Origin of the sequence: Amycolatopsis roodepoortensis, assembly GCF_014873915.1 — a bacterium.
Classification (GTDB): Bacteria; Actinomycetota; Actinomycetes; order Mycobacteriales; family Pseudonocardiaceae; genus Amycolatopsis; species Amycolatopsis roodepoortensis.
Genome location: NZ_JADBEJ010000004.1, coordinates 1 through 111,990, shown reverse-complemented (window position 1 = coordinate 111,990; position 111,990 = coordinate 1). Strand labels below are relative to the sequence as shown.

The 111,990-nt window shown below is 69.6% G+C and carries 110 protein-coding genes, 1 pseudogene and 1 riboswitch (1 of these 112 only partly in view); of the genes and pseudogenes, 76 read left to right on the top strand and 35 right to left on the bottom strand.

Annotation, left to right across the window (positions count from 1 at the left end; genetic code table 11):
• The 5 genes from rnc to H4W30_RS10985 all read left to right on the top strand — a co-directional run.
• A protein-coding gene (rnc, locus tag H4W30_RS11005) for a ribonuclease III (protein ID WP_192742757.1) crosses the window boundary here: on the top strand, positions 1-105 show its final stretch. Its footprint begins 642 nt before the window's first position; 105 of the gene's 747 nt are visible here — the last part of the coding sequence; its start codon lies off the left edge, out of view; the stop codon is at positions 103-105.
• Positions 106-185: 80 nt separating this feature from the next.
• Positions 186-1,046 (top strand): bifunctional DNA-formamidopyrimidine glycosylase/DNA-(apurinic or apyrimidinic site) lyase, encoded by an 861-nt coding sequence (gene mutM, locus H4W30_RS11000; protein WP_192742756.1) that lies wholly within the window; start codon positions 186-188, stop codon positions 1,044-1,046.
• 67 nt (positions 1,047-1,113) lie between these two features.
• Entirely contained in the window at positions 1,114-1,554 is a 441-nt protein-coding gene (locus H4W30_RS10995) for a helix-turn-helix domain-containing protein (RefSeq protein WP_016336386.1), read from the top strand.
• On the top strand, positions 1,555-2,112 hold the full coding sequence (locus H4W30_RS10990; protein WP_192742755.1) for a hypothetical protein: 558 nt from the start codon (positions 1,555-1,557) through the stop codon (positions 2,110-2,112).
• On the top strand, positions 2,109-3,293 hold the full coding sequence (locus H4W30_RS10985) for an MAB_1171c family putative transporter (RefSeq protein ID WP_192742754.1): 1,185 nt from the start codon (positions 2,109-2,111) through the stop codon (positions 3,291-3,293). Before H4W30_RS10990 ends, H4W30_RS10985 begins: the two co-directional genes overlap by 4 nt.
• On the opposite strand, the gene H4W30_RS10980 is transcribed toward H4W30_RS10985, so the two are convergent.
• Genes H4W30_RS10980 through H4W30_RS10965 form a run of 4 tightly spaced genes read right to left on the bottom strand, consistent with a single transcriptional unit; the run spans position 3,290 to position 5,618 of the window.
• Positions 3,290-3,643 carry a DoxX family protein gene (locus tag H4W30_RS10980; RefSeq protein ID WP_192742753.1) on the bottom strand — a complete coding sequence of 118 codons (354 nt, stop codon included), beginning with the start codon at positions 3,641-3,643 and terminating at the stop codon, positions 3,290-3,292. The two genes, H4W30_RS10985 and H4W30_RS10980, sit on opposite strands and share 4 nt — an antisense overlap.
• A gap of 27 nt (positions 3,644-3,670) precedes the next feature.
• Positions 3,671-4,360, bottom strand: a complete 690-nt coding sequence (locus tag H4W30_RS10975) for an ABC transporter permease (protein ID WP_192742752.1) — start codon at positions 4,358-4,360, stop codon at positions 3,671-3,673.
• Positions 4,357-5,244 carry an ABC transporter ATP-binding protein gene (locus H4W30_RS10970; protein ID WP_192742751.1) on the bottom strand — a complete coding sequence of 296 codons (888 nt, stop codon included), beginning with the start codon at positions 5,242-5,244 and terminating at the stop codon, positions 4,357-4,359. Before H4W30_RS10970 ends, H4W30_RS10975 begins: the two co-directional genes overlap by 4 nt.
• Complete coding sequence (locus tag H4W30_RS10965) at positions 5,241-5,618, bottom strand: GntR family transcriptional regulator (protein WP_126733537.1); 378 nt, start codon at positions 5,616-5,618, stop codon at positions 5,241-5,243. The genes H4W30_RS10970 and H4W30_RS10965 overlap by 4 nt, the downstream gene beginning before the upstream one ends.
• Before the next feature lie 162 nt (positions 5,619-5,780).
• Here H4W30_RS10965 and H4W30_RS10960 point away from each other — a divergent pair, with 162 nt between their 5' ends.
• The 3 genes from H4W30_RS10960 (at position 5,781) to aspS (ending at position 9,010) form a co-directional block, all read left to right on the top strand.
• Positions 5,781-6,104, top strand: coding sequence for a PadR family transcriptional regulator (locus tag H4W30_RS10960; RefSeq protein ID WP_005160429.1), 324 nt, complete (start codon positions 5,781-5,783; stop codon positions 6,102-6,104).
• Entirely contained in the window at positions 6,101-7,348 is a 1,248-nt protein-coding gene (locus H4W30_RS10955) for a DUF1700 domain-containing protein (protein ID WP_192742750.1), read from the top strand. Before H4W30_RS10960 ends, H4W30_RS10955 begins: the two co-directional genes overlap by 4 nt.
• A 408-nt stretch (positions 7,349-7,756) precedes the next feature.
• Entirely contained in the window at positions 7,757-9,010 is a 1,254-nt protein-coding gene (gene aspS, locus H4W30_RS10950; RefSeq protein WP_192742749.1) for an aspartate--tRNA(Asn) ligase, read from the top strand.
• Positions 9,011-9,062: 52 nt separating this feature from the next.
• Here the strand turns inward: aspS and H4W30_RS10945 are convergent, their stop codons facing one another.
• Complete coding sequence (locus tag H4W30_RS10945) at positions 9,063-9,587, bottom strand: general stress protein (protein ID WP_192742748.1); 525 nt, start codon at positions 9,585-9,587, stop codon at positions 9,063-9,065.
• Positions 9,588-9,815: 228 nt separating this feature from the next.
• Here H4W30_RS10945 and H4W30_RS10940 point away from each other — a divergent pair, with 228 nt between their 5' ends.
• The 13 genes from H4W30_RS10940 (at position 9,816) to H4W30_RS10880 (ending at position 25,676) form a co-directional block, all read left to right on the top strand.
• Positions 9,816-11,180, top strand: coding sequence for a glutamine synthetase family protein (locus H4W30_RS10940; protein WP_192742747.1), 1,365 nt, complete (start codon positions 9,816-9,818; stop codon positions 11,178-11,180).
• Entirely contained in the window at positions 11,161-11,874 is a 714-nt protein-coding gene (locus tag H4W30_RS10935) for a gamma-glutamyl-gamma-aminobutyrate hydrolase family protein (protein WP_192742746.1), read from the top strand. The genes H4W30_RS10940 and H4W30_RS10935 overlap by 20 nt, the downstream gene beginning before the upstream one ends.
• Complete coding sequence (locus H4W30_RS10930) at positions 11,871-13,235, top strand: aldehyde dehydrogenase family protein (protein WP_192742745.1); 1,365 nt, start codon at positions 11,871-11,873, stop codon at positions 13,233-13,235. Before H4W30_RS10935 ends, H4W30_RS10930 begins: the two co-directional genes overlap by 4 nt.
• Positions 13,235-14,002, top strand: a complete 768-nt coding sequence (locus tag H4W30_RS10925) for a 3-oxoacyl-ACP reductase (RefSeq protein WP_125786634.1) — start codon at positions 13,235-13,237, stop codon at positions 14,000-14,002. Before H4W30_RS10930 ends, H4W30_RS10925 begins: the two co-directional genes overlap by 1 nt.
• A gap of 130 nt (positions 14,003-14,132) precedes the next feature.
• Positions 14,133-14,507 carry a hypothetical protein gene (locus H4W30_RS10920; protein WP_192742744.1) on the top strand — a complete coding sequence of 125 codons (375 nt, stop codon included), beginning with the start codon at positions 14,133-14,135 and terminating at the stop codon, positions 14,505-14,507.
• 146 nt (positions 14,508-14,653) lie between these two features.
• Positions 14,654-14,747: riboswitch (glycine riboswitch) on the top strand.
• 145 nt (positions 14,748-14,892) lie between these two features.
• Positions 14,893-17,724: an aminomethyl-transferring glycine dehydrogenase gene (gene gcvP, locus H4W30_RS10915; protein WP_192742743.1), complete on the top strand. Its 2,832-nt coding sequence runs from the start codon at positions 14,893-14,895 to the stop codon at positions 17,722-17,724.
• A gap of 8 nt (positions 17,725-17,732) precedes the next feature.
• The gene (gcvT, locus tag H4W30_RS10910) at positions 17,733-18,824 is read left to right on the top strand and encodes a glycine cleavage system aminomethyltransferase GcvT (RefSeq protein ID WP_192742742.1); all 1,092 of its coding nucleotides are present in this window, start codon (positions 17,733-17,735) and stop codon (positions 18,822-18,824) included.
• A 17-nt stretch (positions 18,825-18,841) separates the two neighbouring features.
• Positions 18,842-19,219 (top strand): glycine cleavage system protein GcvH, encoded by a 378-nt coding sequence (gene gcvH, locus H4W30_RS10905; protein ID WP_016336369.1) that lies wholly within the window; start codon positions 18,842-18,844, stop codon positions 19,217-19,219.
• Between the two features lies 1 nt (position 19,220).
• A complete protein-coding gene (gene glyA / locus H4W30_RS10900; protein WP_192742741.1) occupies positions 19,221-20,489 on the top strand; it encodes a serine hydroxymethyltransferase in 1,269 nt (422 codons plus the stop codon).
• On the top strand, positions 20,486-21,487 hold the full coding sequence (lipA, locus tag H4W30_RS10895; RefSeq protein ID WP_192742740.1) for a lipoyl synthase: 1,002 nt from the start codon (positions 20,486-20,488) through the stop codon (positions 21,485-21,487). The genes glyA and lipA overlap by 4 nt, the downstream gene beginning before the upstream one ends.
• 16 nt (positions 21,488-21,503) lie before the next feature.
• On the top strand, positions 21,504-22,877 hold the full coding sequence (locus H4W30_RS10890) for an L-serine ammonia-lyase (protein WP_192742739.1): 1,374 nt from the start codon (positions 21,504-21,506) through the stop codon (positions 22,875-22,877).
• Positions 22,878-22,965: 88 nt separating this feature from the next.
• Complete coding sequence (locus H4W30_RS10885; protein ID WP_192742738.1) at positions 22,966-23,688, top strand: FadR/GntR family transcriptional regulator; 723 nt, start codon at positions 22,966-22,968, stop codon at positions 23,686-23,688.
• A 56-nt stretch (positions 23,689-23,744) separates the two neighbouring features.
• Positions 23,745-25,676, top strand: coding sequence for a transglycosylase domain-containing protein (locus tag H4W30_RS10880; RefSeq protein ID WP_192742737.1), 1,932 nt, complete (start codon positions 23,745-23,747; stop codon positions 25,674-25,676).
• A gap of 339 nt (positions 25,677-26,015) precedes the next feature.
• Here the strand turns inward: H4W30_RS10880 and H4W30_RS10875 are convergent, their stop codons facing one another.
• Together H4W30_RS10875 and H4W30_RS10870 are read right to left on the bottom strand one after the other, a co-directional pair.
• Positions 26,016-26,672, bottom strand: a complete 657-nt coding sequence (locus H4W30_RS10875) for an O-methyltransferase (protein ID WP_192742736.1) — start codon at positions 26,670-26,672, stop codon at positions 26,016-26,018.
• A 32-nt stretch (positions 26,673-26,704) separates the two neighbouring features.
• Positions 26,705-27,532: an ABC transporter ATP-binding protein gene (locus H4W30_RS10870; RefSeq protein ID WP_126733523.1), complete on the bottom strand. Its 828-nt coding sequence runs from the start codon at positions 27,530-27,532 to the stop codon at positions 26,705-26,707.
• Between the two features lie 128 nt (positions 27,533-27,660).
• Here H4W30_RS10870 and H4W30_RS10865 point away from each other — a divergent pair, with 128 nt between their 5' ends.
• Positions 27,661-28,977: an aminotransferase-like domain-containing protein gene (locus tag H4W30_RS10865; protein ID WP_192744051.1), complete on the top strand. Its 1,317-nt coding sequence runs from the start codon at positions 27,661-27,663 to the stop codon at positions 28,975-28,977.
• Between the two features lie 9 nt (positions 28,978-28,986).
• On the opposite strand, the gene H4W30_RS10860 is transcribed toward H4W30_RS10865, so the two are convergent.
• The 3 genes from H4W30_RS10860 to H4W30_RS10850 all read right to left on the bottom strand — a co-directional run bounded on the left by H4W30_RS10860 (position 28,987) and on the right by H4W30_RS10850 (position 33,168).
• Positions 28,987-30,804 (bottom strand): hypothetical protein, encoded by a 1,818-nt coding sequence (locus H4W30_RS10860; RefSeq protein ID WP_192742735.1) that lies wholly within the window; start codon positions 30,802-30,804, stop codon positions 28,987-28,989.
• Positions 30,805-30,917: 113 nt separating this feature from the next.
• Complete coding sequence (locus H4W30_RS10855) at positions 30,918-32,891, bottom strand: SDR family oxidoreductase (RefSeq protein WP_192742734.1); 1,974 nt, start codon at positions 32,889-32,891, stop codon at positions 30,918-30,920.
• A 58-nt stretch (positions 32,892-32,949) separates the two neighbouring features.
• A complete protein-coding gene (locus H4W30_RS10850; RefSeq protein ID WP_378234741.1) occupies positions 32,950-33,168 on the bottom strand; it encodes a hypothetical protein in 219 nt (72 codons plus the stop codon).
• Positions 33,169-33,364: 196 nt separating this feature from the next.
• Here H4W30_RS10850 and H4W30_RS10845 point away from each other — a divergent pair, with 196 nt between their 5' ends.
• On the top strand, positions 33,365-34,594 hold the full coding sequence (locus tag H4W30_RS10845) for an NAD(P)/FAD-dependent oxidoreductase (RefSeq protein WP_192742732.1): 1,230 nt from the start codon (positions 33,365-33,367) through the stop codon (positions 34,592-34,594).
• A gap of 34 nt (positions 34,595-34,628) precedes the next feature.
• Here the strand turns inward: H4W30_RS10845 and H4W30_RS10840 are convergent, their stop codons facing one another.
• Positions 34,629-35,876 (bottom strand): Bcr/CflA family multidrug efflux MFS transporter, encoded by a 1,248-nt coding sequence (locus H4W30_RS10840; RefSeq protein WP_192742731.1) that lies wholly within the window; start codon positions 35,874-35,876, stop codon positions 34,629-34,631.
• Positions 35,877-36,106: 230 nt separating this feature from the next.
• Between H4W30_RS10840 and H4W30_RS10835 the strand changes: the two genes are divergently transcribed.
• From H4W30_RS10835 to H4W30_RS10810, 6 genes are read left to right on the top strand one after another with little or no spacing between them, the layout of a single operon-like run.
• Positions 36,107-36,967, top strand: a complete 861-nt coding sequence (locus H4W30_RS10835) for a fumarylacetoacetate hydrolase family protein (RefSeq protein ID WP_192742730.1) — start codon at positions 36,107-36,109, stop codon at positions 36,965-36,967.
• Positions 36,967-38,268: an enolase C-terminal domain-like protein gene (locus H4W30_RS10830; RefSeq protein ID WP_192742729.1), complete on the top strand. Its 1,302-nt coding sequence runs from the start codon at positions 36,967-36,969 to the stop codon at positions 38,266-38,268. The genes H4W30_RS10835 and H4W30_RS10830 overlap by 1 nt, the downstream gene beginning before the upstream one ends.
• A complete protein-coding gene (locus H4W30_RS10825) occupies positions 38,265-39,026 on the top strand; it encodes an SDR family NAD(P)-dependent oxidoreductase (RefSeq protein WP_192742728.1) in 762 nt (253 codons plus the stop codon). The genes H4W30_RS10830 and H4W30_RS10825 overlap by 4 nt, the downstream gene beginning before the upstream one ends.
• Positions 39,027-39,063: 37 nt before the next feature.
• Positions 39,064-40,089 (top strand): sugar ABC transporter substrate-binding protein, encoded by a 1,026-nt coding sequence (locus H4W30_RS10820; protein ID WP_192744050.1) that lies wholly within the window; start codon positions 39,064-39,066, stop codon positions 40,087-40,089.
• Positions 40,086-41,606, top strand: a complete 1,521-nt coding sequence (locus tag H4W30_RS10815; RefSeq protein WP_192742727.1) for a sugar ABC transporter ATP-binding protein — start codon at positions 40,086-40,088, stop codon at positions 41,604-41,606. The genes H4W30_RS10820 and H4W30_RS10815 overlap by 4 nt, the downstream gene beginning before the upstream one ends.
• On the top strand, positions 41,603-42,619 hold the full coding sequence (locus tag H4W30_RS10810; protein ID WP_192742726.1) for an ABC transporter permease: 1,017 nt from the start codon (positions 41,603-41,605) through the stop codon (positions 42,617-42,619). The genes H4W30_RS10815 and H4W30_RS10810 overlap by 4 nt, the downstream gene beginning before the upstream one ends.
• Before the next feature lie 83 nt (positions 42,620-42,702).
• Here H4W30_RS10810 and H4W30_RS10805 read toward each other — a convergent pair whose 3' ends face one another.
• A complete protein-coding gene (locus tag H4W30_RS10805; RefSeq protein ID WP_126733511.1) occupies positions 42,703-43,413 on the bottom strand; it encodes a FadR/GntR family transcriptional regulator in 711 nt (236 codons plus the stop codon).
• A gap of 79 nt (positions 43,414-43,492) precedes the next feature.
• Between H4W30_RS10805 and H4W30_RS10800 the strand changes: the two genes are divergently transcribed.
• The 5 genes from H4W30_RS10800 (at position 43,493) to H4W30_RS10780 (ending at position 46,377) form a co-directional block, all read left to right on the top strand.
• Positions 43,493-43,822, top strand: a complete 330-nt coding sequence (locus H4W30_RS10800; RefSeq protein ID WP_318780581.1) for an L-rhamnose mutarotase — start codon at positions 43,493-43,495, stop codon at positions 43,820-43,822.
• Positions 43,819-44,790: an aldo/keto reductase gene (locus H4W30_RS10795; RefSeq protein ID WP_192742725.1), complete on the top strand. Its 972-nt coding sequence runs from the start codon at positions 43,819-43,821 to the stop codon at positions 44,788-44,790. The genes H4W30_RS10800 and H4W30_RS10795 overlap by 4 nt, the downstream gene beginning before the upstream one ends.
• Positions 44,787-45,632 carry an amidohydrolase family protein gene (locus tag H4W30_RS10790; RefSeq protein ID WP_192742724.1) on the top strand — a complete coding sequence of 282 codons (846 nt, stop codon included), beginning with the start codon at positions 44,787-44,789 and terminating at the stop codon, positions 45,630-45,632. Before H4W30_RS10795 ends, H4W30_RS10790 begins: the two co-directional genes overlap by 4 nt.
• 160 nt (positions 45,633-45,792) lie before the next feature.
• On the top strand, positions 45,793-46,041 hold the full coding sequence (locus tag H4W30_RS10785) for a hypothetical protein (RefSeq protein ID WP_192742723.1): 249 nt from the start codon (positions 45,793-45,795) through the stop codon (positions 46,039-46,041).
• 96 nt (positions 46,042-46,137) lie between these two features.
• Complete coding sequence (locus H4W30_RS10780; protein WP_192742722.1) at positions 46,138-46,377, top strand: hypothetical protein; 240 nt, start codon at positions 46,138-46,140, stop codon at positions 46,375-46,377.
• A gap of 87 nt (positions 46,378-46,464) precedes the next feature.
• On the opposite strand, the gene shbA is transcribed toward H4W30_RS10780, so the two are convergent.
• The 4 genes from shbA to H4W30_RS10760 form a co-directional block, all read right to left on the bottom strand.
• Positions 46,465-47,121: an RNA polymerase sigma factor ShbA gene (shbA, locus tag H4W30_RS10775; protein ID WP_192742721.1), complete on the bottom strand. Its 657-nt coding sequence runs from the start codon at positions 47,119-47,121 to the stop codon at positions 46,465-46,467.
• Positions 47,122-47,371: 250 nt separating this feature from the next.
• Positions 47,372-47,674 carry a DUF202 domain-containing protein gene (locus H4W30_RS10770; protein ID WP_192742720.1) on the bottom strand — a complete coding sequence of 101 codons (303 nt, stop codon included), beginning with the start codon at positions 47,672-47,674 and terminating at the stop codon, positions 47,372-47,374.
• Complete coding sequence (locus H4W30_RS10765; RefSeq protein ID WP_192742719.1) at positions 47,671-48,021, bottom strand: YidH family protein; 351 nt, start codon at positions 48,019-48,021, stop codon at positions 47,671-47,673. The genes H4W30_RS10770 and H4W30_RS10765 overlap by 4 nt, the downstream gene beginning before the upstream one ends.
• 373 nt (positions 48,022-48,394) lie before the next feature.
• Entirely contained in the window at positions 48,395-48,850 is a 456-nt protein-coding gene (locus H4W30_RS10760) for a GtrA family protein (RefSeq protein WP_192742718.1), read from the bottom strand.
• A 172-nt stretch (positions 48,851-49,022) separates the two neighbouring features.
• Here H4W30_RS10760 and H4W30_RS10755 point away from each other — a divergent pair.
• Both H4W30_RS10755 and H4W30_RS10750 read left to right on the top strand, forming a co-directional pair.
• Positions 49,023-49,223 (top strand): annotated as a pseudogene (locus H4W30_RS10755) (hypothetical protein); the annotation flags it as partial.
• A gap of 97 nt (positions 49,224-49,320) precedes the next feature.
• Complete coding sequence (locus H4W30_RS10750; protein ID WP_016336340.1) at positions 49,321-49,632, top strand: hypothetical protein; 312 nt, start codon at positions 49,321-49,323, stop codon at positions 49,630-49,632.
• Here H4W30_RS10750 and H4W30_RS10745 read toward each other — a convergent pair.
• Together H4W30_RS10745 and H4W30_RS10740 are read right to left on the bottom strand one after the other, a co-directional pair.
• Positions 49,629-50,753, bottom strand: a complete 1,125-nt coding sequence (locus H4W30_RS10745) for a glycerate kinase (protein WP_192742717.1) — start codon at positions 50,751-50,753, stop codon at positions 49,629-49,631. The two genes, H4W30_RS10750 and H4W30_RS10745, sit on opposite strands and share 4 nt — an antisense overlap.
• Positions 50,750-51,715: a 2-hydroxyacid dehydrogenase gene (locus H4W30_RS10740; protein ID WP_192742716.1), complete on the bottom strand. Its 966-nt coding sequence runs from the start codon at positions 51,713-51,715 to the stop codon at positions 50,750-50,752. Before H4W30_RS10740 ends, H4W30_RS10745 begins: the two co-directional genes overlap by 4 nt.
• A gap of 158 nt (positions 51,716-51,873) precedes the next feature.
• Here H4W30_RS10740 and H4W30_RS10735 point away from each other — a divergent pair, with 158 nt between their 5' ends.
• Positions 51,874-52,395, top strand: a complete 522-nt coding sequence (locus H4W30_RS10735) for a hypothetical protein (RefSeq protein ID WP_192742715.1) — start codon at positions 51,874-51,876, stop codon at positions 52,393-52,395.
• Here the strand turns inward: H4W30_RS10735 and H4W30_RS10730 are convergent, their stop codons facing one another.
• From H4W30_RS10730 to H4W30_RS10720, 3 genes are all read right to left on the bottom strand, one after another.
• On the bottom strand, positions 52,396-53,079 hold the full coding sequence (locus H4W30_RS10730; RefSeq protein ID WP_192742714.1) for a type 1 glutamine amidotransferase domain-containing protein: 684 nt from the start codon (positions 53,077-53,079) through the stop codon (positions 52,396-52,398).
• Positions 53,076-53,993, bottom strand: a complete 918-nt coding sequence (locus H4W30_RS10725) for an acetoacetate decarboxylase family protein (RefSeq protein WP_192742713.1) — start codon at positions 53,991-53,993, stop codon at positions 53,076-53,078. Before H4W30_RS10725 ends, H4W30_RS10730 begins: the two co-directional genes overlap by 4 nt.
• 69 nt (positions 53,994-54,062) lie before the next feature.
• A complete protein-coding gene (locus H4W30_RS10720; protein WP_192742712.1) occupies positions 54,063-54,638 on the bottom strand; it encodes a TetR/AcrR family transcriptional regulator in 576 nt (191 codons plus the stop codon).
• Positions 54,639-54,699: 61 nt separating this feature from the next.
• Here H4W30_RS10720 and H4W30_RS10715 point away from each other — a divergent pair, with 61 nt between their 5' ends.
• The 11 genes from H4W30_RS10715 to H4W30_RS10665 all read left to right on the top strand — a co-directional run bounded on the left by H4W30_RS10715 (position 54,700) and on the right by H4W30_RS10665 (position 63,677).
• The gene (locus H4W30_RS10715; RefSeq protein ID WP_192742711.1) at positions 54,700-55,959 is read left to right on the top strand and encodes an NADH:flavin oxidoreductase/NADH oxidase family protein; all 1,260 of its coding nucleotides are present in this window, start codon (positions 54,700-54,702) and stop codon (positions 55,957-55,959) included.
• 99 nt (positions 55,960-56,058) lie between these two features.
• A complete protein-coding gene (locus H4W30_RS10710; protein WP_192742710.1) occupies positions 56,059-56,868 on the top strand; it encodes a CoA transferase subunit A in 810 nt (269 codons plus the stop codon).
• The gene (locus H4W30_RS10705; RefSeq protein WP_192742709.1) at positions 56,865-57,620 is read left to right on the top strand and encodes a CoA-transferase subunit beta; all 756 of its coding nucleotides are present in this window, start codon (positions 56,865-56,867) and stop codon (positions 57,618-57,620) included. The genes H4W30_RS10710 and H4W30_RS10705 overlap by 4 nt, the downstream gene beginning before the upstream one ends.
• Complete coding sequence (locus H4W30_RS10700; protein ID WP_192742708.1) at positions 57,617-58,795, top strand: thiolase family protein; 1,179 nt, start codon at positions 57,617-57,619, stop codon at positions 58,793-58,795. Before H4W30_RS10705 ends, H4W30_RS10700 begins: the two co-directional genes overlap by 4 nt.
• A 20-nt stretch (positions 58,796-58,815) precedes the next feature.
• Positions 58,816-59,550, top strand: coding sequence for a protocatechuate 3,4-dioxygenase subunit beta (pcaH, locus tag H4W30_RS10695; protein WP_126733494.1), 735 nt, complete (start codon positions 58,816-58,818; stop codon positions 59,548-59,550).
• Positions 59,550-60,098, top strand: coding sequence for a protocatechuate 3,4-dioxygenase subunit alpha (gene pcaG, locus H4W30_RS10690; protein ID WP_192742707.1), 549 nt, complete (start codon positions 59,550-59,552; stop codon positions 60,096-60,098). Before pcaH ends, pcaG begins: the two co-directional genes overlap by 1 nt.
• Positions 60,091-60,864 (top strand): 3-oxoadipate enol-lactonase, encoded by a 774-nt coding sequence (gene pcaD / locus H4W30_RS10685; protein WP_192742706.1) that lies wholly within the window; start codon positions 60,091-60,093, stop codon positions 60,862-60,864. Before pcaG ends, pcaD begins: the two co-directional genes overlap by 8 nt.
• Positions 60,861-61,265, top strand: a complete 405-nt coding sequence (gene pcaC, locus H4W30_RS10680) for a 4-carboxymuconolactone decarboxylase (protein ID WP_192742705.1) — start codon at positions 60,861-60,863, stop codon at positions 61,263-61,265. The genes pcaD and pcaC overlap by 4 nt, the downstream gene beginning before the upstream one ends.
• A gap of 9 nt (positions 61,266-61,274) precedes the next feature.
• On the top strand, positions 61,275-62,081 hold the full coding sequence (locus tag H4W30_RS10675) for an IclR family transcriptional regulator domain-containing protein (RefSeq protein ID WP_192742704.1): 807 nt from the start codon (positions 61,275-61,277) through the stop codon (positions 62,079-62,081).
• Positions 62,074-62,643, top strand: coding sequence for a nucleotidyltransferase family protein (locus H4W30_RS10670; protein ID WP_192742703.1), 570 nt, complete (start codon positions 62,074-62,076; stop codon positions 62,641-62,643). The genes H4W30_RS10675 and H4W30_RS10670 overlap by 8 nt, the downstream gene beginning before the upstream one ends.
• 161 nt (positions 62,644-62,804) lie before the next feature.
• A complete protein-coding gene (locus H4W30_RS10665) occupies positions 62,805-63,677 on the top strand; it encodes an AAA family ATPase (protein ID WP_192742702.1) in 873 nt (290 codons plus the stop codon).
• A gap of 3 nt (positions 63,678-63,680) precedes the next feature.
• Here H4W30_RS10665 and H4W30_RS10660 read toward each other — a convergent pair whose 3' ends face one another.
• Positions 63,681-64,700, bottom strand: a complete 1,020-nt coding sequence (locus H4W30_RS10660) for an aldo/keto reductase (protein WP_192744048.1) — start codon at positions 64,698-64,700, stop codon at positions 63,681-63,683.
• A 101-nt stretch (positions 64,701-64,801) separates the two neighbouring features.
• Here H4W30_RS10660 and H4W30_RS10655 point away from each other — a divergent pair, with 101 nt between their 5' ends.
• Genes H4W30_RS10655 through H4W30_RS10640 form a run of 4 tightly spaced genes read left to right on the top strand, consistent with a single transcriptional unit; the run spans position 64,802 to position 68,854 of the window.
• A complete protein-coding gene (locus tag H4W30_RS10655) occupies positions 64,802-65,368 on the top strand; it encodes a TetR/AcrR family transcriptional regulator (protein WP_192742701.1) in 567 nt (188 codons plus the stop codon).
• A 41-nt stretch (positions 65,369-65,409) separates the two neighbouring features.
• Positions 65,410-66,621: an FAD-dependent oxidoreductase gene (locus H4W30_RS10650; protein WP_192742700.1), complete on the top strand. Its 1,212-nt coding sequence runs from the start codon at positions 65,410-65,412 to the stop codon at positions 66,619-66,621.
• Positions 66,622-66,648: 27 nt separating this feature from the next.
• Positions 66,649-67,749 carry a vWA domain-containing protein gene (locus H4W30_RS10645; protein ID WP_192742699.1) on the top strand — a complete coding sequence of 367 codons (1,101 nt, stop codon included), beginning with the start codon at positions 66,649-66,651 and terminating at the stop codon, positions 67,747-67,749.
• Positions 67,742-68,854: an XdhC family protein gene (locus H4W30_RS10640; protein WP_192742698.1), complete on the top strand. Its 1,113-nt coding sequence runs from the start codon at positions 67,742-67,744 to the stop codon at positions 68,852-68,854. The genes H4W30_RS10645 and H4W30_RS10640 overlap by 8 nt, the downstream gene beginning before the upstream one ends.
• Here the strand turns inward: H4W30_RS10640 and H4W30_RS10635 are convergent.
• Positions 68,832-69,311 carry an Lrp/AsnC family transcriptional regulator gene (locus H4W30_RS10635; protein ID WP_192742697.1) on the bottom strand — a complete coding sequence of 160 codons (480 nt, stop codon included), beginning with the start codon at positions 69,309-69,311 and terminating at the stop codon, positions 68,832-68,834. The genes H4W30_RS10640 and H4W30_RS10635 overlap by 23 nt on opposite strands.
• Before the next feature lie 70 nt (positions 69,312-69,381).
• Here H4W30_RS10635 and H4W30_RS10630 point away from each other — a divergent pair, with 70 nt between their 5' ends.
• The 8 genes from H4W30_RS10630 to H4W30_RS10595 all read left to right on the top strand — a co-directional run bounded on the left by H4W30_RS10630 (position 69,382) and on the right by H4W30_RS10595 (position 77,814).
• A complete protein-coding gene (locus H4W30_RS10630; RefSeq protein ID WP_192742696.1) occupies positions 69,382-70,299 on the top strand; it encodes a threonine ammonia-lyase in 918 nt (305 codons plus the stop codon).
• 354 nt (positions 70,300-70,653) lie between these two features.
• Entirely contained in the window at positions 70,654-71,184 is a 531-nt protein-coding gene (locus H4W30_RS10625; RefSeq protein ID WP_016336316.1) for a (2Fe-2S)-binding protein, read from the top strand.
• Positions 71,184-73,622: a xanthine dehydrogenase family protein molybdopterin-binding subunit gene (locus H4W30_RS10620; RefSeq protein ID WP_192742695.1), complete on the top strand. Its 2,439-nt coding sequence runs from the start codon at positions 71,184-71,186 to the stop codon at positions 73,620-73,622. Before H4W30_RS10625 ends, H4W30_RS10620 begins: the two co-directional genes overlap by 1 nt.
• Entirely contained in the window at positions 73,619-74,473 is an 855-nt protein-coding gene (locus tag H4W30_RS10615) for an FAD binding domain-containing protein (protein ID WP_192742694.1), read from the top strand. Before H4W30_RS10620 ends, H4W30_RS10615 begins: the two co-directional genes overlap by 4 nt.
• A gap of 22 nt (positions 74,474-74,495) precedes the next feature.
• Positions 74,496-75,128 (top strand): SRPBCC family protein, encoded by a 633-nt coding sequence (locus H4W30_RS10610; RefSeq protein WP_192742693.1) that lies wholly within the window; start codon positions 74,496-74,498, stop codon positions 75,126-75,128.
• 42 nt (positions 75,129-75,170) lie between these two features.
• On the top strand, positions 75,171-76,268 hold the full coding sequence (locus H4W30_RS10605) for an NAD(P)-binding domain-containing protein (RefSeq protein ID WP_192742692.1): 1,098 nt from the start codon (positions 75,171-75,173) through the stop codon (positions 76,266-76,268).
• A 48-nt stretch (positions 76,269-76,316) separates the two neighbouring features.
• Entirely contained in the window at positions 76,317-76,895 is a 579-nt protein-coding gene (locus H4W30_RS10600) for a TetR/AcrR family transcriptional regulator (RefSeq protein WP_192742691.1), read from the top strand.
• Between the two features lie 58 nt (positions 76,896-76,953).
• A complete protein-coding gene (locus tag H4W30_RS10595) occupies positions 76,954-77,814 on the top strand; it encodes an NAD(P)-dependent oxidoreductase (RefSeq protein WP_192742690.1) in 861 nt (286 codons plus the stop codon).
• A 1-nt stretch (position 77,815) separates the two neighbouring features.
• On the opposite strand, the gene H4W30_RS10590 is transcribed toward H4W30_RS10595, so the two are convergent.
• Both H4W30_RS10590 and H4W30_RS10585 read right to left on the bottom strand, forming a co-directional pair.
• Positions 77,816-78,676 carry an SDR family NAD(P)-dependent oxidoreductase gene (locus H4W30_RS10590; protein ID WP_192742689.1) on the bottom strand — a complete coding sequence of 287 codons (861 nt, stop codon included), beginning with the start codon at positions 78,674-78,676 and terminating at the stop codon, positions 77,816-77,818.
• 3 nt (positions 78,677-78,679) lie between these two features.
• Positions 78,680-79,225 carry a nuclear transport factor 2 family protein gene (locus H4W30_RS10585; RefSeq protein ID WP_318780580.1) on the bottom strand — a complete coding sequence of 182 codons (546 nt, stop codon included), beginning with the start codon at positions 79,223-79,225 and terminating at the stop codon, positions 78,680-78,682.
• Between the two features lie 103 nt (positions 79,226-79,328).
• Here H4W30_RS10585 and H4W30_RS10580 point away from each other — a divergent pair, with 103 nt between their 5' ends.
• Positions 79,329-80,222, top strand: coding sequence for a LysR family transcriptional regulator (locus H4W30_RS10580; protein WP_192742688.1), 894 nt, complete (start codon positions 79,329-79,331; stop codon positions 80,220-80,222).
• Here H4W30_RS10580 and iolD read toward each other — a convergent pair.
• The 7 genes from iolD to H4W30_RS10545 are packed head-to-tail and all read right to left on the bottom strand — an operon-like array spanning position 80,203 to position 87,577.
• A complete protein-coding gene (gene iolD, locus H4W30_RS10575; protein WP_192742687.1) occupies positions 80,203-82,041 on the bottom strand; it encodes a 3D-(3,5/4)-trihydroxycyclohexane-1,2-dione acylhydrolase (decyclizing) in 1,839 nt (612 codons plus the stop codon). The two genes, H4W30_RS10580 and iolD, sit on opposite strands and share 20 nt — an antisense overlap.
• Positions 82,038-82,928, bottom strand: coding sequence for a 5-deoxy-glucuronate isomerase (gene iolB / locus H4W30_RS10570; RefSeq protein WP_192742686.1), 891 nt, complete (start codon positions 82,926-82,928; stop codon positions 82,038-82,040). Before iolB ends, iolD begins: the two co-directional genes overlap by 4 nt.
• Entirely contained in the window at positions 82,925-83,857 is a 933-nt protein-coding gene (gene iolC / locus H4W30_RS10565; protein WP_192742685.1) for a 5-dehydro-2-deoxygluconokinase, read from the bottom strand. Before iolC ends, iolB begins: the two co-directional genes overlap by 4 nt.
• Positions 83,854-84,639: an ATP-binding cassette domain-containing protein gene (locus H4W30_RS10560; RefSeq protein WP_192742684.1), complete on the bottom strand. Its 786-nt coding sequence runs from the start codon at positions 84,637-84,639 to the stop codon at positions 83,854-83,856. Before H4W30_RS10560 ends, iolC begins: the two co-directional genes overlap by 4 nt.
• Positions 84,636-85,670, bottom strand: coding sequence for an ABC transporter permease (locus tag H4W30_RS10555; protein ID WP_192742683.1), 1,035 nt, complete (start codon positions 85,668-85,670; stop codon positions 84,636-84,638). Before H4W30_RS10555 ends, H4W30_RS10560 begins: the two co-directional genes overlap by 4 nt.
• A complete protein-coding gene (locus H4W30_RS10550; protein ID WP_192742682.1) occupies positions 85,667-86,653 on the bottom strand; it encodes a sugar ABC transporter substrate-binding protein in 987 nt (328 codons plus the stop codon). The genes H4W30_RS10555 and H4W30_RS10550 overlap by 4 nt, the downstream gene beginning before the upstream one ends.
• A gap of 24 nt (positions 86,654-86,677) precedes the next feature.
• A complete protein-coding gene (locus H4W30_RS10545; RefSeq protein WP_192742681.1) occupies positions 86,678-87,577 on the bottom strand; it encodes a sugar phosphate isomerase/epimerase family protein in 900 nt (299 codons plus the stop codon).
• A 126-nt stretch (positions 87,578-87,703) separates the two neighbouring features.
• On the opposite strand from H4W30_RS10545, the gene H4W30_RS10540 reads away from it, so the two are divergent.
• The 3 genes from H4W30_RS10540 to H4W30_RS10530 all read left to right on the top strand — a co-directional run bounded on the left by H4W30_RS10540 (position 87,704) and on the right by H4W30_RS10530 (position 90,660).
• Positions 87,704-88,708: a LacI family DNA-binding transcriptional regulator gene (locus tag H4W30_RS10540; protein WP_192742680.1), complete on the top strand. Its 1,005-nt coding sequence runs from the start codon at positions 87,704-87,706 to the stop codon at positions 88,706-88,708.
• A 4-nt stretch (positions 88,709-88,712) separates the two neighbouring features.
• Positions 88,713-89,714 (top strand): Gfo/Idh/MocA family protein, encoded by a 1,002-nt coding sequence (locus H4W30_RS10535; RefSeq protein ID WP_192742679.1) that lies wholly within the window; start codon positions 88,713-88,715, stop codon positions 89,712-89,714.
• Between the two features lie 421 nt (positions 89,715-90,135).
• Positions 90,136-90,660, top strand: a complete 525-nt coding sequence (locus H4W30_RS10530; protein WP_192742678.1) for a hypothetical protein — start codon at positions 90,136-90,138, stop codon at positions 90,658-90,660.
• On the opposite strand, the gene H4W30_RS10525 is transcribed toward H4W30_RS10530, so the two are convergent.
• Entirely contained in the window at positions 90,657-93,632 is a 2,976-nt protein-coding gene (locus tag H4W30_RS10525) for an AfsR/SARP family transcriptional regulator (protein ID WP_192742677.1), read from the bottom strand. The two genes, H4W30_RS10530 and H4W30_RS10525, sit on opposite strands and share 4 nt — an antisense overlap.
• Before the next feature lie 418 nt (positions 93,633-94,050).
• Here H4W30_RS10525 and H4W30_RS10520 point away from each other — a divergent pair, with 418 nt between their 5' ends.
• The 4 genes from H4W30_RS10520 to H4W30_RS10505 are packed head-to-tail and all read left to right on the top strand — an operon-like array spanning position 94,051 to position 97,039.
• Positions 94,051-94,446, top strand: a complete 396-nt coding sequence (locus H4W30_RS10520; RefSeq protein WP_126733463.1) for a GntR family transcriptional regulator — start codon at positions 94,051-94,053, stop codon at positions 94,444-94,446.
• Entirely contained in the window at positions 94,443-95,306 is an 864-nt protein-coding gene (locus H4W30_RS10515) for an ABC transporter ATP-binding protein (protein WP_192742676.1), read from the top strand. Before H4W30_RS10520 ends, H4W30_RS10515 begins: the two co-directional genes overlap by 4 nt.
• Before the next feature lie 9 nt (positions 95,307-95,315).
• Positions 95,316-96,104, top strand: coding sequence for an ABC transporter permease (locus H4W30_RS10510; protein ID WP_192742675.1), 789 nt, complete (start codon positions 95,316-95,318; stop codon positions 96,102-96,104).
• Positions 96,105-96,118: 14 nt separating this feature from the next.
• Positions 96,119-97,039, top strand: coding sequence for an ABC-2 transporter permease (locus H4W30_RS10505; protein ID WP_192742674.1), 921 nt, complete (start codon positions 96,119-96,121; stop codon positions 97,037-97,039).
• A gap of 20 nt (positions 97,040-97,059) precedes the next feature.
• Here H4W30_RS10505 and asnB read toward each other — a convergent pair whose 3' ends face one another.
• Positions 97,060-98,892: an asparagine synthase (glutamine-hydrolyzing) gene (gene asnB, locus H4W30_RS10500; protein ID WP_192742673.1), complete on the bottom strand. Its 1,833-nt coding sequence runs from the start codon at positions 98,890-98,892 to the stop codon at positions 97,060-97,062.
• A 344-nt stretch (positions 98,893-99,236) separates the two neighbouring features.
• Between asnB and kdpF the strand changes: the two genes are divergently transcribed.
• Genes kdpF through H4W30_RS10470 form a run of 6 tightly spaced genes read left to right on the top strand, consistent with a single transcriptional unit; the run spans position 99,237 to position 106,994 of the window.
• Positions 99,237-99,338 (top strand): K(+)-transporting ATPase subunit F, encoded by a 102-nt coding sequence (gene kdpF / locus H4W30_RS10495; protein WP_020630647.1) that lies wholly within the window; start codon positions 99,237-99,239, stop codon positions 99,336-99,338.
• A complete protein-coding gene (gene kdpA, locus H4W30_RS10490) occupies positions 99,338-100,999 on the top strand; it encodes a potassium-transporting ATPase subunit KdpA (RefSeq protein ID WP_192742672.1) in 1,662 nt (553 codons plus the stop codon). The genes kdpF and kdpA overlap by 1 nt, the downstream gene beginning before the upstream one ends.
• Positions 100,996-103,089: a potassium-transporting ATPase subunit KdpB gene (gene kdpB / locus H4W30_RS10485; protein WP_192742671.1), complete on the top strand. Its 2,094-nt coding sequence runs from the start codon at positions 100,996-100,998 to the stop codon at positions 103,087-103,089. Before kdpA ends, kdpB begins: the two co-directional genes overlap by 4 nt.
• A gap of 4 nt (positions 103,090-103,093) precedes the next feature.
• On the top strand, positions 103,094-103,705 hold the full coding sequence (locus tag H4W30_RS10480) for a potassium-transporting ATPase subunit C (RefSeq protein WP_192742670.1): 612 nt from the start codon (positions 103,094-103,096) through the stop codon (positions 103,703-103,705).
• Between the two features lie 5 nt (positions 103,706-103,710).
• On the top strand, positions 103,711-106,296 hold the full coding sequence (locus tag H4W30_RS10475; RefSeq protein ID WP_192742669.1) for a DUF4118 domain-containing protein: 2,586 nt from the start codon (positions 103,711-103,713) through the stop codon (positions 106,294-106,296).
• The gene (locus H4W30_RS10470; protein WP_126733454.1) at positions 106,293-106,994 is read left to right on the top strand and encodes a response regulator; all 702 of its coding nucleotides are present in this window, start codon (positions 106,293-106,295) and stop codon (positions 106,992-106,994) included. Before H4W30_RS10475 ends, H4W30_RS10470 begins: the two co-directional genes overlap by 4 nt.
• 226 nt (positions 106,995-107,220) lie before the next feature.
• Here the strand turns inward: H4W30_RS10470 and H4W30_RS10465 are convergent, their stop codons facing one another.
• Positions 107,221-107,853 (bottom strand): hypothetical protein, encoded by a 633-nt coding sequence (locus H4W30_RS10465; RefSeq protein WP_192742668.1) that lies wholly within the window; start codon positions 107,851-107,853, stop codon positions 107,221-107,223.
• A gap of 166 nt (positions 107,854-108,019) precedes the next feature.
• Between H4W30_RS10465 and H4W30_RS10460 the strand changes: the two genes are divergently transcribed.
• The gene (locus H4W30_RS10460) at positions 108,020-108,307 is read left to right on the top strand and encodes an acylphosphatase (protein ID WP_192742667.1); all 288 of its coding nucleotides are present in this window, start codon (positions 108,020-108,022) and stop codon (positions 108,305-108,307) included.
• Positions 108,308-108,395: 88 nt separating this feature from the next.
• A partial coding sequence (gene smc / locus H4W30_RS10455; protein ID WP_192742666.1) for a chromosome segregation protein SMC occupies positions 108,396-111,990 on the top strand: 3,595 nt, incomplete at its 3' end.

Sequence of the window (111,990 nt, the reverse complement as noted above, 5' to 3'; positions counted from 1 at the left end):
GGCTCGGGAACGACCAAGAAGGAAGCCGAGCAGAAGGCCGCCGAGACGGCCTGGCGCCAGCTTTCGGCCGAACTCGACATCGATCAGCCACCGAAAACGACCTGAGTCCCGCACTTCCTCGTGAGTGGTAATGACGGTTAGAACCGGCATCACCACTCACGAGGGCCGGTGGGAGAATCGACGGCATGCCCGAACTCCCCGAGGTCGAGGTGGTCCGTGCCGGGCTCGAGGCGCATGTCTCCGGCCGGACGATCACCGAGGTCGAAGTCCTTCACGCCCGCGCGATCCGCCGCCACGAACTCGGCGCCGAGGACTTCGGCGGCCGGCTTTCCGGGGTGAAGATCACCGCCGCCCGGCGCCGCGGCAAGTATCTGTGGCTGGAACTCTCCGACGGCCAGGCCATGCTCGCGCACCTCGGCATGAGCGGTCAGATGCTCGTCCAGCCCGGCGACGCGCCGGACGAGAAGCACCTTCGCGTGCGATTCCGCTTCGCCGACAACGGTTCGGAGTTGCGCTTCGTCGACCAGCGGACCTTCGGAGGGCTGGCGCTCGCGGAACTCACCGAGGTCGACGGTACGGCGTTGCCGGGCACCATCGCGCATATCGCCCGCGACCCGATGGATCCGCGGTTCGACCTCGACCAGGCCGTCCGCGCGCTGCGGTCGAGGCGAACCGAGCTCAAACGCGCCCTGCTCGACCAGACCCTCGTCTCCGGGATCGGCAACATCTACGCCGACGAGGCGCTCTGGCGCGCCAAGCTCCACTGGGCCCGTCCGACCGACAGGCTCACCGCCGCCCACGGCCGCACCGTGCTCACCGCCGCCAGTGACGTGATGGCCGAGGCGCTGGTCGCCGGCGGGACGTCGTTCGACGCGCTGTACGTCAACATCAACGGCGAGTCCGGCTACTTCGACCGGTCACTCGACGCCTACGGCCAGGAAGGACTGCCCTGCGGCCGGTGCGGGACGGCCATCCGGCGCGACCCCTTCATGAACCGTTCGTCGTTCTCCTGCCCGCGGTGCCAGCCGAAGCCGCGCGCGAGGTGAAAACTGTCGTGTACGACACGGGCGCCGCGTCAACTAGCATGAACGGGCACGACATGTAGGGAGTGGGATGGTGGCCGCGACCGAGCCCGGCAAGACGACGCTCGCCGAGAAGATCGACAAGCTGTTCCAGATCGTGCTGAGACCCGATCGCGAGCCGTACAGCCACGAGGAGGTCGCCAAGGCCTGCCGCGAGGCGACCGGCGAAAGTTTCTCGACGACGTACCTGTGGCAGTTGCGCACGGGCCGTCGGGACAATCCGACGAAACGCCACCTCGAGGCGCTCGCGCAGTTCTTCGGCGTCTCGCCCGCGTACTTCTTCGACGACGAGCAGAGCGCCAAGATCGCCGAGGAACTCGCGCTCCTCGGCGCCCTTCGCGACGCCGGTGTCCGCGACGTCGCGCTGCGGGCCGTAACGCTTTCCCCCGACGGACTCGACACCATCAGCGACATGATCGACGCGATCGCCCGCAGGGAATCCGGACGGGGCGGCCAGAAGAAGGAGTCGTGAGTGGACCGTCGCCGTAAGGAGTTGTGGCGCCGCTGCCGGAGTCTCGCCGACGGCGTCACCCTTCCCGAACCGTTCGACGCCGGGTCCTTCGTCGCGGAACTCGCGGCCGAACGCGGCCGTCCCATCGAATTGATGCAGGTCAGCGTCCCTTCCAGCGGCCCGTGCGGGCTGCTGATGAGCACGGAACGCGCGGACTACATCCTCTATCCGACCAACACCACCGCCCTGCACCGGCGGCACATCCTGCTGCACGAGGTCGGCCACCTGGTGTGCGGGCACGTCGGTTCGGACGCCGGGGCGGACGGGATCGTGCTCGACGCCGCCGCCGGCAAGACCCTCATGCCGAACCTGTCGCCCGAACTCGTCCGCCGTGTCCTCGGCCGCACGAGCTACAGCGCCGTCGAGGAACAGGAGGCGGAGTTGCTCGCCAGTCTCCTGGCGCGTCGGGTCGCGCGGACGGCGGTGCGCGGCGCCGCGCGTCCCGACGAGAGCGGGAGCGATCTCGCCGGCGGTATGGCGAGGGTCGACGATCTCTTCGGCAGCCGGAAGCGGCCGTGACCGAGACCATCGCGTATTTCTGCTGCGTGGTGGCTTTCGCGGGCTTCGGCTACAAGCTGATCCAGGCCCGCCACACCCAGCCCCTGCGGCGGATGTGGTTCCTGAGCGCGTTCGGGATGTGCATCGCGGGCGGCATCATGCTGCTCACCCCGGCCATGGAGAACGCCGTCGGCGTCGAGGAACCCATGGGCAGCCTCCTGAATCTCGCGGCCGACCTGCTCAAGATCGGCGCGATGGCGTTCGCGGTCGCGTTCGCGCGGTCGCTGAAACTGGGGGAGGGCAAGCGGATCGGGTGGCACGCGATGCTTTCCTGGACCGTGGTGGCCGCCGAAACCGCGCTCTTCTTCCTGTCCGACAGTTACCGGGTCGGCGACCACACCGCCGCCGGGCCGGGCAGGCTCGGCTGGTTCGTCGCGTACAACGTCCTTTTCCTCGTCTACGGTCTGATCAGTCTGCTGACTTTCTCGATCGTCTTCGCCCGCTTCGCGCGTCATGCCGCACCTGGCCCGCTTCGCATCGGGCTGTGGCTGCTCGTCGGTGGCGGGGTTTCCGCGCTGGGCTGGACATTCTGGGACGTCGACGACATCTACATCCTCGCCACCACCGGCGCGGTCGACGCCGGTGAGGAGACGTTCTCGGCGATCCTGGCGGCGCTGAGCGTCGGGCTCGCCGGGGCGGGCGCGACACTCAGCGTGTGGGGGCCCGCGCTGGCCACGCCGTTCCGGCTCATCGGCGCGTACCGGACGTACCGCCGGATCGAGCCGTTGTGGGCCGCGCTGCGCGACGCGGTCCCCGAAATCGCGCTCGACCCTGGCCCCGGCATGCCGGGTGGCGTCGAATTCGCCTTGTACCGCAGGGTGATCGAGATCCGGGACGGCCATCTCGCGTTGCGGCCCTACTTCGATCCGGACGTTCCAGCGCTCGCGGAGGCCCGAGCACGCGAGGCGAAGATCCCCGAAGCCCGGATCGCCGCGACGATCGAGGCGGCGGCACTGGCCGCCGCGCTCGTCGCCTCCGAGGCGGGCCGCCGGTACGCCCCCGACGACGTCCCGGCGACCTACCTCGATGAGCCGGACATCGCCACCGAAGCGGCGTGGCTCGTGGAGGTCACGCGGGCCTGGCGGCGGTCCACCGTGGTCGGACGCATCCGGGACAGAGCCCGCGAAACGCTTGCGGTCTAAGCCGAAACGATCGCGGTGACGGCGGCCGCCGCCGAGACCAGCGCGAGCCAGACCGGCGGGGCGACGTCCTTGATCCCGTCGCCCGCCCGCACGTGGGAGACCGCCGCCCCGATCAGCAAGGCGACCAGGCCTGCCGCCGCGGCGATCCCGAGCGGCCGCCAGAACAACCCGGCCACCAGGCCCGCCGCTCCCGCGAGTTCGAGCGCGCCGATCCCCTGGATCGCCCGGACCGAGAAGCCGATCCTCTCGGTCCGGGAGACCAACGCCGGCTGACGCAGGATCTTCGCCACCCCCAGCACGGCGAAGATCGCGGCCAGCAGCACCGACAGCACCACATGACTCACGGCCATGACGAACTCCTTGGGGTGGAAGGACTTTCAGACGGTGACGCGGCGCATGGTGGCGAATCCGCCCGCTCCCGCGACGCAGACCAGCAGGGCGAGCACCCCGGTCACGCCGCCGACGGTCAGCGTGCTGAAGAACGTGCCGAGCTTCGGCCAGGAATCGGTCCAGCTGAGCAACAGCACGCCGCCCAGCAGCACCAGGACCTGCGCGGCGCCGAACAGGACGACACCCGGCACCGCGGCGCGCCGGTAGATCAGGCCGTACCACATGCCGTAGACGAACACCAGCGTCAGCAACACGAACGACGTGAGCAGGGTCAGGTACCAGGGACCATCGAGCAGCCAGGGGACGCGGAAGTAGTTGAGCCCGAGCCCCCAGCCGCCGGTCGCGTCCTCGATCGCCTGGAACACGACGATCCCCACCGCATACAGCGCGGAGAGTCCCGCCACGAGCAGGATCGTGCCCAGGTAGTACGACCGCCTCGACACGCCCAGCGCGAGCCCGAACGGGAGCGACTTCGTCATGCTCAAGGCACCGCAGACGAACATGAACACGAACAGCGTGAACAGGCCGCCGGAGTAGTTCTCGTCGGGTGTTTCGGGGAGCAGCGAGAAGATCGCGACGTTCACCCCGAAGGCGAAGAACGTGATGCCGACCGGGAGGACGACGTACTGCAGCCGGTCCACCAGGTGGTAACGCGCGACGTTGATCAGGGTGTTCATGCGGACGCCTCCTCTGCGGTCTGTCCGTTGGAGGTGTGCACCATCAGTTGCTGCAAGGAAAGCGGCTCGAGTTTCAGGTGCAGGGCCTTCGCCTTCGCCGTCGCGGCGGGATCGAGCGCGTCGGCGACGGTCACCGAAGCCCGCGAGCCGATCTTGCGGCGGTGCAGCACCCGGCGGCCGCTGACGAAATCGTCCACCGCGAGGGCGGGGCCGGTGACCGTGACGGCCGAGCCGCGCAGTTCGTCGGCCGCCGCGTCGAGGACGACGCGGCCCTTGTCGATCATCACCACGTGCTCCAGCAGATCGGCCACCTCGTCGATCAGGTGCGTGGAGAGCAGGATCGTGCGCGGATGGGCCGAGTAGTCGTCGAGCAACCGGTCGTAGAACAGCTGGCGCGCGACGGCGTCGAGGCCCGCGTATGGCTCGTCGAGCAGCGTGAGTTCCGCACGTGCCGCGAGCCCGATCGTGATCGACAGCGCCGAGCGCATGCCTCGCGAGAGCTTCTTGACCGGGCGCTTCGTCGGCAGGTCGAAATCGCGGAGCAGCGTGTCGGCGAGTTCGGAGTCCCAGTTCGGGTAGAACCAAGACGCCGCCGAAAGCGCGTGCCGCACCTTGAAATCCGGGAACTGCTGGTCTTCGCGGACGAGCACCAGGCGCTTCAGCACCCGCTCGTTCTCGACCGGGCTCTCGCCGAACACACGGACCGAGCCCGCGCTGGCGAACTCCTGCGCGGTGACGATGCGCAGGAAGGTGCTCTTGCCGGCGCCGTTGCGGCCCAGCAGGCCGGTGATCTTGCCTTCTTCGATGTCGACCGAGACATCGCCGAGCGCGAGATGGTCGCCGTAGCGCCGGGTCAGGCCGGTGGTCGAAATGGTCGGCGTCATGCGGCGGGTCCTCCGTTCCGGTGTCCGTTCCCGCGGATGAGCGAGATCAGGGTTTCGTCGTCGATGCCGAGGCGCCTCGCTTCGCTGAGCATCGGGTCGAGGTACTGCTCGGCGAACCGTTGCCGCCGGTCGGTGAGCAGTTTCTGCCGGGCGCCGGCGGCGACGAACATGCCGATACCGCGCCGTTTTTCGAGCAGGCCGTCATCGGCGAGCACGTTGATCCCCTTGGCCGCCGTCGCCGGATTGATCCGGTAGAAGGCGGCGAGTTCGTTGGTTGACGGCACGCGTTCCCCCTCGGCCAGGCTTCCCTCGGCGATGTCGTCGGCGATCTGTTCGGCGATCTGCGCGAACAGGGGTGTTCCTTCGTCGAGCACGACACCTCCGTCCCCAGTCTTCGAGCACCTCATGGGTGCGGTGGTTCATTACTGGACTAAGTAACCCATGAACCACCCGGTCGACGCAAGTCGCCTCCGCCGTGCACACTACTGTGCAATGCGTGGTACCTTCTGTTGCGTAAGACTGGAAGGGACGCGACTGTGGAGATCAGTCAGCTACTCAAAGGCGTGCTGGACCTCGCCGTTCTCGCGGTGCTTCGCGGAGAGGACGGCTACGGCTACGACGTACTCCGAAGACTTCGTGTCGCGGGGTTGCAGGAGGTGGGCGACGCGTCGGTGTACGGGACGCTCCGGCGCCTGTACAAGGCGGGCCTGCTGACGTCCTACGTGGTGCCGAGCGAGGAAGGCCCGCACCGCAAGTACTACAGCCTCAACGAGCCGGGTCGCCAGCGGCTCGAAGAGTCGGGGCAGACCTGGCGGACTTTCGCCACGACGATGAACAGCCTGTTGGGAGAGGCAGCATGAGCACGCAGAATCCGACCGCCGTGCGGGTGTATCTGGCGAGGGTCAGGAGCGCGCTCGCCGACCTGCCCGAGAGCGAAGTCGAGGAGATCCTCGAGGACGTCCGGCCGCATCTCGCCGAGATGGAGGCGGAACTCGGGGACAGCCCCAAGGTCGACGCCCTGATCGAGCGGCTGGGCAGCCCCGAAAGCTACGCCGCCGAACTGCGGGCGTCCGGTGGCTACCCGCCGCGTCCGGCCGAGGCCGGCGGCAAGACCACCGTGCTGAAGGTGAAGACCGGCATCGGCGGAGCGCGGTTCGCGTTCTGGGGACTGGTGTTCTCGGTCGGGGGCTTCGCGCTGTTCGGCTTCGCCGCCGCGGTGTGGGTCCGGGTGGAACCGTTGGTGGGCCTGCTTTTCGTCGCACCCGTGCTCGCGATCAGCGTCGCCTACGTGGTGCGGAAGGGGGTCGCCCCGATCGCGGAATTGCCCGAGGTGGTGAAGCTCCGTGAGATCGCGGCCTCGTTCCAGAAGGACCGCAACGGCAAGGGGCTCAACTACTTCCGCGCGCTCAAGCCGGCGTGGTGGGTGCTGTGCGCGGCGGTGCTGGTCATCTTCGGCCTGCTGCTCGTGCTTCGCGACACCGAAGCCGTGCTGCTCCTGCCGCTGATGCTGCTGGCGGCCGTCGCGGTGGTCTGGGCGGGCCCGAAGCTGAAGGCCGACCGGCGGCTGCTGTGGCTGGCCGTGCCGATCTCGGCGTTCGTCGTCGGCAGCATGCTCGGCGGTGCGGGCGCGGCGGTCGACCTGATCGCGAAGCGGTCCTACGGCGGTGGTTCCTACAACGGCCCCTATGGGCCGAGCTACAACGACAGCTACGGGAACCCGCAGCTGACGTACGGCAGCCAGGACGTGGAGAACATCTACGCGTTCGACGCCGACGGCAAACCGCTGACCGAGATCTACCTCTACGACGAGAACGGCCGCCCGCTCAGCACGACCCGGTACGCCTGCGAGCAGAGCACGGGCGAGAAGCGGAAAATCGGCGACGACAACCGCTACCCGCGGCCACGGCTCGAGCGGGGAGTCAAGGACCACGACGGAAACCTCAACGGCTACAACGGTTACCGCAGCTACTGTCTGGAAAGGACGGACGTGCCGTTCAGCGCGGCGATCCCGAAGATCACCCCGGCGCCGCCCACCTCCCAGGCCGCCCCGCCGTCGTCCACCTCGGTGGCGCCGCCGTCGAACTCCACCCAGCCGACGCGCTAGGTGGCTCCGGGTGGAGGCGGACGTCGGGGGCCGCCTCCACCCGCGTTTCGTCCTCTGGATGCGGTGGTTCGCGTTGCCAACCACCGCATCCAGAGGACGAAATGCGGATGCGAGATACGCCGAGGGGGACGTAACCTCCGGGGTAACGCGTTGACGGAGACGAGTAGCCGAAGGACCACGTGAGTCCAGAGAGCCGCCGGTAGCTGGGAAGGCGGCCTCGCGCCCTCCGGTGAAGACCCTCCCGAGTGCGGGGAGGAACGGCGTCCGCGCCCCATGCCCCGCCGTCCGGCCCTCGTCACGGGCCTTCGAGGCCGCCGTTCCCTGGCGGCGGCGAAAGTGCGGTGGTACCGCGAGTTCCCTTCTCGCCCGCACTCCCAAGGGGTCGCGCACATCCGTACTGGAGTTGTGATGATCTCGCGTGTCCTCGCCGCCGACCTGCCCCGGCACGTCGGCGGCCGTGTCCGTATCGCCGGCTGGGTGCATCGCCGGCGCCGCCTGAAAACCGTCACCTTCCTGGTGATCCGGGACCGTTCCGGACTCGCCCAGGTGGTCCTCGCCGAATCCGGTGGCCCACCCGAGGAGACCGTCGTCGAGGTCGAGGGGCTGGTCACCGCCAATCCTCAGGCGCCGGGCGGCCTCGAACTCACCGAGCCGTCCGTCAGGCTGCTGTCCGAACCGGCCGAACCACCGCCGTTCGACCTCTACCGGCCGTCGGTGGCCGCCGCGTTGCCCACGGTGCTGGACAACGCCGCCGTCGCGCTGCGGCATCCGCGGCTGAAAGAGGTCTTCGCGATCGCGGCGGCGAGCGTCGCCGGATTCCGGTCGGCGTTGGACGGGCTCGGGTTCACCGAAACCCATACGCCCAAGATCGTTTCGTCGGCCACGGAATCCGGGGCGAACGTCTTCGGCATCGACTACTTCGGCAAACGGGCCTTCCTCGCGCAGTCGCCGCAGTTCTACAAACAGGCACTGGTCGGGGTTTTCGAGCGCGTGTACGAGGTCGGCCCGGTCTTCCGCGCCGAACCGCACGACACCGCGCGGCATCTCGCGCAGTACACCAGCCTCGACGCCGAACTCGGGTTCATCGAAGGCCACCACGACGTCATGGCGGTGCTGCGGGAAGCGGTCGCCGGTATGGCCGCCGCGGTTCCGCGGACGGAAGTCGTGGTGCCCGAGGAGATTCCGGAGATCCACTTCACGGAAGCCCAGGAATGGCTCGCGCGGACTTCCGGCGAGGACCCGCGTGGCGAGCCGGACCTCGCGCCCGCGCACGAGCGGCTGCTTTCGGAGTGGGCGCTGCGCGAACACGGATCGGAATTCCTGTTCGTCACCGGCTATCCGATGGTGAAGCGGCCGTTCTACACGCATCCGGACCCGGAGCGGCCCGCGTACTCCAACAGTTTCGACCTGCTTTTCCGCGGGCTGGAACTGGTGACCGGCGGGCAGCGGCTGCACCGGCACGCGGACTACGTCGCCGCGCTGGCGGAGCGTGGTGAACCCGCCGAGCCGTATCGGGACTACCTGTCCGTCTTCGCGCACGGGATGCCGCCGCACGGTGGTTTCGCGCTCGGTCTCGAACGCTGGACGGCCCGCTTGCTCGGGTTGCCCAACGTCCGCCAGGCGACGCTCTTCCCGCGCGACCTGCATCGGCTGACCCCGTGAAAGCCGCGAGCCGGCACCTCTCGAAGAGGTGCCGGCTCGCGTGGGGTGAGGCTCAGTGGTGGAACGCGGTCCTGGCGGCCAGGTCGGCCAGCAGGGCGCGGCCCTTCTCGGCGTTGCGCGGCTGGGCCAGGACGTCGTAACGCCGGGCGACCAGCTGGCTCTGCGAAATGAACCCGCGCTTGTTCTTCGACGCCGCGTACCCCAGCGCGCCGAACAGCAGGTTGAACCCGATACCGCCGACGAGGCCGACGATTATCGGCACCAGCCCGGCGCCCGGGTTCAGCAGGCTCAGCACGAGCCCGAGGAACACACCGAACATCGCGCCCGACAGCGCCGAGCTGGTCAGCACCTTGCTCCAGCCCATCCGTCCGGCGATCCGCTCGACCAGGACCGGCTCGACACCGACGATGGTGACGTCCGTGATCGGGAAGTCCGTTCCCGCGAGGTGGTCGACGGCACGCTGCGCTTCGGAGTACGACTCGTACGAGCCGATCGGCCACCCACTGGGCATCGTCGGGAGCTGAGCCCGCCCCTGGGGCTCGGTGAACGTGGTCTGCTGCGTGAATGCCTGTGTCATTCCTTCTCACCTCTCTTGATCCGTACAACGTCCCGGATGCGCGGATCTCCTCCCGGTGCGGCGGGATTCACAGCATCTTCTCAGCCGGGCATCGCAGACAATCCGCCCAGGGATCAACTACGGTGAGCAATGGATAACGAACCAGACCATTGACCGAGTTGACCGACTCCGGCCGACCCGGTAGGAAGAAGCCGCAAAGGTACCGCATCGAACCTTTAGGTGAGGCTGATGGCGAACAGGCGCGGCATGCTCACGCTCGATCGGCTCCGGGAACTGGTCGAGGAAGGCGCCGTCGACACGGTGCTGGTGGCGATCACCGACATGCAGGGCAGGCTGCAGGGCAAACGCTGCGCCGCCGAATACTTCCTCAACGAGGTCGTCGAGCACGCCACCGAAGCGTGCAACTACCTGCTCGCGGTCGACGTGGACATGAACACCGTCGACGGCTACGCGATGTCTTCCTGGGAGACCGGCTACGGCGACTTCGTCATGCGCCCGGACTTCGGCACGCTGCGCCTGCTGCCGTGGCAGGAGGGCACCGCGCTCGTCCTCGCCGATCTCGAACGGGTGCAGGGCGGCGCCGTGGCCCCTTCGCCGCGCCAGATCCTGCGCGGTCAGCTCGACCGGCTCGCCCAACGCGGACTCGCCGCCTACGTCGGGACCGAGCTGGAGTTCATCGTCTTCGACGACACCTACGAGTCGGCCTGGGACAAGCGGTACCAGGACCTCCGCCCGGCCAATCAGTACAACGTCGACTACTCGATGCTCGGCACCGCGCGGATCGAGCCGCTGCTGCGCCGCATCCGCAACGACATGGGCGGAGCGGGCTTGTACGTCGAATCCGCCAAGGGCGAGTGCAACCCCGGCCAGCACGAGATCGCGTTCCGCTACGCCGACGCGCTGACCACCTGCGACAACCACAGCGTCTACAAGACCGGCTCCAAGGAGATCGCCGCGCAGGAAGGCAAGAGCCTCACGTTCATGGCGAAGTACAACGAACGCGAGGGCAACTCGTGTCACATCCACATCAGCCTGCGCTCCGCCGAGGGCGAGCCCGTCCTGGCGGGCGACGGCCCCGGCGGGTTCTCGCCGCTGATGGAGCACTTCCTCGCCGGTCAGCTCGCCGGGCTGCGCGAGCTGACCTATTTCTTCGCGCCGAACATCAACTCCTACAAGCGTTTCGTCCCCGGAAGCTTCGCGCCGACGGCCGTCGCGTGGGGCACCGACAACCGCACGTGCGCGCTCCGCGTCGTCGGGCACGGCGACTCGCTGCGCACCGAGAACCGCGTCCCCGGCGGCGATGTGAACCCGTACCTCGCGGTGGCCGCGCTGATCGCGGCCGGGCTGCACGGCATCGAGAACGAACTGGAGCTCGAACCGGAGTTCCAGGGCAACGCCTACGGTTCCGGCAAGCCGACCGTGCCGACGACCCTGCGGGAGTCCGCGGCGCTGCTGGACGGGAGCGAGCTCGCGAGGTCCGCGTTCGGGGACGAGGTCGTCGACCACTACCTGAACGCGGCGAAGATCGAACTGGCCGCGTACGACGCCGCCGTCACCGACTGGGAGAGGATTCGTGGCTTCGAGCGGCTCTGAACCCCTGATCGGGCTCACGTCCTATCTGGAGCCCGCGAAGTTCCTGGTGTGGGAGACCGAAGCGGCGCTGCTCCATCGGGTCTACGTCGACGGGATCGTCGCGGCGGGCGGGATCCCGGTCCTGCTGCCGCCGGTCAGCGGGGCACACGATCGGCTGATCTCCGCCGTGGACGGGCTCGTGCTGGTCGGCGGCGCCGACGTCGACCCGGCGCGCTACGGCCAGGAGCAGCACGCGACGACGTACACGAGGCCGAACCGGGACGTCTTCGAGTTCGGCCTGCTGCGGTCCGCTTTGTCCGCCCGTAAGCCGGTGCTCGGCGTGTGCCGAGGGCTGCAGGTGCTCAGTGTCGCTTTGGGCGGCACGCTCGCGCAGCACCTGCCGGACACTTTGGACAGTGCGGATCACCAACCCGCGCCCGGAACTTTCGGCACCACTACGGTGGCCCTTGCCGAGGGCAGCCGCGTCGCGTCGATTCTCGGTGCCGAGACCAAGGTGCCGTGTTACCACCATCAGGCGATCGACAAGCTCGGCAAGGGGCTGGTCCCGGTCGGCTGGGCCGCCGACGGGACCATCGAGGCGGCCGAACTGCCCGGCGACGGGTTCGTGCTCGGCGTCCAATGGCATCCCGAACAGAATCCCGACGACATCAGGCTTTTCGAGGCACTCGTAGAAGCGGCGAAGGAGCGCGAATGACCACGTTCGAGGTGATCAACCCCGCCACGGAAGAGGTGGTGAGGTCGGTCGAGCTGACCTCGGCCGAGGAGACCGACGCGGCGATCGCCCGCGCGCACGCGGCGTTCCCCGCCTGGCGTGCGGTGGCCCCCGGCGACCGGGCGCGGCTGCTGCGCCGGTTCGCCGACGCCGTCGACGCCGACATCGAGAACCTCGCCGCGCTGGAGGTCGCCAACGCCGGCCACACGATCGGCAACGCGCGCTGGGAAGCGGGCAACGTCCGCGACGTGCTGACGTACTACTCCGCGTCGCCCGAACGGTTGAGCGGCAAGCAGATCCCGGTGCCCGGCGGGGTGAACATGACGTTCCACGAGCCACTGGGCGTGGTCGGGGTGATCGTGCCGTGGAACTTCCCGATGCCCATCGCCGGCTGGGGGTTCGCGCCCGCGCTCGCCGCCGGGAACACCGTGGTGCTGAAACCCGCCGAACTCACCCCGCTGACCGCGATCCGCCTCGGCGAGCTCGCCCGCGAGGCGGGGATACCCGAGGACGTCTTCCAGGTGCTTCCCGGCAAGGGATCCGTGGTGGGGCAGCGTTTCGTGGATCACCCGGCGGTGCGGAAGGTGGTGTTCACCGGCTCCACCGAGGTCGGCAAGCAGATCATGGCGGGCTGCGCCGCGCAGGTGAAACGGGTGACCCTGGAGCTCGGCGGCAAGAACGCGAACATCGTCTTCGCCGACGCCGACCTGGACAAGGCCGCGGCCACCGCGCCGTACGGCGTCTTCGACAACGCCGGGCAGGACTGCTGCGCGCGGTCGCTGATCCTGGTGCAGTCGAGCGTCTACGAGAAGTTCATGGAGCTGCTGGAACCGGCGGTGAACGGTGTGGTCGTGGGGGATCCGCGGCTGGAAGTGACCGAGATGGGGCCGCTGATCTCGGCGGGACACCACGCGAAGGTCTCGTCCTATGTGGACGAATCCGCGCCGGTCGCCTTCCGGGGCAACGCGCCCATCGGCCCTGGATACTGGTTCGCGCCGACCGTCGTCACCCCGCCGGACCTGCGGCATCCGCTGGCGTCGGACGAGATCTTCGGCCCGGTCGTCGCCGTGGTCCCGTTCACCGACGAGACGGACGCGGTGACGATGGCCAACCACACCGAGTACGGGCTGTCCGGCTCGATCTGGACCCGCGACGTCGGTCGCGCCTTCCGCGTCGCGCGCGGCGTCGAAGCCGGGAACCTGTCGGTCAACTCGCATTCGTCCGTCCGGTACTGGACGCCGTTCGGCGGCTTCAAGCAGTCCGGGCTCGGCCGCGAGCTCGGGCCCGACGCCGTCGACGCTTTCACCGAGACCAAAAACGTCTTCATCAGTACGGAGGAATAATGGTTCAGCGTTTCGAGGGCCGCGTCGCGGTCATCACCGGCGGCAGCAGCGGCATCGGCCTCGCCACCGCGCGGCGGCTGGCGAGCGAAGGCGCGAAGGTCGTCATCGGCGACATCTCCGCCGAGGCGGGCAAGGCCGCGGCCGACGAGGTCGGCGGTCTGTTCGTGCAGGCCGACGTCACCGACGCCGAGCAGGTCGAGGCCCTGTTCCAGACCACTGTGGACACCTTCGGCTCGGTAGACGTCGCGTTCAACAACGCCGGTATCTCGCCGCCCGAGGACGACTCGATCCTCACCACGGGCATCGACGCGTGGGAGAAGGTGCAGAAGGTCAACCTGACCTCGGTGTACCTGTGCTGCAAGGCGGTGCTGCCTCATATGCAGAGGCAGGGCAAGGGCTCGATCATCAACACGGCGTCGTTCGTGGCGGTGATGGGCGCGGCGACGTCGCAGATCTCCTACACCGCGTCGAAGGGCGGGGTGCTGGCGATGAGTCGGGAGCTGGGCGTGCAGTTCGCGCGGGAGAACATCCGGGTGAACGCGTTGTGCCCGGGTCCGGTGAACACGCCGCTGCTGAAGGAACTGTTCGCGAAGGACCCCGAGCGGGCCGCGCGGCGGCTGGTGCACGTGCCGGTCGGGCGGTTCGCGGAGCCGGAGGAGATCGCGGCGGCCGTCGCGTTCCTGGCGAGCGACGACGCCTCGTTCATCACGGCCTCGCAGTTCCTGGTGGACGGCGGGATCTCGGGCGCCTACGTCACCCCGCTCTGACGACGGCCCGCGTTTAGTCCTCTGAATGTGTGCCGTCACTCGTCCCGGTGGCTGGGATGGCGGGCCGCTGACCTGCGCTGTAGTCCTGACAACGCGTAGCCAGCATCCAGGACCACCCAGGAGGCCCAGCATGACCCGGCAGATGAGCACCGCCATGCGTGACTGCATCGACCTGTGCAACGAGTGCCACGTCCGGTGCGAGGAGATGATGACGCGCTGCATGGAGTTGGGCGGTGCGAAGCTCGGCATGATGATGGTGACCTGCGCGGACATGTCCCGTATGTGCGCCGACATGATGATGCGCTGCTCCGCCATGGTCGCCGACCTCGAGATGATGCGCATGTGCGCGAAGATGTGCGGCCTCGCCTCCCAGATGATGCGCATGTGCGCCGACGAGTGCGCCAAGACCGGTGACGCCGAGCTCGCCGACGCCGCCGAGATGATGACGCGGTGCGCCGAGCTCTGCGGCACCATCACCGCCGAGATGATGATGGAGAACGCGTAACTCGCGTGATCAGACGCGTCACTCGCGTGATTGAAGGCGTAACTCACGAGTTACGGCTCTGAGCACGCAAGTGACGTGCTCGGCTGGAAGTAGACGCGCGCTGAACACGCCAGGTACGGTGTGCGCACAACTTCAGACAGGGCCGTCGAGCTGGAGCGGGAGAGCCCCCACGAACATGGTGGGGCACCGAAGGAGCAAACTCCCCGGAATCTCTCAGGTACCCACTACCGCTTCACGCGAGGCCACTCTGGAAAGCAGGCGCGCAAGTGCGTCTCACCCAAGGTGAAAGCCACCCCGTTCACGGGTGGTGAAACTCTCAGGTGCCATGACAGAGGGGGAGTTCCCAGCGCACCGGTCTATCCGGCGCCTGACCCAAGGAGCTCCCTTGACCAGTACGTCCTTCGACGACCGGCACATCGGCCCCTCGGAGTCCGAGCAGGCCAAGATGCTCGCCGAGGTCGGCTACGGCAGTCTCGATGCCCTGGTGCAGGCCGCCGTGCCGTCCGCGATCCGGGTCACCCGCGACCTCGAACTGCCCCCCGCCGCGTCCGAAGAGGACGCCATCGCCGAGCTTCGCGCGCTCGCCGCGCTCAACAAGCCGATGACCCAGATGATCGGCCTCGGCTTCCACGACACGGTCACCCCGGCGGTCATCCGCCGCAACGTGCTGGAGAACCCGGCCTGGTACACGGCGTACACGCCGTATCAGCCGGAGATCTCGCAGGGCCGTCTCGAAGCCCTCCTCAACTTCCAGACCATGGTCTCCGAGCTGGCCGGTCTCGCCACCGCGAACGCCTCCCTGCTCGACGAGTCCACCGCCGTCGCCGAGGCCGTCATGCTGATGCGCCGCGCGTCGAAGGCGAAGTCGAACAAGGTCGTCCTCGACGCCGAATGTCTGCCGCAGACCATCGCCGTCGTCCGCACCCGCGCCGAGGCGATGGGCGTCGAGGTCGAGGTCCGTGACCTGCTGACCGGTCTGCCGGAGGAGTTCTTCGGCGTCGTCGTCCAGTACCCGGGCGCTTCCGGCGTGCTGCGCGGCGCGGGCTTCTACTCCGCCATCTCCGAGACCGCGAAGGCCGCCGGCGCGCTGTACACCGTCGCCGCGGACCTGCTCGCCCTCACCCTCATCACCGCGCCGGGTGAGTTCGGCGCCGACATCGCCGCCGGTTCCACCCAGCGTTTCGGCGTCCCGCTCGGCTATGGCGGCCCGCACGCCGGGTACATGGCCGTCCGCGCCGGGCTCGAGCGCTCGCTGCCGGGCCGCCTGGTCGGGGTCTCGGTCGACGCCGACGGCAACCCCGCGTACCGCCTCGCCCTGCAGACGCGTGAGCAGCACATCCGCCGCGAGAAGGCGACCTCCAACATCTGCACCGCGCAGGTCCTGCCCGCCGTGCTCGCCGCGATGTACGCGGTCTACCACGGTCCGGACGGCCTCAAGCGCATCGCGACCCGCGTCCACGGGCTCGCCGCCGGGCTGGCCGGGGCGCTGCGCGAGGGTGGCGTCGAGGTCGTCCACGAGGGCTTCTTCGACACCGTCCTCGCCCGTATGCCCGGGCAGGCCGAAGCGGTCGTCGCGGTCGCGCGCGAGAACGGGATCAACCTCGGCCCGGTCGACGCCGACCACGTCCGCATCGCCGTCGACGAGGTCACCACGCCCGCGATCATCGCCAAGGTGCTCAACGCGTTCGGGATCGACACCCCGGCCGCCGAGGCCGGCGCGCTTCCCGCCGGCCTCGGCCGCGAGAGCGACTACCTGACCCACGAGGTCTTCCACTCCCACGGCTCCGAGACCGCGATGCTGCGCTACCTGCGCAGCCTGTCCGACCTCGACTACGCGCTCGACCGCGGCATGATCCCGCTCGGCTCCTGCACGATGAAGCTCAACGCCACCACCGAGATGGAGCCGATCAGCTGGCGCGAGTTCGCGGGGATCCACCCGTTCGCCCCCGCCGACCAGGCCGAGGGCTACCACACCCTGGTCGAGCAGCTGTCGGGCTGGCTGGCCGAGGTCACCGGCTACGACAAGGTGTCGCTGCAGCCGAACGCGGGCAGCCAGGGCGAGCTCGCCGGCCTGCTCGCGATCCGCGCGTACCACCACGCCAATGGGCAGAAGGAGCGCGAAGTCTGCCTGATCCCGTCGTCCGCCCACGGCACGAACGCCGCCTCCGCGGTCATGGCCGGGATGCGCGTCGTCGTGGTGAAGTGCACCGCCGAGGGCAACGTCGACCTCGAAGACCTGCGGGCCAAGGTCGAGGCCAACCGCGACACGCTGTCCGCGATCATGGTCACGTACCCGTCCACGCACGGCGTGTACGAGAACGGCATCGACGAGCTGGCCAAGATCGTCCACGACGCGGGCGGCCAGGTCTACGTCGACGGCGCGAACCTCAACGCGCTGCTGGGTCTCGCGAAGCCGGGTGAGTTCGGCGGCGACGTCTCGCACCTGAACCTGCACAAGACCTTCTGCATCCCGCACGGTGGCGGCGGCCCCGGCGTCGGTCCGGTCGCGGTCCGCGCGCACCTCGCGCCGTACCTGCCGAACCACCCGCTGCTGGAGAAGGCCGGTCCCGAAACCGGTGTCGGCCCGATCAGCGCCGCCCCGTACGGCTCGGCGTCGATCCTGCCGATCTCGTGGGCGTACGTCCGGATGATGGGCGCGGGCGGGCTCACCGCCGCGACGCAGGTCGCCGTGCTCGCCGCGAACTACGTGGCGAAGCGCCTCAACCAGCACTACCCGGTGCTCTACACCGGCCAGGACGGCCTGGTCGCGCACGAGTGCATCCTCGACCTGCGCGGGCTCACCAAGGAGACCGGCGTCAGCGTCGACGACGTCGCGAAGCGCCTGATCGACTACGGCTTCCACGCCCCGACCATGTCGTTCCCGGTCGCGGGCACGCTGATGGTCGAGCCGACCGAATCCGAGGACCTCGGCGAGATCGACCGCTTCATCGCGGCGATGATCGCCATCCGCGCGGAGATCGACGCCGTCGCGCAGGGCAAGTGGGCCGCGGACAACAGCCCGCTGCGCAACGCCCCGCACACCGCCGAAACGCTGGTCGGTGACTGGGACCTGCCGTACGACCGCGAACTGGCGGTGTACCCCGCCGGGGTGAACCGCAAGTCCAAGTACTGGCCCCCGGTGCGCCGCATCGACGGAGCGCGCGGGGACCGTAACCTCGTCTGCTCCTGCCCGCCGCTCAACGCCTACGAGAACTGAGGCACTTGATGTCGAAAGAGACGTCCCTGCACGGAGTCCACAAAGGACTGGGTGCGCTGTTCACCGATTTCGCGGGCTGGTCGATGCCGATCCGCTATTCCAGCGAGCTGGCGGAGCACAAGGCGGTCCGCGAGGCCGCGGGCCTGTTCGACCTCTCCCACATGGCCGAGATCGAGGTGACCGGCCCGCAGGCGGCCGACACCCTCGACTTCGCGCTGGTCGGCAACCTGTCGGGCGTCAAGCCGGGCCGGGCGCGCTACACGATGATCTGCGACGAGAACGGTGGCGTGCTGGACGACCTGGTCGTCTACCGCCTCGCCGACGAGAAGTTCCTGGTCGTGGCCAACGCGGGCAACGCCGACGTGGTCGCGCAGGCGCTGGCCGAGCGGGTCTCCGGCTTCGACGCGGTCGTCGAGAACAAGTCCGAGGATCTCGCGCTGATCGCCGTCCAGGGCCCGAAGGCCGTCGAGATCCTCGGCGCGGTCACCGACGCCGACCTGGGCGCGCTCAAGTACTACGCGAGCGTCCCGGCCGTCGTGAAGGGGCACGACGTCCTGCTCGCCCGCACCGGGTACACCGGCGAGGACGGCTTCGAGCTGTACGTCCCGGCCGGTGAGGCTCCCGCCGTCTGGCGCATCCTGACCGACGCGGGCGAGCCGCACGGCCTGCTCCCGGCCGGTCTCGCCTGCCGCGACACGCTGCGTCTCGAAGCCGGAATGCCGTTGTACGGCAACGAACTCAGCCTCCAGCTGAGCCCGTTCGAGGCCGGTCTCGGCCGCGTGGTCAAGTTCGAGAAGCCGAACGACTTCGTCGGCAAGGCCGCGCTCGAAGAGCTGTCCAAGAAGGACGTTCCCCGCGTGCGTGTCGGGCTCAAGGGCTCCGGCCGCCGCGCGCCGCGTCACGGCTACACCGTCCTGGCGGGTGACACCGAGATCGGCGAGGTCACCAGCGGTGCCCTTTCGCCGACGCTGGGTTACCCGATCGCCATGGCCTACGTGGACCGGGAGCACTCCGAGCCCGGCACCGAGCTTTCCGTCGACATCCGGGGCCGTATCGAGCCCGTCGAGGTCGTCGCCCTGCCCTTCTACTCCCGCGCCTGAAAGGCCCTTTTTCGATCATGAGCATCCCCCAGGACCTGAAGTACACGAAGGAACACGAGTGGCTGAACGTCGCGGACGGCGTCGCCACCGTGGGCATCACCGCCTTCGCCGCCGAGTCGCTCGGTGACATCGTGTTCGTCCAGCTCCCCTCGGTCGGCGACACCGTCACCGCGGGCGAGGTCTTCGGCGAGGTCGAGTCGACCAAATCGGTCAGCGAGCTGTACGCACCCGTGGACGGCGAGGTCGTCGAGGTGAACGAGGCCACAACGGACACCCCCGAGCTCATCAACTCGGACCCGTACGCCGAAGGATGGCTCCTGAAGGTGCGTCTGTCCGGCGACGTGCCCGCCCTGCTCGACGCCCAGGCGTACGCCGTCTTGACCCAGGAGAACTGACATGTTCAACGCTGCCCTGTCCGAAGTGGACCCCGAGGTCGCCGCGGCCGTCGCCGCCGAACTCGACCGGCAGCAGTCGACCCTGGAGATGATCGCCTCGGAGAACTTCGCCCCGGTGGGCGTGCTCGAGGCGCAGGGTTCGGTGCTGACCAACAAGTACGCCGAGGGTTACCCCGGCCGCCGCTACTACGGCGGTTGTGAGCACGTCGACGTCATCGAGCAGCTGGCGATCGACCGCGCGAAGGCCCTCTTCGGTGCCGAGCACGCCAACGTCCAGCCGCATTCGGGCGCGCAGGCCAACGCCGCCGCCATGGTCGCGGTGCTCAACCCCGGCGACACCATCCTCGGTCTCGACCTCGCGCACGGCGGGCACCTGACCCACGGGATGAAGATCAACTTCTCGGGCAAGCTCTACAACGTCGTCGCCTACCACGTCGACAAGGAGACCGGGATCGTCGACGTCGAGGAGATCGAGCGCCTCGCCAAGGAGCACAAGCCGAAGCTGATCATCGCCGGCTGGTCGGCGTACCCGCGTCAGCTCGACTTCGCCGAGTTCCGCCGCATCGCCGACGAGGTCGGTGCGAAGGTCATGGTCGACATGGCGCACTTCGCCGGTCTGGTCGCCGCGGGCCTGCACCCGAGCCCGGTGCCCTACGCCGACATCGTCACCACGACCACGCACAAGACCCTCGGCGGCCCGCGTGGCGGCATCATCCTGTCCCGCCAGGAACTCGCCAAGAAGATCAACTCGGCGGTGTTCCCCGGCCAGCAGGGCGGTCCGCTGGAGCACGTCATCGCCGCCAAGGCCGTCGCGCTCAAGATCGCCGCGAGCGAGGAGTTCCGCGAGCGTCAGCAGCGCGTGCTCGAAGGTGCGAAGATCCTGGCCGACCGCCTCTCGCGCACGGATTGCAGCGAAGCCGGTGTCCGCGTGCTGACCGGCGGTACCGACGTGCACCTGGTGCTCGTCGATCTGGTCAACTCCACTTTGGACGGTCAGCAGGCCGAGGACCGGCTGCACTCGGTCGGTATCACGGTCAACCGCAACGCTGTCCCGTTCGACCCGCGGCCGCCGATGGTCACCTCCGGCCTGCGGATCGGCACCCCGGCGCTCGCGACCCGCGGCTTCGGCGCCGAGGACTTCGCCGAGGTGGCCGACGTCATCGCCGAGGCGCTGCGCCCGGACTTCGACGAGGCGCTGCGCCAGTCGCTGTCCGCCCGGGTCGAACTGCTGGCCAAGAAGCACCCGCTGTACGCGGATCTCAACCGATGAGCGCGCTCCCCGAGGGGCGCAAACTTCTCCGGCTCGAGGTCCGCAACGCGCAGACCCCGATCGAGAAGAAGCCGCCGTGGATCAAGACCCGCGCGCGGATGGGGCCGGAGTTCACCGAGCTCAAGGGACTGGTCAAGCGTGAAGGCCTCCACACCGTGTGTGAGGAGGCCGGTTGCCCCAACATCTACGAGTGCTGGGAAGACCGTGAGGCGACGTTCCTGATCGGTGGGGACCAGTGCACGCGGCGCTGTGACTTCTGCCAGATCGACACGGGGAAGCCCGCCGCGCTGGACCGGACCGAGCCGCGGAAGGTGGCGGAGTCGGTGCAGGCGATGGGTTTGCGCTACTCGACGGTGACCGGTGTCGCGCGTGACGATCTGGAGGACGGCGGCGCGTGGCTGTACGCCGAAACCGTGCGCCAGATCCACGCGCTGAACCCGGGTACCGGTGTCGAGCTGCTGATCCCGGACTTCAACGCGGACCCGGATCAGCTGGCCGAGGTGTTCGGTTCGCGGCCTGAGGTGCTGGCGCACAACGTCGAGACGGTGCCGCGGATCTTCAAGCGGATCCGGCCCGGCTTCCGGTACGCGCGGTCGCTGGAGGTCATCACTCGCGCTCGCGAGGCCGGTCTGGTGACGAAGTCGAACCTGATCCTGGGTATGGGCGAGACGCCGGAGGAGGTGGCTCCGGCGATGAAGGACCTGGTCGACGCGGGCTGCGAAATCCTCACGATCACCCAGTACTTGCGACCCTCGCCGCGGCATCACCCGGTGGACCGCTGGGTCAAGCCCGAGGAGTTCGTCGAGCACTCGAAGGCTGCCGAAGCGATGGGCTTCGCTGGTGTGATGGCCGGGCCGCTCGTACGCTCGTCGTATCGGGCCGGTCGCCTTTTCGCCCAGACGAAGGCCCACCGCGGCGAAGCGCTGTCGGAGAACCTGGCCCATCTCGCCGCCGAAGGGCCCGCGGCCCAAGAAGCCAGCTCACTGCTGGCCAGATAGGAAGGAGGGCAGATCAATGGCGATCAGCGTCTTCGACCTGTTTTCGATCGGCATCGGCCCCTCCAGCTCCCATACGGTGGGCCCGATGCGCGCCGCACTGACCTTTGTGGACGGTCTGGCCGCCGACGGCGACCTGACGGCCACGACGCGTGTCCAGAGCGAGCTTTTCGGCTCGCTGGGCGCCACCGGGTTCGGGCACGGCAGTGACAAGGCCGTGCTGCTCGGGCTGTCGGGGGAGCGTCCGGAGGAGATCGACACCGACACCGTTCCCGGCAAGATCGCGGAGATCCGGGAATCGGGCAGGCTCCGGGTGCGCGGCGAGCACGAGATCGTGTTCACCGAGGACACCGACCTGACCATGCACCGGCGGAAGTCGTTGCCGGCGCATCCGAACGGGATGATCTTCCGCGCGTTCGACGCCGACGGGAAGGTGCTGCGCGAGCGCACCTACTACTCGGTCGGCGGCGGGTTCGTGCGGGACGAGTCCTATGAGACCGACACTGTCGTCGTAGAGGACTCGACCCGGCTGGAGTTCCCGTTCCGTACCGGTGCGGATCTGCTGAAGCACTGCGAGGACACGGGGCTGCCGATCAGCGAGATCATGCTGCGCAACGAGCTTTCGTGGCGCACGCGTGAGGAAGTCCGCGAAGGGCTGCTGGAGATCTGGCAGGTCATGGCGGAATGCGTGCGCAACGGGTGCGAGCACGAGGGCGTGCTGCCGGGCGGGCTGAAGGTGCCGCGCCGCGCGAAGGCGTTGCACGAGAAGCTGCTCGCCGAGGACGGCGTCGGCGACCCGCTGTACGCGATGGATTGGGTGAGCCTGTACGCGCTGGCGGTCAACGAGGAGAACGCCGCGGGCGGCCGCGTCGTCACCGCGCCGACCAACGGCGCCGCGGGGATCATCCCGGCCGTTCTGCACTACTACCAGCGGTTCATCCGGGGCTCGTCGGACGACGGCATCGTGACGTTCATGCTCACCGCGGGCGCGATCGGCTCGATCCTCAAGCAGACGGGCTCGATCTCGGGCGCCGAGGTCGGCTGCCAGGGCGAGGTCGGTTCGGCCAGCGCCATGGCCGCCGCCGGGCTCACCGAGGTCCTCGGCGGTTCACCCGCGCAGGTGGAGAACGCCGCCGAGATCGGCGTCGAGCACCACCTGGGGCTGACCTGCGACCCGGTCGGCGGGCTGGTGCAGATCCCGTGCATCGAGCGCAACGCCGTCGGCGCGTCCAAGGCGATCCACGCCGCGCGGATGGCGATGCGCGGCGACGGTTCGCACGTCGTGACGCTGGACAAGGCGATCAAGACGATGCGCGAGACCGGCGCCGACATGAGCGTGAAGTACAAGGAAACCGCACGCGGCGGCCTCGCCGTGAACGTCATCGAGTGCTGATCGCCCGCGTTCAGTCCTCTGGATGCGGTAGTTGCACACGCAAGTACCGCATCCAGAGGACGAATTGCGGGCCGCCTAAACTCGAAGGGTGGAGTCGAGCACGGTCGCGAACGCGGGTGACGCGCTGTTCCGCCCGGTGCGCGCGGGCAACGCCTTCGAGGAGACCGTCGAAAGGCTGCTCCAGGCGATCCGGCTGGGCGTGGTGGGCGCGGGGGAGCGGCTGCCTTCGGAACGCGAGCTGGCCGAGCGGCTCGGGGTCAGCCGGGTGACGCTGCGCGAGGCCATCCGCGCGCTGTCCGACGCGGGTTACGTCGAGTCGCGGCGCGGGCGGTACGGCGGCACGTTCGTCAACGACGTCCTGCCAGACCCGCCCGCCACCGAAGGGCGGAAGGTCGACAACGCCACCCTGGAGGACGCCCTCGGCCTGCGGCACGTCCTGGAGACCGGCGCCGCCGAGATGGCGGCTTCACGGTCCCTCACCCCGGCCGACCGGCAGCACCTGACCAGCACGCTCGCCGAGGCGGCCGCGGCCGACGTCGGCGACTACCGGCGCAAGGATTCGCGGCTGCACCTGGCGATCGCCGAGGTCACCGCGTCCGGTTCGCTGACCACGGCGATGGCCGACGCGCGCATGCGGGTCAACCAGCTGCTCGACATGATCCCGCTGCTCGAACCGAACCTGGAGCACTCCAACGCCCAGCACGAGGCCATCGTCGACGCGATCCTCGCCGGGGACTCCGAAGCTGCCCGGCGGGCGATGACGGAGCACGTCGAGGGGACGGCTTCGCTCCTTCGGGCCTTCCTCGCCTGACCGCGTTTCGGTGATTTTCCCACAACCTTTTCACTCGTTCGGGCGTCTAACCTGGCGTGGAGAACCCGGATGCACCCGAGTCGGAGACCACGGCCACCCCGGAGCCGAAAGGGAAGAAGCGCAGGTGGCGGCGGATCGCCGCCTGGACGCTCGGCCTGCTCGTCGGCATCCCCGTCGTCGCGTTCGGGCTCGCGTACGTCCTGCTCGACGTCCGCAGCCCGCAAGAGGTCCTCGCCGACCTCGACAAGACCGTGGTCCTGCAGAACGCCGACGGCTCCGAACTGCTCAAGGTCGTCCCGCCCGGCGGCGACCGGCTGTTCGTGCCGTACGACGCCGTCCCCGCGAAACTGCGCGACGCGATCGTCGCGACCGAGGACCCGACCTTCTGGGACAACGAAGGCTTCGATCTCACCGGGCTCGGCCGCGCGCTGGTGACCGGCGTCGGCGGCGGTTCGGGGATCACCCAGCAGTACATCAAGAAATCCACCGGCAACGAGGACGCCACCCTCACCCGCAAGTTCTCCGAGCTGGTGCTCGCCACGAAGATCACCCAGCAGCAGACCAAGAAGGAGATCTTCGAAAGCTACGTCAACATCATCTCGTTCGGCCGCGGCACCTACGGCCCGGCGTCGGCGATGAACGCCTACTTCGGCCGCAAGCTGGACGATTCGATGACCTGGAGCGAGGCGGCGTTCCTCGCGGGCATGATCCAGTCGCCGTCGGTGCACGACCCGTACGCGTCCAGCCATGAGCACGCGAGGAAGCGCTGGTCCTATGTGATGAACAAGCTGGTCGCGCGCGGTTACGTCAGCCAGGCCGAAGCGGTCACCATGACCTATCCGGAGGACGCGATCCAGGCGCCGTCGGAGACCCGGGCCGGTCGCGTGACCTACGAGCAGTACCACATCAAGCAGCAGGTCCTCGCGGAACTGGAACAGGTCGGTTACCCGCTCGACCGGCTCCGCGGCGGCGCGATGAAGGTCGAGACGACCATCGATCCGCGAGCACAGGCCGAAGCCGAGAAAGCCGTCAAGGAACGCTTGAAGGGGCAGCCGGAGCACTTCCGCGCGTCGCTGGTCGCCGTCGAACCCGGGACCGGCGCCATCCGCGCCTACAACGGCGGTGGCTGGAGCGTGCACGACTACGCCGGCACCCCGTACGGCACCGGCTCCGCCTTCCAGCCGTTCATCCTCGCCGCCGGTCTCGAACGGGGCGCCGGCGTGGACGAACCGCTCAAGGCGCCCGCGGAGGTCGACTTCCTCGGCGAAACCTTCAAATTCGAGGACCAGTGCGGTGAAGCGGGGAAATGCACGCTGCGCGAGGCGATGGTGCGGGGCGCCAGGGGCCCGTTCGTCGACCTGGCGAAGAAACTCGGCGCGGAGGCGGTCCGCGAAGGCGCCCGCGCGGCCGGGATCCCCGAGACCGTCGACGGCGCGGTGACGCTGCGGGAGAAGGACGGATTCCTGATCAGCCCCGGGATCGCGGTCGGCCGTTATCCCTTGCGCCCCAGCGACATGGCCGGTGCCTACGCGACCTTCGCCGCCGACGGAATGCGCGCCACCCCGCATCTGGTGTCGAAGATCCGGGACGAGAACGGCGAGATCGTGTGGGAACGGCCGTCGGACCGGGCGCCCGCGTTCAAGGACGACGAGGCGCTGAGCCGCCGGATCGCCGGCACGATGAGCCAGGTGCTGGCCACCGGACTGAAGGACCGCCCGGCGGCGCTGAAGACCGGCGACTTCCAGTTCGAGGAGACGGACGACAACGCCGGCGGCTGGGCGGTCGGGTACACGCCGCAGCTGGCGACGGCGGTCTGGGTCGGCTCCGACGAGCCGCGCCGCATGCGGGACGCCGCCGGGGAGAAACTGACCGGGCGGACGATCCCGGCCGACGTTTGGCAGCGCTTCATGAACGGTGTGCACCAGGGGATGCCGGTGCGGTGGCCGGAGGGCTCGGGCCCGCGGCCGGTCACGACGGCGCCGCGGTGAGGGTTTCCGCCCAGGTGCGTTCTGGCCAAGGTGCCCCGGTCTGAGGTGGTGTCGCGAAAGCCACTTTCGGGACGTCAGACGTCGCGAAAGTGGCTTTCGCGACACGGTCGCCAGGACGGCACAGGACCGGGCCTGGCCGGGCGTTGCGAAAGCCACTTTCGCAACGTTGGAGGTTGCGAAAGTGGCTTTCGCAACCTCCGGCCAGACCCGGCACCCAGCAGCTGAAGGGACACCGATACCGAGTGGGACGACACGCGTGATTAGACGGACGACACGTGTGATCAGACGGACGACACGCGTGTCTGGACGGACGACACGACCGCGGCCGCGAGTCGTCCGTCAGGGCTTCACCAGCACGACGGTCAGCCCGTCGTAGCCCTTGCTGCCAACCGTCTGGACGGCCGTCGCGTCGACGCGAGGCTCGGCGGCGATCATCTCGTGCAGCCGCCTGATCCCTTGGACGTTCGGGTCTTCGCTGGCGGCGTCGGTCACCGCGCCACCGCGGACGACGTTGTCGACCACGATCACGCCGCCGGGCCGGACGAGTTTCAGCGACGCCTCGAAGTAGGCCGGGTTGTTGACTTTGTCGGCGTCGATGAACGCCAGATCGATCGGGCCCTCGACCGACGGCAGCAGGTCCAGCGCCTTGCCGACGCGGACGTCGACCAGCCCGCCGAGCCCGGCCGCTTCGATGTTGGCGCGCGCGACCTCGGCGTGCTTCGGGTCGTATTCGAGGGTGACGAGCCTGCCCTGCGGCGGCAGGGCGCGGGCGAGCCAGATCGTGCTGTACCCGCCGAGCGTGCCGATCTCCAGGATGGACCGGGCGCCGATCATCCGCGCCATCAGGTTGAGCAGTTTGCCCTGGTTCGGCGCGACGGCGATCGACGGCAGCCCGGCCCGATCCGACGCCTCACGCGCGCCTTCGAGGGCGGGATCGGCCGGGATGAGCACTCCGGACAGGTAGTCGTCCACTTCGGACCACAGTTGCTGTGACATGGCACCTCCGCCGCCAACCTACTCCGGGATGATCACGCGGCGCGGCGCCCGGCCTTCGGGATCACCAGCGGGGTCCCGGTTTCGGGACACGGCATCACCCGGCAGGGCAGCTCGAAGATCTTCTCGACGTTGGCCGCGGTCACCACCTCTTCGGGCGAGCCCGTCGCCAGGACCTCTCCGCCGCGCATCGCGATCATGTGCGTCGCGTAGCGGGCGGCGTGGTTGAGGTCGTGCAGCACCGCGACCAGCGTCCGGCCCTGTTCCTGGTGCAACTGCGCGCACAGGTCGAGGATGTCCATCTGGTGGGCGATGTCCAGGTACGTCGTCGGCTCGTCGAGCAGCAGGAGATCGGTCTCCTGCGCGAGCGCCATCGCCATCCACACGCGCTGCCGCTGACCGCCCGACAGTTCGTCGACCAGCCGCTCGGCGAGGTCGTCGACCCCGGTGGCGCGCATGGACTCCGCGACCACGGTGGCGTCCTCACGGGACCACTGGCGCAGCAGGCGCTGGTGCGGGTACCGGCCACGCGCGACGAGGTCCGCGACGGTGATGCCGTCGGGCGCGATCGAGCTCTGCGGGAGCAGGCCGAGCCGCCGGGCGACCTCCTTGGCGGGGAAGGAACTGATCACCTGCCCGTCGAGGAACACCGACCCCTGGCGGGGTTTGAGCATCCGCGCGAGCGCGCGCAGCAGGGTCGTCTTGCCACAGGCGTTCGGGCCGACGATGACGGTGAACGACCGGTCGGGGATGACCACCCCGAGGTCTTCGGCCACGGTCCGGCCGTCGTAGGCGAGCGTCAGCGCGTCCGCGTGCAGGCGGGACGTCGTGCTCTGCTCGGTGAGGGTTTCCACGGTCTCCACGCAGGTTAGGCTAACCTAGGAGTCCGCCGTTGTGGTGTTCCGTAGGTCGCAGTCGGCTCACGACGTTCGTCGATGGCATCATCCCCAGTGCAATCGCGTGAATGCACTCGGTGCGATCGAAGGACGGCATGGAGGACTACCGGATAGTCGCGGACGAGATCTCCGCCGACGTCGAGGCCGGAAGGCTCCGGCCAGGCGACCGGCTGCCCCCGCAGCGGCGGTTCGCCCGCGAACGCGGAATCGCCAACTCGACCGCCGCCAGGGTCTACGGCGAACTCGTCCGGAGAGGTGTCGTGGTCGGCGAGGTCGGCCGGGGCACTTTCGTCCGCGCCGGGAGGCCGCCGCTGGAGACCGCGCTCGCCGAACCCGGTGGCGCGACGGTCGACCTCGAGCTCAACTTCGCCGTCCTCCCGGAGCAGTCGGCTCTGGTCGGGAAGGCGCTGGAGCCGCTGCTGCGTGACGACGTCCTGACCGCGGCGCTGCGACCGGGAAGCGTCTCGGGCTCGAAGCAGGCACGTGACGCCGTCGCCGGGCTGCTCGCGAGGGACGGCTGGACGCCGGAAATCCTCTTCGCCGGGAGCGGGCGCCAGGCCATCGCGGCCGCCATCGCCGCCTTCGTGCCGATGGGGGAGCGCCTCGCCGTCGAAGCCATCACCTATCCCGTGGTCAAGGCACTCGCCGGACGGCTCGGTGTCCAGCTGGTGCCCATCGAGACCGACGACCTGGGTCTCGTTCCCGAGGCCCTCGAAGCCGCGTCCGTCCGCGCGCTGTACGTCCAGCCGACGCTGCACAACCCGCTCGGGTCCACAATGGACGAAGCGCGGCGCGCCGAGCTGGCGGAAACCGTGCGGCGGATGGACATCCCGGTGATCGAGGACGGTATCTACACCTTCCTCCGGCCCGAGGTCCGCCCGTTCGCGGCGTACGCGCCGGAGCGCACCGTGTTCGTCGACAGCATGTCGAAACGGCTCGCCCCGGGGCTGACCACCGGCTTCCTCGCCGTCCCGGCGGAATGGCGGGAACGGCTGGCCGCGGCCGTGCGCTCGGGCGGCTGGGTCGCGCCCCGGCTCGCCGTCGAAGCCGCGACCCGGTGGATCACCGGCGGGACGCTGGAAACCGTCGAGCGGGCGAAACGGCTCGACGCCGCGGAACGCCAGCGGGTGACGGCGGCGCGGCTGGCCGGGTTCACCCTGCGTGCCGATCCGCAGGCGTACCACTGCTGGTGGGAGCTCCCCGAGCACTGGCGCGCCGAGACCTTCGTCGCCGCGGCCGCGCGGCGCGGGATCGCGGTCACCCCGGCGGCCGCGTTCGCCGTCGTCCCGGGTCACGCCCCGAACGCGGTGCGTCTCGCCGTCTCGTCGCCGCCCCTGGAGACGCTCGGCGCCGCTTTGGACGTCCTCGCCGGTCTCGCTTCCGGCCGCCCCGAAGACGCCGGCGTCGACTGACCCCACGCGTCAGGGGCGCGGCGCCCACTTGCCGACGAAGCTGCCGCAGGTGACGGTCTGCCCGGTGAGCCGGGACCGCAGCGCGTTCTCCAGCCCGAGGTAGTCGAAGATCGGCGCGTCACCGGCGACCTCGGCGGGTACCGGCCCGCCCTTGGCGAGCGCGGGCATGCCGACGGTCTGGAACAGCACCAGGTAGTCGCCTTCGCGGTTGAGGACGTCGGCGGTCGCGAGCATGCGCTCCGGAGCGTCGGCGACGATCTCCAGCGGCAGCGGCCATTCCAGCGGGAACGGGTTGCGCAGGCCGAAGGCGGGATACGCGAACGGGTTGTCCGGCAGGACGGCCGTGCGCCCGGCGGGGAACCGCGCGACGCAGTCCTGGATCTGGGAGATGTAGGTGAAGGTGCCCGGATTCGTCCGGATCCCGCGCATCGACGGCGTCACTTCGCCGAGATCGCCGGTCAGCTTCTCGTGGGCCATGTCGAGGTACGCGGCTTCGTCGTGGTGCGCGACCACGGCCCAGCCCGACGCCAGCACCGCGACCAGGCCCATCGCCGTGGCGCCGGCCAGCCTGAGCCGGCGGGACGGCTCCGGTAGTGGTGGCAGCGCGTCCGCCACCAGCAGGATCGCCGTCAGCGCCAGTGTTCCGGTGAACAGCGTCGGCGTGTCGTTCCCCCAGGACAGGCTGGTCATGAAGCCGGTCGCGTAGACGAGCGCGCCCATCCGCGAGAACCGCCGCGTCGCCGCCCAGTTCACCAGCAGCGCGACACCGAGGATCCACCAGAGGACGTCCGCCCAGCGCGACGCGCCGGTGAAATGCCCGTCGACAACGGTGCCGACCACCACCGCGACTCCGGCAAGGAGCAGCAGCCGCGCGAGGACCGCCCCGGCGCGGCCCGCGCGCTCGCGGAAGATCCCCAGCAGGGCCAGGAACACCCCGGCGATGGCGAAGAAGGTCAAGCCCCGTACCGGCGGCCGCAGCAGCGACGCGGGGTTTTCCAGCCACAGCCCGAGAAGCCGCTCGCCGTACGCGGGCAGGCCGCCGGTGAGCTGCTCGGCCATCGCGCCCAGCCCGCCGTCGAGGGTGACGATTCCGAGGTAGACCACCAGGAAAGCGCCCAGCGCCAGCAGATCCCAGGCCAGCCGGGCCCACCAGCGGCCGGTGCGGAACGCGCCTTCCCGCAGCGACGGGTGCAGCAGCAGCCAGCACAGCGCGATCAGCGGTACCGGCGCGAAACTCTGTTTGACGAACACCGCGGTGCCCAGCAGCACCAGGCCGAGCCGCCGTGGCCACGCCTTGCCGTTGCGCAGCCCCGAATCCAGTGCCCAGGCGCCGCAGGCGGTCAGGAAGATCCCGTCGATCGTGTGCCAGGCCATCAGCGGGAAGGCGTTGAGATTCAGCAGCGACGCGGCCGCCGTCAGCCCGGTGAGCCCCGGGCCCCAGTCGCGGACGCGGCGGCGGGTGACCAGCACGGCGAACGCGATGGTCGCCAGGATGATCTCCAGCATGCTGAGCACGCTGGAGACGAAGAACAACGGCCCCGGCAGCACGAAGTCGACGATGTGCAGGTACGCCGAACCCAGCGGCCGCGCGGAGATGATGTCGGAATGCGGGACTTCGCCGTGCAGCACCCGCCACGCCTGGGCGAGGATGAAGCCCTGGTCCGAAGGGTGGAAACCGAAGCGCCCCACCCGGAGTTCGGTGGCGACGGCGAGCGCGAGCACCCAGAGCGCGTGCAGGGACAGCCGCAGCACTGTCCTGGACGGACGTACCGCTGACCTCCCAGCGGCGTCCGGTCCGGTCGACAGCGGGGGACTGGCGACGTCCACACTGCCCCTTCCCGGTCGTCCTGCCTCGGCCCGTGCCCGCCGACCCCCCGGCGTATCGGAAACCGATGGTAGCGGCCGGGGGCGTCCCCCGATCGAGCCCCGGCGGCAGGCTCTCAGGGACGGCGGCGCCAGACCAGCCGGGTGACCGCGCCCGCCACCGACGCGAGCGGAGCCTTCCGGGGCAGGCCACGGGATTCCGGCGCGGACTCCGGCATGGCGCGGTAGACGAGGTGGGCGAAGAACCGTGCCGTCTTCGGTGCGACGAGCGTCACGAGTTCGGCGGCGGTTCCTTCGGGCAGGTTCAGGATCTCGGGTCGTTTCTCCAGTGCCTTCACCACCAGTGCGGCGGCGCGTTCGGGGGAGCTCGACGGCATGCCGCGATACGAACCGGTCGGCGCGATCATGTCGGTGCGCACCAGCGGCATCCGGACCGAGGTGAAGGTGACGCCGTCGGAAAGCGTTTCCCGGCCGGCGGTCAGCCCGAACTCCTCCAGCGCGGCCTTCGAGGCCAGGTAAGCGGAAAACCGCGGGGTGTCCGTTTGCAGTCCTTGGGTGGTCACGTTGACGACGTGCCCGAATCCGCGCGCGGTCATCGACGGCAGCAGGCCGAGCGTCAGCCGCACGGGGCCGAAGTAGTTGATCGCCATCGTCCGCTCGTAGTCGTGGAACCGTTCGGTGGACAGCGAAAGCGACCGCCGGATGGAGCGGCCCGCGTTGTTGACCAGCATGTCGACGGCGCCGTGCGCGGCGAGCACGTCCTTGACCAGCGCGTCGACGGCACCCCCGTCGGTGAGGTCGCACGGGTACGCCGACGCCTTCCCGCCCGCCGCGACGATCTGCTCGCGGACCTGTTCGAGTTCGTCGGCGCGCCTGGCCACGAGGATCACTTCGGCGCCCTTCGCGGCGACGGCGAGCGCGGACGCGCGACCGATACCCGAGGACGCGCCGGTGATCAGCACCTTGCGGCCGTCGAGGGGTTCCGGCCCCGGACGGCGGCGGCCGCGGTCGGGGTCCAGGTGCTCCAGCCAGTACCGGTAGAGCGGGCCGGCGTACTCCTTCAGCGGCGGCAAGGTGATCCCGCTGCCTTCGAGCGCGGCCGTCGTCACGCTCGTGTCGAAGTCGACCTCCATGCTCAGATGCGGCAGGACTTCCAGCGGGATGCCGAGCTCGGCCAGCACCGCCGCGCGGGCCGGCCGCCCGCCGGGGACCCGGTCGAATCCGGCGGCCGCGGATTTCGCCAGCCGGGTTTCGGCCCGCTTCAGCGCTCCGGACGGCCCGGGAGGAAGGACCGCGGAGATCTTCGGCCCGCCCGCGGCCCGCGCGAAGGCGTTGTAGACCTCGTGAAGCGGCTGCGGCCGGGGCGACGCCAGGTGGTACGTGCTCCCGCTGGGCGCGTCGGCGTGTATGAGGTGTTCCATCGCTTCGACGACGTAGTCGACCGGAACGAGGTTCGTGGCGCCGAGATCCGGTGCGGCCAGCGGCAGACGGCGGGGCAGCGCGGCGAGCCGCGAGATCGCGGGCAGGAAGTAGTACGGACCGTCGATCTTGTCCATCTCACCGGTACGCGAATCACCGGCCACGGCGGACGGCCGATACACCCGGAACGGGGTTTTCCCGTGCTGCCGCACGAGTTTCTCCGCCTCGAACTTCGTCGCGTGGTACGGCGAAGCGAAACTCTGGCCGAGGTCGAAGTCGGCCTCGGTGAACCGCCCGGCGTACTGCCCGGCGACCGCGATCGAAGAGACGTGGTGGAAGAGCCCGGCCTTCGCGGCGGCGGCGAACTCCAGGACGTTGCGGGTGCCGTCGACGTTGGCCGCGCGGTTCGCCGCTTCGTCCGCGGTGAGGTCGTAGATCGCGCCGAGATGCACGACGTGGTCGAGCGGCTCCAAGCAGGCGGGATCGACGCCCAGCAGGGGTTCGGTCAGATCGCCGGTGACGGGAACGAGCTTCTCGTGGCTCGGGAGCTTCCCGCGTGAGGTCTCCCTCACGAGAACGTGGACGGCTACGGTCTCAGGTCGCCGTAGTAGGCGCGCGACCAGGCGTTTTCCCAGAAAACCCGTCGCGCCCGTCACGAAGTAGGTGGTCATGGCCGGCTCCTTCCGAACGGGGCCGACTCTACCTACTCAGAAGTAGGAACGGTAGTTGTCATTCATGGTGATCCGGATGTTCGGCCACCGCGACCACGGCGTCGCGGAGCGCGGCGCGCAGGCGCCCCACGTCCAGCGGCCCGAGCACGGCGGCCTCTCCGGGCGGCGCCACGAGCACGATCTTGTCGCTGCTCACGAACACCGTCACGTCTCTGCGCCTGCCCGCGAGATCCCGGCAGCCGACCGACCATTCGTCCCGGGGTGTCAACGTCCTCATCCTCCCGTATCCCATGATCTCCCTTTCTCGTCCGAGGCTGGGACGAGCCGCTTTCGGGGCCGTGACGCGGGTTACCCGACATTCCTACTGATGGGTTAACCGATCCTTCGTATCGTGATCGACTTCCGTTCTCGCTAGGCCGGAAGTGGCGGTACGGGAGTAGCGTCCGGGGGAGGGACTGCTTGGGAGGTCATGGATGTCCGAACCCAGGAAGATCGTCATCGTCGGCGCCGGTCTCGCCGGAGCGACGGCGGCCGGGACGCTGCGGGAACGCGGTTACGCGGGAGAGATCCTGCTGCTCGGCACCGACACGCATCGCCCGTACGAACTACCGCCGTTGTCCAAAGGGCTCCTGATGGGCAACACCGATGAACCCGACTGGGTGCACGACGACGGTTTCTACGCGGAGAAGCACATCGCCTTCCGGAGCGGAGTGACCGCGACCAAGATCGAGCTCGGCGCCCGCCTCGTGCACGACGACGCGGGCGGAGAGCACCGATTCGACCGGCTCGTGCTCGCGACCGGCTCCCGACCGCGCTCGCTGCCGGTGCCCGGCGGGGATCTGCCGGGACTGCGGACCCTGCGCACCCTCGACGACGCGCTGGCGCTGCGCTCGGCGTTCAAGGACGCCCGGCGGGTGGTGATCGTCGGCGCGGGCTGGATCGGCACCGAGGCCGCCGCGGCCGCCAGGGAACACGGTGCCGAAGTGACCGTGGCCGACCAGGTCGGCTCACCGTTGCTCGCGGTGCTGGGCGAGCAGGTGTCCGGCGTCTTCAAGGATCTGCACACCGAGCACGGGGTGAACTGGCGGCTGGGTGAAGGCGTCGCCGGATTCACCGGCGGTCCCGACGGGGTGACCGGTGTACGTCTTCAGAGTGGTGACGAGCTTCCCGGGGACGTCGTGCTGGTGGCCGTCGGCGCCGCGCCCCGGGTCGATCTCGCGCACGCCGCCGGGCTGGAACTGTCCGACGACGGCGGGGTCTGCGCCGACGCCGGCCTGAGGACGGCCGCGCCCGACGTCTACGCCATCGGCGACATCGCCGCGCATTTCCATCCCCGCTACGGGAAACGCGTCCGCGTCGAGCACTGGTCGAACGCGAAGTGGCAGGGCGAGCACGTCGCCGGGAACCTGCTGGGCGAGAACGAGCCGTACCTGCGGAGCCCGTATTTCTTCTCGGACCAGTACGACCTCGGCTGCGAATACCGGGGTCTCGCCGATCCCGAACGTGACGAGCTCGTGGTGCGGGGTGACCTCGCGGCGCGGGACTTCACCGCGTTCTGGCTGCGGGACGGGCAGGTGACCGCCGCGATGAACGTCAACCAGTGGGATGACGGGGACGCCTTGAAGGCACTGGTCGAGGGACGCGCGACGGTGACCGCGGAGCAGCTGAAGACCGCTGACCTCAACGGACTCGTGAGTGGTTAGGACGGTTAGAACCGTCCTAACCACTCACGAACCCCTACGCCCGCGCGACCGCCAAAGCCGCCGTGGCGGGCCGCGTCATGGTCCCGAAGGCCAGCAGCGCGAGCACGCCGAAGGCCGCCATCACGATCCCCATCGGGACAGCGGTGCCCGGACCGCCCAGCCCGACCAGCGGCGTCGCCAGCCCGCCGACGACGAACTGCAGCACGCCCAGCAGCGCCGACGCCGAACCGGCGGACCGCGCCTGTTCGGCGAGCGCCAGCGAACTCGCGTTCGGCGCGACCATGCCGATACTCGACACCAGGACGAACAGCGGGATCAGCAGCCCGATCAGGCCGAGGTCCAGCACCGTCGCGGCCAGGACGCCGAATCCGGCGATCGCCGCGATGACGAGACCGACGGTCAGCAGGGTCCGTTCCGGGAAGCGGCCGACGATGCGCCCGTTCAGCTGGCCGACGGCCACGATGCCGATGCCGTTGAGCCCGAACACCAGGCTGTACGCCTGCGGGCTGAGCCCGTAGACGCCTTGCAGCGCGAAGGACGAGCCGGAGATGTAGGCGAACAGGCTGCCGAACATCAGCCCGGAGGCCAGCGCGTAGCCGAGGAAGCCGCGGTCGCGGAGCAGGCTCGCGTACTTCCGCAGCACCGAGCCGAACCGCGCGGGGGTGCGGCGTTCCTCGGGAAGAGGTTCCGGCAGCAGGAAGAAGACGACGGCGAGCAGGAGCGCGCCGAACACGGTCAGGCAGACGAACACGCCGCGCCACGAGGTCCAGTTCAGGATCTGGCCGCCGATGATCGGCGCCAGGATCGGGGCGAGCCCGTTGACCAGCATGAGCAGCGAGAAGAACTTCGTCATCGCGGTGCCGGAGTAGAGGTCGCGCACGGTCGCCCTGGCGATCACGATGCCGGCCGCGGCGCCGAAGGCCTGGACGCCGCGTGCGGCGATGAGCAGTTCGGCGGTCGGGGCGACGGCGCACAGGATCGAGCCGACCATGTAGAGCGCGAGGCCGGCCACGAGCGGTTTGCGGCGGCCGATCGCGTCGGACAGCGGTCCGAGGATCAGCTGGCCGATGGCGAGCCCGATGATGAACGCGCTCAGCGTGAGCTGGACGGTCGCGTCCGCCGCGCGCAGTTCGCCCGCCATCTGCGGCAACGCGGGCAGGTACATGTCGATGGACAGGGGCCCGAAGGCGGACAGGCCGCCGAGGATCAGGACGAACCGGGCGCGGCCGGTCGTGACGGGCCGCGCGACGGGTTCTTCCACTCGCTCGGGCGCGATGGTCATGCTCGTTCCTTCCCCAGTCATGGTTCCGCGAGGAACAACTTGCTTAGAGTAGGTAACTATTCCCGCTGTGAGTCTCGCCACCCGGACTTCGCAAGACTGATCCGATCAATTTTCGACCCAAATCCGAACGGCCCCTAGATCTCCCGGAAGGTCGTCGGGTATACATCGGATGTCTGTTCGTTGCTGTGGGAGCCGTTGATTGTTGGCGGTTCGGCTTGAAGGGAAGATCCGTGCAGCTGTTGCGACTCGGGGAGCCGGGAAGTGAGCGTCCGTTCGTACGTGCCGGGGACGGCACGCTGCGCGACCTCTCGGCGCTGACCGCCGACATCGATGGCGGCTTCTTCGCGGGCGACGGCGTCGCCAGGGTCGCCGCCGCGCTGGCCGCCGGTGAGCTGCCCGAAGCCGGTCCCGAAGCCGCGCGGGCCCGGGTGGGCGCGCCGATCGCGCGGCCCGGCAAGGTCGTCTGCATCGGCCTCAACTACCGGCAGCACGCCGAGGAGTCCGGCGCCGAGGTCCCGGCCGAGCCGGTCGTCTTCATGAAGGCCCCTGACGTCGTCGTCGGCCCGCAGGACGACGTGCTCGTGCCGCGCGGTTCGACGAAGACCGACTGGGAGGTCGAGCTCGGCGTCGTCATCGGCAAGACCGCGCGCTACCTCGAAAGCGCCGAAGAAGCCTTGGAGTACGTCGCCGGCTACACCGTCTCGAACGACGTGTCCGAGCGCGAGTTCCAGCTCGAACGCGGCGGCACCTGGGACAAGGGCAAGTCGTGCGAGAACTTCAACCCGCTCGGCCCGTGGCTGGTCACCGCCGACGAGGTGCCCGACCCGCAGGACCTCGGCCTGCGGCTGTGGGTCAACGGCGAGAAGAAGCAGGACTCGTCGACCAAGGACATGATCTTCTCGGTCGCCGAGATCGTGCACTACGTGAGCCAGTACATGGTGCTGCGCCCCGGAGACCTCATCAACACCGGCACCCCGCAGGGTGTCGCCCTCGGGCAGCCGGACCCCAAGCCATACCTGCGCGAAGGGGACGTCATCGAGCTCGAAATCGACGGCCTCGGCCGTCAGCGCCAGAACGTCAGGCAGGCGTGATGGCGAAGATCGTGGGCATGGAGGTGCTCGACGTCCGGTTCCCCACCTCGCGGGAGCTGGACGGTTCGGACGCCATGAACCCGGACCCGGACTACTCGGCCGCGTACGTCGTGCTGCACACCGACGGCGGTCCGGACGGCTACGGGCTCGCCTTCACCATCGGGCGCGGCAACGACGTCCAGGCCGCGGCGATCCGCGCCCTGGAACCGCACGTCGTCGGCAGGGACGTGCCCACCGACGCGGCCGCGCTCGGTGACCTGTCGCGGGCCTTGGTCGGCGACTCGCAACTGCGCTGGCTCGGCCCGGAAAAGGGTGTCGCGCATATGGCGATCGGCGCCGTCGTCAACGCCGCGTGGGATCTCGCCGCGCGGATCGCCGGCCTCCCGGTCTGGCGGTTCGCCGCCGGGATGTCGCCGGAGGAGCTGGTCTCCCTCGTCGACTTCCGCTACCTGACCGACGCGCTGACCGAGCAGGAGGCGCTGGAGATCCTCCGTGCCGCCGAGCCCGGCCGCGCCGAGCGAATCGCCAAGATCGAGCGCGACGGCTACCGCGCGTACAGCACTTCCCCCGGCTGGCTCGGCTACTCGGACGCGAAACTGATCCGGCTCGCCGAACAGGCGGTGGCGGACGGCTTCGAGATGATCAAGCTGAAGGTCGGCGGGAATCTGGAGGACGACGTCCGCCGGATGAAGCTCGCCCGCGAGACCGTCGGCCCGGACATCCGGGTCGCCGTCGACGCGAACCAGCGCTGGGACGTCTCGACCGCGATCACCTGGATGACCGCGCTGGCGCCGTACGACCCGTACTGGATCGAGGAACCCACCTCGCCGGACGACGTGCTCGGGCACGCCGCGATCGCCAAGGCGCTCGCCCCGATCCGGGTGGCCACCGGCGAACACGTCCAGAACCGCGTGGTGTTCAAGCAGCTGCTGCAGGCGGGCGCGATCTCGGTGCTGCAGCTGGACGCCGCCAGGGTCGGCGGGTTCAACGAGAACCTGGCGATCCTGTTGCTGGCGGCCAAGTTCGGCATCCCGGTCTGTCCGCACGCCGGCGGCGTCGGGCTGTGCGAACTGGTCCGGCACCTGTCGATGTTCGATTTCGTGGCGGTTTCCGGCTCCGACGCCGACCGGTCCATCGAATGGGTCGACCACCTCCACGAGCACTTCACCGATCCGGCCGCCGTCGTCGACGGCCGCTACGTCGCCCCGTCCGCGCCTGGTTTCTCGGCCCGGATGCACGACGCGACGCTGCGCCGGTTCACCTTCCCCGACGGTCCGGAATGGACGGAGACAAGCAAGTGAGTGAGTTCGAAGGCCTCGTCGCGGCGGTCACCGGAGGCGCGTCGGGAATCGGCCGGGCCACCGCGGACCTGCTCGCGTCGCGCGGGGCGAAGGTCGCGGTGCTGGACCTGAATCCCGGTGATCTTCCCGAAGGCCTCGCCGGATTCCGCTGCGACGTCGGCTCCGACGAGGAGGTCCGGTCGGCGATCGACGCGGTCGTGGACCGGTTCGGCAGGCTCGACGTCCTGGTCAACAACGCGGGCATCGGCGCGCAGGGCGACGTCACCGCCAACGGCGACGACGAATGGCACCGCGTGCTCGACATCAACGTCGTCGGCATGGTGCGGCTGGCGCGGGCGGCGTTGCCACACCTGAAGAACTCGCCGTCGGCCGCGATCGTCAACACCTGCTCGATCGCCGCGTGGGCGGGCTTGCCCAACCGCGCGCTGTACTCGGCCAGCAAGGGCGCGGTGCTCTCGCTGACCCTGGCGATGGCGACCGACCACCTCGCCGACCGGATCCGGGTCAACTGCGTCTGCCCTGGAACCGCGGACACCCCCTGGGTCGGCAGGCTGCTCGACGCGGCGGGCGATCCGGAGGCCGAACGCGCCGCGCTGGCGGCCCGGCAGCCGATGGGCAGGCTGGTCACCGCGGACGAGGTCGCGAACGCGGTCGTGTACCTCGCCAGCCCGCTGTCGGCTTCGACCACCGGCACGGCGCTCGCTGTCGACGGAGGGATGTACGGGCTGCGTCCGCGCGGCCCGGTCCACCACCAGTAGTTTCGCTGCCATCAAGGAGGATGCGGTGCGTACGAGGGTGATCAAGGTGGCCGCCGCGGCCACCGCGCTCGGGCTGGCGCTGTCGGCTTGTGGGTCCACAAAGGACAATGCTCCCCAGCCGGGTGCGGGTGGCGGTGGCAAGGTCGGCGCGACGATCCCGTTGCTGACCTCGCCGTTCTGGCAGGCCTACAACAACTACGTACCGCTGAAGGCGAAGGAACAGGGCGTCGAGGCGCTGCCGACGGTCAACGCGGACAGCGACCCGGCGAAGCAGATCACCGACATCAACACCCTGCTCAACCAGGGCGTCAAGGGCCTGGTCGTGACCCCGCTGGACTCCGCCGCCGTCGTGGCGGGCCTCAAGGCGGCGGAGAACAAGGGTGTCCCGGTGGTGGCGGTCGACGTCGCGCCGGAGGGCGGCAAGGTCGCGATGGTGGTGCGCGCGGACAACAAGGCGTACGGCACCAAGGCCTGCGAGGCGATCGGCGCGAAGGTGACGTCGGGCAAGGTCGTGCAGGTCATGGGCGATCTCGCCTCGGTCAACGGCCGTGACCGCTCCGAGGCGTTCCGGCAGTGCATGAAGACCAAGTACCCGGAGGTCCAGGTACTCGAGGTCGCCGCCGAATGGAAGGCGGACAAGGCTTCCTCCGGTTTGGACAGCCTGCTGACCGCGAACCCGGACATCAAGGCCGTGTACATGCAGGCGGGCGGCGTGTACCTGGCGCCGACGCAGCAGGCGCTCAAGCGCAAGAACCTCTACTTCCCGGTCGGCGACCCGAAGCACGTGGTGCTGGTCAGCAACGACGGCATCCCGCAGGAACTCGCCGCGATCCGCGCGGGCGAACTCGACGCGACCGTCTCCCAGCCCGCCGACGACTACGCCAAGTACGGCATGTACTGGATCAAGAAGGCGATGGCGGGGGAGACCTTCAAGGCGGGACCGACCGACCACGGCAGCACCGTTGTCGAGGTCCGGCCCGGCATCCTCGAAGACCAGCTCCCCGCGCCCGTCGTCACCAAGGACAACGTGGACGACAAAGCCCTCTGGGGGAACAACCTGTGAGCGCGCTGCCCGCCGGATCCGCCGCCGTGCCGGTGGTCAGCGCACAGGGCGTCGGCAAACGCTACGGGCCCACCGTGGCGCTGTCCGACGTCAGTCTCACCGTGCACCCCGGCGAGTCGCACGCGCTCGTCGGCCGCAACGGTGCGGGAAAGTCGACCCTCGTCTCCATCCTCACCGGACTGTCCAAAACGGACACCGGGCACGTCGAGTTCGGCGGTGTCCCCGCGCCGCCCTTGTCCAAGCAGGACGACTGGAAACGCGCGGTCGCCTGCGTCTACCAGCACGCGATGGTCGTACCGCAGCTGACCGTCGCGGAGAACCTGTTCCTGAACCGCCAGTCCGGCAAGGGGTTCGCGATCGGCTGGCAGCGGTTGCGCCGTCAGGCGCGGGAACTGCTCGACTCCTGGGACGTGCGGGTCGACGTCGAAACCCCGGCGGGCGAGCTTTCGGTGGAGGACCGGCAGTTCGTCGAGATCGCCAGGGCGCTCTCCTACGGTGCCCGGTTCATCGTGCTGGACGAGCCGACGGCGCAGCTGGACAGCCAGGCGATCGAGCGGCTCTTCGCGCGGATGCGCCAGATGCAGGACAACGGGGTGACGTTCCTGTTCATCTCACATCACCTCCATGAGGTTTACGAGGTCTGCCAAGCGGTCACCGTGCTGCGCGACGCGAAGCACATCCTGACCGCGCCGGTTTCCGAGGTCGGCCGTGCCGAGCTGATCGACGCGATGACCGGCGAGCAGGGCGGGCTTTCCGTCCGTGACGCCGCCACGCGCGAGGCGTTGGACGAGGGCGCCGAAGAGGTGCTGACCGTCGACGGGCTTTCCGGTGACGGCTTCGAGGATGTGACGTTCCGGATCCACCGCGGCGAGGTGATCGGGCTCGCGGGCAGCAACGCCAGCGGCAAGCACCAGGTCGCCGAAACCGTGTACGGATTGCGTTCGCCGTCCTCCGGCACGATCCGGGTGGACGGGAAGCCGCTGAAACCGGGCGACATCCCGGCCGCCATCCGAGCCGGGATCGGTTGTGTGCCGAGGGACCGGCATCACGAGGGACTGGTGCTGGAGCACTCCATCGCGGACAACGCCACACTGTCCATCTTGGACCGCATGGGGAAGGGTGGCCTGGCGTCACCGGGCGCGCGCTACGGCCGGGCCGCCCAGGCGTTGCGGGACTACGACATCGTCGCGGCCGACGCGGACCAGCCGGTGTCCGACCTTTCCGGCGGCAACCAGCAGAAGGTCGTCCTGGCCCGTGCGCTGGCCGGGGATCCGCGTCTGGTGGTGCTGATCAACCCGACCGCGGGGGTGGACGTGAAATCGAAGGAGGCGCTGCTCGCGGTCGTCGACCGGGTGCGCGCGGAGGGCAAGGCGGTGCTGATCGTCAGCGACGAGCTGGACGATCTCCGTCTGAGCGACCGGGTGCTGGTGCTGCGCGCCGGTGCCGTGGTCGCCGAACACCGGGCGGGCTGGCCGGACGGCGACCTGGTGGCCGACATCGAAGGAGTCGAACGGTGACCGAACTGATGACCGATCCGAAGACTTCGACGTTCGCGGCGCCGCCGAAGCGCCGGAAGTTCCGCTGGCTGCGCGAACTCGCGTTGATTCCGGCGCTCATCGTGGTGCTGATCATCGGAGGACTGATCAGTGACACCTTCCTGACCTTCGGCAGCATCGTCGGGATCCTGTCCGCCTCGGCCGCGCTGTCGATGGTGGTGCTGGGCGAATCGCTCGTGCTGCTGACCGGGAAGTTCGACCTGTCGCTGGAATCCACCATGGGCATGGCGCCCGCGCTCGGCGCGATGCTGGTCATCCCGGTGGCGTCCTCGGGTTTCGGCACGGAGATCCCCGGTTTCGCGGGCATCCTCGCCGTGCTGGTGGCCGGTGCCGCGGTCGGCTTCGTGAACGGTTTCCTGATCGTCAAGCTGAAGCTGAACGCCTTCATCGTCACGCTGGCGATGCTGACGGTGTTGCGCGGCACGCAGATCGGGTCCACGCAGGGAAAGACGCTCTTCGACCAGCTGGACGTGTTCACCGCGCTGGCCACGACGACGTTCATCGGGCTGCCGATGTCGGTGTGGCTGGCCGCGGCGCTGTTCACCGTGTTCGGGCTGGGGCTGCGGTATCACCGGATCGGCCGGTCGCTGTACGCCATCGGCGGTAACCGCGAGGCCGCGCGGGCCGCCGGCATCCGCGTCGACCGGATCTCGTGGGGTGTCTTCGTGGTGGCCGGGGTGCTGGCCGCGCTCGGCGGGCTCGCGTACACCGGCTACGTCGGCGCGCTCGGCGCCGATCAGGGCGACGGATTGATCCTTCAGGTGTTCGCCGCTGCGGTGATCGGCGGTGTCTCACTGGACGGTGGGAAGGGCACGCTGGTCGGGGCGCTCACCGGCGTGCTGCTCCTGCAGACGGTCACGAACCTGCTGCAGGTGGCGCAGGTGCCGCCGGAATGGCTGAAGGCGATCTACGGCGTGATCATCCTGGTCGCGTTGATCATCTCCCGCTATGCCGGTGGGAAGGCTCAGACCTAGCAGTCGAGCGCGTGAAGGCCCCCTTCCCTCGGCTCAGCCGGGGGAAGGGGGCCTTCACGGGACGATCGGAGGAGAGTGCGGTGTCAGGAAGCTTCGGCGGCCGAAGTGGGGTCGTCGGCGGTGCCGAGCGCGTTGCGGAGCCACTGCTCCACGCCGGCCACGTGCACGGTCGCCCACGAACGCGCGAGTTCGGGCTCGCGGGCCGCGATGGCCTCGTAGATCGCCGTGTGCTGCTCGCGGGTCTTCGCGACCGCGCCCTCCTGGGTGAGCCCGCGCCAGATGCGGGCGCGCGCGGTGGGGCCGGACAGGCTGTCCAGCAGCGAGCACAGCACCGGATTGCCGGAGCCGTCGGCGATCTTGCGGTGGAACTGCAGGTCGTTCGCGACCAGCGCCTCCACGGTCGGCGAGTCGGCCAGTTCGTCGAGCAGGCGGCCTAGTTCCTCGATGTCCTCGTCGCTCATGTGCACCGCGGCCATCGCCGTCGCAGCCGGTTCGAGGATCCGGCGCACGGCGAGGAAGTCCAGCACGGTGTCGTCGCGGTGGAAGTCCACCACGAACGTCATCGCGTCGAGGAGGAGATTCGGTTCGAGGCTGGTGACGTACGTCCCGTCGCCCTGCCGGACGTCGAGCACGCGGATCAGGCACAGCGCCTTCACCGCTTCGCGCAGCGAACTGCGGGACAGACCGAGCCGCTGGGCCAGTTCGGCCTCCTTCGGCAGCCTGTCGCCCGGAGCAAGCTCACCGGAGATGATCATGTCCTTGATCTTGTCGATCGCGACATCGGTGACCGGCATGTTCCACCGCCCTCCCCGAAGACCTCGGATGTTTGAGTGTTAGTTGACAGAGTGCCATGTTTCGAATGAAGGAGGCGCGGTGACCCACGGTGTCGCACCACAAAGAGTGGCACTCCACACCCGGCTGAAGCCGGGCAAGGAGGCCGAATACGAGTCGGTCCACGCCGTCATCCCGCCCGACCTGGACGAAGCCCTGCGCGGTGCGGGCGTGCGTTCGTGGCGGATCTGGCGGGACGGGCTCGACCTTTTCCACGTCGTGGAGGTCGACGACTACGCGAAGATGCGTGCGGTCCTGCGCGATCATCCGGCCAACATCCCGTGGCAGGCGCGGATGTCGGAACTGCTCGACGTCGAAGACGACTACTCGGGCGGCGATTCGGGGCTCGGCCTCGTCTGGGAGCTTCCGTGAAGATCCCCCTGTCCCCACTGGGGCTCGGCTGCGCGCAGCTGGGCAACCTGTACCACGCCATCACCGACGAGACGGCCGAAGCGACCGTCCGGCAGGCGTGGGACGAAGGCATCCGCTACTTCGACACCGCGCCGCACTACGGTCTCGGGCTGTCGGAACGACGGCTGGGCGCGGCGCTTTCGGCGTATCCCCGCGCGGATTTCGTGGTCTCCACGAAGGTCGGCCGCGTGCTGGAACCCGATCCCGAAGGCGCTTCGCGCACCGACTCGCAGGGTTTCGTCGTTCCCGCCGCGTACAAGCGCCGGTGGGACTTCAGCCGCGACGGGATCCTCCGGTCGCTTGAGGACAGTCTGGAGCGGCTGGGGCTCGACCGCGTCGACGTCGTCTACGTGCACGACCCGGACGAGCATTTCGAGGACACCGTCGACGGCGCGTTCCCCGCGCTGCTCGAACTGCGGGAGCAGGGTGTCGTCGACGCCATCGGGGCCGGGATGAACCAGGCGCCGATGCTCACGGAGTTCGTCCGCCGCTTCGATCTCGACGTGATCCTGCTGGCGGGCCGGTACACCCTGCTCGACCAGCCCGCGCTCGACGACCTTCTCCCGTTGTGCGCGGAACGCGGCGTGGACGTGGTGGCGGGCGGGGCGTTCAACGCCGGGATCCTCGCCACCGCTTCGCCGGGCACGATGTACGACTACGCCGAGGCTCCCGCCGAACTGGTCGAGCGCGCCCAGCGGATCGCCGACGTCTGCGCGCGGCACGGGGTCGAACTCCCGCAAGCAGCTTTGGCGCTGCCCGCCGCGCATCCGTCGGTGGTGTCCGTCGTGGTCGGCGCGCACGATCCCGGCCAGGTCCGGCTCAACGCGGAACGTTTCCGGCGCCCGGTGCCTCGCGAGTTGTGGACGGACCTGATCCGTGCGGGACTGTTGCGTGAGGACATCGTGCTGCGACAGGAGGGACGGCCGTGATCGACGCGCACCACCATCTTTGGGATCCGTCGCGGCGGGAGTACCCGTGGATGACCGGCACGGCACTGGATCCGATCCGCCATCCGTACACAGTGGACGATCTCCGCGCGGTGACGAAGGCGGCGGGGGTGAAGGGGACCGTGCTGGTGCAGACGGTCTCGTCGGAAGAGGAGACGCGCGAGTTCCTTTCCGTGGCTCAGGCCGAACCGCTCGTCGCCGGCGTCGTCGGCTGGACGGACCTCACCGCGCCGGACGTCGCCGAGCGCGTGGCCTCGTTTTCCGGGCCGCTGGTGGGAATCCGGCACCAGGTGGAGGACGAGGCGGACCCGTCCTGGCTGACGCGGCCCGAGGTCCTGCGCGGTCTCGCCGCCCTCGGCGAGGCAGGGCTGGCGTACGACCTGCTGGTGAAGCCGCCGCAGCTCCCCGCCGCGCTCGCCGCCGCGAAAGCGTTACCGGACCAGGTTTTCGTGCTCGACCACGCCGCGAAGCCGCCGATCGCCTCGGGTGAATGGCAGCCGTGGGCGGACGGTGTCGCGGCGCTGGGGGAGCTGGACAACGTGTACTGCAAGCTTTCGGGGCTGGTGACCGAGGCCGACTGGGCGCGCTGGAAGGTCGGGCAGCTGGCGCGCTGGGCCGAGCACGTCCTGGAGTCTTTCGGCGCTTCGCGGCTGATGTTCGGCTCCGACTGGCCGGTCTGCGAGCTCGCGGCCGCGTACGAAGTCGTCGTGGATACCGCTTTTTCGCTGACGGGCTCGCTGAGCGATGCCGAGCGGCTGGAGTTCTTCGACGGCAACGCGAAGCGTGCTTACCGGCTCCCCTCGGCGGGTACCCGGCCTTCATGACTACAGCACCCTTCGAACCGAACCCCCACACCGGGGAAGTCCGTATCGCGGCCGCGGACGCCGGACCGGGCGCACCGGAGCCCGCCGAAGGCTTCGGGCCCGTCGACAACGAGGACGACACGTCCGTTCCTACGGACGATGAGGACGAGGGAGAACCGCGATGACGGTGACCAGTGCGGATCTCCGCCGTTTGCTCGATTCCGATCTGCCGGAACCGGTGCTGATCCTGGTCGGGGGCGAGCTCCGGGTGGTCGCCGCCGGCGGTGAGGCGCACCCTGACGGGGCGATGGTGGTGACGACCGCGGAGGAACTCCGGGCCAGGGTCGCCGGGAAACCGCACCCGGACGAGGACGAGCTCAGGCTGGCGGCGTCCGTCCTCGACACGATGGTCGTGCAGCGGGGAGCGTGAGCGGGCCGGATGTGCCGAGCCCCACGTGCCGCACCGGTTTGGCCGATGGCGGGGCGGGTATCGACTGCTCGTGACTATGGAGAAAGAACCCCACCGGTGATCGTCGTGGCTCTGGTGATCAGCGGGGTCGCGCTCGTGGTGGCCCTGGTGGCGTTGCGCGTCGCCTTCGTCGCGCAACGCCGGGCGATGGAGTCACGCGCCCAGGCGCGGCGGGCCAGCGCCCGCGCGGACTCGCTCAGCGAGCGGTTACGTGAGGAGACACCCCAGGCGGAACCGGATCCCTCGGTGGTTTCGAAGGTGCTCCGGGCAGTTGGCTTCGCCGGACTGTGGCGGTGAACCGCTCCGGGAAAGAGGAAAGTGGTCGGCGCGGGGTCCGGGCGCCTGGAGCCGCCGGTCGATGACCCGCGGCGGGGGGAGGAAAGATCAGAACTCGTCCTGCTTGACCATCGTCCGCAGGCGGGCCAGTGCGCGGTGCTGCGTCACGCGCACGTTGCCGGCGGAGATCCCGAGCGCCTCGGCCGTTTCGGCGGCGGAAAGGCCGACGGCGATGCGGAGGGCGAGGATCTCCTGCTGCACCCGCGGCAGGGTGGAGAGCAGGCGGCTGAGCCGGGCACCGAGGTCGAGGTGCAGGGCGTGGGTTTCGGGTTCGTTGTCGCCGATGGGCCGTTCCGGCAGTTCCGGGACCGGTTCCGACCGGTCACGGGAGACCGCGCGATAGGCGTCGGCGACCTTGTTGGCGGCGATGGCGTGCACGAGATAGAGGAACGAACCGCCGCGATCCTGATAGCCGGGCAGCGCCTTCAGCACCGCCATGCACACTTCCTGCGCGACGTCGTCCGCCGACAGGTAGGACAGGTCGCGGCCGCCCATTCTGGCGCGGCAGTAGCGGACCACGACGGGCCCGATCATCCGCAGGAGGGACTGGATCGCGGCGGGATTCCCGTCGCCCGCGTCCTTGACGAGCGGATCGAGGTCTTCCTTCGTCAGCCGTCCGCCCGGCCGCGGCAGGTTCTCGGGAGTCGTGTACCCGGGGACCGCGTCGGGGGTGACGGTTCTGGACGCGCTGGAAGGTGCTTGCATGGTCGTCCTCCCCGGCCGACCCTGCGACCGTCGCTGTCGAGGGGTCAACACTCCGTAACGATTGAGGGCGGCAGATGCTCCGTAAGATCAGATCCATCTGCCGCCGTTGCGACGCAGCGTAATCGTAGGCGCCGGTCGGGCGGCAGTAAAGATTTCAACTAGAGATAGCCCATTCGCCGGAGTCGGCTTAATACAACCGAGACTCTGCGGCGGGAAAACGGGCTTCGCCGTCGCAGGATGTGCGCGGCACTTAGCGTACCGCGATCAGGGCGATCGCCGTCGCTACGACGAGTGCCGATGCCGTGACAGCAAGGGATGGGTTGAGAGGTTTCGGGATTTCCGCACGGCGCAGTGCTCGTTCACGGATCGCGCCGGCGACGACGAAGGTGATCACCATGGTGCCCGCGAACACGACCGGGACGACCGCCGTCCCCCAGCCTCGCCGGGCCGCGGTGTGCAGAAGAAGGAGTGTGCAGGCAGTAGCCGCGAGCGCGGTCCGCCGCCACGCCAGCCCGGTCCGTTCCGCTTGCGCTCCGTGATCGTGCGGGCTCACGAAAAGACCACCAGTGCCGCCGCCGTCAGGGTGATCGCGAGGATCCCGGCGGTCAGCAGGACCAGCATCCCGCTCTTCGGCAGCGGCCGTCCCGCGCGCATCGCGCTCTGCACCTGCCGCCAGCGTGGATACGCGCTCGCCGCGAGGACGGCGGCCAGCAGGACGCACAGCCCCGCCAGGACGGTGCTCAGCGCGCTCGGGTCGGGAACCAGTTGATGGACGGCGACGCCGCCGGCCAGCAGGCCGAGCGCCGTCCGGAGCCAGGCGAGGAAGGTCCGTTCGTTGGCGAGCGTGAATCGGTAATCGGGTTCGGAGCCGCCTTCGTGCGGGCCGTTGATCTCTGCCACCTGAAGGAGACTAGGCGCTGTCCTGCAAGTCCGCGCCTTTCCTCAAATGTCCACAAAGGACGATTTTGGCGGCCTGGTGTCCGTTTGATGCTTGTGTGTGCGGTTTCATGTGGGGTCGTGAGTGGCGTTTCGGGCTCTAACCCGAAACGCCACTCACGCCCCACCGTGAAACTGCCCAAGTCGGACTAACCGGCCACTGTCCTCTCGGGGACTGTGGACTGTGGGCTCGGGCGACGGCGTCCCGCAGATCGTCGTGCAGTCGGAGCGTGCCGCGAAAGCCACTTTCGCGACATCTGATGTCCCGAAAGTGGCTTTCGCGACACTGGGGTGCTGAGGCTGTCAACAAGACTTACGGGACGCCACCTGAAGGAGACTAGGCGTTCCGGCGCGCGAAGACCCACCAGCGAAGGACCACGAAGCGCGCGATGCCGCCCACGACGCTGGCCGCGAGAAGGGCGCCCGTCTGTTCCAGCGCGGTCGGCTCGGTGATCACCGCGTCGAGCGACGCCAGCACGATCGAGCCGTACGCGGCGTAGAAGGCGAAGGTCACCAAGTCCTGGAAATGCCGCTTCCCCGCGTTGCTCTTCCGGGCGGCGAAGGTGACCCGACGGTGGAACTCGGTGTTCCCGACGGTCGTGACCGCGAGCGCGACCAGATTGGCGAGCTGGGGGCCGAGGATCGGCTGCAGGGCCAGGAACAGCACCGCCTGCAAACCGGTGGCGGCGACGCCGGCGACGACGTACCAAGCGGCATGGTTGCCGAGTTCGTGATGCCGCTCCGGCGCGCGCCGGATGATCCGGTGCCCTGGCGCCCACCTGGTGGTGGTCATACCGACGACGCTACTCCTTGTTTCACAAACTTGTGAAGGTAATGAACCACCTGAGAAATTGTGATCCCCGCGACAGCGTCGCCGTTTGGCCTGCGGAGACGCCGGGTAAGCCACAGGGACCGGGTCGAGTACAGCATGTCCCGGCCAACGTCCGACCAGGAGGGAGCGGCCGATGAGCGACCGTGAGACCGCGGAGCCGGAAACGTTGGATCCCAGCGAGGCACTCGACGAGGACGAACTCCGCGTCGACCCGCTCGAGGAAGGTGTCGAACCACCCGAGCACTGGAGCGGGGCAGACCGCTTCGGGACCACGCCCGCGGAGATCCGCGAAGGCGAGTCGCACGCGATGCGGCTGGCCGAGGAGGAGCCGGACGTCGGCGAGAAATGATCTTTCACTCAGACGGCGGGCCATGCCGACAGCCCCTAGCGTGGTCGGTCAAGTGCAAGACCGCGACGAAGGAAGGGCAGAGATGCTGACAGTCACCGAAGCCGCCGCCGAGGCGATCACCGCACTGACCGGACAGGAGAACGGCCAGGACGGGGGCGGCCTGCGGTTCGCGATGCATTCCCAGCAGGGGGACAGTCCCCAGCTCGCGGTTTCCGTCGCCCCCGAGCCGGAAAGCGGCGACAAGGTCCTCGGCGCCGACGGCGGCCCGAAGGTGTTCTTGGAGCCGGAAGCGGCCGAGCTGCTCGACGACAAGGTGCTCGACGTCCAGCAGGACGAAACCGGCGAAGTCGCCTTCGCCGTACTCCCGCAGGCTCAGCCCCAGCCCGGCAGTTAGGTCCGGGCCCAGGCGCGGACCAGCTCGCCGGCCCGTTCGCGCAGGAGCTCCGCCGCGTGCGCACGCGCGTGGTCGAGCGAAGGCGCGTGGTCGATCAGGGCGGCGCTGCCCACGACACCGAGGCCGGCGAGCTGGCTCTGGTCCAGCTGGATCCGCCCGGCCAGCACCATCAGCGGCACCGCGTGCTCCCGCGCGCGGGCCGCGATACCCGCCGGGGCCTTGCCGTCGAGGCTCTGCTCGTCCAGTGAGCCCTCGCCGGTGATGACGAGGTCGGCGCCTTCGATGGCGCCGGCGACCCCGGTGAGCCCGGCGATGAGCTGGAACCCGGATTCGACGCTCGCGCCGAGTCCCGCGATCGCGCCCGCGGCGACCCCGCCGCCCGCGCCCGCTCCGGGCAGATCGGAGACGTCGGGGGCCCCGGCGTTCCGCAACGCCTGCGCCCAGCGGGCCAGGGACGCGTCCAGCTGCTCGACCTCGCGTGGGCCCGCACCCTTCTGCGGGCCGAAGATCGCGGCCGCGCCACGGGGGCCGAGCAACGGGTTCGTCACGTCGGTGGCGACGGCGACCTCGACGGAGCCGAGCCGTTCGCGCACCGGGCCGAGTTCGGCCAGCGCGACGCGGCCCAGCGTGCCGCCGCCGAGCCCCACCGGCGCGTTGAACGCATCGAAGACCCCGGCACCCAAGGCCGCCAGCATCCCGGCGCCGCCGTCGGTGCTCGCCGTCCCGCCGACGGTCAGCACCAGACGCCGCGCGCCGTTGTCGAGCGCGTGGGCGAGGAGTTCGCCGACGCCCCACGTGTGCGCGGCCAGCGCCACTTCCGGGCTCGGCTCCACGAATTCGATACCGCACGCGCGGGCCGACTCGATGTAGGCCGTTCCGTCGAGCATCACGTAGCTCGCGTCGACGGTGTCGTCGAGCGGTCCGCGGACCGGGACTTCCACGAGACGGCCACCCGCCGCGACGAGGACGTCGAGCGTTCCCTCGCCGCCGTCGGCGACGGGGCAGGAGGAGACCTCGGCTCCGGGCAGCGCGTCGCGGACGCCGTCGGCGATCGCCGCCGCGGCCTCGACCGCGGTCAGGCTTCCCTTGAACTTGTCGGGCGCGATGACCACGCGAGTCATGGACGAACCTCCGTCAGCGGGTTTCCGCCGGTGAGCACCGACGCGACGTTCTCGGCCGCGAGCACGGCCATGGCGGTACGGGTCTCGACCGTCGCCGAGCCCAGATGCGGCGTCAATACGACGTTTTCGCGGTTCAGCAGCCGCGGTTCGACGTCGGGTTCGGCCTCGAACACGTCGAGACCCGCCCCGGCGATCTCGCCGGCTTCGAGCGCGTCGGCCAGCGCGGCCTCGTGGACGACGGGGCCGCGGGTGGTGTTGATCAGGTACGCGCCCGGTTTCATCGACTTCAGCGCGTCCGCGTCGATGAGGTGCCGGGTCTCCGGCGTGAGCGGGCAGTGCAGGGACACGACGTCGGAGCTTCGCAGCAACTCGTCGAAGGGCACGTACTTCGCGCCCAACGTCGTCTCGACGTCTTCGGCGGCCCGCGACCGTCCTGAGTAGACGATCCGCATACCGAAACCGAGCGCCCGCCGCGCGACCGCCTGCCCGATCTGGCCGAGCCCGACGATCCCGAGCGTCTTGTCCTGCAGCGACGAACCGAGCAGGAAGCCCAGATGGAACGACCACGGGGTTTGCGAGCGGATCAGCCGTTCGCCCTCGCCGAGCCGCCGCGTGACCGCGAGGATCAGCCCGAACGCCAGATCCGCGGTCGCGTCGGTGAGCACGCCGGGGGTGTTGGTGACGGTGACCCCGCGCTCGGACAGCGCCGCGACGTCGACGTTGTCGTAGCCGACGGCCACGTTCGCCACGACCTTCAGCCCGGGGCCCGCCGCGTCGGCGACCTCGCCGTCGAGCCGGTCGTGCAGCATGCCGACGATCCCGGACGCGCCGCGGACGAACTCGAGCAGCTCGTCCCGCGTCAGCGGCCGGTCGGCGCGCGACAGTTTCACCTCCCCGGCTTCCGCGAGCACTTTCAGCGCTTCGTCGGGGATCCACCGGGTCACCGCGATCTTCGAGGTCACGTCGTCAGCCTAGTGCGCGGCGGTTGGTATCCCAAATGTGGAAATCCCCGCTATGAGGGAGGCGCTTCCCCTGCGCGGGGGAGTCGTCACGGCCGGGCGCCCCGGGATGGTGATGAATGCGGAAAGGCTCCGCGAGCAGGGGATTCCAGGGGTGGAAGATGAAACGATCACGAGAACTCGCCGCCGCCGGCGCCGCGATGGTCCTCGCCACGACGCTCGTCGCGGCCGGTCCGGTGTCCGCCGCGGAGGAGGGCAAGCCGTCCGAACCGAGCCTGGTGGGAAGCGCGAAACTGCTGCGCAAGGACGGCCAGGACGTCCGGTTCGCCTTCGACGCGCACGGTCTCTTCCCGGAGAGCAGGGGGACCTTCCGGGTGAGCCACGCGGGTGAAGGGTTCTCCGCCTACTTCCGGGGCAGGATCGACTGCCTGGTCGTCGGTGGCCCGGTCGCGGTGGTCACCGGCATCGTCGAGGACACGGACGTCCCCGGCCTCAAGGACCGCCGGGTCGGGATGACGGTGTACGACGACGGCAGGCGCGACCGGCTCGGCTACAGCTGGGGGCCGGACCCCGAGAACAAGCAGATCGTGCCGCCGTGCCTGAGCACCGCGACCTTCGAACGCGTCGAGAGCGGGGACTTCAAGGCCGTCGAATGGTTCCCGCCCGGCAGCGGGATCGGCTGATCACAGGAGTTCGGCCACCTTCTTCGCGGTCTCCTTCGCCGATCCCGGGTTCTGGCCGGTGACGAGGTTGCCGTCGACCACCGCGTAGGAGACGAAGGGCAGCTTGGCCTTTTCGTAGAGCGCGCCGCGTTTCTTCATCTCTTCTTCGGCGTTGTAGGGCACGAGCTTGTCCACCTTCGCGAGGACTTCCTCGCGCCAGGCGAAACCGGTGACCTTGCGTCCCGCGACGAGGTACGAGCCGTCGGACAGTTTCGTGTTCAGCAGCCCGCAGTAGCCGTGGCAGACGGAGGAGACGATGCCGCCGCGTTCGAAGATCTCCCGGGTGATCCGCTGCAGCTCTTCGCTGTCCGGGAAGTCGTACATGACCGCGTGGCCGCCGGTGAAGTAGATCGCGTCGAAGTCCGCCGAGTCGATCTCGCCGGGCGCCGAGGTGTTCTCCAGCAGCGCCATCCGCTCCGGGTCGGCACGCCAGGCCTTGGCCGTCTTGTCGTAGCTGGGGAACTTGAGCGAGCGGGGTTCGAGCGGCGATCGTCCGCCCTGGGGGCTGACGATCGTCTGCTCGAAGCCTCGCTCGGCGAAGACGTGGTAGGCGTGGGTGAGCTCGGAGAGCCACAAACCCGTGGGGTGGGACGGATCGTCGTAGTGACCGACGTTGGTGACGACGTGCAGAACGCGTTTGGTCATTCGCGGGCCTCCTGTTCCCGGACGGAGGTGGGGACCGGCATGTGGAGGGCGAGTTGTCCCTCGGTCATCACGTCGAAACGGATCGGACGGCGGGGTTCGAGCGAGCGGACGTCGTCGGAGAGCCGGCCCTCGCCCAGCCGGAGGCCGACGCCGCGCGGGAACGTCGCGCTGCCCGCCGAAAGGACGTTCGTCTGGCTCAGTGTCGCATGCCACGCGTCCCCGATGGTGGTGTACGACGTGAGGCTCGAGACCTGCTCGCCGGACCGGTGTGCGGTCTGGCGCGGCGTCGCCGCCGAAAGGGCGAGGTCGGTCTCGCCGCGGTCGTTCGCCACGTGCGCTTCGGTGCGCTCGGCGTCGATGTCGACGTCCAGACTCGTCACCCATTTCGGGAAACCGTAGCCGTCATGGCCGCGGACCTGGGCGATTTCGCTGCTGACCGGCAGTGAAAGCACGTACGAGTGAAGGTGCTCGTTCTTGAGCCCGGTCACGAGGTCGAAGAACCCGAACCGTCCGTGCCGGGCGGGCCGGACCGCGATGCCCACGGCGGCCTCGGTGTAGAAGTCGATGTCGCAGACGTCGTACCGGAACACCATCACCGACACCAGGCCGCGGCCGGGCGCGACCTCCAGCGGCGAAAGCTCCTCGGGGAGGCGGCGCCGGATCGCCCGGGAAGGTGCCGTCAGCGTCAGCCGGGCCGTCGCGATCCGGTAGTAGAAGTTGGGCGTCAGCGTCGGCCCGATGGGTGAGTCGACCCGCGCCTTGGGGAGCCGCCGGAAGAAGCCGACGCCGCTCACGCGCGGGTCGGCGGCGACGGTGTCGAGGTCGGTGTCCATGCGGTAGCGGTCGTACAGCCCGCCTTTCGGGACGTCGACCGAGCGCCCGCCCAGCTCGACGGTGACCGTGTCCTGAGCCATCGGATCTCCAATGTTTACGGTGCTTACATCGACCACGGTAAGGCGTGATGTGAGCACTGTCAACACCGGTCAGCGCGGTCGCGCCGCCAGGATCGCGGTGAAGGCGGCGCGCACGTGCTCGGCGACCTCGTCGTCCGACTCCACCTGGAGCTTGCCGTCGAGGAACAAGTACGCCAGTCCGTGCGCCAGCGCCCAGCCCGCCGCGGCGAGTGCGTCCGACGGCTCGGAGAACACGTGCGCCATCGCCAGCCGCAGCAGTTCGTGGATGTCGGCCGCCGCTTGGACGCGCTCCTCGCTTCCCGTGTCGCAGGCGTTCCCGAACATCAGCCGGAACAACGCCGGGCGGCGTAGGGCGAAATCGACGTAGGCGACCGCGAGCTCCGCCAGGTCCGCCGCCGACGCCGGGAGTTCGCGTCCCTTCGAGAGGTCTTCCTTCAGATCGCGCAAGCCTTGTGCGGCCAGGGCCGACTCCAGGGCGTCCCTGTCGGCGAAGTGCCGGTACGGCGCTGTCGCCGAGACGCCGGCTTCGCGGGCGACGGCGCGCAGGGAGAACTGCTCGCCGGCTTCGAGCATGCGCATCGCCGTGGCCAGCAACGACGCCCTCAGGTCGCCGTGATGGTAGCCACTCTTCGTCGATGTTGACACTGCTTACATTCCCTTCCTATGCTCATGTGAGCAATGTAAACATACGCGTTCGGGAGCAACGATGTCATCCGCAGTCGAGAAGACCTCCTCGCCGGTGTTCGAACCCTTCACCCTGCCCAACGGCTCGGCCCTGCCGAACCGCCTGGTGAAGGCCGCGATGGAGGAGAACATGGCGAGCCGTGGGCAGGTGCCCGGCAAGCCGCTGTTCGAGCTGTACCGCCGATGGAGCGAGGGCGGGGCCGGGCTGCTCGTCACCGGCAACGTCATGGTCCACGCGGAGGCGCTCACCGGCCCGGCCGGTGTCGTCCTCGACGCGGGCTCCCCGCTGGAACCGTTCCGCGAGTGGGTGTCGGCCGCGAAAAGCGGGGGCGCGCGGGTGTGGATGCAGATCAACCATCCCGGCCGTCAGGTGGGTGCGGACATGCCCGGCGTGGCCTGGGGGCCGTCGGCCGTCCGGGTGGACATCGGCAAGAACAGCAAGCGATTCGCCGTCCCGGTCGAAATGTCCCCGCGGCAGATCGAGGAGACCGTGGCGCGGTTCGCCGAGACCGCTCGCCGCGCCGAGGAGGCCGGCTTCGACGGCGTCGAAATCCACGCGGCGCACGGCTATCTGCTCTCCCAGTTCCTTTCCCCGCTGGCCAACCGTCGTGAAGACCGGTGGGGCGGCAGCCTGGAGAACCGGGCGAGGCTCCTGCTCGACGTCGTCCGAGCGGTCCGTGCCGTCGTGGCGCCCGGATTCGCCGTCGCCGTCAAGCTCAACTCCGCCGACTTCCAGCGCGGTGGCTTCGACGCCGACGACGCCGCGTCGGTCATCGCGATGCTCGCGCCCCTCGGCGTCGACCTGGTCGAACTCTCGGGTGGCAGCTACGAGAGCCCGGCGATGACCGGGCAGTCGGGCGACGATCGCACCCGTGCGCGGGAGGCCTACTTCCTGACCCTCGCCGAACAACTCGTGCGGTCGAGCGCGCTGCCGCTGATGCTGACCGGCGGCGTGGTCCGGCGCCCGGTCGCGGAAGAGGTGCTGGCGAGCGGCGTCGAACTCGTCGGCATGGGCAGCGCGCTGGCCGTCGATCCCGGGCTGCCCGCCAAATGGCGGCACGACGAGGACGCCAAGGTGGCACTCGAACCGGTCCGGATCGGCGACAAGGCCGTCGCGTCCGCCGCGGGCATGGCCCGGGTCCGGCGGCAGCTGCGCCGTCTCGGTGCAGGACGGCCGACGAAGCCCGGCATCGATCCGAAGCTGGCGCTCGTGCTGGAAACGGTGCTGCAGGCCGTCGCGCTTCGCCGGTACCGCACTTGGTTGCGCGGTCGCGCGAGCTGACCCGGATTCACCGGGTAGAAGCAGTGTCATGGTCCACTCGGCTGTGCTACGTTCATATGAAGAACATGTGTGCGCGATACGAACAAGCCGGGAGTGGGGATGGCTGAGCTGCTGTCGTTGAAGGAGGCCGTGGCACGGCTGGTGCACGATGGGGACACCGTCGCGCTCGAAGGCTTCACGCACCTCATCCCCGTGGCCGCCGGGCACGAGATCATCCGCCAGCGCCGTACCGGCCTGACGCTGGTCCGCATGACCCCGGACATCGTCTACGACCAGCTCATCGGCGCGGGCTGCGCGAGCAAGCTGATCTTCTCGTGGGGCGGAAACCCCGGGGTCGGCTCGCTGCACCGGTTCCGTGACGCCGTCCAGCATTCCTGGCCGGTACCGCTGGAGATAGAGGAACACAGTCACGCGGGTATGGCGAACCGGTACGTCGCCGGCGCCTCGGGTCTGCCGTTCGCCGTCCTGCGCGGGTACACCGGCACCGATCTCGCCGCGCAGACCGACACGATCAAACCCATCACCTGCCCGTTCACCGGCGAGCGGCTGGCCGCCGTGCCCGCCCTCAACCCGGACGTCACGATCGTCCACGCCCAGCGCGCGGACCGGTCCGGCAACGTCCAGATCTGGGGCATCACCGGCGTGCAGAAGGAGGCGGTGCTCGCGGCGAAGCGATCCTTGGTCACCGTCGAGGAGATCGTGGACGAGCTGGAGCCCCGGCCGGGCGCGATCGTGCTGCCGTCGTGGGCCGTCACCGCCGTGGCCGAGGTGCCCGGCGGCGCGAGGCCGTCGTACGCGGCGGGCTACTACGAACGGGACAACGACGCCTACCAGGCATGGGACGCGATCGGCCGGGACCGGGAGAGCTTCACCCGCTGGCTCGGCGAGCTGACGGGAGTGAAGGCATGACCGAGTACACCTCCGACGAGATGATGAGCGTCGCCGCCGCTCGCGCGCTCGGCGACGGGATGTCCTGTTTCGTGGGCATCGGCCTGCCGAGCACGGCCGCCAACCTGGCCCGCCGCGGGCACGCGCCGAACCTCACGCTCATCTACGAATCCGGTTGCCTCGGCGCCAAACCGAGCAGGCTCCCGTTGTCCATCGGCGACGGCGAACTCGCCGACACCGCGGACGCCGTGGTCAGCGTTCCCGAGGTTTTCAACTACTGGCTCCAGCCCGGCCGGATCGACGTCGGCTTCCTCGGCGCCGCCCAGCTGGACAAGTTCGGCAACATCAACACCACCGTCATCGGCCCGGACTACGCCAATCCCAAGGTGCGCCTTCCCGGTGCGGGCGGCGCCCCGGAGATCGCCGCCTCCTGCCGCGAGGTGTTCGTGGTGCTCCGGCAGAGCACCCGCACCTTCGTCGAGAAGGTCGACTTCGTGACGTCGTTCGGCCACGGCACCGGCAAGGGAGATCGCGAGCGTCTCGGCCTCCCCGGCGCCGGGCCGACGCTGGTGGTCACCGACCTCGGCCTGATGCGGCCCGACCCGGAGACCGCCGAGCTCACTCTCACCGAAGTGCACCCCGGGGTCGAGGTCGATCAGGTCGTCGCGGCGACCGGGTGGAAACTGAAGGTGGCAGGCGACCTGGGAACCACCCCGGCGCCGACCGAGGCAGAACTCCGCATCCTCCGAGACCTCACAAGGGCGAGCGCATGACCGACGTCTTCCTGTTCGACGCCATCCGTACCCCGTTCGGCAAGTACGGCGGCGCCCTGTCCGGCGTCCGCCCGGACGACCTCGCCGCCACCGTCCTGCGGGCGCTGGCCGAGCGCAACGACCTCGACCCGGCCACCGTCGACGAGGTGGTGCTCGGCGACGCCAACGGCGCCGGCGAGGACAACCGGAACGTCGCGCGGATGGCGGCGCTGCTCGCGGGCTGGCCGACGACCGTGCCCGGCGCCACGGTCAACCGGCTGTGCGGATCCGGACTCGACGCCGTCATGCAGGCCAGCCGGTCGGTCCAGGTCGGCGACGCCTCGCTCGCCGTCGCGGGCGGGGTCGAGTCGATGAGCCGCTCGCCGCTGGTCATGCAGAAGCCGGAGAAGGCCTTCCCGGCGGGCAACCAGACGCTGTACTCCACCGCGCTGGGCTGGCGCATGGTCAACCCGAAGATGCCCGAGCAGTGGACGGTCTCGCTCGGCGAGTCCACCGAGCAGCTCGCCGAGCGCTACGGCATCGGCCGCGACGAGCAGGACGCGTTCGCCGTCCGCAGTCACGTCAACGCCGCCCGCGCCTGGGACGAGGGGTTCTACGACGACCACGTCGTCCCCGTCGAGGGAGTCGAGCTCACCCGTGACGAAGGCATCCGGCCGGATTCCAGCCCGGAGAAGCTCGCGAAGCTGAAGCCGGTGTTCCGTCCACAAGGGACGGTCACGGCCGCGAACGCGTCGCCGTTGAACGACGGCGCCTCCGCGCTGCTGCTCGGTGACGAGGCGGCGGGCAAGCGGCTCGGCAAGGCGCCGCTGGCCCGGATCGCCGGCCGTGGCGCCGCGGGCGTCGACCCGGACGTCTTCGGCATCGGCCCGGTGCGCGCGGCCGAGATCGCCCTGGAGCGGGCCGGGATCGGCTGGGAGGACCTGGCCGCCGTCGAACTGAACGAGGCCTTCGCCGCGCAGTCGCTGGCCTGCCTGCGGGACTGGTCGAAACTCGACCCGGAGATCGTCAACGTGAACGGCGGCGCGATCGCGATCGGGCATCCGCTCGGCGCCTCCGGCGGCCGGATCCTCGGCACGCTGGCCCACCACCTGCGCCGCACCGGCGGCCGGTGGGGCATGGCCGCCATCTGCATCGGCGTCGGCCAGGGGCTGGCCGTCGTCCTCGAAGCCCACTGAGTCGCGCTGGAGGGAACACCATGTCCGCACCCGCAGAACTGAGGCTCCCGCGCTACCGGCGCGATCCCGACGGCACGCATCCACCGCTGGGCTACCCCGGCTATCGGTCGACGGCGCTGCGGCACCCGAAAGAGCCGTTGATCGTGCTCCCGCATCTGCTGACCGAGGTCACCGGGCCCGCGCTGGGGCCGGGCCGGATCGGCGAATTCGACAACGACCTCACCAAGGGGCACGCGGGGGAGCCGCAGGGACAGCGGATCATCGTCACCGGACGGCTGCTCGACGGCGACGGGCGGCCGATCCGCGATTCGCTCGTGGAGATCTGGCAGGCGAACGCGGGCGGCCGGTACCGGCACACCGGCGACCGCTGGCCCTCGCCGCTGGACCCCAACTTCGACGGCGCGGGCCGGACGCTCACCGACTCCGAAGGGCGCTACACCTTCACCACCATCAAACCGGGCGCGTACCCGTGGAAGAACCACGACAACGCCTGGCGGCCGGCGCATATCCACTTCTCCGTGTTCGGCAGCGCGTTCACCCAACGGCTGGTCACCCAGATGTACTTCCCGGAAGACCCGCTGTTCTCGCAGGACCCGATCTTCAACTCCATCCCGGACGAGAAGGCGCGGCAGCGGATGATCGCGCGCTTCGATCTCGACCGCACGGAGGCCGAGTGGGCGCTGGCCTTCCAGTTCGACATCGTCGTGCGCGGCCGCGAGGCGTCGGTCTTCGAGGACGAGGAGGACGAGCACTGATGCCGGAGACGACGCCTTCCCAGACCGTCGGCCCGTACCTGTCCATCGGCCTGCCCTGGCCGGACGGGCCGGACGTCGTCCCCGCGGACGACCCCGCCGCCGTGCGGATCCACGGCCGCGTTTTCGACGGCGCGGGCGAACCGGTGCCGGACGCGATGATCGAGACCTGGCAGGCCGACGCCGACGGCCGGTTCGACCATCTCGACGACCCGCGCGGAGCGGTCGCGAGCGGGTTCCGGGGCTTCGGACGCTGCCCCACCGATCCGGGCGGCCACTACGAGATCCGGACGATCATGCCCGGCTCGCTGCCCGGCCCGGCCGGCAGCACGCAAGCGCCACATGTCGACGTCTCGGTGTTCGCCCGCGGCCTCCTGCACCGGGTGGTCACCCGGATCTACTTCGAGGACAACGACAACTCCGAAGATCCGGTGCTGGCATCGGTCCCGGAGGCCCGCCGGGGAACCTTGGTCGCCACCAAGGACGACGGCGGCTACCGGTTCGACATCCGGTTGCAGGGCCAGGGGGAGACGGTGTTCTTCGATGTCTGAGCCGGTGCACAGCGTCGCGGAAGGGCCCGCGGACGGCCCCGTCGTGGTGTTCAGCGGATCGCTCGGCAGCGATCACCGCATGTGGGAACCGCAGGTGAAACCCTTGGTGGAGCAGGGTTTCCGGGTGATCCGGTACGACACCCGCGGGCATGGCGCGTCACCCGTCCCGCCCGGGCCGTACACCCTCGCGGACCTCGGCGGCGACCTGCTCGCGCTGCTCGACGAGCACGGGATCGAGCGTGCCCACGTCGTCGGGCTCTCACTCGGCGGGATGACCGGGATGTGGCTCGGGGTGAACGCGCCGGACCGGATCGCGAGCCTCGTGCTGTGCTGCACGTCCGCGAAGCTCGGGCCGCCGAGCATGTGGGCGGACAGGGCGAAGACGGTCCGCGAGCAAGGCACCGCCGCGGTCGCCGACGCCGGGGTCGGCCGCTGGCTGACCCCGGGGTACGCCGCCGCCCACCCCGAGCGGACCGCGTACCTGCGCGAAATGATCGCCAGCGTTCCCGCCGAGGGTTACGCGTCGTCCTGCCAGGCCATCGAAACGATGGACCTCGTCGGCGACCTGCCCAAGATCGCGGCGCGGACCCTGGTGATCGCCGGGGCCGACGATCCGGCCACCCCGGTGGAGCACGCCGAGGTGATCGCGGGCGGCATCCCCGACGCGCGGCTCGAAGTCGTCGAAAGCGCCGCGCATCTCGGGAGCTTCGAACAGCCCGAGCGGTTCACCGCGTTGATCCTCGAACACCTGGAGGCCGCCCGATGACCGACGACACCTACGAGACCGGGATGAAGGTGCGCCGCGAGGTCCTCGGGGACGCGCACGTCGATCGGGCGGTCGCCCGCACCACCGAGTTCAGCCGCCCGTTCCAGGACTACATCACCCGGGGCGCCTGGGGATCGGTCTGGTCGCGCGACGGGCTCGACCGCAAGACCCGCAGCTGCGTCACCCTGGCCGCGCTCACCGCGCTGCACGCCCACGACGAGCTCGCGATGCACGTCCGCGCCGCCGTCCACAATGGACTCACCGCGCAGGAGATCTCCGAGGTCCTGCTGCACACCGCCGTCTACGCGGGTGCCCCGGCCGCCAACGCCGCGTTCGCCGTCGCGCAGCGGGTCCTGGCCGAACTCGGTGAGCCTGCCGCCCAGAAGGAGGGTGACAGTTAGGGTTCTCGTATGGACGAAGGCGAGGTGACCGAGCGCGGGGCGCATCATGTCCAGTCGCTGGAGCGCGGGCTGGCCGTGATCAAGGCGTTCAACGCGGACGCGGCGGAACTCACCTTGAGCGACGTCGCCCGCGCGACCGGGCTCACCAGGGCGGCCGCCCGCCGGTTCCTGCTCACCCTCGTCGATCTCGGGTACGTCCGCACGGACGGCAAGTACTTCTCGCTGACCGCGCGGGTCCTCGAACTCGGCTACTCGTATCTGTCGAGCCTGTCGCTGCCGGAGGTCGCCCAGCCGCATCTGGAGCGGCTCTCCGCCGAGGTGCACGAGTCGAGCTCGGTCTCCGTGCTCGAACTCCCGGACATCGTCTACGTCGCCCGGGTGGCCGTTTCGCGGATCATGACGGTCAGCATCAACGTCGGCACCCGCTTTCCCGCCCACGCGACGTCGATGGGGCATGTCCTGCTGGCCGGCCTCGATGACGCCGACCTGCGGGACTACCTCGCCGGGGCGAGGCTCGACAAGCTCACCGCGCATACCAAGAGCAGGCCGGACGAGTTGAGCGCCGAGCTGGTCAGGGTCCACAAGCAGGGCTACGCGATGGTCGACCAGGAACTCGAAGAGGGTCTCCGCTCGATCGCCGCGCCGATCCACGACCGGCGGGGCAGGGTCGTGGCCGCGGTCAACCTCTCCACCCACGCCAGCCGCACCACCCGTGAGTCGGTCGAACGGGAACTGCTGCCGCCGTTGCTCGCGGCGGCACGCGCCATCGAGACCGATCTGGCCTCGGCCCCGCCCTCCAAAGCGCGGCATGGCTGAGGTCGCCGGGCTGCTGCTCGCGGCCGGAGCCGGGCGCCGGTTCGGCGGGCCGAAGGCGCTGGCCGTCCTCGACGGCGAGCCGTTCGTCGTCCGGTCGCTGCGCGTGCTCACCGACGCGGGCTGCGCGCCGATCCGGGTGGTGCTGGGTGCCGCGGCCGCGGAAGTCCGCGCGCTTCTGCCCGGCCCCGAGGCCGCTGTCGTGGCCGAAGACTGGGAGTCCGGCATGGGCGCGTCCTTGCGCGCCGGGCTGAGGTCGCTCACCGGAACCGATGCCGAAGCCGCTGTCGTGCATCTCGTGGATCTGCCCGGCGTCGGCGCCGAAGTGGTCCGCCGGGTCGCCGCCAGAGCCGGCGAAGTCACCGTCGCGCGTGCCGCGTATGAAGGCGTTCCGGGACACCCCGTCGTCCTCGGCCGCCGATGGTGGCCGGAGATCGTCGCGGGCGCGTCCGGGGACAAGGGCGCCCGCGACTGGCTCAAGGGACGCCAGGACCTGCGGCTCGTCGAATGCGGCGACCTCGGCACCGGGCACGACGTGGATCGCCGCGAGGATCTTCCGGGCTGATCTCCCGGCCCGCGGACGTCGCGAAAGCCACTTTCGCGACGTCTGATGTCCCGAAAGTGGCTTTCGCGACACCGCCCAGTCGTCGTCAGCGGGCGACTTCGGCTGCCGCCGCGAGGATCTTCCGGGCTGATGTCCGGCTCACCGAGGCTTACGATCGGCACGTGACCGTCGAATCGCCCGAGAAACTGGCCGAAGCCCTGGAAACGGTCGGCTATCTCGCCGACGACGGCATCGCCACGGCCGGGTTCCTCGCCGTGGCGCTCGGCCGTCCGCTGTTCTGCGAGGGCGAACCGGGCACCGGCAAGACCTCGCTCGCGCTGGGCCTCGCCGAGGCGCTCGGCATGCCGCTCATCCGGCTCCAGTGTCATGAAGGGATCGACGCGGCGCAGGCACTGTACGAATGGGACTTCCCGCGCCAGCTGCTGCATCTGCGGGCGCTGGAAGCCGCCGGTGACGGCGGCCTCGACGTCGAGGCCGCCGAACAGTCCCTCTACACCGAGCGTTTCCTGCTCTCCCGGCCGTTGCTGAAGGCGTTGCAGACCGCGCCGTGTGTCCTGCTGATCGACGAGATCGACCGGGCCGACGACGAATTCGAAGCCTTTCTTCTGCAGCTTCTCGACGAGAACGCGGTGACGATCCCCGAGTTCGGCGAGGTGCGCGCCGAGCATCCGCCGCTCGTGGTGCTCACGTCCAACCGGACGCGGGAGGTGCACGACGCGCTGAAGCGCCGCTGTCTCTATCACTGGCTCGAACACCCGGACCTCGGCCGCGAGATCGAGATCCTGCGCCGCAAGATCCCGGCCCTGGGCGAGGCGCTCGCGACTCAGGTCGCGACGGCGGTGCAGCGGCTTCGCGCGATGGAGTTGCTGAAACCGCCCGGCGTGGCGGAATCCCTCGACTGGGCGCAGGCGCTCCTCGCGCTCGGAATGTCCGAATTGGACGCCGCGACCGCCGCCAGGACCCTCGGCTCGGTGCTCAAGTACAGCGAAGACCTGGACAGGGTCCGGGCCAAGCTGGACAAGCTGCTCGCCTGAACGTCAGCGGCGCCGCAGCGACGCGTCGAGCAGGGCCGGCGGGGTGTCGTGCTTCTCCTCCGGGGCCAGGTCGGTGCCCGGGGCGACGATCTCGTCGATCGCGTCGAGGACGTCGGCGGAGAGCACGGTGTCCGCGGCGGCGAGCTGTGACTCGAGGTGCTCCAGCGTGCGGGGGCCGATGATCGCGCTCGTCACCCCCGGATGCGCGACGACGAAGCCGAGCGCGAGCTGGATCAGGCTGAGCCCGGCCTGGTCGGCGACCTTGACCAGCCGCTCGACCGCTTCCAGCCTGGCCCGGTTGGCCGGCCGCGTCAGGTCGAAGCGCTGGGGCATGACCGCCGAACGGTTCGTGCTGATCTCACGGCCTTCCCGGACCGCGCCGGACAGCCAGCCGGATGCCAGCGGACTCCACGCGAGCACGCCCATCCCGTATTCCTCGGTCACCGGCAAGACCTGCGCTTCGATCCCGCGCTGGAGGATCGAGTAGCTGGGCTGCTCGGTGACGTAGCGGCCAAGACGGAGTTCGCGGGCGGCCCACTGGGCCTGCACGATGCGATACGCGGGGAACGTCGACGAACCGAAGTAGCGGATCTTCCCCGCCTGCCGCAGATCCGTCAGCGCGGAAAGGGTTTCCTCGTCGCTGGTCTTCGGGTCCCAGCGGTGGATCTGGTAGAGATCGACGTGATCGACGCCGAGGCGCCGCAGGCTGTTGTCCAGTTCGGTGACCAGCCAGCGGCGTGAAGCGCCCTGGTGGTTGCGCTCGTCACCCATCGGCATGCTCGCCTTCGTGGCCAGCACGATGTCCTCACGGCGGCCCGCGATGGCCTTCCCGACCATGACCTCCGACTCTCCCGCGCTGTACATGTCCGCGGTGTCGATCAGGTTGACGCCGGCGGCCAAGGCGGCGTCGACGATGGCGGTGGCCTCGTCCTGGGTGGTGCGCCCGATCGCGCCGAAGTTCATCGCGCCGAGCGCGAGGGTGCTGACCTGCACGCCGGTCCTGCCCAAGGTGCGGTACTGCATGACGATGTCCTCCATGGCAAAATGAGCAAGCGGAACGTTGCTCCGGTAACGATACGGAGCAATGTTCCGTTTGACAACCCCGGTGGCAGAGGAGTGGCGTGATGAGTGAAGAGGGCACCAAGTCCAAACGCGCGGACGCCCGCCGCAACGAGAAGACCCTGCTCGACGCCGCGGCCGCGGTCTTCGTCACCTCGGGCGTCGAGGCGCCGGTCCGTGACATCGCGGCCAAGGCCGGCGTCGGGATGGGCACGATCTACCGGCATTTCCCGACCAGGGCCGACCTCATCGTCGCCGTCTACCGGCATCAGGTCGACGCGTGCGCCGAAGCCGGGCCGGAACTGCTGGCGTCGAGCGATTCCCCTTATGAAGCCCTGCGGCGCTGGATCCACCTCTTCGTCGATTTCCTGGTCACCAAACACGGGCTGGCGGCGGTGCTGCAGTCCGACAACACCGGATTCGAGACGCTGCACACGTACTTCCTCGACACCCTCCTGCCGGTGTGCGCCCGGCTCCTCGGCGCGGCGGCGGAAGCGGGCGAGATCCGCTCCGATCTCGAGGCGCTCGAAGTGATGCGTGGCGTCGGGAACCTCTGCATCGGCGCCGAAAGCGATCCGCGCTACAACGCGCGCAAAATGGTCGGCGTCCTCATCGCGGGCCTCAGGACCTAGGTCCATGGCGGCGGCGCCATTCCGCGCGCTACAACTCGACTATGGAACGTACACAGTGCTGTGTGGTGGGGGGCGGTCCGGCGGGGATGGTGCTCGGGCTCCTGTTGGCGCGAGCCGGAGTCGAGGTCACCGTTCTCGAGAAACACCAGGACTTTTTCCGCGATTTCCGCGGTGACACGGTGCATCCGCCGACGCTGATGCTGCTCGACGACCTCGGGCTCGGCGAGCGCTTCGCGGAATTGCCGTCGAAACGGCTGGAGAAGATGCGGATGGTGTTCGGCGACGTGACGATCGTCGCCGCCGATTTCAGCCGGGTTCCCGGGCCGCACAAGTACATCGAGATGGTCCCGCAGTGGGACTTCCTGAACCTGCTCGCCGAAGCCGCCGCCGACGAACCGACGTTCACCTTGCGGATGGGCGCCGAGGTGACCGGTCTGCGCGAGGGCGGCGGCGTGCGCTACCGCGATTCCGGCGGGGTCGAGCGGGAGCTGGCCGCGACCCTGGTGGTCGGTTGCGACGGCCGGGATTCCCTTGTCCGGGCGGAAGCGGGACTTGTGCCGAATGAGTACGAGGTGCCGATGGACGTCTGGTGGGTCCGCGTGCCCAAACTCGAGGAGACGGGCGAGGCGGCGGAGGTGTTCGGTTGCTTCGCGAACGGCCTCGCCGGCATGACGATGGACCGCGGCGACTACTACCAGACGTCGTACCTGATCAAGAAGGGCCAGGACGAGGCGCTGCGTGCCGAGGGCATCGAGAAGTTCCGCGAACGGATCGGCGGCCTGTTCGGCTGGGGAGAGGAGGAACTCGCCGCGATCCGCGATTGGGACGACGTCAAGCTGCTGAAGGTGCGGATGTCCAAGCTCCCGCACTGGTACTCCGAACGGGTGCTCTGCATCGGCGACGCCGCGCACGCGATGTCGCCCGCCGGTGGGATGGGAGTCAACGTCGCGATACAGGACGCCGTGGCGGCCGCGCGACTCCTCGCCGAGCCGCTGCGGCGCGGGACGCTGGCCGCGCGGGACCTCGGCCGGGTGCAGCGCCGCCGGAATTTCGCCGTCACCCTGATCCAGATGCAGCAACTGGGGGAGCACAAGATGCTCATCGAGCCCGCTTTGGACGGCACGCTGAACGAGCGAACCATCCCGCTGCTGCTCAGGCTCTCGGACCGGTTCCCGATGCTCACGGCGGTGGGCGCGTTCCTGGGCGGCATGGGTCCCATGCGCGAGAAGACCCCGGCCTTCGCCCGCCGCTGACCCCCGAAACGCGCGCACAATGGAGGAGTGAGCGATCCACTGGCGGGCTTCGTCGGCTTCGCGGAGGCATTGCGCGAAGCCGGTTTGCCGTGCGACGCGCACCGAGTGCAGGCGTACCTCGGAGCCGTCGGCGAGATCGACCTGGCCGATCCGGACCAGCTGTACTGGGCCGGCCGGTTGACGCTGTGCGCGGATCCCGACGACCTGCCGCGCTACGACGCCGCGTTCGACGGCTGGTTCACCGAAAAGGAAACCGGACCGCGGCGGCGAAGCCGGGAAGCGGCCCCGAAGCGGGCCAGGATCGCCACCCTCGCGCAGGCGGGCCAAGGCGAATCCAGCGCGGAGCCCGACGAACTCCGCGTCGCGGCGAGCGACGAAGAGATTCTGCGGCACCGCGATCTCGCCGAGCTGAGTGTCGCCGAACGCGCCCACCTGCGGGAACTGCTCGCGAAACTGCGCCCGGCGCTCCCGGTGCGTCCGTCCCCACGCCGTCGCGCCGCCCGGCGGGGCACGCTCGATCCGTCGCGCACGCTCCGCGCGATGCTGGCCGGGGGCGGCGAGCCCGTGCGCCTGGCGTACCGGCGGAAGGGGAGCAAACCGCGCCGCGTCGTCCTCCTGATCGACGTCTCCGGCTCGATGGGCCCGTACGCCGACTCCCTGCTGCGGTTCGCGCACGTCGTGGCGCGGCGCGCTCCCGGCCGGGTCGAGGTGTTCACCCTGGGCACCCGGCTCACCAGGGTCTCCCGGCAGCTCCAGTTGCGCGATCCCGAGCACGCGATGCTCGCCGCGGCCGCCGCGGTCCCCGATTTCGCGGGCGGGACCAGGCTCGGCGAGACCCTGCGGGCGTTCCTCGACCGGTGGGGACAACGCGGTGTGGCCAGGCGATCCGTGGTCACCGTGTTCTCCGACGGCTGGGAACGGGGCGACCCCGGCCTGCTCGGCGAGCAGCTCGCGAGGCTGCGAAGGCTCGCGCACGCCGTATTCTGGGTCAATCCGCACGCGGGGCGGGCGGGTTACGCTCCCGTGCAGTCCGGCATCGTGGCCGCGCTCCCGCACCTCGATCGGCTGCTCGCCGGGCACAGTTTGGCCACCTTGGAACGACTTCTCGTGGAGATCGCCGATGCGTGACGTACTGGACGAACTGCACCGCCGCTGGGCGGCAGGCGAGACGGTGGGGATCGGCACGGTGGTGGCGACGTTCTCGTCGGCCCCGCGGAGCCCCGGCGCGGCGATGCTCGTCGCCCCGGACGGCACGGTCACCGGCAGTGTCTCCGGTGGCTGCGTCGAGGGCGCCGTCTACGAGCTCGCCCAGCAGGTGGTCGCCGAACGCGCGCCCGTGCTGCAGCGCTACGGCGTGTCCGACGACGACGCCTTCGCCGTCGGGCTGACCTGCGGCGGGATCATCGACATCTACGTCCAGCACATCGACCGCGACTCGATGCCGGAGCTCGGCGACGTCGTCGAATCGGTCCACAGTGGACAGCCGGTCGCCGTGGTCACGGTGATCGAGCACGAACGCGAGGGCATGGTCGGCGAGCATCTGATCGTCTGGCCGGATCGTGTCGCGGGTTCGCTCGGTTCGTCGCGTATGGACGACGCCGTCGTCGACGACGCGCGCGGCATGCTCGCCGGCGGCCGCACGGGCACCCTGCACTACGGGCCGGACGGGCAGCGCCGCGGCGAGGGGATGACGGTCTTCGTCAACTCCTTCGAGCCGCCCGCGCGCCTGCTGGTCTTCGGCGCGATCGACTTCGCCGCCGCGATGGCGAAGATGGGCGCGTACCTCGGCTACCAGGTCACGGTCTGCGACGCGCGGCCCGTGTTCGCGACGAAGAGCCGGTTCCCCGACGCGGACGAGGTCGTCGTCGACTGGCCGCATCGCTACCTCAAGGCCGAAGCCGACGCCGGCCGGGTCGACGGCCGGACCGCGATCGCCGTGCTCACCCACGACCCGAAGTTCGACGTTCCGTTGCTGGAGGTCGCGTTGCGCCTCGACGTCGGCTACGTCGGCGCGATGGGCTCGCGCAAGACCCACGACGACCGGTTCGCGCGGCTGCGCGAGGCCGGGGTCACCGAGGAGGAGCTCGAACGGCTGTCTTCGCCGATCGGCCTCGACCTCGGCGCGCGAACCCCCGAGGAGACCGCGGTGTCGATCGCGGCCGAGATCATCGCGCTGCGGTGGAGCGGTTCCGGCTCGCGGCTCGCGGAGCTCAGCGGCCGGATCCACGGCTGACGCCGGGCACCGGTACCGCCTGGCTCGATTTGACCACCTCGAAGGCGGGCAGGGTCTCGAACCGTTTGACGTGTTTGTCGAACAGCTTCCTGGACAGGTACCGGCTCGCCTTGAGATCCGGGGTGAGCAGGACGACGACGTAGTCCCACTGCCCGACAATGCTGTAGCAGTGCTGGACCCGGGGCTCCGCCAGCATGCGCTCGCGGAAGGCCGTGTGGCTTTTCTCGTCGTCGTCGGTCAGCGCGACCAGGATGACCGACGTCATCCCCGCGCCGAGCGTCTCCGGATCGAGCACGGCGACCTCGGCGCGGATCACCCCCTCGGCGCGCAGCCGGGTCAGCCGCCGCTGGACCGCGCTGGGGGAGAGGCCGACGGCGTCGCCCAAGTCGTGCAGGGGGCGCGCCGCGTCGGCCTGGACGAGGTCGAGCAGCAGATGGTCGATCTCGTCGAGAGGCACGCAAGATTTTTGCACGCGGGCGGGAATATTTACAATCGGCGTGCTCGGCTCGCGGCCTAGCTTGAGGGTCATGGACCTGAAGCTGGACAACATCGCCGAGGCGGCGAAGGTGATTGATCCCGTTTTCCTGAACTCCCCGCAGTACGGCGACGAACAGCTGAACGCACGGCTCGGCCGGAATGTGCTGGTGAAGATCGAGACGCTGAATCCGTTGCGCAGCTTCAAAGGCCGGGGCGCGGACTACTTCGCCGCCGGGCTGGAGCCGGGCACCACGATGGTGTGCGGGACCAGCGGCAACTTCGGGCAGGCCGTCGCGTACGCCGCCAGGAAACGCGGATTGCGGGCCGAGGTGTTCGTCCCGGCCGACGTCTCCCCGGTCAAGCTGCGGCGGATCAAGACCCTGGGGGCGCGGGTGCGGAGGGTCGAGGGTGAGGTGAAGGTCGCCGCGGCCGCCTTCGCCGCCGAAGCGCCGGACCGCGTGTTCGTGGTCGACGGCCGCGATCCCGCGATCTCCGAAGGGGCGGGCACCATCGGGCTCGAACTGGCGGCGGCGGGCGCGATCGACACGGTCGTGCTCCCGGTCGGTGACGGGGCGCTGATCGCCGGCGTCGCGCTTTGGCTCAAGGCGCACACGCCGGACGTCCGCGTCGTCGGCGTCGGGACCACGTCGGCGCGGGCGATGGCGACGAGTTGGCGGGCCGGTGAGCCGGTCACCGTCGACCGGGTGAACTCGTTCGCCGGTGGCATCTCGATCCGCACTCCGGAACCCGAATCCATCCGGCGCCTGCGGTCGCTGGTGGACGACTTCGTGCTGGTCGAGGACGACGATCTGCGCGCGGCCATGCGGCTGGGCGCGGAAACCCTCGGTGTCCTGCCGGAACCCGCCGGGGCCGCCGGCCTGGCCGCGCTGACCGTGCACGACCTCCCTGGTGACCGGGTCGCCACCGTGGTCACCGGGGCCAATGCCGTCTGGCCTCCCGAGTGGTGAGGAGGGTTCCATCCGTCCGGTGAGGCAAGGGGGCGTGTTGCGAAAGCCACTTTCGCAACGTTGAAGGTTGCGAAAGTGGCTTTCGCAACACGCCGACGGGAGAGGGGCGGTCCATACCTAAAGGACACTCGCGCCTTTTCCGCATCTGCACTGTTTTTCGTTCTGTGTGACCGCATTCGCGGAGCCGGTCCGTGTGTCACCCCTGGTGGGGGTTGCCCTGGCAGGCGCTGAGTAGCACGCTCGACTGTGAGTCCGATCACGGTCGCTCCGGGGTCGGTCCGTGACAACCGAATGACCGGCCGCTCCCGAACGACCCCGGACCAGCGCGGGGTTTCTCTTGCTTTTGGAGGCCTGATGCGCATCACCGTCACCGTCGACGGCACCAGCTACACAGACGACGTCGAGCCCCGCACCCTCCTCGTGCACCATCTGCGCGAACGGCTCGGGAAGGTGGGCACCGTGGTCGGCTGCGACACCAGCAACTGCGGCGCCTGCACCGTCCACCTCGACGGGCACAGCGTGAAATCCTGTTCGGTACTCGCGGTCCAGGCCGACGGCTGCGAGGTCACCACGATCGAGGGACTCGCCCGCGACGGCGAACTGCACCCGGTGCAGAAGGCCTTCCACGAAAACCACGCGCTCCAGTGCGGTTTCTGCACTCCCGGCATGATCATGCAGTCGATCGATCTGCTCGCCGACAATCCCGATCCGGACGAGAAGGCGGTCCGCGAGGGACTCGAAGGCAACCTGTGCCGCTGCACGGGTTACCAGAACATCGTCCGCGCGGTGCGCGACGCCGCCCACGAGATGCGGCCCGGTGCCGGCCCCGAAGCCGAGCGGCTCGCTTCGGACACCGCTTCCCGTGTCGGCGCGGGTGGTGAGTGATGACCTCCACGATCGAGCCGGAGGTCGGCAAGTCCCGTCGCCGCAAGGAGGACGAACGCCTCATCACCGGCAGGACCCGCTGGACCGACAACCTGACCCTGCCCGGCATGCTGCATCTCGCGGTGCTCCGCAGCCCGTTCGCGCACGCCAAGATCGTCTCGATCGACGTCGCCGAGGCGAAATCCGCGCCCGGCGTGGTCGCGGTCTTCACCGGGAAGGACCTCGACCCCGAGGGCGCCATCGGCATGCCGTGCGCGTGGCCGATCACGCCCGACATGAAGTCGCCGAGGCGGCCCATCCTCGCTTCGGACACGGTGAACTTCGCCGGTGAGGGGGTCGCGGTGGTCGTCGCCCGCACCTCGGCCGAAGCGCACGACGCCCTCGAAATGATCGACGTCGACTACGACGAACTGCCGGTCGTCCTCGGCCTGGAGAACGCGCTCGCCGAGGGTGCGCCGCTGGTGCACGAGGATCTCGGCACCAACCAGAACGCGGTCTGGGTCTTCGATTCCGCCGACGCGGGAACCGGTTCCAGCGTCGAAGACGCGATTTCGAATTCCGAGGTCGTGCTCAAACGACGCTTCCGCCAGCAGCGGCTGGTGCCGGCGTTCATGGAACCGCGGGCGTGCGTGGTCGACCCGACGGGCAATCAGCTGGTCATGTGGTCGGCCACCCAGGTCCCGCACATCCTCAAGACGATGACCGCGGCCACGCTCGGGCTTCCCGAGCACAAGGTGCGGGTGATCGCGCCCGACGTCGGCGGCGGGTTCGGCGGCAAGATCGCCGTGCTGCCCGAAGAGATGATGTCGACGCTCATCGCCCAGCGGCTCGGCAAACCGGTGAAGTGGACCGAGTCCCGTTCGGAGACGATGGTCGCCGCGCACCACGGCCGTGACCAGATCCAGGACCTCACCATCACCGCGAACCGCGACGGCACGGTCACCGGCCTCAAGGTCGAACTGCTCGCCGACATGGGGGCGTACCTGGGCCTCGTCGGCCCCGGCGTGCCGATCCTCGGCGCGTTCATGTTCAACGCGATCTACAAGTTCCCGGCGTACCACTTCGCCTGCACCAACGTGTTCACCAACACCACGCTCACCGACGCCTATCGCGGCGCCGGGCGGCCGGAGGCCACGTTCGGGATCGAGCGGATGATGGACGAACTCGCCGTCGAACTGGGCATGGACCCGATGGAGATCCGCGAGAAGAACTGGATCAAGCACGAGGAGTTCCCGTTCACGACGGTGGCCGGGCTGACCTACGACTCGGGCGACTACGAGGCCGCCACCGCCAAGGCCAAGGAACTCTTCGACTACGACGGCCTCCGCCGCGAGCAGAGGGAACGGCGGGAATCGGGCGACCCGGTCCAGCTCGGCATCGGCATCTCGACGTTCACCGAGATGTGCGGTCTCGCGCCGTCGCGGGTGCTCGGCTCGCTGGACTACGCGGCGGGCGGCTGGGAACACGCGGAGATCCGTGTGCTGCCCACCGGCAAGATCGAGGTCATCACCGGCGCCTCCGCGCACGGCCAGGGCCACGAGACGGCGTGGAGCCAGATCGTCGCCGACAAACTCGGTGTCCCGTTCGAGGACATCGAGGTCATCCACGGAGACACCCAGTCCTCGCACAAGGGCATGGACACCTACGGTTCCCGGTCGCTGGTGGTCGGCGGGATCGCGGTGGTCAAGGCGGCGGACAAGGTCCTCGCCAAGGCCAAGCCGATCGCGGCGCATCTGATGGAGTGCTCCGAGGACGATCTCGAATTCTCGGCGGGCAAGTTCTCGGTCAAGGGCACGGATTCCTCGACGTCCATCCAGGACATCGCGTGGGCCGTGTTCTCGGCGCACAACCTGCCGGACGGCGTCGAGCCCTCGCTGGATTCGGCGGACACGTTCGATCCGGAGAACTTCTCGTTCCCGCACGGCACGCATCTGTGCGCGGCCGAGGTCGACACCGAGACCGGGCGCGTGCGGTTGCGCTCCTACGTCTGCGTCGACGACGTCGGCGTGGCCGTCAATCCGCTGATCGTCGAGGGCCAGGTGCACGGCGGGCTCGCGCAGGGCATCGCGCAGGCGTTGTTCGAGGAAGCCGTCCACGACGAGGGCGGCACGCTGACCACCGGGACCTTCGCCGACTACCTGCTCCCGTCGGCGGCGGATCTGCCCAGCTTCACCACCGACCGCACCGAGACCCCGTCGACGACGAACCCGTTGGGCGCCAAGGGAGTCGGGGAGGCGGGCACGATCGCCTCGACCCCGGCGGTGGTCAACGCCGTGGTCGACGCCGTGCGGCATTTCGGGGTGAACGACATCGAAATGCCGCTGACCCCGATGCGGGTCTGGCACGCCATCCAGCACGGGTCGGCCGCCGCGGGCGGGCTGGGCTCCGAAGCCGGTGGCGGTCTCGGTTCGATCGACGCCACCGGAGGTGCCCAGTGATCCCGGCCCCGTTCGAGTACGTCGCTCCGTCCACAGTGGACGAAGCGATCAGCGCGCTCGCCGAGGCGGGCGAGGACGCCAAGGTGCTGGCGGGTGGGCAGAGCCTGCTGCCGGTGCTGCGGATGCGGCTCGCCACGCCGACCACGCTGGTCGACCTCGGGAAGGTCGCCGAACTGCGCGGCGTCCGCGAGGACGGCGACGCGCTGGTCATCGGCTCGATGACCACGCATTACGACGTCCAGCGGGACGCGCTGGTCGCCGAGCACGCCGCGTTGCTCAAGGCCGCCACCGACACGGTGGCCGATCCGCAGATCCGCCACCGCGGCACGTTCGGCGGCGCGATCGCGCACGCCGATCCCGCCGGTGACCTGCTCGCCCCCGTTCTCGCGCTCGGCTGCGAACTCGTCGTCGCCGGGCCGGGCGGGCGGCGGACGGTCGCCGCGGCGGACTTCTTCCAGGACATGTTCACCACCGCGCTCGCCGCGGACGAACTCCTGGTCGAGGTCCGGGTGCCGAAGCACACCGGCTGGCACGCCCACTACGAGAAGTTCAACCGGGTCGCGCAGGCGTGGTCGATGGTCGCGGTCGCGGCCTGTGTCCGCACCGAGGCCGGCACCATCGAGGAGGCGCGAGTCGCGCTGACCAACATGGGTTCGACGCCGGTGCGGGCGGCCGGGGTCGAGGAGGCGCTGGTCGGCTGCGCGGCCACCGCCGAGGCGATCCGCGCCGCGGCCGAACGCGCGGCCGAGGGCACGAATCCCACGGCCGACGGCAACTCCGACGTCGAATACCGGCAGCACCTCGCGCGGGTGCTGACCGGCCGGGCGGTCCTCGCCGCGGCAGGTAGCTGAGACACAGAAGGGAGGTCGGCCCGTGCGGCTCGACCACGAATTCACCGTTCCCGCCCCGGTCGGCGAGGTCTGGAAGGCCGTCATCGATCCGGAACGGGTGGCGCCGTGCATGCCGGGTGCCACCGTCACCGAAGTCGACGGGGACGCCTTCAAGGGCACGGTGAAGGTCAAGCTCGGGCCGATCTCCCTGCTCTACAAGGGAACCGGCCAGTTCGTCGAGAAGAACGCCGACGCGAAGAAGGTGGTCATCAAGGCCGCCGGGAAGGACGCCCGCGGCGCGGGCACGGCGTCGGCGACGGTGACGCTCACCCTGACCGAGAAGGACGGCGTCACCCATGGCGCCGTCGCCACGGAGCTGGCGGTCACCGGTAAACCCGCGCAGTTCGGGCGCGGGATGATCTCCGAGGTCGGCGGCAAGATCCTCGACTCGTTCGCGGACTGCCTGTCCGGCAAGCTCGGTACCCCTGAGCCTGAGAAGCCCGAAGAACGCCCGCCGTTGAAAGCGGTAAAGCCGGTGCCGGAGGGCGAGGCCATCGACCTGATGGAGTACGCGGGCGATTCCGTGGTCAAACGCGTGGCACCGGTGCTGGTGGTGCTCGCCGGGGTACTCCTGATCGTCGCCATCGTCAGGGCTGTGACGCAGCGGACACAGTGACGTAGAAGGAAATAGCTGCTTCCGGGAGCCGTTGAACCCGGTATGAAGGCGGATCACGAAGTCGACGTGGCGGTGATCGGGGCGGGGCAGGCCGGTCTGTCGGCGGCGTATCACCTGCGCCGCGCGGGATTCGCCAACGACAGCGCCAATGCGCCCTCGGCGGGAAAGAGTGCCTCGGGCGGTGGTTTCGTCGTGCTCGACCACGGCAAACGGCCCGGTGGCGCGTGGCAGTACCGCTGGCCTTCGCTGGTGATGGAGAAGGTCCACGGTGTCTACGACCTTCCTGGCATGTCCTTCGGCACCCCGGATCCGAAACAGCCCGCGTCGGAGGCCGTCGCCGAGTACTTCGGCCGGTTCGAGCGCACCTACGACCTTCCGGTCCACCGGCCCGTCGACGTCCTGTCGGTGAGCGCCGAGGGCGACCGGCTGGTGGTCGCGAGCGCGGTGGAAAGCTGGGCCGCGCGTGCGGTGATCAGCGCGACCGGTACCTGGGACCGCCCGTTCTGGCCGTACTACCCGGGGCAGGAGACCTTCCGCGGCCGCCAATTGCACACCGCCGACTACACCGGCGTCGGCGATTTCCGCGGCAAACGCGTCGTCGTGGTCGGCGGTGGCGCGTCGGCCGTGCAGCTGTTGCTGGAGATCGCGCCGTTCGCGCGCTCGACGCGCTGGGTGACGCGGCGCCCGCCGGTGTGGCGGGACGAGCCGTTCGACGAGAACTGGGGCCGCGAGGCCGTCGCGAAGGTCGATCGGCGTGTCCGCGAGGGCCTGCCGCCGAAGAGCGTCGTCAGCGTGACCGATCTGGCGGTGACCCCCGAGGTGCGCGCCGGCATCGACGCGGGGATCCTCGACCGGCACCCGATGTTCCAGCGGATCACGCCGGACGGCGTGGAGTGGGCGGACGGCACCTTCGAGCCCGCAGACGTCATCCTGTGGGCCACCGGGTTCCGTGCCGCGATCGACCATCTCGCGCCGCTGCGCCTGCGGGCGGCCGGCGGGGGCATCCGGATGGACGGCACCCGCGTCGTCGCCGAACCGCGGCTGCACCTGGTCGGCTACGGCCCGTCCGCCAGCACCGTCGGCGCGAACCGGGCGGGCCGCGCGGCCGTCACCGAGATCCGGCGCCTGCTCGGACGCTGAGGTCGTCGATATTTGACCGATCGTTACAAAACGTGGCATGCTGGCGCCATGCCGCGCCCCAAGGGATTCGATCCCACCGAAGTACTCGATGCCGCCGTCAGTACGTTCTGGCGCAAGGGATACGCGGCCACGTCGGCCCAGGATCTGGTCGACGGCACCGGGCTGGGCCGGGGAAGCCTGTACAACACGTTCTCGGGCAAGCAGCAGCTGTTCAGCGAGGCGCTGCGCAGGTACGAGGAGACGACGGCCGTCCGGATCGAGGAGATGCTGGCCGCGCCGGAGTCCATCCGGGCGCGGGTCAGGCGTGTTCTGATGGACGTCGCCGACGACGAGCTGGACCAGTCGGCCGGGCATCGCGGCTGCCTCGCCGTCAACGCCGCCATCGAGCTCGGCGGGATCGACGACGAGGTCACCGCCCTCGTCCGCCACGACTTCGAACGGGTGGAGAACGCCTTCCACGCCGCCTTCGCCGCCGCGAGGGACGCGGGCGAGATCGGCCCGGACCGGGACCCGCGGGCGCTGGCGCGGTTCACGCTCGCCGCGATGTACGGCCTGCGGGTGCTGGGAAAGACCGCGGACCGGCGGGCGCTCACCCAGATCGTCGAAACCACCGTCCAAGCGTTGTGATCTTCCAAGTTTCGTTCTTTAACGTCCATTCCACTATTGGCAAGGAGCAAGCCAAGTCATGACGAAGACCGTCGCGGTGCTCGGCACTGGAATCATCGGTGCCCCGGTCGCCCGCAACCTGAGCAAGGCCGGGTTCGAGGTCCGTGCCTGGAACCGCACCCCGGCCAAGGCCGAAGCCCTGTCCGGGGACGGTGTCCGGGTCGCGGCGAGCGCCGCGGAAGCCGTCGAGGGCGCGCCGGTCGTGATCACGGTCCTCACCGACGGCCCGGCGGTACTGGAGGCGATCCGTGCGGCAGGCCCCGCCGCCGGAACGATCTGGGTCCAGCTCAGCACCGTCGGCGACGCTGTCGACGAGCTGGTCGCGTACGCGGACGAGCACGGCCTCGTGTTCGTCGACGCACCGGTGCAGGGCACCCGTCAGCCCGCCGAGCTGGGCCAGCTGATCGTGCTGGCGGCGGGCGCCGCCGAGGCACGCGAGACCGTCCAGCCGCTGTTCGACGCCATCGGCAAGCGCACGCTGTGGGTCGGCGAAGACGGGCGCACCGGCGCGGCGAGCAGGCTCAAACTGGTGCTGAACACCTGGGTGATCGCGCTGACCCACGGTGTCGGCGAAGCACTCTCGCTGGCCGAAGGGCTCGGTGTCGACCCACGGCATTTCGTCGACGTCGTCACCGGCGGCCCGATGGACAACGGCTACTTCCAGGCGAAATCCGCCGCGATCCTCGAGAACGACTACACCACCTCCTTCTCGGTCGACAACGCCGAGAAGGACTCCCGGCTGGTACTGGAGGCCGCGGGCCGCGCGGGTGTCCGGCTGGACGCCGTCGAGGCCGGACGAGCCCGCTTCGCCCGCGCTTCCGCGGCCGGACACGGTGCGGAAGACATGGCGGCCGGATACTTCGCCAGCTTCGTGAAGTGAGTCAGCCCGTCAGGTAACCGCCGCTCGCGTCGACGTCGGTCCCGGTCACCGCGCTCGAATCCGGGGAGCTGAGCCACATCACCACGGTCGCCATCTCCTCCGGCCGCACGATGCGCTTGATCGGATAGTCCTGCGCGATCTGTTCGTAGGTCAGGCCGAAGGCCTCCGCGGCGCGGCGGAGCATCGGGGTATCCACGGCGCCCGGAGCGAACGCGTTGACCCGGATGTTCTTGTCCGCGTACTCGAGCGCCGCGACCTTGGTCAGCGACGTGACACCGTGCTTGCTCGCGTTGTAGGGCGCGATGGTGGCGAACCCGACCTCGGCGGAGATCGAGGCGGTGTTGACGATGACGCCACCACCCTGCGCGAGCATCCGCGGGATCTCGTACTTCATCCCGAGGAAGACCCCGGCCGTGTTGGTGCGCCAGACGTCCTCCAGGTCGGCCAGGGTCTGCTCGGCGAGCGGTACCGCGCGGGGGCTTTCGATCCCCGCGTTGTTGACGGCGATGTCCAAGCGGCCGTAACGGCGCACGCACTGGTCGACCAGGCCGCGCACGTCGGCCTCCACCCGGACGTCCGCGCGGCGGAAGGTCGCCTCGCCGCCCCGCGCCCGGATTCCGGCCGCGACCTCCTGGCCGAGTTTTTCGCGGCGGCCGCAGAAGAACACCTTCGCGCCCTCGTCCGCCATCGCCCGTGCCGTGGCGGCACCGATGCCCGAGGTCGCGCCGGTGATCAGCACGACTTTGCCGTCGAACCGGCCTCGTGACCGTTCCGCGGCGGTGGCCGCGCCGGTCGGCGCCATGGCCGTCGCCGCGAGCCCCAGGGCACCCGCGGTCAGCACTCGCCTGCGTGAGGTGTCCATCGCTCAGCCCTCGGCGAGACGGTCGGGAATCCGTGCCAGCGGATATTGCCGCCAGAAGAACGCGTCGGCGGCGTGCTGGTCGGACGCGAAGTTGATCGCCTCGGCGATCCGCCTGCCCTGGATGCGATAGGCGAGCACCCAGGTGATGTCCAGCCCGGCGGGCGTGGTGCTCCAGCCGCGGTGCAGATCGACCACCCGGTCGCCGTCCGCGGCCAGGTACAGCACCTCCGCGCGGAATCCAGCACGGGCGAGCTCGCCGAAGAAGGCGATCACCTCGTCCGCACCGGTCTTGGTCCCGGCGAGCGGATGGTGTCCCGGGATCGTCCACCGGATGTCCGGTGTGAAGAACTGCTTGAGGGCGTTGAGATCGCCGGACCCGTAAGCCTCGTAGTAACGGCGGATCAGCGCGACGTTCGGGTGCTCCCGGGTCCGCTCCGGCACGGCGGAGGCGGTCCCGCCGGTCAGGGACGTGGCCAGCAGCGCGGCGGCGCCGGCGCCGCCTGCCCGCAGGAACGTCGCCCGGTCGATCGGTGTCCTTCGGTCTTCCACGGTCTTTTCCCTCCAGAAGTGGATGCCGTCCACGCAATCACCGGAACCTCACGGCGGTCCAATGCCCGTACCCATACGTTCTGGGCATCGGGAGGATCGGGACATGGATGTCGACACGAGGGTGCTGCGCTATTTCGTCGCCGTCGCGGAACATCTGAGCTTCACCAGGGCCGCCGAAGCCCTGTTCGTCACGCAGCCGTCGCTGAGCCGCCAGATCCGGCAACTGGAGTCCCGGCTCGGCACGGACCTGTTCACCCGCGGGAACTCGGAGATCCGGCTGACCGCCGCCGGTGAGGTACTCCTGCCCGCCGCGCGCCGCCTCCTCGCCGACTGGCAGCTCACCGGCCGTCTCGTGCGCACGGCCGCCGCGGCCGCGGGCAGCGTCCTGCGGGTCGGCTTCGTCGCGACCGGCGGCGGTCCGCTCGCCCGGCGGGCGCGGACCCTGTTCACCGAACGCCACCCCGACGCGACCATCGAACCGAAGCGGTTCGACTGGGGTGGTGAGGCGCAGGCGTTACGTGACGGACTCGCGGACATCGCGTTCGTCTGGCTACCCGCCGATCTGACCGGTTTGCACGCCGAAGTCGTCGCCACCGAACGGCGATGGGTCGCCATGAACGCGTCGCATCCCTTGTCTGCCAAGGAAGAAGTCGTCATCCGCGATCTCCGCGACGCGCCTTTGCTGTGGACCCGCAACGCTCCGCCCGAGTGGGTCGACTGGTGGGCGGTCAACCCGCGTCCCGACGGCTCGGCCCCGAACTGGGGACCGGAGAACGGCAACGTGGAGGAGATGCTCGAACTCGTCGCCACCACCGACGCGGTCTGCATCTCGCCGGAGTCGATGGCGAGGTTCTACGCGCATCCGGATCTGGTGTGGCGCCCGATCGCCGACATCGAGCCACTGCGGATCGCACTGGCCTGGCCGAAGGAGAGCACCGGCCCGCTGGTGGGAGCGTTCGTGCGGGCGGTGCGTCTCGTCAGTTCGTCAAGTACCTGACCTGTCCGGCCTTGTTCTCCTCGAAGTCCGCACGTCCGGAAAGGTGTTCCGGAACGCCTACTTCCCACCAGGCACCGGCTTCGGTCCACGCGTCCGGCCGGGTGCGCACCACGACCACCGCCGGCCGGTGCTCGGCCACCGCGGCTTCCCGTGCCTTCGCGTACGCCGCCCGTACGTCGTCCACAGTGGACCCTGTGAACACCGCGCAACCCAGCGACTCCGCGTGCCGCGCGAAGTCGACCCGAGGCGGCGCGGTGTGCGCGCTCCGGCAGTCACCGAGGAAGTTGTTGAACGGTTTGCCGCCCTGCCCCTCCTGCAGCCGGGCGATGACCGCGTAGCCGTCGTTGTCGCAGACCACCGCCACGAAGGGATGACCGGCGAAGGCGGCCGAGAACAGTTCGGAGTTCAGCATCAGGTACGAACCGTCGCCCAGCATCGTGGTGACCAGGCCCTCGGTATGCGCCATCGCCGCACCCCAGGCACCCGCGAGTTCGTAGCCCATGCACGAGAACCCGTACTCGACGTCCATGCCGATCGAGCCCGAACCGCGCCAGCCGCCGATCAGTTCGCCCGGCATCCCGCCGGACGCGGTCATCACGTAGTCGTTCGGTCCGGAGAGGTCGTTGACCGCGCCGACGATCTGGGCGTACGTCGGCACCTCGCCGGAAGCGGCACGCAGGGTGTCGATATGCGCGTCCCAGCGGGCGCGTTCCGCCGAGGCGCGCTCCGTCCACAGTGGATCGACCTGCCAGTTTTCGAGCTGGGCGGACAGATCCACGAGACCCGCGTCGGCGTCGCCCACGACGGCCAGCGCACCGTGCTTGACCGCGTCGAACCGGGCGGCGTTCAGCGTGATCAGGCGGACGTCCGGGGAGAACACCGTCCAGGACGCCGTGGTGAAATCCTGCAGGCGAGTGCCGACTGCCAGCACGACGTCGGACTCGGCGGCCAGCACGTTCGCCGAGGTCGAGCCGGTGACCCCGAGCGGGCCGGCGTGCAGCGGATGGCCGTGCGGGACCAGGGTGCGCCCCGCCGTGGTCTCGGTGACCGGGATGCCGTGCCGCTCGGCGAAGGCCAGCGCCCGCGCGCCCGCGCCGGAATACCGGACGCCGCCGCCTAGTACCAGCAACGGTTTCCGCGCCGCCCGGAGCAGGCCCGCCGCTTCGGTGAGCGCCCGGCGATCGGGCCGCGGGCGCTGCGGGCGATGGGTCACCGGCGCGAACAAGGCGTCCGGGAAATCGTAGGTCTCCGCCTGGACGTCCTGGGGGAGCGCCAGCGTCACGGGCCCCGCGTCCGCCGGATCGGTCAGCACCCTGGCGACCTGCGGCAGCGTCGAAAGCAACTGCTCCGGCCGGGTGATCCGGTCGAAATACCGGCTCACCGCGCGGAAGGCGTCGTTGACCGTGGCCGTCGGATCACCGAAATGCTCCACCTGCTGCAACACCGGATCGGGGGCGCGGCTGGTGAAGGTGTCCCCGGGGAGCAGCAGTACCGGCAACCGGTTCGCGTGCGCGACCCCGGCCGCGGTGACCATGTTCAGCGCGCCGGGACCGATCGACGACGTCACCACGCCGACCTGCCGCCGGTGCGTCGCCTTGGCGTAGCCGACCGCCGCGAGCGCCATGCCCTGCTCGGTCTGCCCTCGCCATACGGGAAGCTCGTCCCGGTGCTCTTCCAGCGCGGTGCCGAGACCGAGGACGTTGCCGTGCCCGAAGATCGCGAACACCCCGGGGAACAACGAGACCTCCCGCCCGTCCAGGGTTTCCGACCGCTGTGCCAGCAGCCAGCGCACGAGGGCCTGTGCCGTGGTCAGCTTCATGAGACCCGCCCTTCGTGGCTCGTGACCGGGCAACGCGGATCGAGCTCCTGGTCGTTCCACGTGTCGCGGACCCAGCCGTGCGCGGGGTCGTCGCAGAAGGCCATCGAACGCTCGTCGGCGGGCCCGGCCAGGACGTTCAGGTAGTACATCGGATAGCCGGGCGCGGCGACGCAAGGACCGTGGTAGCCGCGCGGGATCAGGAAGACGTCGCCGTCCCGGACCGCGACGTCCTCGTCCAGTTCACCGTCGGCGGTGTACGTCCGGTGCAGGCCGAACCCTTCGCGCGAAGGGGTCACGCCGTCGCGGCCCGCGATACGGAAGTAGTAGATCTCCTCGTTGACGACCTCGCAGTCGGACGCCTCGTCGTGTTTGTGCGGCGGGTACGACGACCAGTTGCCGCCCGGGGTGATCAGCTCGCAGGCGTTCAGCTTGTCCGCGTGGTCCCAGACACCGGGCACGCCGAAGTTGGTGACCTGCCTGGTCGCCTGTCCCGCGCCGCGCACCTCCACCGGCACGTTCTCGGCCGGCCCGTAGCGCGGTTCGAGACGACGGGTGCAGCGGGCCATCGGCAGGGCGACCTCGATCCCCTCGACTGTCGACAACTCGACTTCGGCGTCCCGTGGCACATAGGCGAAATCCGTGACGCGGGTGAACACGGAATCCCGCCCGTCGAGTGCGAAGACCTGTCCGTCGACCCGGACGGTGCACGCGCCGGACAGGGGCAGGACGAACGCTTCGTACTCGCCCGTGCGCACCAGCCTGGACTCCCCGGCGGCCAGCGAGAGTACCCGCAGGCCGCTGTAATCCCAGCCCGCCGAATCCGGGGTGAGCCGGACCGGGTCCCGCTCGTCCGAAAGCGTCCCGAGTGGACGGTGCAGCTTGCTCACAGCAACTCCTCGATCTCGTCGGCGGTGGGCATGGCGTCGGCGCAGGCGAGCCGGGAAGCGACGAGCGCGCCCGCCGCGTTGGCGTAGGTGGCGATGCGCACCGGATCCCAGCCGGACAGCAGACCGTGGATCAGCGCGCCACCGAAACCGTCTCCGGCACCGAGCCCGCAGACGACCTCGACCCGCTGGGGCGGCACGGTCCAGCGACCTTCGGCGGTGGCCACCAGCACCCCTTCGGCGCCCTTCTTGATCACCGCCAGTTCGACACCCCTGGCCAGCATCCGGGACGCGGCCTCGTCGGGATCCGCCGTGCCGACGGCGACCTCGGCCTCGGTGCGGTTGCCGACGGCGACCGTGACGTGGTCGAGCATCCAGCGGATCTCTTCGTGCGCCGTCTCGGTGTCGGGCCAGAACATCGGCCGGAAGTCGAGGTCCAGCACGGTGTGCGACCGGCGTCCGCGCCGTTCGAGCATCTTGCGCTGGGTACCGCGCGCCGGCTCGACGGAGACACCGGTTCCGGTGACCCACAGCAGCGGAACGGATTCCACGACGTCCCACGGGACGTCGTTCTCCGTGATGGTCAGGTCCGGGGCGATGGGGGACCGGTAGAACAGCAGCGGCGGGTCCGCGGGCGGGTCCAGCGAGCAGAACACCACCGGCGTCTGCAATCCGGCCGACGTGCCGACGTGCTCGGGCGAGACGCCGAACTCCCGCAGCGCCTGCCGCACGTACTCGCCGAAGCCGTCCGGGCCGACCTTCGTCAGCACCGACGTCGAGCGGCCGAGCCGCGCGGCGGCGACCGCGACGTTGGTCGCGGTGCCGCCGAGCGACTTGGCGAAGGTGCTGACCCCGGCCAGCGGCACGCCGCTCTGTTCGGGGTAGAGGTCCACCCCGACGCGGCCGACGGTCAGTGCTTCGAGAGCGGTCATGAAGGGGACTCCGCGGCTCGCAATTCGTGTTCGAGGGCTTCGAGTTCCGCGCCGCCCGCCATCTGCCGGGTCAGCTCGGCCAGATCGATCTCGGATTTCTCGTACGCGCCGAGCGAAGCGCCCCGTTTGAGCAGGAGGAAGCGATCGGCCACCGGGTACGCGTGATGCGGGTTGTGCGTGATCAGCACGACGCCGAGCCCTCGGTCACGGGCCTGTGCGACGTACTTGAGCACGACGCCCGCCTGCTTGACCCCCAGCGCCGCCGTCGGCTCGTCGAGGATCAGCACCTTCGCCCCGAAGTGCACGGCGCGCGCGATGGCGACGCACTGCCGCTCGCCACCGGACAGCGTGCCGACCGGCTGCTCGACGTCACGCAGGTCGATGCCCATGTCGGACAACGCCTTCTTGGTCGTCTCGCGGCCTTTCTTCCGGTCGAGCGCGCGGAACGGGCCGAAGCCGACCGTCGGTTCGGAGCCGAGGAAGAAGTTCCGCCAGACGCTCATCAGCGGGACGACCGCCAGATCCTGGTACACCGTCGCGATCCCGCGATCGAGCGCCTCACGTGGCGAAGCGAACTTGACCGGCTCGCCTTCGACCAGAAACTCGCCCCGGTCGTGCTGGTGGACCCCGGCGAGGATCTTGATCAGGGTGGACTTGCCGGCGCCGTTGTCGCCGAGCACGCAGGTGACCTCGCCCGCGTCGACCACGGTGGAGACGTCGCGCAGCGCGATCACGCTGCCGTAGGTCTTGCCGACGTCCTTGACCTCGAGAAGACGACTCATCGCCGCACCCTTTCCGCGCGCCGCCGGAAGGCGTTGTTGACCAGGACCGCGGACAGCAGCATGACCCCGAGGAACAGCATGAACCAGTCGCTGTCCCAGCGGGCGAACACGATGCCCTGCCGCGCCATCCCGAAGATCAGCGCGCCGATCGCGGCACCGATCGCCGAACCGAACCCGCCGGTGAGCAGGCAGCCGCCGATCACGGCCGCGATGATGTACTGGAACTCCAGCCCGATGCCCTGGTTCGCCTGGACGCTCGCGAACCGCAGGATGTTGATCGAGCCGACCAGCCACGCGGCGAGCGCGGTGGTCATGAACAACAGGATCTTGGTGCGCACCACCGGGACCCCGACCGCGCGCGAACTCTGCGCGGAGCCGCCGACGGCGAAGATCCAGTTGCCGAAGCGGGTCCGCACCAGCAACCAGGCCGCCAGCACGGCGAACCCGATCCACCAGACGATGGAGATCTGGAACGCCGTCCCGCCGATGTCCACTGTGGACGCGAAGACGAAGCCGGCGGATTCGTAACCGTCGGTCGAGCGCATCCCGGACACCTGGACGGTGCCGGTGACCAGGCGGGTCACGCCGAGGTTGAGTCCCTGCAGTGCCAGGAAGGTGCCCAGGGTGACGATGAAGCTGGGCAGCCCGGTGCGCATCACCAGCCAGCCGTTGAACGCGCCCACCGCGAGGGCGAAGACCAGCGACGCGAACAGCGCGAGCCAGACGTTCCAGCCCGCCTGCGTCGCCAGCGTCGCGGTGACGAGCGCGGTGGACGCGGTCATGACACCGGCGGAGAGATCGAACTCGCCGCCGATCATCAGCAGGGACACGGCGACCGCCATGATGCCGAGCGTCGAGGCGTCGTCGAGCCAGGTCGCCACGCCGCTGCCGCTGAAGAACTGGTCGGTGACGAGGGTGAAGAACAGGAAGACGACGACGGCGCCGAGCAGCGCGCCGATCTCGGGGCGGACGACCAGCCTGTCGAGCAGGCGGGGTTTCGCGATCCGTTCGTCGAGCGTGGTGGTGGTCATCGCGTGCCCCTTTGCACGTACTTGCCGACGGTGTCCACAGTGGATTTGTCGACCAGGTCGGGCCCGGTGAGCACCGGCTTCCCGCCGCCGACGACGTTCGCGTTGTCCCGGTAGAGCTTGAGGAACTGCACCGGGAGATAGCCCTGCTCGTACTGCTGCTGGTCGACCGCGAACACCACGTCGCCCGCCTTGATCGCGCCGACCACGTCGGTGTTGAGGTCGAACGTGCCGACCTGGGCCGTCGAGCCGACCGCCTTGATCGCGCTCACCGCACGAGCGGCGACCTGCGAGTTCAGCGTCAGGACGGCGTCGAGGGTGGAGTCGGTCTGCACCGCGCCCCTGATCCGGGATTCGGCGTCGGTGGGGTTGCTGATGTCGACCTGCAGGGTCTGCACGTCGCCCGCGAAGCCGGTCTTGGCGCCGTCGCAGCGTTGTGCCTGCCCGACGTTGCCCGCTTCGTGGACCACACAGAGCAGTTTCTTCTTGCCGAGCTCCCGGAACTTCTTCCCGGCCTCCTCGCCCGCGATGGTCTCGTTCTGCCCGACGTGGGTGAGCGCGCCGTAGCCCGCGCTCTTGTCCTCGCCGGAGTTGATGGTGATGACCGGGATCCCGGCGCGGACCGCGTTCTCGATCGAGGTCTTGAGCGCCTCCGGGTTCGCCATCGACACCACCAGCCCGCCGACCCGCTGGGCGACCGCGTTGTCGATCAGCTTGGCCTGGTTGCCGGGGTCTCCGTCGGAGTTGTACTCGACCTGGACGTCGAGCTGCCTGCCCGCCTCCTCGGCACCGTTCTTGACCACGTTCCAGAACGCGTCGCCCGCCGTGCCGTGCGAGATGACCGCGACCCGCAGCGGCCCGCTGGGCTGGGTCGTCTCCGGGCCCGCGCCCGCGGTGGGTTTCTCCTCGGCCTTCGGCCCGGTGCACGCGGACAGGAGCAATAGCCCCGCCGCGACCACCAAAGCCGCTTTCAAGCGATGGGACATCGTCGTCTCTCCTCGCTTCTTCCGTTACCTGGCAGCCGGGAGCCGGCTGACGATTCCGTCGAGATGCGCCAGGCTCCTGGCCACGTCCCGCTTCGGCAGATCCTCCGGGCTCCCCTCGCCCAGCGCGGTGTCCTGTTCGAGCACGTACCACCCGTCGTAGCCCGCCTCGTGGACGGACCTGACCATCGTTTCGATGTCGACGTCCCCGTCGCCGAGCGGCACATACAGACCTTTACCCACGGCTTCGGCATAAGGAAGCCTGCCGGCGCGGACGTCTTCGGCGAGTTCACCGCGCACGTCCTTGAGATGCAGATGCCCGACCCGTTCGGGGTACCGCTTCGCCAGCGCGACCGGATCGGTCCCGCCGATCAGGAGATGCCCGGTGTCCAGGCACAGCGGGAGATCGGAATCGGCGAGGAAACGCTCGACCTCTTCCTCGGTTTCCGCGTGTGTCCCGACGTGCGGGTGCAGCACGGTGCGAAGGCCGTGGCGCGCGGCGATTTCCTCGATCGCGCCGGAGGTTTCGACGAGGGTCGCCCATTCGGTTTCGCTCAGCTTCGGCCGGTCGTCGTAGCCGTCGAGACCGGTGGCGGCGGCGAGCACGAGCACGTCGCCGCCGCAGGCCGCGAACAACGCGGCGGACTCTTCGGCTTCGGCCAGCGCGGCTCCGGGATTCTCGTGCAGCACCACGGCGAGGAAGCCGCCGACCAGTTCGAGCTCGTATCCACCGAGCAGCTCACGCAGCGCGGCCGGGTCACGCGGCAGATATCCGGGCGGGCCGAGCTCGGTGGCGCGGACCCCCAGCTCCGCCATTTCGCCCAGTACGGTCTCCGCGTCGAGCACGCGGCCCCAGCCGGGGACTTCGCAGACGCCCCAGGAGATCGGGGCGGCGGCGATCCGGATCCGGGATGTCGGCGCTGTCATCGGCGGCCTCCTGCGGTGGGTACGGGGATCGGATTAGAGCGCTCTATTGATTAGAGCGCTCTAATCATGTAGCGTCCGTCACAGTAAAGTCAAGGGCAGGGGCGCAAGAGCAGGGGGACGGTGGAAATGGCGCGACCGACGATGGAGGACGTCGCCGCGAAGGCGGGGGTGTCCCGTGCGCTCGTGTCGCTGGTGATGCGGAACGCGCCGAACGTCTCCGACGAACGGCGCACGCGCGTGCTGTGCGCGGCGCACGAACTGGGTTACGAGCCGCACGCGATGGCCAGATCGCTGGCGAGCCGGACGTCGACCGTCCTCGGCGTGATGGTTTCCGACCTTCGCAACGCCTTCTTCGCCGACGTCGTCGAGGGGCTGGACGCGGCGGCCGAAGCGGCCGGGTTCCACTTGATCCTCAACACCGGCGGCCGCAGTCCCGCGCGCGAGCGTGCCGCGCTGAAGAGCCTGCTGTCCTTCCGGCCGGCCGGGGTGATCCTGCTGTCGCCGGTGGTCCCCGCGTCGGCGATCGAGGAAGCGGCCGCGCAAGGTCCCGTCGTCCTGGTGTCGCGCACTTCGCGCGCCGCGGGGGTGGACACGGTGAACGACGACGGCGAGGCCGGGTCCGCGCTCGCCGTCGATCATCTGGTTTCGCTGGGGCACCGGAGGATCGCCCATCTGGACGGCGGGCTCGCGGCCGGTGCGGCGGCCCGGCGGCGGGGTTACCAGCAGGCCATGCGGCGGCATCGGCTGCACCCGATCATCGTGCACAGCGAGCATACGGACACCGCCGGTGAGAAGGCCGTGCACGAACTGCTCAGTGATCCGCCGATGGCCGGAATGCCGACGGCCCTGGTGGCGGGCAACGACTTCAACGCCGTCGGCGCGATCTCCGCCCTCGAAGAGGTGGGCCTTCGTGTGCCGGAGGACGTTTCCGTGGTGGGCTACGACAACACCTCGCTCGCCGCGCTGCGTCATGTCTCACTGACCACTGTGGACCAGCCGCGCACGGAAATGGGCAGGCTGGCCGTCGAAGCGCTGCTCGAACGGATCCGGGGCGAACGCGCCGAACCGGTCCGGCATCTGCTGCACCCGTCGCTGGTGGTCCGTTCGACCACCGCCGCTCCAGAAAGGTAACCACATGAGGTTGGGACTCGCCGGCACCGGCCGGATCGGCACTTCGCACGCCGAGACCTTGAAGAGCTTCGACGAGGTTTCCTCCGTGGTCGTCGCCGACGTCGACGCCGCCCGTGCCCAGGCCGCCGCGGCGAAGCTCGGCGTCGAAGCGGCGGAGGACATCCCCTCGCTTTTCGCGTCCTCTTTGGACGGTCTGGTGATCACCGCGGCGACGGACGCCCATCCCGAGCTGATCCTCAAGGCGGTGGACGCGGGCATCCCGGTGTTCTGCGAGAAGCCGGTCGCCGCCGACATCCCGGGAACGCTCGCGGTGATCGACAAGATCTCCGGTGCGGACGTGCCGGTGCAGATCGGTTTCCAGCGCAGGTTCGACGCGGGTTACGCGGCGGCCCGGGCGGCGGTGGCGTCCGGCGAACTCGGCTGGCTGCACACCTTGCGCGCGACCACGCTCGACCCGGCACCGCCGCCCGCCGAATACGTCGTGCACTCCGGCGGCCTGTTCCGCGACTGCGGGGTGCACGATTTCGACGTCGTCCGGTTCGTGAGCGGCCGCGAGGTAGTCGAGGTCTACGCGGTCGGCGCCAACAAGGGCGAGCGGTTCTTCGCCGACGCCGGTGATGTCGACACCGCGGCCGCGACGCTGACGCTCGACGACGGGACGCTGGCGGTGGTTTCGCTGACGCGCTACAACGGCGCGGGCTACGACGTCCGGCTGGAAGTCCTCGGCTCGGCGGGCAACGCCGTGGTGGGCCTGGACGACCGCGCGCCGCTCACGTCGGTGGAGCCCGGCGTCCAGCCGTTGCCCGGCCCTGCCTACCCCGGCTTCATGGAACGTTTCCGCCCCGCGTACATCAGCGAATTGAAGGCGTTCCTCGACGTCGCCGCCGGTCGCGCGCCGAGCCCGTGCGGGGCGGCGGACGCGCTGGAGGCTTTCTACATCGCCGAGGCGTGCGAGGTCTCGCGTCGCGAACGGCGCCCGGTCCGCGTGGACGAGGTCCGCGTCTGACAGACCGACACGCGTGACGGGATGGACGACACGCGCGTGGCCGGGGCTCGCAGTGAGTCGTCCGCTCAATCACGCGTGTCGGCCTTCTGATCACGCGTGTCGTCCGTCCAATCACGCGAGACGTCCACTCGACCCGAAGAAGTCATGAGTGCTTGTCGCCGGGTGCCCGTGCGAAGGTCGGGTTTTCTCAGCCGAGCACTCAAGGCCGTGTCGCGAAAGCCACTTTCGGGACATCCAGCGTCGCGAAAGTGGCTTTCGCGACACGGGCGGGGCCGACCTCGCTGCACCCCGCCCGGACTCACCGCGCACCGCGAAGGCAGTTTCCTGCCATCAACGGTCCGCCATGGGCCGGCTTTCGCTACGGTGATCACGAACCACGACAGGCGGCAGGGTCGTGCCGCCGAACGCGCGAGGAGTGCGGATGCAGCCGGATCCACCGCAGCCCGGTTTTCCTCAGTACGGCCAGCCGCCGGGCGGACCCGCGCCGTGGGGCCAGGCGGCACGGCCCAAGCCGCGGGCCAACACGCCGGCGGCGGTGATCGCCGGTGTCCTGGCGCTGCTCGCCGCCGCCATGCTCGTCTGGTTCGTGCTCTACAACGTCTTCGTCGCCACCGAGGCGAACGGCGGCTTGTCGGTCATCTCGGTGCAGAACATGGTCAGCGGCGTCATCTCCGCCGTGGTCCTGGTGATCGCGGCGGCGTTCACGTTCGCCCGGCGGATTCCCGGCGCGTGGACCCTGTTCGGGTTCTGCGTGTTCTACGTGGTGGCCGTCTTCGTGGGGATGCCGCTCGTCTGGGGGACGCCGTTCAGCAGTCAAGTCAAGTGGCTCTTCAGCTTCGACGACGGTGACAGCACCGCGATGGCGTTGATGATCGTCTTCTGCGTCCTGGCGGCGGTCGCGGCGGCGATCGCCGCCAGCGTGAAATCCCACGACAGGAAGGGCTAGAGCTCGTCCAGGATCAGCTTCGCGCGTTCCTCGACGAGCCGGTAGCCGGAGCGCGCGGCGAGTTCCAGCGCCAGTTCGCCGTGTGTCCGGGCTTCCGCGAGCTTTCCCAGTTGCAGCAGGGTTTCCGCGAGCCCGGTCCGGGCGGCGGCCTCGCACCAGAAGAAGCTCGTCGTCCGCGCGATGGACAACGCGAGCCGGTGGTGCTCCGCGGCTTCCTCCGGCCGGCCGAGCCGCAGGCAGACCTCGCCGAGCCCGACGAGTGTCCAGGCCTCGGTGCCCCGATCGCCGATCTTGCGGGTGAGCTCGACGGCTTCGAGCGCGTCCGCGTGGTTCTGCTCGCCCGGGTCGCGCCTGCTTTCGAGCACGGCCCTGCCGGACAGTGCCGTCGCCTCGCCGTAGGTGTAGCCCAGCTCGCGGTTTGCCGCGAGCGCCCGGGTGTAGAAGTCGTAGGCGTCGTCGAGGAGACCGAGGTCGCGGTGCACGTTGCCGAGGTCGACCAGCAGCACCGCGACGCTGAACCGGGCGCCGTCGCGTTCGGAGACCGCGAGCGCGCGGGTGAAGTTGGCGAGTGCCTCGTCGAGCTGACCCGTCTGCCAGTACGGGAAACCGAGGTTCGCCAGCGCCATCGAGACGGCGGGCATGTTCAGTTCTTCGCACAGCCGCAGGGATTCCAGCCCGCAGCGGATCGCCTCCTGCGGGTCGCCGAGCCGCTGGTGCACCGCGCTCAGATTGTTGAGCACGGCCGCGCGGCCCGCGTCCCAGCCGTCCAGGAGATCGCCGCGCAGGGCGCTGGTGAGGTGTTCGCGCGCTTCGTCGTAGCGGCCGCTGTTGACGCAGGCCAGCGCGATGCTCAGGTGCATCGCGGCCTGTGCCTGCCCGGCGCCGCTGCGGCGGGCGGCCTTGAGCGCGGTCGAGGCCGTGTCGATCCATTCCGCGTGATGCCCGCGCTGGTGGAAGAAGGCACGGAGCGCGTCGGCGAGATGCCACGAGAACTCGGGCGGGCCGTGTTCGGCGCTGTGCTCGACGGCGGCGGCGAGGTTCGGCCACTCGGCGTCCAGCCAGGCCAGCGCCTCTTCGGTGTCGGCGAAGGGTTTGTCCGCCGGTTCTTCGCGCGGCAGGCGCAGGAAGTGCGGGATGAGGACACGCCCCGCGGCGTCGGCGGTGCTCAGGTAGCTCTCGAAGAGCCGCCTCTCCGCGGCGTCACGGTCGGCCTTCGAGTCCTCCGAGAGCGTGCGTCCCGCCGCGAAACTGCGGAGAAGATCGTGGAACCGGTAGCGCCCCGGGGTGTAGCGCTCGACCAGATGTGCCGCCGCGAGCGCCTTGAGTTGCTGATTCGCCTTCGAGTGCGTGACACCGGTCAGCGCCTGAGCGGCGGGAGCGGTGAACGTCTGGCCCGGAACGAGCGCGAGACGCCGGAACAGCTCCCGGTGCTCCTCGGGAAGCGCCCGGTAGGAGACACCGAACGCCGTGGTCACGGCACTTTCCTCGGCGCCGTCGACGGTCAGCTCCGCCAGCGGGTCACCGCCCGCCAGCTCGCGGGCGAGTTCGGCGATCTCGGGTTCGCCACTGGCGCCGAGGTTGGCCGCCGCGATCCGCAGGGCGAGCGGGAGATGTCCGCACAGCCGCGCCAGTTCGGCGGCCGCGACGGCCTCGGCGGCGACGGTTTCGCTGCCCAGTACGGCTTCCAGCAGATGCCGCGCGTCCTCGGCGGGCAGTACGGACAGCGGCAGCGCGCGGGCTCCGGTGCGGGCGATCAGGTCGCCGAGCCGCTGGCGGCTGGTGACCAGGACGGTGCCGGAAGGCGGCAGCAGCGGCAGCACCTGGCCGCTGTCACGCACGTTGTCGAGCACCAGCAGCACCCGGCGGTCGGCCAGAAGGGACCGGAGCAACGCGGCCCGCGTGTCGGTGTCCGGCGGGATCGCCTTGGGCGCGGTGCCGAGCGCCTGCAGGAGCTGGGTGAGCGCGACGGCCGGGGTGAGCGGCTCGTGGTCGGGGTCGAAACCGCGCAGGTCGAGATAGAGCTGGCCGTCGGGGAACGAGTCGCGGACGCGGTGGGCCCAGCGGACGGCGAGCGCGGTCTTGCCCACTCCGGCGGTCCCGCTGATGACCCAGATATCGGTGCCCCCGCCCGCCTGGGCCGCCTCGTCGAGCCGTCCCAGCTCGGCCGCCCGCCCGGCGAACCCCCGGACGTCGTGCGGCAGCTGGGCCGGGCGGACCGGCTCCGGCCGGGTCGCGGGTTCCAGCGCGGGATCGGCACCGAGGATGGCGGATTCCAGCCGTCGCAGTTCCGGCGAGGGATCGAGACCCAGCTCGGTGCCGAGCCGGCTTCGCAGAGCGCGGAAGGCTTCGAGGGCGTCGTCGGTGCGGCCTTCGCGGTGCAGCGCGAGCATGAGCTGCCCGACGAACCGCTGGCGCAGGGGATGCGCGGCGACCAGTTCGGTCAGCTCCGCGAGGACCTGCCTGCCGCGGCCGAGCCGCAGCTGCGCTTCGGCGCGATCCTCCAGCGCCGTCCAGCGTGCTTCGTGCATACCGCCGCGGAGCCGCTGGGCGACCTCGCCGCTCACCACGTCGGACAATGCCTCGCCGCGCCACAAGCCGAGCGCCTCGTCCAAAAGCTCGACGGCGGTCTCGTCGTCGGCGTCGCGGGCCTGCGCGGTCAGCTCGGTGAAGCGGTGCAGGTCGACCTGACGCGGATCGACCTTGAGCAGGTACCGGGTCCCCTCGGAGACGATCTCCGGCCCGCCCGCGCCGCGGAACACCGCACGCAGCCTGGACACCAGCGCTTGAACGGTGTTCCGGGCACTGGCCGGGGGTTCTTCGGGCCAGAGCAGGTCGATGATGCGGTCGCGCGGTACCGGTTTGCCCGCCTCCAGCAGCAGAACCGCCAGCACGAGCCGTTGTTTGGGCGAGCCGAGATCGACCGGGACGCCGTCGGCCCACGCCTCGACGGCGCCGAGGACGCGGAACTCCACGCGGCCACCTCCGCTCACCCTCGTCAGAGCCTGCAAGCGTAGTGCAAGCGCCCTGCATCCGGACGGCGTGATGCTTGCCCACGTGTCCACCGAGGACCCGTCGCCGGAACCGTGCCCAACCAACCAGACGGGCAGGACCCCCCCATTCGGTTCCGGTACGACGGTGGGCACCTTCGCTTGCACAGGCACCGCCGATCTGAAGGCGGTGGGGGTTGGGGGTAGTGCCAGCTCGACGTCTTCCCCCGTGTCGTCGAACTGGCGCTTCTTCTTTACTGGGGCTGGGGTTTTCCGTGAAGGCCCCCTTGAGGGATCCAACGTCCCTCAAGGGGGCCTTCACGGCTTTTCCACGTGATCACTTGACAGGCGAACCGGTCTGCATGCACCCTTTCACTACTTAATTAGTGAAAGGGTGTTGCCAGTGGTCACCTTCCACCTGGACAAGGGCTCGGGCGTCGCGACGTACGTCCAGCTCGTCCAGCAGGTCAAGAACGCCCTCCGCCTGGGATTGCTGGAGCCGGGGGACCGGCTGCCGACGGCGAAGGAAGTGGTCGCCGAGCTGGCGATCAACCCCAACACCGTCCTCAAGGCCTATCGCGAGCTGGAGCGCGAAGGGCTCGTCGAGGGGAAGCCGGGCCTCGGCACCTTCGTCAAGAAGACGCTCGGCGGCGCTTCGTTCGCGGAGCACACCCGCCTGCGGAAGAGCCTCGGCGCGTGGGTCCGCGACGCGCGCGAATCGGGGCTGGATCAGGAAGACGTCGAGGCGCTGTTCACCTCGGTGGTGGTCGATGGCTTTCGAGGGGAGCGGACGGCATGACCGATAAACCCGTCATCGAGGCGACCGGACTCGGCAAGCGCTATCGCCGCAAGTGGGCGCTGCGTGACTGTTCCCTCGCCGTCCCGAAAGGTCGCGTCGTCGCGCTGGTCGGGCCCAACGGCGCGGGTAAGACGACCTTTCTGCACCTGGCCGTCGGGCTGCTCGACCCGACCCTCGGCTCGGTCTCGATCCAGGGCACCGCCGCCTTCCTCGCGCAGGACAAGCCGTTGTACGCGGGCTTCAGCATCGCGGAGATGCTCAAGTTCGGCAGGCGCCTCAACCCCGGCTGGGACGACGAGTTCGCGCTCAAGCGCATCGACGCGCTCGGGCTTCCCTTGAAGCACAAGGTCGGCAAGCTCTCCGGCGGACAGCGCGCGCAGGTCGCGCTCACCCTCGCCCTCGCGAAACGCCCGGATCTCCTGGTGCTCGACGAACCGCTCGCGAACCTCGACCCGCTGGCCCGCCACGAGGTCATGCGCGGGCTGATGGAGGCGGTCGCCGAGACCGGGATGACCGTGCTGCTCTCGTCCCACGTCGTCTCCGACCTGGAGAACACCTGTGACTGGCTGATCGTCCTCAACGGCGGCCGCGTCCAGGTCAGCGGCGACATCGACGAACTCGTCGCCGGGCACCGGACCTTCGTCGGCCCCGCCGAGGAGGCCGACGCGCTGGCCCGGCGGGTGGCGATCGTGGACGAGGCGAGGGCAGGGCGGCAGGCGACCGTCTTCGCCCGCACCGAACCGGTCCCACTGGGTCCACAGTGGACCGAGCGGCCGGCGAACCTGGAAGAGCTGGTGCTCGCCTACCTGCGGCGCCCGGAATCCGCGAGCCTGCCTCGCCCGACACTGGCTTCGGCGTAAGGGGGAACGATGCTCTGGCTCACCTACCGTCAGCATCGCATGCAGCTGGTGATCACCGCCGGTCTGCTCGTCGTCGTCGGGATCGTCCTGCTGGTCAACGGCAACGCCGCGGCGGACAGCCCGACCCCGGCGAAGCTGTTCGCGGATCTCTACCAGTACCTTTCCTGGCTTCAGGTCGTCCCGGTGGCGATCGGCGTGTTCTGGGGCGCCCCGCTCGTCGCGGCCGAATTCGAACGCGGCACCACGAAGCTCGCCTGGACCCAGTCGATCTCGCGATTCCACTGGCTCGGCGTGAAACTGGGATTCCTCGCGGTTCTCGCCACCCTCGGCGGGCTCGCGTTCGGCACGATGATGCAGCGCTGGGTGGCCGTCTTCCCCACCGACCGCGGCGACACCGCCTTCACCAGCCGTTTCGACAATCCGGTCCTGTTCGCGATGACCGGTGTCGCGCCGGGTGCGTGGTGGCTCTTCGGGTTCGTGCTCGGCACGGCCGCGGGGGCCCTCATCCGCAAGACGCTTCCCGCCATCGCCGTCACGATCGCGGTGTCGGTGGGTTTGATGATCGGCGTGAGCAACGTCCGTGATCTCTACGCGGAACCGCGGCTCGTCGCGCTGGGCGCGGAACCCGTCGGCCGGGTGGTCGAAATGGTCAGGGACGCGGCAGGCGAGATCACCGCGCTCAAGGTCCTGCCCGCGGACTGGTACTGGCGTTTCCAGTGGACCGAAGCCGCGATCCTTGCCGGCGTCTCGCTCCTGCTCGCCGTCGCCGCCACCTTCGCCATCCGCCGCCGCTCCTAGAAAGGCACAGCTTCTTGCTTTGGCTCACCTGGCGGCAGCACCGCACCCAGCTGCTCGTCACCTTCGGATTCCTCGCCGTGCTCGGCGGGATCCTGTTCCTCTCCGGACAGCTCGCCGCCGACGCCGCGAACGGCAGGACCTCCTTGTACTGCCATGGCGGCGGCGTCCCGTGCCGTGAATACGACGCGGGGCTGGAGGATCTCTATCAGAAGGCCTACCCGCTGGTCGTGCTGGTGCCGTTCGTTCCCCTGCTGGCGGGTGTCTTCTGGGGCGCGCCGCTGCTGGCCAGGGAGTACGAGCGCAACACCCACCAGCTCGCGTGGACCCAGTCGGTCGGCCGCGGACACTGGCTGGCCGTCAAGTTCGGGGTTCTCGCCGGGTGCGCGATGCTCGCCGGGCTCGCTTCCGGGCAGATGTTCGGCGCGTGGCTGGAAATGTTCCCCGGCAAGTCGGAGAGCTTCGCCGAGACGTCCTACTTCGGTGCGCTCGGGATCGCGCCGGCGGCCTGGTGGCTGTTCGCCTTCGTCCTCGGTGCGGCGGCCGGGGCGCTCGTGCGCAAGACCTTGCCCGCCATCGCGATCACCGTCGCGGTGTTCCTCGCGGCTTCGATCGCCTTGCTGGTGCTGAGGCCGCATTACGCCGAGCCGGTGCGCACGATCGGCGCGGATCCGGCCACCAAGGGGGCGCTGATCGTCAAGCTGGGCAGGGTCACGCCGGACGGCCGCGAGACGAGTTCGCTGGACGAAGTGCCCGGTTGCCCGCTGGGGCTGGGAAAGAACGCGTGCGCTCAGGCGGCGGGATACCAGGACTTCACCGTTTACCAGCCGGTCGACCGGTTCTGGCGGTTCCAGTGGACCGAGGCGGGCATCCTGCTCGCCGCGACCGTGGTGCTCGGGGGTGCCGCGGTCGGGGGCACGGTCCGCCGCCGTCGCTGAGACGGCGGCGGACCAAAACCTCAGTCCAGCTGGAGTTCGGGCCGGTACAGGTCGAACCAGTGGTAGAGGTCCAGCGCCCGGTCGATCCCGGAGCGCTGGGCCGACGACATCGTGGCCGGGTCCACTTCGGACGCCCGGTGCAGCCAGTCGCGGTCCACCAGTTCGAACACCGGGTTGTCCCGTTCGGTCAGGGCCTCCTTGGCCTGCTGCTGCAACGCCGCCGCGTAGCCGGGGTCCTGAGTGGACGGATACGGGCTCTTGACCCGGTCCCGCACGGACGTCGGCAGCACGTGTTCGGTCGCGTGCCGCAGCAGGCTCTTTTCCCTGCCGTCGAACGTCTTCAGCGACCACGGCGTGTTGTAGACGTACTCGACGAGGCGGTGGTCGCAGAACGGCACGCGCACTTCGAGCCCGACGGCCATCGACGCCCGGTCCTTGCGGTCCAGCAGCATCCGCACGAACCGGCTCAGGTGCAGGTTGCAGACCGTGCGCATCTTGCGGTCCTGCTCGCTTTCGCCGTCGAGGTGCTCGACCTCGGCGACGGCGGTGGCGTACTGATCGGCGATGTAGCCCGGCAGGTCGAGCTTCTCCTGGACCTCGCCGCGCAGGAGGGCGCCCCGCTCGCTGGTGAGCCCCATGCGGAAGGCGAGCCAGGGGAACGTCCCCGAGTTCACCGCGGCCTCGTCGTGGAACCAGCGGTAGCCGCCGAAGACCTCGTCGGCGGACTCGCCGGACAGCGCCACCGTCGACTCCGCGCGGATCGCCTTGAACAGCAGGTACAGCGAGGTGTCCATGTCGCCAAGCCCGGCCGGGATGTCCCGCGCGGCCAGCACCTTGCGCCGGACTTCGGGGTCGCTGAGCTCGGCCGGGTTCAGCACGACGTCCTTGTGGTCGGAGCCGACCAGCCGCGCGACGTCGCGGATGAAAGGCGAGTCCGGGGTGTCCCGCACTTCGTCCGGTTTGAAGTTCTCCTCCTGGCCCTGGAAATCGACGGAGAACGTGCGCAGCCGCTCGCCCTGTTCGGCCAGCCGGGCGGCGGCGAGACCGGTGACGGCGCTGGAGTCGAGCCCGCCAGACAGCAGGACGCAGCGGGGCACGTCGGCGATCAGCTGACGGTGCACGATGTCGGTCATCAGCTCGCGCACCCGCTCGACCGTGGTCTCCTGGTCGTCCGTGTGCTGTTTCGCGTCGAGCTTCCAGTACGTCCGCGTGCGGATCCCGGAGCGGTCGACCGTGACGATGGTGCCCGGTCCGACCTCGTGCATGCCCTTCCACAGCGACCAGCCCGGGGTCTTGGTCATGGACATCAGCTCGCGGAGGCCGTCGGTGTCCACAACCTTGCGCGCCAAGGGATTCGCGAGGATCGCCTTCGGCTCGGAACCGAAGAGGACGCCGTCTCCAGTCGGGTAGTAGTAGAACGGCTTGATGCCCATGCGGTCGCGGATCATGACGAGCTTCTCGTCGCGCTCGTCCCAGATCGCGAAGGCGTACATGCCGTTGAGGTGGTCGACGACCTCGTCGCCCCACTCGAGGTAGCCGTGGAGCACGACCTCGGTGTCGCTGTCGGTCTCGAATTTGTGGCCACGCTTGAGAAGTTCCTCGCGCAGCTCGGTGAAGTTGTACGCCTCACCGCTGTAGACCATCGCGGCCAGCCCGGCTTCGGCCATCGGCTGCCTGCCGCCCGGCAGGTCGATGATCGCCAGCCGCCGGTGGCCCAGCGCGACGTTCGGCCGGACCCAGGTGCCCGAGTCGTCCGGTCCACGGCACGCCATGGTCTCGGTCATCGCGTCGACGACCTCGCGACGCTGTGTCAGGTCCGTGTCATAGGAGACCCACCCTGCGATTCCGCACATCGCTACCTCCCGGTGATTAGTTAGCGCATACAACTATCCGTAACACCGGTGTAACACGCATCGGCGGGCTTGTCTGCCCGAATTGCACGCTCCGTCCGCAGTGCGTCACCGTCTGTGGGACACGTCACCGGGCATCAAGAAGTCGTAAAGGCACCCGATCGGGGCATCAAGAGGCCGTCAGTCCCGCGCCGGAAGCGCCGTGACCTGGCGCAGTGTTGCGAGGTCCTGGTCACCGATGGGGTGACCTGTCCTGAGAGGTGCTTAGTGGCCGACTTGCTCTACGCCGTGCTCCTGATCGGCGTATTCGTGGTTCTCGCCCTGACCCTTCGCGGTCTGGAAAAGCTGTGACCGGCACGGGGACCGTGGCCAACGTCGTCGGCGGACTGCTGGCGCTGGGGCTGATCGTCTATTTGTTCATCGCACTGGTCAGGCCGGAGAAATTCTGATGTCAGACACCGCGGCCGGCCTCCTGCAGGCCGGCCTCCTCCTCGTCGCGCTCGCCGTGGTCCACCGGCCACTGGGCGACTACATGGCGCGCGTTTTCTCGACCGAGAAACACACGAAGGCCGAACGCGGCCTGTACCGCCTCTTCCGGGTGAACCCCGGATCGGAACAGCACTGGAAGACCTACGCGTCCGCCGTGATCGGCTTCTCGTTCGTCTCCGTCGTCTTCCTGTACCTGCTTCAGCGGCTCCAGGCGATCCTGCCGTGGAGCCTCGGCAAGGAACCGGTCTCGCCGGCGGTCGCCTTCAACACCGCCGTCAGCTTCGTGACCAACACGAACTGGCAGTCCTACAGCCCCGAAGCGACCATGGGTCACTTCGTGCAGATGGCCGGCCTGACCGTGCAGAACTTCCTGTCCGCCGCCGTCGGCCTTTCGGTCGCCATCGCGGTCGTCCGCGGGTTCGTCCGCTCGAAGACCGACCGCCTCGGCAACTTCTGGGTGGACCTGACGCGCGGCACGATCCGGATCCTGCTGCCGATCGCGTTCGTGGCGGCGATCGTGCTGATCGCGCTCGGCGTCGTGCAGAGCCTCAAGAGCGGCGTCGACGTCCTCAACCCGGACGGCAGCACGAGCAAGATCGCGCTCGCGCCCGCCGCGAGCCAGGAAGCCATCAAGGAGCTCGGGACCAACGGCGGCGGCATCTTCAACGCCAACTCCGCCCACCCGTTCGAGAACCCGAACGCCTGGACCAACCTGATCGAGATCTTCCTGATCCTCGTCATCCCGGTGTCGCTGACGCGCACGTTCGGCAACCTCGTCGGCAACAAGCGGCAGGGCTACGTCCTGCTCTCGGTGATGGCCGCGCTGTTCACCGCGATGCTCGCGGTCACGTGGCTGTCCGAAGCCAACGCGAGCGGCCCCGCGTCGCTGGCCGCCGGGGCGAATCTGGAGGGCAAGGAACAGCGGTTCGGCATCGGCCTGAGCTCGCTGTTCGCCAACGCCACCACCGGCACGTCGACCGGCGCGGTCAACGGCGCGCACGACAGCTACAGCGGGCTCGGCGGCGGGGGCGTGCTGCTCAACATGCTGCTGGGCGAGATCTCGCCGGGCGGGGTGGGCACCGGTCTGTACGGCATCCTCGTGATGGCCGTGATCGCGATGTTCCTCGCCGGGCTGATGGTCGGCCGGACGCCGGAGTACCTCGGCAAGAAGCTCGGCAAACGCGAGGTCACCTGCGCCGCCGTTTCCATGCTGGCGATGCCGACCGTGGTGCTGCTCGGCTCCGGTGTCGCGCTGATGCTGGCCGACACGCCGGCCGCCATGACGAACTCGGGTGCGCACGGCCTCTCCGAAGTCCTGTACGCCTACGCCTCGGCGGGCAACAACAACGGCAGCGCGTTCGGCGGGCTCACCGTGACGAACGACTGGTTCCAGTCCTCGCTGTCGGTGGCCATGCTGCTCGGCCGGTTCGTCCCGATCCTCGCCGTGCTGTGCCTGGCCGGATCCCTCGCCTCCCAGCGGAAGGTTCCGGAGACCGCCGGCACGCTGCCCACCACCGGGCCGCTCTTCGGCACGATGCTCGCGGGCACGATCGTGCTCGTCGCGGCCCTCACCTTCATCCCGGCGCTCGCGCTCGGGCCCATCGCAGAGGCACTCGCATGACCGTCACCCAGGAACGCACTCCCGAAGAAACAACCCAGCACCACGTCGAAAACACCGGCCGGGTCGGGGCGGGGATCTTCAGCCCGCGCCAGCTGCTGACCTCCTTGCCAGAGGCGCTGCGCAAGCTGAATCCCAAGCACCAGCTCGCCAACCCGGTCATGTTCGTGGTGTGGATCGGCTCGGCGCTGACCACGGTCTTCGCGATCACCGACCCGAGTGTGTTCACCATCCTCATCACCATCTGGCTGTGGTTCACCGTCCTGTTCGCGAACCTCGCCGAGGCCGTGGCGGAGGGCCGGGGCAAGGCGCAGGCGGAAACCCTGCGGCGCAGCAAGAAGGAGACGGTCGCGCGCCGTCTCACCGAAGACGGTGACGAGGAGACCGTGCCGGGCGCCGATCTGCGCGTCGGCGACCTCGTGGTCGTCGAGGCGGGGCAGGTCATCCCGGGTGACGGTGACGTCGTCGAGGGCATCGCGACCGTCGACGAATCGGCCATCACCGGCGAGTCCGCCCCGGTCATCCGTGAATCGGGCGGTGACCGGTGCGCGGTCACCGGCGGCACCACGGTGCTCTCGGACCGGATCGTCGTGAAGATCACCACCAAACCCGGTGAGTCCTTTGTGGACCGAATGATCGCGTTGGTGGAAGGCGCTTCCCGGCAGAAGACGCCGAACGAGATCGCGCTGACGATCCTGCTCTCGACGCTCACGATCATCTTCCTGCTCGCCGTCGTGGCGCTGCAGCCGATGGCGGGCTACTCCGGCAGCCAGCAGTCCGTGATCGTGCTGACCGCCCTGCTGGTCTGCCTGATCCCGACGACGATCGGGGCGCTGCTGTCCGCGATCGGGATCGCGGGGATGGACAGGCTGGTCCAGCGCAACGTCCTCGCGACCAGCGGCCGTGCGGTCGAGGCCGCCGGCGACGTCTCGACGCTGCTGCTGGACAAGACCGGCACGATCACCTTCGGCAACCGCAAGGCCACCGAGCTGATCCCGGTCGGCGAGTCCACCATGGGCGACATCGCCAAGGCGGCCCGGCTGTCCAGCCTCGCCGACGGCACGCCGGAAGGCCGCAGCATCGTCGAACTCGTCGCGAGGGAGCACGGGCTCGCGGAGACCGCGTCCGGCGAGGAGAAGCTCGCGGAGTTCGTCGAGTTCACCGCGCAGACCCGGATGAGCGGCATCGACATCGACGAACGCCAGGTCCGCAAGGGCGCAACCGCGGCCGTCCGGGAATGGGTCCGCGAACGCGGCGGCGACATGCCGGACGAGACCGAACGCGTCGTCGACGAGATCAGCGGGCAGGGCGGCACGCCGCTCGTGGTCGCGGAGTACGACGGCGGCAAAGCGTTCGTGCGCGGTGTGATCCGGCTGTCCGATGTGGTCAAACCCGGAATGAAGGAGCGGTTCGAGCAGCTCCGTTCGATGGGCATCAAGACCGTCATGATCACCGGGGACAACCCGCTGACGGCCAAGGCCATCGCGCGGGACGCGGGCGTCGACGACTATCTCGCCGAAGCCAAGCCCGAAGACAAGATGGCGCTGATCAAGAAGGAGCAGGAGGGCGGGCGGCTGGTCGCGATGACCGGTGACGGCACCAACGACGCCCCCGCGCTCGCGCAGTCCGACGTCGGCGTCGCGATGAACACCGGGACCTCCGCCGCCAAGGAGGCGGGGAACATGGTGGACCTCGACTCCGACCCGACGAAACTGATCGAGATCGTGGAGATCGGCAAACAGCTGCTGATCACCCGCGGCGCGCTGACCACCTTCAGCGTCGCCAACGACCTCGCGAAGTACTTCGCCATCCTGCCCGCGATGTTCACCGGCATCTTCGCCCAGCTCGGCGCGCTCAACATCATGCAGCTGGCGACGCCGAAGTCGGCGATCCTGTCGGCGGTCATCTTCAACGCCCTGATCATCATCGGGCTGATCCCGCTCGCCCTGCGCGGCGTCCGGTACAAGCCGTCGTCCGCCTCGGCGCTGCTGCGCCGGAACCTGCTGGTCTACGGCCTCGGCGGCATCGTCAGCCCGTTCCTCGGGATCTGGCTGATCGACCTGCTCGTCCGTCTCATCCCTGGAATCGGGTGACCCCATGAACGCACTGTTGAAGCAGACCCTCGCCGGGCTGCGTGTCCTGCTCGTCTTCACGGTCCTGCTGGGCGTGGTCTACCCGCTCGCCGTGTGGGCGGTCTCCCGCATCCCCGGCCTCGAAGGCAACGCCGAGGGCTCGATCATCACCCAGAACGGGCAAGCGGTGGGCTCGGCCCGGATCGGCGTCGACCCGGTCGCGGCGGACCCCGCCAAGGACCCCTGGTTCCACAACCGCCCGTCCGCCGGATCGAAGGACGTCCTCGGCCCCGGCGACCCGTCGTCGTCCGGCCCGTCGAACAAGGGCCCGTACAACGAGGACCTGGTCGCCGCGATCGGTGAGCGCAAGAAGCTCATCGCCGCCCGCGAGGGTGTCGAGGAGTCGCAGGTGCCCGCCGACGCGGTGACGGCGTCGGGATCGGGGATGGACCCGGCGATCAGCGTCGCCTACGCGGACCTGCAGATCCCGCGTGTGGCCAGGAACACGGGCCTGCCCGAGGAGAAGGTCCGGCAGCTCGTCGCGGAGAACACCGGCGGTGCCGGGATCGGGGTGCCGGGCGTCAATGTGCTGAAGGTCAACTTGGCCGTGCGCGACGCGGCCGGAGGAGCACACTGACAGACGTGGACGAGAACACGACCAAGCCGCGCCGGGGTGAGCTGAGGATCTACCTCGGCGCGGCCCCGGGCGTCGGCAAGACCTACGCGATGCTCGGCGAGGCGCGGCGACGCCTCGACCGGGGCACCGACGTGGTCATCGGCCTGGTCGAGACGCACGGGCGGAAGAAGACCGCGGAGCTCGTCGAGGGTCTGGAGACCGTGCCGCGCCGCCGGTCGGCGCACCGGGACCACGAGTTCGAGGAGATGGACCTCGACGCGCTGCTCGCGCGCGCCCCCGAGGTCGCCGTGGTCGACGAACTCGCGCACACCAACGTGCCGGGTTCGCGCAACGAGAAGCGCTGGCAGGACATCGACGAACTGCTCGCCGCCGGGATCGACGTCCTGTCCACGGTGAACGTGCAGCATCTGCAGAGCCTCAACGACGTCGTCGAGCGGATCACCGGCGTCACCCAGCAGGAGACGGTGCCCGACGAGGTCGTGCGGCGGGCCGAGCAGCTGGAGTTGGTCGACATCACGCCCGAAGCGCTCCGGCGGCGCCTCGCGCACGGCAACGTGTACCCGGCCGAGCGGATCGACGCGGCGCTCGGCAATTACTTCCGCCCCGGCAACCTCACGGCGCTGCGGGAGCTCGCGCTGCTGTGGGTCGCCGACCAGGTCGACGTCGCGCTGCAGCGATACCGGGCCGAGCAGAAGATCACCGACACGTGGGAAGCCCGCGAACGGGTGGTCGTGTCGATCACCGGCGGCCCGGAGAGCGAGACGCTGATCCGCCGCGCGACCCGGATCGCGAACCGCGCGGGCGCCGAACTGCAGGTGCTGCACATCCTGCGCGGCGACGGGCTCGCCGGGATGGGGCCGACCGCGGTCGGCAAGTACCGGAAACTGGCCGAAGAGGTCGGCGCGACCTTCCACACCGTCGTCGGCGACGACGTGCCGACGGCGTTGCTCGACTTCGCGCGCGGGGTGAACGCGACCCAGCTGGTCGTCGGGACCTCGCGGCGGTCACGCGTGGCGAGGCTGTTCGACGAGGGCATCGGCGCGGCCGTGGTCCAGCGGTCCGGCCCGATCGACGTCCACATGGTCACGCACGACGAAGCGGGCGGGCGGCTGCGCGCCCGTTTCAACCGGAGCCCGTTGACGCCGTCACGCCGCCTGACCGGCTGGGTGCTCTCACTGGTGCTGCCGGCGCTGGCGACGCTGCTCGGTGTCCTGCTGAGAGATCAGCTCGACTTCTCGACCGACATGGTCGCCTACATGCTGGCGACGGTGCTCGTCGCGCTCGCGGGCGGGCTCGGGCCCGCGCTCCTGGCGGCGGTGCTTTCGGCGGGGCTGCTCAACTTCTTCTTCACCCCGCCGCTGTACAACCTGACCGTCCACGAGCCGCGCAACGTGATCACGCTGATCGCGATGGTGCTGGTGGCGGTCCTCGTCGCGGCGGTCGTCGACACGGCGGCCCGGCGCGCCACGCAGGCCGCGCGGGCGCGGACCGAGGCGGCGTTGCTGGCGTCGTACGCGCGGACGGTGCTCACGCACGCCAACCCGATCGAACGGCTGCTGGAGAAGGTCCGCGAGAACTTCGGTCTGACTTCGGTGACCCTGCTGGAAAAGCGGGACGGGAAGTGGAAACGGGTGGCGAACGCGGGCACGGATCCGTGTGCCGACCCGGACCAGGCCGACGTCGACATCGCGGTCACCGCCGACGTCCACCTGACGCTGCGGGGCCGCGCGCTGCCCGCGTCGGACCGGGGAGTGCTGGAAGCAGTCGCGGGGCAGGCGTTGCTGGCCCTGCGGCAGCAGCGAACGGCGAAGGCGGCCATCCGGGCCGAGCGCAAGGCCGAGGCGACCGAACTCCGCACGGCGCTGCTGTCGGCCGTCGGCCACGACCTCCGGACGCCGCTGACGTCGATCAAGGCGTCCATCGGCAGCCTGCGCGCGACCGACATCTCACTGTCCGAAGAGGACACCGACGAACTGCTCGAAGCCATCGAGGAATCGGCGGACCGGCTGGCCGGGCTGATCGACAACCTGCTCGACTCCTCCCGGCTGGCGACCGGCGCGGTACGCCCGCACCTGCGCCCCGTCGGCTACGACGAGGTCGTCTCGCACGCTCTGTCCAATGTGGACAACTCGGCTTCGGTCCTCGTCTCGATCGACTCGCGGCTGCCGTCCGTGTGCGCCGACCCCGGCCTGCTCGAACGGGTGGTGGCGAACGTGATCGACAACGCGCTGCGGCACGGCGCGTCCGGCCAGCCGGTCTCGGCCCGCGCGAGCACGCATTCGGAACACGTCGAACTGCGCATCATCGACCACGGGCGCGGGCTGAAGAAGGGCACCGCGGACTCGGCGTTCGCGCCGTTCCAGCGGCTCGGGGGAGACCGGGACAGCGTGCCCGGCGTGGGACTGGGGCTGTCGGTCGCCAAGGGGTTCACCGAGGCGATGGGCGGGCGGATCCGGGCGGAGGACACGCCCGGTGGCGGGCTCACCGTCGTCATCTCGCTGCCCGCATATGTTGGTCAGGATCCGGAAAAGAGCCTCCTCGCGTTCGATGACGAGGGCCTCGAGAACGAAGAGGAGGAGCGAGTGCGATGAGCGCAGACACCGCGTCGGCGACCGTGCTGGTCGTCGACGACGAACCGCAGATCGTGCGAGCCCTGCGGATCAACCTGTCCGCCCGCGGCTACAAGGTGATCACCGCGCACGACGGGACGGCCGCGCTGAAGGCCGTCGCCGAGACCAAACCCGACGTCGTCGTGCTCGACCTCGGCCTGCCCGACCTCGACGGCACCGAGGTGATCGCCGGGCTGCGCGGCTGGACGACCGTGCCGATCATCGTGCTGTCCGCGCGCGGCGACTCGGCCGACAAGGTCCAGGCCCTCGACGCCGGCGCCGACGACTACGTCACCAAACCCTTCGGCATGGACGAACTGCTGGCGCGGCTGCGGGCCGCGGTGCGCCGATCGGCGTCGTCCGGTGTGGACGGTGCGGACGCGGTGGTGGACACGGGATCGTTCCGGATCGACCTCGCGGCGAAGAAGGTGCGCCGGGACGGCAAGGAAGTGCACCTCACCAAGACCGAATGGGGCGTGCTGGAACTGCTGGTGCGCAACCGGGGGCGTCTGGTGGCGCAGAAGCAGCTGCTGCACGAGGTGTGGGGCCCGACGTACGAGACGGAGTCGCACTACCTGCGGGTGTATCTGGCGCAGCTGCGGCGGAAGCTGGAACCGGAACCCTCGCGGCCGCGGCACCTGCTGACGGAGCCGGGGATGGGCTATCGCTTCGAGGTTTGAGCCCCCCGCGTGCGTCGGGCTGACGCGTTGCGAAAGCCACTTTCGCAACCTTCAACGTTGCGAAAGTGGCTTTCGCAACCTCCTGCCGCCCAGCACCGTGCCGCACTTAGTCGGCTAACTGCGGCGGCTTTCGGTGCGGGCCCGAAAGTAGTGAAGGCCGGGAAGTAGTAAAGGCCTCCTTCCCTACCCTCAAGGTAGGCAAGGAGGCCTTCACAGACCCCAAGTCTTACTGGGCGCTGCTCGTGGACGTGTCCGTGCCCGAAGTGCTGGACTTGCCCGGAGTCGACTCGCTGGGAGCGCCACTGGAGCTGGAGCCGCCACCCGGCGGGCTGGACGGGGGATCCGACGGGTCCGACGAGGGGGGCGTCGACGTGGTCGGAGTGGTTGTAGGAGTCGTCTTCGTGGTGGTGGGCTTGGTCGGCGTCGTAGGCGGCAAGACCGTGGTGCCCGGCCCAGGACCGGGGCCCGGGTTCGGCGGGGGCGGGGTGACGACGCTCGTCGTCTCCTTGCCGTCCGGCCCGACCGAGGTCACCGTGGTCGGCGGCGCCGTCGAGCTGGAGGGCGCGCCCGGCGTGGGCGAACCGCTGACGGTCATCGGGCCGCCGGGGACGGCGTTGCCCGGGACCAGCTGGACGCCGGCGGGGGCGATGCCCTGCCCGCCGCCGGGGACGCCGGTGCCGCCCGCGGTGGCGGAGACGCCGGGGCCCGCGAGTTCGGCGATCGCGGCGAAGGCCGTCGCCACCACGAGGCCGCTGACGCCGAGGACGGCGTAGCCCGCGCGGTTGAGCTTGCCGGTCGCGCCGCGCGGCGGTGCCACGGACACGCGTGCGCTCGAATCAGACCCGTCGGGACGGGGCATGTGCTGGCTCCTCGGATGGGGGACTTCGGGGAGTTCGGCTACCCGGGCGAGGTAGCCCAAGTGGGGACCCGGCGCGGAGATTATCACCGCCGCTTCACCGTCTGCGAACTACAGCGGACGTCGTGTTCACCCTCCGCGTTCATCCGCATGGTGCACGATAGGGGTCGTGAGTGAAGAAGTAACGCACATCAGGCTGACCGCGTGGGTGCACGGCCGGGTGCAGGGTGTCGGTTTCCGCTGGTGGACCCGTAGCAGGGCGCTTGAGCTGGGGTTGGCCGGCAGCGCGGCCAATCTGGCCGACGGACGTGTCGAGGTGATAGCGGAGGGTGTTCGTGAACACTGTGAGCGGCTTTTGGCCGCCCTGCGCTCTGGGGAATCACCCGGAAGTGTGGATCACGTCGTCGAGCGGTGGTCGCCCGCGAAAGGCGGGCTTCGCGGGTTCGTGGAGCGCTGAAGCCCGGCGTCCCACGATCACCGTGAGCACACAGGTAGCCTGGGTCGATTGAAAGACCGGTTCCCGCAGCCAGAGGGGTCAGCACGACGTGCACCTGAAGAGCCTGACGCTCAAGGGCTTCAAGTCCTTCGCCTCGGCGACGACGTTGCGTTTCGAGCCGGGCATCACCTGCGTGGTCGGACCGAACGGGTCCGGCAAGTCGAACGTCCTCGACGCGCTCCGCTGGGTCATGGGCACCCAGGGTGCGAAGGACCTGCGCGGCGGCAAGATGGAGGACGTCATCTTCGCCGGGACCGCCGGCCGCGCCCCGCTCGGGCGCGCCGAGGTCACCCTGACCATCGACAACGCCGACGGCGCGCTGCCCATCGAGTACTCCGAAGTCTCGATCACCCGCCGGATGTTCCGTGACGGCGCGAGCGAATACGAGATCAACGGCGACCGCTGCCGCCTGATGGACGTGCAGGAACTGCTGTCGGACTCCGGTATCGGCCGCGAGATGCACGTCATCGTCGGGCAGGGGCAGCTTTCGGCGATCCTCGAATCGAAGCCCGAGGAGCGCCGCGCCTTCATCGAAGAGGCCGCGGGCGTCCTCAAGCACCGCAAGCGCAAGGAACAGACCCTGCGCAAGCTCGCGAACATGCAGGGCAACCTCGACCGTCTCGGCGACCTCACCACCGAGCTCCGCCGCCAGCTCAAACCGCTGGGCAAACAGGCCGAGATCGCCCGCAAGGCGCAGTGGGTGCAGTCCGAACTGCGCGACGCGCGGCTCCGGCTGTTCGCCCACGACCTGGTCACCCAGCGCGAAGGCATCGCCAAGGAAGAGGCCGACGAGCGGGTCGCCCGTCAGCGGCGCGCCGAGGTCGAGCAGGCGCTGGAGATCGTCGCCGCCGAGGAGGCCGAGCTCGAAGCGTCGCTCGCCGAGGACGCGCCGAAGCTGGCCGCCGCACAGGAGACCTGGTACAAGCTTTCCGCGTTGACCGAGCGGTTGCGCGGCACCGTGCGGCTCGCGCTGGAGCGTCAGCGGCACCTGTCGTCCGACGTCCAGCAGGCGAGCACCGGCCGCGACCCCGACGAGCTGCTCGCCGAGGCCGAGCAGGTCGCCGAACGGGAGCAGGAGCTCAACGAGGCGGTCGCCGAGGCACGGATGGTGCTTTCGGAGACCGTCCAGCGGCGCGAGCAGCTCGAACACCTCGTCCAGGCCGCCGAGCGCGCGCATATGGCCGCCGTCCGCGCGATCGCCGACCGCCGGGAAGGGCTCGCGAAGCTCTCCGGCCAGGTCGAGGCCCTGCGCAGCAAGAACGGCGCCACCTCCGACGAGATCGACCGGCTCACCGTGTCGCTCGAAGAGGCGGCCGAGCGGGCCGAGATCGCCGTCGAGGAACTCGAAGAGGCCAAAGCGGCTGGTGGCGTCGAGGAATCCGACGACTTCGAGCTGCAGGCCCATCACGACCGCGCGGTGGAGGCCAACAACGCCGCCAAGGCCCGCGTCGAGGAGCTGGTCAAGGCCGAGCGGGCCGCCGAACGCGAGATCGCGTCGGAGAAGGCGCGCGTCGAGGCGCTGTCGATGGGGCTGCGGCGCAAGGACGGCGCCGGGGCGCTGCTCGGCGCACAACACGAACTTCCGGGCCTGCTCGGTTCGGTCGCCGCGCTGCTCACCGTCGAAGCCGGACACGAGGTCGCGCTGGCCGCGGCGCTCGGGCCGGTCGCCGACGCGGTCGCGGTCAACGGCGGCGAAGACGCGCTCGCCGCGCTGAAGTTCTTGAAGGACAACGACTCCGGGCGCGCGGGCATTCTGCTCGGCGGCTTGGAATCCACTGTGGACACCAGCTCCTGGCCGTCGCTGCCCGAGGGTGCGCGCTGGGCGCGTGAAGTGGTCAACGCGCCGCCCGCGTTGCGGTCCGCCGTCGAGCACGCGCTGGACCGGGTGGCCATTGTGGACGGTCTGGAGTCCGCGCGCCGTCTCGTCGAGGTGTATCCCGAAGTCAGCACGGTCACGCCCGAAGGCGACGTCTTCGGCGCGCGCTGGGCGGTCGGCGGGTCGGCCCGCAGTGAGAGCGTCATCGAGGTGCAGGCCGCGGTCGACGAGGCGAGCGATCGGCTGAGCGCCGCCGAGCGCGCGCTGGAACGCACCGCCGCGGAACTCGAAGGCGCCCGCGCGGGACAGGCCGCCAGGCGCGAAGAGGTCGGCAGGGCCAAGGAAGCGCTCGGGGACGCGAAGGTCCGCAAGGCGCGCTCGTCCGAGCGGCTGAACCGGATGCAGCAGGCCGCCCGTGCCGCGCAGGCCGAAATGGACCGGCTGAGCAACCAGCGCGCCAAGGTCGAGCAGAGCCGCGAAGAGGCATTGCGGCAGCTCGCCGAACTCGAAGAGCGGCTGGCCGCCGTCGCCGACCAGGAGGTCGACGAGGATCCAGACACCGCCGAGCGCGACCAGGCCGCCGAAGACCTCGGCACGGTCCGCCAGGAGGAGATGGAATCCCGGCTCGCGCTGCGCACCGCCGAGGAGCGCGCGCGGAGCATCCAGGGCAAGGCCGAATCGCTCCGCCGGGCCGCGCACGCCGAGCGGCAGGCGCGCGAACGCGCCGAAAAGTCCAGGGCCGCGCGGAAACGCGGCGCCGAGATCGCCAACGCGGTGGTCAACGGCGGCGAGATCGCGCTGGAGCGCATCGAGGTCTCCGTGCAGCGCGCCGCCCACGAACGGGACGAGGCGCAGGCGCAGCGGCAGTCCCGGGAGACCGCGCTGACCCAGGTCCGCAGCAAGGTCCGCGAGCTGACCGGTGAACTGGAGAAGCTCACCGACGCCGTCCACCGTGACGAGGTGCTGCGCGCCGAGCAGCGGCTGCGGCTGGAACAGCTCGAAACCAAGATCGCCGAAGACTTCGGTATCGGTCTCGAGGACCTCGTCGCCGAGTACGGCCCGGACGTTCCCGTGCCGCCGAGCGCGGGGGAGATGGCCGAGTACGAGGCCGCCAAGGAGCGCGGCGAGGACGTCACCCCGCCGCCGCCGATGCCGTTCGACCGCGACACCCAGGCCCGCCGGGCGAAGCGCGCGGAGAAGGACCTGAGCCTGCTGGGCAAGGTCAACCCGCTGGCGCTGGAGGAGTTCGCGGCGCTGGAGGAGCGCTACAAGTTCCTCTCGACCCAGCTCGAAGACCTCAAGGACACCCGCAAGGACCTCGAAGCCGTCATCAAGCAGGTCGACGAAAAGATCCTCGAGGTCTTCGCGTCGGCGTACGAGGACGTCGCGCGCGAGTTCGAGACGGTGTTCAGCGTGCTGTTCCCGGGTGGCGAGGGGCGCATGGTGCTCACCCAGCCCAACGACCTGCTCTCCACCGGCGTCGACGTCGAAGCACGGCCGCCGGGCAAGAAGGTCAAGCGGCTCTCGCTGCTCTCCGGTGGCGAGAAGTCGCTCGTCGCCGTCGGCATGCTGGTGGCGATCTTCCGCGCCCGGCCTTCGCCCTTCTACGTCATGGACGAGGTCGAGGCCGCGCTCGACGACACCAACATGCGGCGGCTGATCGGGTTGCTGGAGCAGCTGCGGGACTCTTCGCAGCTGATCATCATCACCCACCAGAAGCCGACGATGGAGATCGCCGACGCGCTGTACGGCGTTTCGATGCAGGGCGACGGCATCACGAAGGTGATCTCGCAGCGCCTCCGTACGTCCGAAGAAGAGCTCGTCACCT

Excerpts from the sequence above, each read along its gene's own strand:
- mutM (WP_192742756.1), top strand. The coding sequence starts at position 186 with ATGCCCGAACTCCCCGAGGTCGAGGTGGTCCGTGCCGGGCTCGAGGCG.
- H4W30_RS10995 (WP_016336386.1), top strand. The coding sequence starts at position 1,114 with ATGGTGGCCGCGACCGAGCCCGGCAAGACGACGCTCGCCGAGAAGATC.
- H4W30_RS10980 (WP_192742753.1), bottom strand. The coding sequence starts at position 3,643 with ATGGCCGTGAGTCATGTGGTGCTGTCGGTGCTGCTGGCCGCGATCTTC.
- H4W30_RS10975 (WP_192742752.1), bottom strand. The coding sequence starts at position 4,360 with ATGAACACCCTGATCAACGTCGCGCGTTACCACCTGGTGGACCGGCTG.
- H4W30_RS10970 (WP_192742751.1), bottom strand. The coding sequence starts at position 5,244 with ATGACGCCGACCATTTCGACCACCGGCCTGACCCGGCGCTACGGCGAC.
- H4W30_RS10955 (WP_192742750.1), top strand. The coding sequence starts at position 6,101 with ATGAGCACGCAGAATCCGACCGCCGTGCGGGTGTATCTGGCGAGGGTC.
- aspS (WP_192742749.1), top strand. The coding sequence starts at position 7,757 with ATGATCTCGCGTGTCCTCGCCGCCGACCTGCCCCGGCACGTCGGCGGC.
- H4W30_RS10945 (WP_192742748.1), bottom strand. The coding sequence starts at position 9,587 with ATGACACAGGCATTCACGCAGCAGACCACGTTCACCGAGCCCCAGGGG.
- H4W30_RS10940 (WP_192742747.1), top strand. The coding sequence starts at position 9,816 with ATGGCGAACAGGCGCGGCATGCTCACGCTCGATCGGCTCCGGGAACTG.
- H4W30_RS10930 (WP_192742745.1), top strand. The coding sequence starts at position 11,871 with ATGACCACGTTCGAGGTGATCAACCCCGCCACGGAAGAGGTGGTGAGG.
- H4W30_RS10925 (WP_125786634.1), top strand. The coding sequence starts at position 13,235 with ATGGTTCAGCGTTTCGAGGGCCGCGTCGCGGTCATCACCGGCGGCAGC.
- H4W30_RS10920 (WP_192742744.1), top strand. The coding sequence starts at position 14,133 with ATGACCCGGCAGATGAGCACCGCCATGCGTGACTGCATCGACCTGTGC.
- gcvT (WP_192742742.1), top strand. The coding sequence starts at position 17,733 with ATGTCGAAAGAGACGTCCCTGCACGGAGTCCACAAAGGACTGGGTGCG.
- gcvH (WP_016336369.1), top strand. The coding sequence starts at position 18,842 with ATGAGCATCCCCCAGGACCTGAAGTACACGAAGGAACACGAGTGGCTG.
- glyA (WP_192742741.1), top strand. The coding sequence starts at position 19,221 with ATGTTCAACGCTGCCCTGTCCGAAGTGGACCCCGAGGTCGCCGCGGCC.
- lipA (WP_192742740.1), top strand. The coding sequence starts at position 20,486 with ATGAGCGCGCTCCCCGAGGGGCGCAAACTTCTCCGGCTCGAGGTCCGC.
- H4W30_RS10890 (WP_192742739.1), top strand. The coding sequence starts at position 21,504 with ATGGCGATCAGCGTCTTCGACCTGTTTTCGATCGGCATCGGCCCCTCC.
- H4W30_RS10875 (WP_192742736.1), bottom strand. The coding sequence starts at position 26,672 with ATGTCACAGCAACTGTGGTCCGAAGTGGACGACTACCTGTCCGGAGTG.
- H4W30_RS10865 (WP_192744051.1), top strand. The coding sequence starts at position 27,661 with ATGGAGGACTACCGGATAGTCGCGGACGAGATCTCCGCCGACGTCGAG.
- H4W30_RS10855 (WP_192742734.1), bottom strand. The coding sequence starts at position 32,891 with ATGACCACCTACTTCGTGACGGGCGCGACGGGTTTTCTGGGAAAACGC.
- H4W30_RS10850 (WP_378234741.1), bottom strand. The coding sequence starts at position 33,168 with ATGAGGACGTTGACACCCCGGGACGAATGGTCGGTCGGCTGCCGGGAT.
- H4W30_RS10845 (WP_192742732.1), top strand. The coding sequence starts at position 33,365 with ATGTCCGAACCCAGGAAGATCGTCATCGTCGGCGCCGGTCTCGCCGGA.
- H4W30_RS10840 (WP_192742731.1), bottom strand. The coding sequence starts at position 35,876 with ATGACCATCGCGCCCGAGCGAGTGGAAGAACCCGTCGCGCGGCCCGTC.
- H4W30_RS10830 (WP_192742729.1), top strand. The coding sequence starts at position 36,967 with ATGGCGAAGATCGTGGGCATGGAGGTGCTCGACGTCCGGTTCCCCACC.
- H4W30_RS10805 (WP_126733511.1), bottom strand. The coding sequence starts at position 43,413 with ATGCCGGTCACCGATGTCGCGATCGACAAGATCAAGGACATGATCATC.
- H4W30_RS10785 (WP_192742723.1), top strand. The coding sequence starts at position 45,793 with ATGACGGTGACCAGTGCGGATCTCCGCCGTTTGCTCGATTCCGATCTG.
- shbA (WP_192742721.1), bottom strand. The coding sequence starts at position 47,121 with ATGCAAGCACCTTCCAGCGCGTCCAGAACCGTCACCCCCGACGCGGTC.
- H4W30_RS10760 (WP_192742718.1), bottom strand. The coding sequence starts at position 48,850 with ATGACCACCACCAGGTGGGCGCCAGGGCACCGGATCATCCGGCGCGCG.
- H4W30_RS10750 (WP_016336340.1), top strand. The coding sequence starts at position 49,321 with ATGCTGACAGTCACCGAAGCCGCCGCCGAGGCGATCACCGCACTGACC.
- H4W30_RS10745 (WP_192742717.1), bottom strand. The coding sequence starts at position 50,753 with ATGACTCGCGTGGTCATCGCGCCCGACAAGTTCAAGGGAAGCCTGACC.
- H4W30_RS10735 (WP_192742715.1), top strand. The coding sequence starts at position 51,874 with ATGAAACGATCACGAGAACTCGCCGCCGCCGGCGCCGCGATGGTCCTC.
- H4W30_RS10730 (WP_192742714.1), bottom strand. The coding sequence starts at position 53,079 with ATGACCAAACGCGTTCTGCACGTCGTCACCAACGTCGGTCACTACGAC.
- H4W30_RS10725 (WP_192742713.1), bottom strand. The coding sequence starts at position 53,993 with ATGGCTCAGGACACGGTCACCGTCGAGCTGGGCGGGCGCTCGGTCGAC.
- H4W30_RS10715 (WP_192742711.1), top strand. The coding sequence starts at position 54,700 with ATGTCATCCGCAGTCGAGAAGACCTCCTCGCCGGTGTTCGAACCCTTC.
- H4W30_RS10710 (WP_192742710.1), top strand. The coding sequence starts at position 56,059 with ATGGCTGAGCTGCTGTCGTTGAAGGAGGCCGTGGCACGGCTGGTGCAC.
- H4W30_RS10705 (WP_192742709.1), top strand. The coding sequence starts at position 56,865 with ATGACCGAGTACACCTCCGACGAGATGATGAGCGTCGCCGCCGCTCGC.
- H4W30_RS10700 (WP_192742708.1), top strand. The coding sequence starts at position 57,617 with ATGACCGACGTCTTCCTGTTCGACGCCATCCGTACCCCGTTCGGCAAG.
- pcaH (WP_126733494.1), top strand. The coding sequence starts at position 58,816 with ATGTCCGCACCCGCAGAACTGAGGCTCCCGCGCTACCGGCGCGATCCC.
- pcaG (WP_192742707.1), top strand. The coding sequence starts at position 59,550 with ATGCCGGAGACGACGCCTTCCCAGACCGTCGGCCCGTACCTGTCCATC.
- pcaD (WP_192742706.1), top strand. The coding sequence starts at position 60,091 with ATGTCTGAGCCGGTGCACAGCGTCGCGGAAGGGCCCGCGGACGGCCCC.
- pcaC (WP_192742705.1), top strand. The coding sequence starts at position 60,861 with ATGACCGACGACACCTACGAGACCGGGATGAAGGTGCGCCGCGAGGTC.
- H4W30_RS10675 (WP_192742704.1), top strand. The coding sequence starts at position 61,275 with ATGGACGAAGGCGAGGTGACCGAGCGCGGGGCGCATCATGTCCAGTCG.
- H4W30_RS10670 (WP_192742703.1), top strand. The coding sequence starts at position 62,074 with ATGGCTGAGGTCGCCGGGCTGCTGCTCGCGGCCGGAGCCGGGCGCCGG.
- H4W30_RS10660 (WP_192744048.1), bottom strand. The coding sequence starts at position 64,700 with ATGCAGTACCGCACCTTGGGCAGGACCGGCGTGCAGGTCAGCACCCTC.
- H4W30_RS10655 (WP_192742701.1), top strand. The coding sequence starts at position 64,802 with ATGAGTGAAGAGGGCACCAAGTCCAAACGCGCGGACGCCCGCCGCAAC.
- H4W30_RS10650 (WP_192742700.1), top strand. The coding sequence starts at position 65,410 with ATGGAACGTACACAGTGCTGTGTGGTGGGGGGCGGTCCGGCGGGGATG.
- H4W30_RS10640 (WP_192742698.1), top strand. The coding sequence starts at position 67,742 with ATGCGTGACGTACTGGACGAACTGCACCGCCGCTGGGCGGCAGGCGAG.
- H4W30_RS10630 (WP_192742696.1), top strand. The coding sequence starts at position 69,382 with ATGGACCTGAAGCTGGACAACATCGCCGAGGCGGCGAAGGTGATTGAT.
- H4W30_RS10625 (WP_016336316.1), top strand. The coding sequence starts at position 70,654 with ATGCGCATCACCGTCACCGTCGACGGCACCAGCTACACAGACGACGTC.
- H4W30_RS10620 (WP_192742695.1), top strand. The coding sequence starts at position 71,184 with ATGACCTCCACGATCGAGCCGGAGGTCGGCAAGTCCCGTCGCCGCAAG.
- H4W30_RS10605 (WP_192742692.1), top strand. The coding sequence starts at position 75,171 with ATGAAGGCGGATCACGAAGTCGACGTGGCGGTGATCGGGGCGGGGCAG.
- H4W30_RS10600 (WP_192742691.1), top strand. The coding sequence starts at position 76,317 with ATGCCGCGCCCCAAGGGATTCGATCCCACCGAAGTACTCGATGCCGCC.
- H4W30_RS10595 (WP_192742690.1), top strand. The coding sequence starts at position 76,954 with ATGACGAAGACCGTCGCGGTGCTCGGCACTGGAATCATCGGTGCCCCG.
- H4W30_RS10590 (WP_192742689.1), bottom strand. The coding sequence starts at position 78,676 with ATGGACACCTCACGCAGGCGAGTGCTGACCGCGGGTGCCCTGGGGCTC.
- H4W30_RS10580 (WP_192742688.1), top strand. The coding sequence starts at position 79,329 with ATGGATGTCGACACGAGGGTGCTGCGCTATTTCGTCGCCGTCGCGGAA.
- iolD (WP_192742687.1), bottom strand. The coding sequence starts at position 82,041 with ATGAAGCTGACCACGGCACAGGCCCTCGTGCGCTGGCTGCTGGCACAG.
- iolC (WP_192742685.1), bottom strand. The coding sequence starts at position 83,857 with ATGACCGCTCTCGAAGCACTGACCGTCGGCCGCGTCGGGGTGGACCTC.
- H4W30_RS10560 (WP_192742684.1), bottom strand. The coding sequence starts at position 84,639 with ATGAGTCGTCTTCTCGAGGTCAAGGACGTCGGCAAGACCTACGGCAGC.
- H4W30_RS10555 (WP_192742683.1), bottom strand. The coding sequence starts at position 85,670 with ATGACCACCACCACGCTCGACGAACGGATCGCGAAACCCCGCCTGCTC.
- H4W30_RS10550 (WP_192742682.1), bottom strand. The coding sequence starts at position 86,653 with ATGTCCCATCGCTTGAAAGCGGCTTTGGTGGTCGCGGCGGGGCTATTG.
- H4W30_RS10545 (WP_192742681.1), bottom strand. The coding sequence starts at position 87,577 with ATGACAGCGCCGACATCCCGGATCCGGATCGCCGCCGCCCCGATCTCC.
- H4W30_RS10540 (WP_192742680.1), top strand. The coding sequence starts at position 87,704 with ATGGCGCGACCGACGATGGAGGACGTCGCCGCGAAGGCGGGGGTGTCC.
- H4W30_RS10535 (WP_192742679.1), top strand. The coding sequence starts at position 88,713 with ATGAGGTTGGGACTCGCCGGCACCGGCCGGATCGGCACTTCGCACGCC.
- H4W30_RS10530 (WP_192742678.1), top strand. The coding sequence starts at position 90,136 with ATGCAGCCGGATCCACCGCAGCCCGGTTTTCCTCAGTACGGCCAGCCG.
- H4W30_RS10515 (WP_192742676.1), top strand. The coding sequence starts at position 94,443 with ATGACCGATAAACCCGTCATCGAGGCGACCGGACTCGGCAAGCGCTAT.
- H4W30_RS10510 (WP_192742675.1), top strand. The coding sequence starts at position 95,316 with ATGCTCTGGCTCACCTACCGTCAGCATCGCATGCAGCTGGTGATCACC.
- asnB (WP_192742673.1), bottom strand. The coding sequence starts at position 98,892 with ATGTGCGGAATCGCAGGGTGGGTCTCCTATGACACGGACCTGACACAG.
- kdpA (WP_192742672.1), top strand. The coding sequence starts at position 99,338 with ATGTCAGACACCGCGGCCGGCCTCCTGCAGGCCGGCCTCCTCCTCGTC.
- kdpB (WP_192742671.1), top strand. The coding sequence starts at position 100,996 with ATGACCGTCACCCAGGAACGCACTCCCGAAGAAACAACCCAGCACCAC.
- H4W30_RS10480 (WP_192742670.1), top strand. The coding sequence starts at position 103,094 with ATGAACGCACTGTTGAAGCAGACCCTCGCCGGGCTGCGTGTCCTGCTC.
- H4W30_RS10470 (WP_126733454.1), top strand. The coding sequence starts at position 106,293 with ATGAGCGCAGACACCGCGTCGGCGACCGTGCTGGTCGTCGACGACGAA.
- H4W30_RS10465 (WP_192742668.1), bottom strand. The coding sequence starts at position 107,853 with ATGCCCCGTCCCGACGGGTCTGATTCGAGCGCACGCGTGTCCGTGGCA.